Below are 90946 nucleotides of genomic sequence, written 5' to 3'. Positions count from 1 at the left end.
ATGTACTCCAACTCCACACGTTGTTTCTTGGTAAGTTTTACTTCTGTGATTCTCATAGCTGTATCTTACCTTGGTATTATGCAAAAACCGTGCCAACATATGTACATTAATTTTTAGTAGCTACTTATATAATTAATTGTCACTAAATACTATTCACTGTTTTAGTCTTTATGATAAGACACCATATCGCCTTTATCATTACGATACATTTCTATATAATCCAAACAACTTGCTTTTTTAGCACCATTATAATGGAATACAAAGGTTCTTCTTCCATCACTAGAATCACAGCGTAAAGTAGATTCAGTTTGTTGTGTTACACGACCTACTACTAAAGGATTATATGGAGGAATCATAAACTCAAAAGTATCATTGTTGAATTTATAATAAATATCTCGGTGAGTTGGACTATCTATGGCCTTTTCTCCATTTCTCCATAGGCAATTTCTTGGCGAACTAAAATGATTATAATCTTTACCTGAACTAATTTTATGGGCTCGAATGAAATAATTCTTTATGTAACTACCATAATCTGAACACATTTGGATGTTCATCTTATAACCATTAATACCATAGTCCCGTTCTTCTGCTCCATAATATCCTTCTCCATACTTTACCATGTATGAGAACACTTTATCTGCAATACTGTAATTTCTGGATGGAATCTTATTTAAAAGACCATTTGAAAAATAATCTAATTCAAAGTCAATTTGGTATGTTCCTTTCATGTAAAGGAAAGCTGCAAGATAAATTGCTTCAGCTTCAAGGTCTTTAGTATTAAGTGATGTATATTTCTTAAGGTCAGCCACACTTTCTTTTACATATTGTTCTACAGGGTCTATTGAATTGTTATCCAAATGCAGAGTAGAAGCATTTGCTGTCTTAGATTTGCCATCATTCACACTCGAAGAAGCTGATTTTTCAACTTTCACTTCTTTCTTTTTCCCAAATAAAAAATCAAAAAAATCCATATTATTTATACGATTTAAAGTTTAACACTCTTTTTCGAATCTCCTTATAATTGAAGCGGCATTCATTTTGTAATAATTTAAATAAGATTTCAATATCATTATCTGTCAATGTTTCTTCTCCCGTACAGATAGCAGAATAAAACATAAATGCTATATATTTTGCCTGTTCATGTTTTTCTGCTACTATTTCTGCATATGTTTTGTCCTCTATTTCTGCGTAACCACCAGTGTTATTAGGTCTAATTGATGCATGTTGATAATATGTTAACGATTTCATATTATATTTCCACCCTGATGCATATGATATTTGTGAAGCAAGTTCATTACAGTAATGAGCATAATACATATCTGATATATATAGTAAATCAGGGTTTATGTGCATTGGTATTACCCACCTAGCGATAGTACTTAATTCTATTGAAGCCCTATTAACATATGCTTCTTGTTGAAAAATCTCATCCTTTGTTGTACAAGCTAATTTTGTTAAATACACAAAATAATATCTGTAGATTTTCCGACATAGTTCGATATGGTTCTTAGGACACATCAGCAGTAATAATCTAAAAGTATTTGCAGCCCCAGCTAATCCATAGTCACTATTCCAAAATCTATTAGGAAATTGTGATAACATAATTGTACTACGATAAAGATAGCTTAAACCGTCCTCTAACTTTTGTCCATAAATATATGTGCATGCTATGTCTGCAAGTATATAAGGGTGTTCTTTTTCTTTAAATTCAAAAATGATAGAGTTTAGGGCTATAATTGGAATCTCATATAATGCTAATGATATACCTTTAGTACGATACGGAGATATTATATCTTTAAATTGGGGATTATCATTTTGGGCATTTTGAATTTTACGCACATAACTATCTACATATGAATCATTAATACACAAACTTTTATCAATCATTATTACTTCATGCATCTCACATTCCATGTATTTATTGTGCATAAATAAGCCTAGTTCTTCAAGTAAAGAGGTTATATATTCATTTTGAATTCTATTTGTATAAAATTCAAACATCATGGGAAACAACCAGTTCTCGTTTTTCTCTTGAAAGCAAATAGGATATTCAGATGCAAAACCACTGAATGCAATAGGATCTGCAACTTGAATCTTTTTTAGAATCTCTTTTATAAATTGTTTTTCTTCCATATGTAAATCTTGCATCAATAAAAAAGCGCGAACCACAATGCCACACTCTTACTTGAAGGTCGTAGGAAACCTCGGATACAGATGTAACAATAGCAGCCCACGCTATAGCGTGAGAACCACTATGCCATCCTTGTATCCTAATTTGAAAATTTCCTACGTTTTCAAGTACAAGATAAGCATAACGCTTCTTCTTTTTCTCTTATGTCTTGGATAGAGTTACCCCTAACCAACTGCAAATTTACAAAAAAGTCGTAATAATAAGCCTTGTATGGGCAAATTATTACGACTTGATGAGTATTTTAGAGTTTCAACCCTCGATTTTGTCTTCTGCTTGTAGGTAATCCCAATGCTTCCATAAACTCATCTTTTTTGCATCTGAACCAAGAGTGATGCGAAACGCCATCGATTTTAAGGTCAAATCTTCCCTCTTTATCTTCTTTGAGTGAGCAGACCGCACCATCGGCTGAAAACGATTGGTTAAACATCGTTGAATAGAGTTTACCTTTAACGGGGATTTCCTTAAAAGTGCATAACACCTTAACATTGGGACTTATGTGAAATTGAGCAAATGGGTTTCTCGGCACCAATCCGTTGTAGTGGGCACGCATAACAACACCCTTGAGCCACATACAATTTGCCCAGATACTGCCATTCTGCAAACCTCTGTCTGTTGCGAGGAATACCGCAAACTCCTTGATAAAGTCGGGAGTCAGCTCAATCATAGACATATCGTTACGCTTGTAATTCGCCTTGATGAATGCTGCAACATGGTTTCTTGCCCGTACTCTTGACATATAAGTTGCTATCACTCGGTCTGTACCTACACGTTTCTTGAATGTGGCATTATCCTTATCAAATGCCCCGAGCAGTGTTTCATATTCTGTTCCGATGCCTTGATAGGCATTGCGTACCATTTCGGCAGTTACATAGGCTTCTCTATCCGACAGGCGTTGATAGTGTTTGATGATTTGAGCCTTGATGTTATCCAAAGCAAGATTAAGTTCCCTTGCTTCCTTGCTCTTACCTTTGGCTCTGTTGCCTTTTACATCCTAAAGCTCTTTTGCAATGGTACGCTTACAACTGAATTGGGCTACTGAGCCGTTAATTGTCACTCGTCCCATGATGGGAACAATACCATTTTTCTCCTTGCTTGCGTTCACGTAGAACAGCACCTTAAATGTACTTCGCATAATCCAATCTTTTCTTGGTTACAAAATTATTTATTAGCTAGTTATACATTGATACGCAATATGATGAAGAACTATGAAATGTGACGACAAAAAGAAAAATCTTACTCTTTTTCGGGTAACGATTAGGCAACCGTTCTATTTCATTACCTTGCGTTTCTTTGCTAAATTGCTATTTCCCGTATTTCCGAGATTTTCAGCGTAATGCGTTTATTATCAGTGCAGGATGCACTATTATTCCGATTTCGGTTGATTATTCCAGCGTTTTTTCGTATGTTTGTCCGCAAATATTAACTAAACTCGATAACTTATGAAGACTTTGAATTATGTGAAGATATTGCTGTTATGTGTATTTACGATTGGATTGGCGTCTTGCGGGGATGATGTGTATTATACCATGCAGAATAGTGACGACAAATTGTGTGAAAGGACATGGATAGAAGAATATCAGACAGAAAACAAAGATGGAGTTGAAGTGTTATGCAGCCATCAGTTAAAGTTTGCTAAGGTTGATAATTCCGGACAGGAGATTTGGGAGTATTATCGTAGAGGGGAGTCCCGCCCCTATGAAACGGTTTCACGTACTTTTACCTGGAAATGGATGGACAAGTCTATGGAGGGGCTGGCGCTGAATTACGGTGCAGGTGAAATCAAGTATTTTGATAATGTGTGGGTGCGTGAGCATTATTTATCCGGTAAGCTGGATGGAGTAGTTGTAATGATGATAGATGCTAATTATAAATAAAGTATGATATATGAATAGTATGTTGAAATATGTAAAAATGCTGTTGTTGTTTGTCCTTGTATTAGGATTGACATCATGTGATAATGAGGATGAAACAGAATATAATCTGCCCGGTGAATGGTATACTTCTGAAGAAATAGACTTCGGGGCATATACTTGGGGCAGAGGAACGGTTATGACCTTTAATGCACGCAACCAGGGTACTATCGGTTCATACGGTGATCCGAATTATTTGCTCTTCAGATGGAATTGGGTCAGCGGGGCCTACAATCTAATGGAGTTGGAATTTTATGATGATGGTAGCATGGCCTATATTGAAGGGGCCATGGCTGATTCTTATTCTTTCAGTGATACTTGGTATAATAGCTGGAGGGAATATCAAGATGATATTAATGGACAGCCTTTCCGTATGCGTCGGCAATGACATATTTAAGCAAGCACGTCAATAAAAGAGGGATGTGTCAAAACCCTCTTTTTAACAAAATCACCCCTGTCACAGATATCTGTGACAGGGGTGATTTTCATATTTTTGGTGTTTTGGCACATCCCTTTTTTGTGTTTTAGCTTTTTACTTGTTCTTCAAGACCAGCTTCTTGAACTCTCCCGGATAAGGTGTTTCAAACCGCATCAGCTCTCCCGTAACGGGATGATAGAAACAAAGCTTGAAAGCATGCAGGGCCAAGCGTCCGATAGGATTTACGTCTTCCAGTCCATAGCGTCCGTCACCGATGATGGGATGCCCCAAATCCTGCATGTGTACACGTATCTGATTCTTGCGTCCGGTCTCCAGATTCAACTCAACGAGGGAATATCCATTGGCGCGCTTGATGGTACGGTAGTGTGTAATGGACTCTTGCCCTCCATCATCTGTCGGGCTGGAGTATACATACAGCTTACGGTCCGTCAACCAAGAAACCACGGTTCCTGCATCTTTTTCCATCTCGCCGACCACTACGGCTACGTATCGCCGGTCTGTTACAATGTCATGCCAGTTATCGCGTAGTGTACGTTGGGTCTTCTCGTCTTTGGCAAACATCATCAAGCCGGAGGTGTCACGGTCCAGGCGATGCACAATATATACGCGGTGCTGCCTGCCCGAGCGTTGTACGTATTCATTCAAGATGGTATAGGCTGTACGTTCTTTTTGTCTGTCGGTATTGACGGACAGCAGTCCCTGCATTTTTTCTATCACGATAATGTAGGCATCCTCGTATACAATCTTCATCAGTTTATGGTTGAACTCCTTTCGTCCCTTTTCGCGGCTGATTTGTACTTTCATACCCGGTTTCAGGGGGAAATTGTATTGTGTAGTGATAACGCTGTCTACATATATGATGCGTTTGCTTAGCAATGATTTCAGCTTGGTGCGGCTGGCATCCGGCATTTTTGCTGCCAGAAACTCCATGAGTTCCATCGGTTCCTTCACCATGTAGTCCGTATATTGCGTGCGGGCTCTTGCTGTGATTTTTTCTTTTGCCACGTTTTTAGTAATTAAACGGTTGATGATTATTGATTGGTTCTCAGTTCGAGAAGTACTACATTCTCCACGTGGTGGGTATGCGGAAACATGTCTACCGGTTGAACGGCCTTTACTTTATATTTCGCATCGAGCAGTTGCAAATCGCGCGCCTGCGTAGCCGGATTACAGCTGACATATACGATGCGTTTGGGCTCTGCAAACAGAATGACATCCACTACATCCTGGTGCATTCCGGCACGGGGAGGGTCGGTGATGATGACATCGGGACGGCCGTATTGGTTGATGAAGTCTTGTGTCAGCATGTCTTTCATGTCTCCGGCAAAGAACAATGTGTTTTCAATTCCGTTAATCTCGGCATTGACCTTGGCGTCTTCAATGGCTTCGGGCACATACTCTATGCCGATTACCTGGCGTGCTTGCTTGGATACGAAATTGGCAATGGTGCCCGTACCGGTATAAAGGTCATAAACAAGCTCGTTACCGGTCAGTCCGGCAAAGTTGCGCGCTACCTTGTAGAGGTTGTAGGCTTGCTCGGAGTTGGTCTGATAGAAAGATTTGGGGCCTACCTTGAAGCGCAGTCCCTCCATTTCCTCGAAGATGTGGTCTTTCCCCTTGAAGGTGTGTACCTCAAGGTCGGTAATGGTATCGTTACACTTATTATTAATAATGTATAGCAGGGAAGTGATTTCAGGGAATGTATCTGCTATGTATTGCAGCATTTGCTTGAACAGAGCCATTTCCTCCTCTTTCTCTATCTTGCAGATGAGGATTACCATCAGTTCGCCGGTGGTAGAGGTACGCACAATCATATTGCGTAGCATTCCTTCATGCGTACGCAGGTTGATGAAAGAATAGTTGTGCCGGTAGGCATAGTCGCGTACTGCATTGCGGATGCGGTTGGATATATCATCCTGCAACCAGCACTTCTCTATGGCAAGCACTTTGTCGAAAGCATTGGGAATATGGAAGCCTACGGCATTCATCTGTTCGTACACTACATTCTGCTGAACCTCTTCCGTCGTCAGCCAACGTTTGTTGGAAAAAGTGTACTCCAGCTTATTCCGGTAGAACTGAGTTTTTTCTGAACCTAGTATCGGAGAAATTTCCGGCAATTCTATTTTGCCGATGCGGGTGAGGTTGTCCGTTACTTGTTTTTGCTTATACTTGATTTGCTCGGAATAGGGGAGAACCTGCCATTTACAACCGCCGCATACACCATAATGTTGGCAGAATGGAGTTGCCCGTACTGCCGAATATTCATGGAATTTCACTGCTTCGGCTTCAGCATAATGATGCTTTTTTCTCTTAATTTGCAGGTCAACTACGTCGCCGGGGACGACATATGGTACGAAAACCACCAAATCATTGACTTTTGCGATGGCTTTTCCTTCGGCAGCCACATCCGTAATTGTCACCTTCTCCAATAGGGGAAGTTCTTTTCTTTTTCTTGCCACTTTTACACCAGTCTAATAAATTCTTCGGCAAAAATAGGCATTTTTTTCGGGATTTCTCTCTATGAAATGAAATATTAAAGATTGCAATGTCGAAATTGCATTTTAGCATAAAGTTTTTTCTGAAAAAGTTTTCTAGTCTGCGAAATATACTTAGATTTGCGAACAGAAAAGAGAAAATCACTATCAAAAACTTTAAATTTATATTATGGACAAAAAAAGAGTTTATACCTTTGGTAATGGCCAGGCAGAAGGAAAGGCCGATATGAGAAACCTTTTGGGTGGAAAAGGTGCCAACCTTGCAGAAATGAACCTTATAGGGGTTCCGGTTCCTCCGGGCTTTACAATAACGACAGAAGTTTGTACGGAATATTATGAAATGGGGCAGGAGAAAGTCGTTGCTCTGTTGAAGAATGAAGTTGAACAAGCCATTGCCCATGTGGAGACGCTGATGCGTTCCAAATTCGGTGATGTGGAGAATCCGTTGCTGGTTTCCGTACGTTCGGGTGCACGCGCTTCTATGCCGGGCATGATGGACACTATCCTGAATCTTGGCTTGAATGACGAAGTGGTGGAAGGCTTGACACGCAAGACAGGCAACGCACGTTTTGCATGGGACTCTTACCGTCGTTTCGTGCAGATGTATGGCGATGTGGTGCTGGGTATGAAGCCGGTGAACAAGGAAGACGTAGACCCGTTCGAAGCTATTATAGAAGAGGTGAAACATGCCAAAGGCGTGAAGCTGGACAACGAGCTTGAGGTGGAAGACCTTAAGGAACTCGTGAAGAAGTTCAAGGCTGCCGTAAAAGAACAGACCGGAAAAGACTTCCCGACTTGTGCCTACGAGCAGTTGTGGGGTGCCGTTTGTGCCGTATTCAATTCCTGGATGAACGAACGTGCCATTTTGTATCGTAAGATGGAGGGAATTCCTGACGAATGGGGTACTGCCGTAAGCGTTCAGGCGATGGTGTTCGGTAATATGGGCGAGAGCTCTGCTACGGGTGTTTGCTTCAGCCGCGATGCTGCTACCGGTGAAGATCTTTTCAATGGCGAGTATTTGATTAATGCACAAGGTGAAGACGTGGTTGCCGGTATCCGTACTCCGCAACAGATTACAAAAATCGGTTCTCAACGTTGGGCTGAATTGGCTGGTGTAAGCGAAGAAGAACGTGTCAGCAAATATCCTTCCATGGAGGAGGCTATGCCGGAAATTTATAAGGAACTGGATGCTTTGCAGACGAAGCTCGAAAATCACTACCGTGATATGCAGGATATGGAGTTCACTGTACAAGAGGGTAAACTCTGGTTCCTCCAGACCCGTAACGGTAAGCGTACCGGAGCCGCTATGGTGAAGATTGCCATGGACTTGCTCCATCAAGGTATGATTGACGAAAAGACTGCATTGATGCGTTGTGAGCCCAATAAGTTGGACGAACTGCTCCACCCGGTATTTGACAAGACAGCTCTGAAGCAAGCCAAGGTATTGACCCGTGGTCTTCCCGCTTCTCCGGGTGCCGCTACGGGACAAATCGTATTCTTTGCCGATGATGCTGCCGAATGGCATGCTGCCGGCAAGCGTGTGGTGATGGTACGTATCGAGACTTCTCCGGAAGATTTGGCAGGTATGGCAGTTGCCGAAGGTATCCTGACTGCCCGCGGCGGTATGACTTCGCATGCGGCAGTGGTTGCTCGTGGTATGGGTAAGTGCTGTGTGTCCGGTGCCGGTGCCTTGAACATAGACTACAAGGCGCGTACAGTGGAAGTGGATGGTGTACTGTTGAAAGAAGGTGACTATATCTCCTTGAACGGAAGCACTGGTGAAGTATATAAAGACAAGGTGGAGACAAAAGCGGCTGAGCTGTCCGGTGACTTTGCGGAACTGATGGATTTGGCAGACAAATATACGAAGCTGCAGGTTCGTACCAATGCGGATACTCCTCACGATGCAGAAGTGGCACGCAATTTTGGTGCGGTGGGTATCGGCCTTTGCCGTACGGAGCACATGTTCTTCGAAGGCGAGAAGATTAAAGCCATGCGCGAGATGATTCTGGCAGAAAACGCCGAAGGACGTCGCAAGGCTTTGGCTAAGATTCTACCTTACCAGCAAGCTGACTTCAAGGGTATCTTCAAGGCAATGGCTGGTTGTCCGGTGACTGTACGTCTGCTCGACCCTCCTTTGCATGAGTTTGTTCCTCATGACCTGAAGGGACAGCAGGAAATGGCAGATACGATGGGTGTAAGCCTCCAGTATATCCAGCAACGTGTTGAGGCGCTTTGTGAGCATAATCCGATGTTGGGTCATCGTGGTTGCCGTTTGGGAAATACATATCCTGAAATTACACAGATGCAGACGCGTGCCATCTTGGGTGCTGCTTTGGAATTGAAGAAGGAAGGCGCCGAACCCCATCCTGAAATCATGGTTCCTCTGACCGGCATCTTGTATGAGTTCAAGCAGCAGGAAGAAGTGATTCGTGCTGAGGCTGCCCAGTTGTTTGAAGAAGTGGGTGACAGCATCGACTTCAAAGTAGGTACAATGATTGAGATTCCGCGTGCCGCCTTGACTGCCGACCGCATAGCTTCCTCTGCCGAGTTCTTCTCATTCGGTACGAACGACTTGACTCAGATGACATTTGGTTATTCACGCGACGATATCGCTTCCTTCCTCCCGATTTATCTGGAGAAGAAGATTCTGAAAGTAGACCCGTTCCAGGTACTCGACCAGAATGGTGTAGGACAGTTGGTGCGTATGGCTACTGAAAAGGGACGTGCTATCCGTCCGGATTTGAAGTGCGGTATCTGCGGCGAACATGGTGGTGAGCCTTCTTCTGTGAAGTTCTGCCACAAGGTCGGTTTGAATTATGTCAGCTGTTCTCCGTTCCGTGTGCCCATTGCACGTCTGGCTGCGGCTCAGGCTGCCATCGAAGGCTGATATTTGATAATGTAATGTATTGATAAATAATGTTTTGTATGGGTTTATAGCGCTGAGGATGTGCTGTAAACCCATATTTGTTTTATCTGCATTCTAAGCACTTTATACAGGGTTTTGCTTTGGAAGGTTTAGAAATATTTTGTAATTTTGCAATGTTCGGTTTAGAAAGAAGTTTAGAAGTTTGATAAACTGTAAATCAAAATATATGGCTACATTTAGAACTTGTGTGCAGAAGCAGCGTAAAGATGGATTCTATCCGGTGTATATACATGTCACACATCTGAAAAAGAGTATGTGGTTCGTGAATATGAACTACGATATTTAAGGTGCGGGGGTGGGGCTTTCCATCACCAAATCTATTGTGGGACACTATGGGGAAGGTATATCACGTTGCCTGCTGGTATTGAATACAAAGAGTACGGTAAATTTTGATTTGCCAGTCTAAGGCTCAATCGGCCATTTTCTTCAATTTTTTGAAGTGGTGGATTACTTCCAGATAGTCGCGGTCGGTGCAGGCATTGAATTTATTCCATAAGTCACCCATTACAACAGCACCACCGAATCCGTAATTCTTAATCTCCAGTATGTTGTCGGGAGTAATGCCTCCCAAGGCCATGACTTTACTGTCTATAATCTTACTTTTCCCTGCTTGCCGCAATTCCTCGGCAGTGAAGCCGGATGTGACTCCGGACTTTGTGATACAATTATATATCGGGCTTAAGAACAGATAGTCATAGAAATGCTTCTTGTTTTGCACTTCGTCCAGTGAATGGCAGGTACAACTGATGTGGCCTGAATAGTCGTGAGGTTCTTTGGGGTTGCGGGTGTTTAGATGAATTCCCATCAGGCTGAACTCTTCCTGCAGGTAGAAGTGCTCATGAGTAATGATGCGCTTATGATATTTTTTAGGTATCAGTGTTAAAAGCCGTTCTGAATACATGGCGGGAGTTTCTGGCTTCCTCAGATGTAGAATATCCAGCCCCTCTTCGAATAGTGCCGTGATAATCTTGTCTTCTTCCACAAAAAATGTGGGTGCTGTTACTACGATGAGTTTCATTTTTATTGTTAAACTTTTAAGTTTAGCAAAGTTAATGAATACTTATGGTAGAAGCCAAAGAATTTCTTTAAAATATGTTAGATGACTGCTTTAAACAAGAAAACGCCTTCTTGAGTTTTTATAATTCAAGAAGGCGCCCTTCACATGGCTTTATGAGACCTTGTCGGTTTATTTGAATCTTTTGCCTAACGCATCCCAATCAATGATGCCCCATAACTCGTTTATGTGGTCGGCACGGCGGTTCTGGTAGTCAAGATAGTATGAATGTTCCCATACATCGAATCCGAGTAGCGGAACAAGACCGGCACGTACTGGGTTACTACCATTGGCTTCTTTGGTGATGTGGAGTTTGCCGTTTTTGTCGGCAGACAACCAAGCCCATCCGGAGCCGAACAATCCGACAGCTGCTGCGTTGAATTCCTTCTTGAAATTCTCAAAGCTGCCGAAGTCGCGTTTGATGGCTTCTGCCAGTTTACCGGTAGGCTCGCTGTGGGCAGGCTTCGGGGCAAACTGCAAGAAGTATAGTGTGTGGTTCAACACCTGTCCTGCATTGTTGAAGATGGCACCGTCCGGTGCTGTGGCGACAATGGTCAATAGATCCTTGCCTTCGAATTCTGTTCCCGGAACGAGATTGTTGAGGTTGTTCACGTAGGTTTGCAGATGCTTGCCATAGTGGTAATCTATGGTTTGCTGACTGATTACGGGTTCCAGTGCATTGTTGGCATAGGGAAGTTTTGGCATTTCGTAAGTCATAACTGTTGTCATTAAAATCGTTAATATTGTATTCATAAGTTTCAATTATTAAATTTTGGAACTTTGCTATATAAACACTATAACCTGTGGAAATGTTCGTACGTCTCCGAAGCTTTTTTTATCTTTGCCTCCGTAAAAACAAAGGAAGAAAAAATATTATCATTTTAAGATTATACGGATATGCCCGATTATATAGAGGAACTGAACGAGGGACAGCGGAACGCGGTGCTGTACAACGATGGTCCGTCATTGGTGATAGCCGGTGCCGGTTCAGGAAAGACGCGTGTGCTGACCTATAAGATTGCTTATCTGCTGGAGAATGGCTACCAGCCTTGGAACATTCTGGCATTGACCTTTACCAACAAGGCGGCGCGCGAAATGAAGGAGCGTATAGCCCGTCAGGTGGGGCCGGAGAGGGCACGCCATTTGTGGATGGGAACCTTTCACTCCTTGTTCCTGCGCATTCTGCATGTCGAGGCCGGGCATATCGGCTTCACTTCGCAGTTTACCATTTATGATACGGCGGATAGCAAAAGCCTGATACGTTCCATTATCAAGGAAATGGGGCTGGATGAGAAAGTGTACAAGCCGGGGATGGTGCAGGCTCGTATTTCGAACGCCAAGAATCATCTGGTTTCTCCTGCAGGCTATGCCAATAACAAGGAGGCTTACGAGGGAGACCGCGCAGCAAAGGTTCCGGCGCTTCGCGACATCTACCAGAGATATTGGGAGCGTTGCCGGCAGGCAGATGCAATGGACTTCGACGATTTGCTGTTCTACACATTCCTGCTGTTCCGGGACTACCCCGAGGTGTTGGCGCGTTATCAGGACCAGTTCCGCTACATTTTGGTAGATGAGTATCAAGATACCAATTTTGCACAGCACAGTATCGTGCTGCAACTTGCCAAGAACCATCAACATGTCTGTGTGGTGGGGGATGATGCACAGAGTATCTACTCCTTCCGTGGTGCCGATATTGACAATATTCTCTATTTTACGAAAGTATATCCCGATACGAAGGTCTTCAAGCTGGAGCAGAACTACCGTTCTACCCAGACCATTGTTCGCGCGGCCAACAGCCTGATAGAAAAGAACCAGTGGCAGATACGTAAGGAAGTGTTTTCAGAAAAGGAGAAAGGAGAAGCCATCGGTGTGTACCAGGCATATAGCGATGTGGAGGAAGGGGATATTGTGGTGAATAAGATAGCTGAGCTACGGCATGAAAAGCACTATGCCTACTCTGATTTTGCGATACTCTACCGTACCAATGCGCAGAGCCGTATCTTTGAGGAAGCCATGCGCAAACGCAGTATGCCTTACCGTATTTATGGAGGCTTGTCGTTCTATCAGCGTAAGGAAATCAAAGATGTCATCGCTTACTTCCGTCTGATAGTGAATCCCAATGATGAAGAGGCTTTCAAGCGTATTATCAACTATCCTGCACGGGGTATAGGAGATACGACAGTGGGAAAAATCATTGCTGCCGCCACCGGTCACAATGTCAGTTTGTGGACTGTGCTTTGTGAACCGTTGACATATGGCTTGAACTTCAATAAAGGTACGATGGGAAAGTTGCAGGCATTTCGTGAACTTATATCTGCCTTTATCACAGATGCTGCGGAAAAGAATGCCTGCGAGATTGGTGCCGACATTATTCGCCAATCGGGCATCATCAATGATGTGTGTCAGGACAACTCTCCCGAGAATCTGAGCCGTAAGGAGAATATAGAGGAGTTGGTGAACGGTATGAATGATTTTTGTGCCCAACGGCAGGAGGAGGGAAACCCGAGTGTGTTGTTGGGCGATTTCCTTTCGGAAGTTTCTCTTCTTACCGACCAGGATTCGGATAAGGATGGCGACGATGAGAAGATAACGCTGATGACTGTACATTCGGCCAAGGGATTGGAGTTCAGGAATGTGTTTGTAGTGGGGATGGAGGAGAACCTTTTCCCCAGTGGCATGGCGGGTGACTCTCCCCGGGCGTTGGAGGAAGAACGGAGGCTGTTCTATGTAGCCATCACACGTGCCGAAGAACACTGTTTCCTATCGTATGCAAAGACACGTTTCCGGTATGGCAAGATGGAGTTCGGCACTCCCAGCCGTTTCCTGAAGGATATAGATATGCGTTTCCTGCGCCTACCTCAGGATGTGGGAATGTTCCGCAGGGTAGAGGATGAAGCCGCCGTTTTCCGCAGGGAGAACGCCAGAGGCTTTGCGCCTGATAGGGAAGATGTCCCGTATGGCGGAAGAGAGCGTGTATCTGTACGGCCGAAGCAGCAGATTATTGCACCGACCGTTCCACGTAACCTGAAACGGGTGGCGTCTTCTGCAAATATGGCAAATACATCGCCTTCTGCCAGTGGGTCGGCCAACCGTGTACAGCGAGGACAACTTATTGAGCACGAACGTTTCGGTCTGGGCGAAGTCCTGAAGCTGGAAGGCGAGGGAGACAATGCCAAGGCTACCATCCGCTTCAAGAATGCGGGGGACAAGCAACTTTTACTGCGCTTCGCGCGTTTCAAGGTTATTGGGTAGTGGAGTAATGCGAACCGATGGTTTCGTTTCAACTACTGATTCGCGTAAATTCCATTATAAAAAGAAGCGTCCTAAAAGGAGCGGTATCTGTTTTGCTAAGTCCTCAGGCAGGGCTTTTCAGACCCTTCGTTTGTTCGAATGGCTTTGTGAATGATAGAAAATATAAATAGAAGAATGACTGATAAAGATTTTACCCTTTTCCCTTCTCCCTGCTATATTATGGAAGAAGGATTGCTGAGGAAGAACCTCGCACTGATAAAAAGTGTGGCTGACCGTGCAGGTGTGGAGATAATCCTCGCTTTCAAATCATTTGCCATGTGGCGTTCCTTTCCTATTTTCAGGGAGTATATAAATCACTCTACGGCAAGTTCCGTCTACGAAGCCCGTCTGGCATTGGAGGAGTTCGGAAGCAAGGCGCATACGTACTCGCCGGCTTATACCGAGGCCGAATTTCCGGAGATAATGCGGTGCAGCAGTCATGTCACTTTCAATTCGCTTTCGCAGTTCCATCGCTTTTATCCGGCGGTGACGGCGGAAGGAAGCGGCATTTCCTGCGGTATCCGCATCAATCCCGAATATTCGGAGGTGGAGACGGAACTGTATAATCCTTGTGCGCCTGGTACCCGTTTTGGTGTGATGACCGACCAGCTTCCCGAAAAACTTCCGGCCGGTATTGAAGGTTTTCACTGTCATTGTCACTGCGAGTCTTCTTCCTACGAGCTGGAACGTACATTGGAGCATTTGGAAGGAAAATTCTCCCGCTGGTTCTCACAGATTAAGTGGTTGAATTTGGGAGGGGGCCATTTGATGACGCGCAAGGATTATGATGTAGAGCATCTTGTCCGCCTATTGAAGGGTTTTAAGGAACGCTATCCGCATCTTCAAATCATTCTTGAACCAGGTTCTGCTTTCACCTGGCAGACCGGTGTGCTGAGCTCGGAAATAGTGGATATCGTGGAAAACCGCGGCATTCGTACCGCCATCCTCAATGTTAGCTTTACGTGCCATATGCCTGATTGCTTGGAGATGCCCTACCAGCCTGCGGTGCGTGGAGCGGAAATGGGCGATGCGGGCCCTTACGTCTATCGCCTTGGAGGAAACTCCTGCTTGAGCGGCGACTATATGGGACTGTGGAGTTTTGACCATGAACTGCAGATAGGGGAGAGAATCGTCTTTGAAGACATGATACATTACACCACTGTAAAGACGAATATGTTCAATGGAATTCACCATCCGGCCATTGCAATGTGGACAAAAGAAGGGAAATCAGAAGTTTTCAAGCAATTTTCTTACGAAGATTATCGTGGGCGAATGAGTTGATAATCAAAAGTATAATTGTATACGTAACAAAATGTGCATTTTTTGAATGAAAAAAAGTCTGCGGAATGTTTGCAGGTTTAAGGAAAATATCTACCTTTGCATCCGCAATCGCGGAAATAGCTCAGTTGGTAGAGCATAACCTTGCCAAGGTTAGGGTCGCGAGTTCGAGTCTCGTTTTCCGCTCAAGACAGTTTAGATTGCAATTACCTATGCCCAGGTGGCGGAATTGGTAGACGCGCACGTTTCAGGTGCGTGTGCCGAGAGGCATGCAGGTTCGAGTCCTGTTCTGGGCACCAAGGTAAGGCGGTCGGTTCTTTGAATTGTTGAAAGTAAGTTGGAGAGGTGGCGGAATTGGTAGACGCGCTACTTTGAGGGGGTAGTGGCAATTATGTCGTGGGAGTTCGAGTCTCCTTCTCTTCACGCTTTTATACATTGCGGAAATAGCTCAGTTGGTAGAGCATAACCTTGCCAAGGTTAGGGTCGCGAGTTCGAGTCTCGTTTTCCGCTCTTCAGATGTATTGAAGATGGCTTATGCCCAGGTGGCGGAATTGGTAGACGCGCACGTTTCAGGTGCGTGTGTCGAGAGGCATGCAGGTTCGAGTCCTGTTCTGGGCACTTTACTCCTCAAAAAAGGAGAGTCATCCAATGCGGAAATAGCTCAGTTGGTAGAGCATAACCTTGCCAAGGTTAGGGTCGCGAGTTCGAGTCTCGTTTTCCGCTCTTTTTCAGATAGAAAATCCCGCAAGCATTATTCAGTGCTTGCGGGATTTTTTCATTGTATAGAACTGGAACGAGTCCGAAGTTGTTGTTACTGTTTCTGTAATGACAATCCGAGCATCATTCCGTCGTAGCTGTTGGCCAGCGATCCGATACTCTTCAGGGTGGAGTTGCTGCTTTTGCTGGAGAGGAAGGTTATCAGTTTTAATAGTTTGTCTGATTCGAACAGCAAGTCCATAGTTTTGGAGGTAGCGTTGACCTTGGCATTCATACCTATCAGCTTGGCGAATTTCAAGTTGACCTTTTGGGTGGATGCATTGTAGGAGTAGCTTCCCTTCATACTCTTTTGTCCTACTTTGGCACTGAATGTGAATGACATTTGTCCGGCTTTGATACCTGCTTTTGCAAGTTGTTCGTCCAGTTTCTTTTCTGCGGCTGTGGCGGCAACGGTACCGCCGGCTTTCTGCAACAGGTTGTCCGATTCAAATTCAATGGCAGAGCCGGTGTACGACCAAGTGCCGGTCATATTCGCTGTTGACTTGCCGGTTACAACATTTACCGCCTTCTCTATATTTTCTTTGTTGAACAAATCCTTGATGGATTGTGCGTGACTATTGCTAGTCAGCAACAGTGCGGCAACAAAAAGCTGCCAAAAAACTAATCTTTTCATTTTACTTGTTTCTATTATTTGCTATTTAGGCTTTTGTTGATACTTTCGATATAGTCCAGCAGCTCTTTCCGTCCCATGCGGTTCTCGGAAGAGGTGATGAAGTAGGGGGGTAGCTCTTCCCATTGTTCCTTCAATTGTTTTAGGTATTCGTTGATGTTGGTGTTCAGTCTGCCGCCTTTCAGTTTGTCGGCCTTTGTGAAGACGATGGCAAAAGGTACAGCGTTTTCGCCCAACCATTCCGTAAACTCGAGGTCGATGGCTTGGGGAGCCAGCCTGCTATCTATAAGAACAAACAGACAGGTCATCTGTTCGCGTTGCAGTATGTAACTTTCAATAATGCGCTTGATTTGTTCCTGCCCTTTCTGTCCCCGTTTAGCGTAGCCATACCCCGGAAGGTCTACAATGTACCAGCTCTTGTTGATGAGGAAATGGTTGATGAGCATGGTCTTTCCCGGTGTGGCAGAGGTCATGGCAAGTCCTTTCCTTCCGGTCAGCATATTGATGAGACTGGATTTTCCTACGTTGGAGCGCCCGATGAAAGCATATTCGGGAAATGTACCTGCGGGGCATTTCTGCACGTCTGTGTTACTGATGACGAATTCAGCGTTTGTAATATTCATTTTGTTGCCTTTTTGGGGTTTTACGTGTGGCAAAGGTAGCACTAATTTCATAAGTTTGCACTATCTTTGTGGCCAATAGGAAAATTTTAAGTATGAATGGACAGTTTCCCTCGACATTATTGGAGAAGGCAGTAAATGAGTTTGCCAAGTTGCCCGGAGTGGGACGTAAGACGGCTATGAGGCTGGTTCTTCATCTGCTCCGTCAGGATACGGCAGTAGTGGAAGCGTTCGGCAATGCCATTGTGACGCTGAAGCATGAAGTGAAATATTGCAAGGTATGCCATAACATATCAGATACGGAGACGTGCCGCATCTGTTCCAGTCCGCAACGAGACGCTTCGGTGGTTTGTGTGGTGGAGAATATCCGTGATGTGATGGCTGTGGAAGCTACACAACAGTTCCGTGGCCTGTATCACGTGCTGGGTGGCGTTATCTCGCCGATGGATGGCATTGGTCCCGGAGACTTGCAGATAGAAAGCCTTGTGCAGCGGGTGGCCGCTGGTGGTATCAATGAGGTAATTCTTGCGCTGAGCACTACGATGGAGGGAGACACGACAAACTTTTATATCTACCGTAAGCTGGAAAAGTTGGGGGTGAAGCTCTCAGTCATAGCTCGTGGCATTTCCATCGGAGACGAACTGGAGTATACGGATGAAGTGACTCTGGGACGCAGTATCGTGAACCGCACCCCATTTTCGGGAACAGCCTGATTGTGTTGGGGTATTATCAATTATTCATTATCTACTATCAATTAACTGAATGGAAGAACAAATAAAGAAGACCGCGGCGCGTGTTCGAATTGCTTTTGCCTGTTTCTGGATACTCCCCATCTTGCTCGTACTGTTTGGAGAAGCCGGAGGCGGATGGGTAGGTATGTATGCCGGAGATGTACGTGCCACTTATATGGCCGAGACGATAACCATTCTGCTGGCTGCCTCTTGCGTACCCGTGTCTCTGAAACTTTTTTCTTGGGTATTGATTCGGAAAATAGATGTAGTGACACTTCCCGAAGCCCTCCGGTTCTATGCAATGTGGAGTGGCGTGAGGCTGGCATTGCTTGCTATACCGGTGCTTGCGGGCTTTTTCACCTATTATATAGTGTTGAGCAGTACGGGTATACTGTGCGCACTGATAGGACTGACGGCTTCTCTGTTCTGCCTGCCGGGTGAGGAACGATTGCGTAAGGAACTGCATATCAATAAAGAATAACTATAACGGACTGAAAAATATGAATAAATCTTATTTCTGCAGTGAAAGGGTGCGTCTTCGTGCTATGGAGCCGGAAGACCTGGAAGTGATGTATTCCATGGAGAATGATTCCCGGACTTGGGATGTGACGAACTTTACCGTGCCTTATTCCAGATTTGTATTGAAACAATATATAGAGAATTCCGAGTGCGATATGTTTGCCGACCGCCAACTGCGTATGATGATTGTACGTGTAGAGGATGATGCGGTGATAGGTACTATTGACATTACAGAGTTTTCTCCCATGCATGCCCGTGGAGAGGTGGGCATTGCCATACGGAAGGAGTATCAGGGCAATGGTTATGCCAAGGAAGCGTTGTGCTTGCTGTGCGACTATGTTTTCGGTTTCTTGTATCTGAGACAGCTGATAGTTCATATTTCGTTGGATAATGAGGCAAGTATCCGCCTTTTTGAATCCTGCGGTTTTGTGCGTTGCGGGCTTTTGAAGGAGTGGTGGCGCGTAGGAGGGCGTTATAAGGATGTCGTACTGTTGCAGCTTCTCCGCAGCGCTAATTGAGTGCGGGAATCTGGGGGAAGCGCGACCATATTTCATATTTTGCTCCAAGCTTGCACAGTGCTTTCTTCCAGAGTGTACCGCTGGCCGCCTCGTCCATTAGCGAACTGATGTTTTCTTTGCCTACCAGCCAGGTGTTTTCTTCAATTTCCCGGCCCAGCTGTTCGTACTCCCAGCCGGAGTATCCCAAGAAGAATCTGATTTTGCCTTTAACGGGATTTCCCTGCATGATGTAGTTTTTGATGTATTCAAAGTCACCGTTCAGGTAGAAGCCTTTACCGATGGATAATGCTCCGGTAATGCCTTTGAGAGTGTGCAGATAGAACAACGTATCTGTACTGAGCGGTCCTCCTTTATAGATAGGTATGTTTTCCGGGCAGTTGAAGTCCTTCAGCACATCATTCAAGAATAGAGGGAGAGGTTTGTTCAGAACCAGCCCCATTGTGCCGTCATGTGTATGATCCACCAGCAGAATGACAGACCGTCCAAACATATGGTCACACAAAAAGGGTTCGGAAATCAAGACCTTTCCCCGGGCAGGAACCACATGGTTTGTTTCTATCTTGAATAGATTTATATTGCTATACATGCCACTAATATACATAATATTCCACAATAAACAAAAAAACTTAGCTGTTTTTCATTTTAAAAGTTTCTTTTCTCGGACTTCATGGCCTTTTTATTCGGAGAGAATACTTAAGCTTGCAGATAATGGGCAATTTAATACAATGAAATATACTACACTATTTATACGTTAATTTTAGGGCTGTTTTCTATAGGACGGATTGCTTGGAGGAATTTATAGAGCGTATGCAGCGTCCGGGACATTCGTTCGCCATCTGAACTTTTCTGGCAGACTGAAGACGGAGAATGTCGAACGGTATGCCGCTGTGGTAGAGGCGCTGGGTAGAGATGGCAATGCCGGCACCCGATTGTGGTGGGATACCGGCATCAATTGATAGGGGCATATAGGACTGTCTTTTATTGGACGGGGTGATTTTCGGCAAAAATTGCCATACGTTCGTCCAGTTGGTCGTACTGATGGTCTTGGATAAAGGAAGTGCAGGCACGCAATCCTTCTTGATGGCTTCCGGTAGTTACCAGCGAAATGGCGCTTACGCCGTAGTACATCAATTCCCGTGCAAGTTCTCCGCTACTCATACCCGGATAGCCGATGGTGAAGTAGAAACCGTCGGCAACGGAATCACCCAAATCATTGTCGTATACCAAATGGAAACCGTGGCGCAAGAAGATTTCCTTCAGGCGGTGAGCACGTTCGCCGTACACTTTCACTTCATCAAGGAAGTTGTATTGACCTTCATTGGCTGCTTTAAGCATGGCGGCAAGAGCATACTGCGCAGAGTGGCTGGTGCCGGAGGAGAGTGCATAGAGTACGCGGTGGATGAATACTGTGCCGAAGGTTCCGCCTCCGTAGCGTTGTGTCAGCCCGGGATAGACGCGGTCATACAGTTTGTCTGATATGCAGCTTACACCGATGCGTTGGCCGGCATAGCTGAACGCTTTGGAACCGGAAATGAGCAGCACGTAATTGTCTGTATAGTGTGCCACGGAAGGTTGGTAAGGCGCTTGAAACGGTTTGCTCAGGTCTTGGCGGAAGTCCATGGCAAAGTAGGCGAGGTCTTCCAGAACAATGACGTCATATTGGGTTGCCAGTTCGCCAATGATGCGCAACTCTTCTTCTTTCAGGCAAATCCAGCTGGGATTGTTAGGGTTGGAATAGACGATGGCAGAGATATTACCCTTGCTGAGGTAACTTTCCAGTTTCGCTTTCAGCTTGCTGCCACGGTAGTCGTATACGTCAAAGGTTTCATATTTCTGTCCCATTACGACCAACTGCTGCTTCTGTACCGGGAAACCGGGGTCGATGAAGAGAATGGTATCCTTTTTCTCATCGCACTGGCTGCACGTGAGGAATGAAGCAAAAGTTCCTTGCATGGAGCCGGTAACTGGTACGCAACCTTCGGGGGCCACATCTGCATTGATAAAGGCTTTGATAAAACGTGATGCTTCCTGCTTCAAGGCGGGAAGTCCGTTTATATCCGGATAGAGGCTGGCGATGCCATTCTGCAAAGCTTCCACTTCGGCCTTTACGCCCACGGCAGAGGGGGGGAGTCCGGGTACACCCATTTCCATTTTTATGAATTCCACACCTGATGCTGTTTCGGCATTGGCGGCAATGGCTTTTACTTCACGGATGGTTGCTTTGGCAAAGTCTGTGATATGAAAATCTGCGATAGTTTCATCTATCAACTTACGTTCAATAGGAGTATTTCTCATGATTTCAATATTAATTTGGTTTTGCAAAGGTAACATAAATCTCTTATAATCAAGTTGTGTTGAAAAAAAGATGTTTTTTTTTCTTTCAAGCTATTGCAGATATAAAAAAAATGTCTACCTTTGCAACCGCAATCGAGAGAGATAGCAACTAAGAAATGAAATAATGGTGCGTTAGTTCAGTTGGTTAGAATACATGCCTGTCACGCATGGGGTCACGGGTTCGAGTCCCGTACGCACCGCGAAAGCAAATAGCAAATTAAAGCAAAGCTCTGAAATTCAAGGATTTCAGAGCTTTTTCTTTTTCCTCACATTGGCAAAGAATAGCGGTTTAAAGTAGTTCTCACGTGGCTTATTCGTGGGACTTTTTGAAAGTCGATTTTGCTCCCACGAATTGACGCATTTGTCTTTGATTGTCAGTGTTTTGCGTAGCTGGTTTTTGAGCGTAACAAATTAATTTTGTACCACTTAAAAATCAAAGAATTATGGGAGCAGTGAAAAGAAACACACTAAGCGTATTGTTCATCATTAAGAAATCAAAACTTCTGAAAAACGGTGAAGCTCCTGTTTGTATGCGCATCACCGTAAACAGACGAGTAGCCGAAGTTATGATTAAACGGAGTATTCCTGTAGACTTGTGGAATCAGAAAAAGGAATGTTCCAAAGGAAAAGACCGTGTAGCCACCGAACTAAACCACTATATCAATACGGTTCGTGCCAAAGTATTGCAGATACACCGTAAACTGGAAATAGACAACAAATCGATAACAGCCGATATAATAAAGGATTGTTTCTACGGACGGGATAAGGTACAGCGCAGCTTGCTGGAAGTGTATGCAGAGCATAACGAAAAATGTCGTGCCCTGATTGGCAAAGAATATACGGAAAGCACAGTTACCAAGTTTGATACTTCCATAAACCGCCTGAAAGAATATATTCGCAGTAATTACCACCGTGATGATATAATGTTGGCAGAACTGGATGGACAGTTTATCCGTGACTTTGATTTTTGGCTGAAAACGGACAAGCATTGCCAAAATAACTCCGCATTGAAACATTTGAAGAACTTGAAAAAGGTTATCCGCATTGCTTTAGCTAACGATTGGATAAAGAAAGACCCGTTTTACGGCATCCACTTCAAGCAGGATGAAGTAAATGTAGAGTTTCTTTCACGTGAAGAACTGGATATTCTGATGAACAAAGAATTTACTATCAAACGATTGGAGCAGGTAAGAGATGTTTTTGTTTTTTGTTGTTTTACCGCGCTCGCTTTCGTGGATGTGCAGCAATTAAGCCGTGAACACCTGATAAAAGACAATAACGGTGCTTTGTGGATACGCAAGGCACGACAGAAAACTAATCAGATGTGTAATGTTCCCGTCTTATCTATTCCTCAAAGGATATTGAGAAAATATGAAGATAATGCAGAGTGCATAAAAAAAGGAGTACTTTTGCCTGTAATCAGTAATCAGCGCATGAATGCCTATCTAAAGGAAATCGCTGATTTATGCGGCATTACCAAACGCTTAACTACACATGTGGCACGCCATACTGCGGCTACCATCGTTTTCCTTGCCAATGATGTATCAATGGAAAATGTATCTAAGATTTTGGGACATTCCAATATAAGAATGACACAGCATTATGCAAAGGTTTTAGATAGCTCCATTATGCGTGATATGGTGAATGTGGAGAAGAATTTTAAATAGAAAAAGAATTATGCTTGCTTTATTCTTTGACGATACATAGTTAGTCCTTTTATCTTTAAGAATGCTTGTTCATTGTTTTGAACGTCCGCCTTGATTCGCTTTATTCTTTTATTATATGATTGTGGTATTTTAAGTTTATTGTTTTGACATATTACACCAGTAACTATTGGATTTTTTGTTTTATAAAAAGTTTTAGAATGACTAATTTTATATCCTGAAGTAGTTATAATAGATAATATTTCAGGGATTTTTTTATGGAAATCTATAGAAGAAGACATTGTTATATCATCAACAAATATTGAAAATTTAATATTATTCTCTTTTGCTAATGCCTGTATTCTATCGCCAACAGGCTTGAATACCAAATTAGCTATTAATGTTGATGTTGGAACACCTTGTGGAACTTGATAATTATGTGTAGTAAGTTTAGTTAAAGTTCTTGCAATTTCAGGGGTGCATCCTAATTTTAAAAACATATAAAACACCATTTTATGATTAATGGAAGGAAAAAATGATTTCAAGTCTGTAGTAAATACATATTTATTACCTTGATGATATTTAGCGTTAAGAATATTATCCTTCTTAGGAATACCTCCAAAAAAATAATTAGGAAGAGTTGTTTTTGAAAGTAAATAGTTATACAATCTTTTTTGTATAACTTTCAAATCTTTATTAGTGGAGTTAATTGTGCGTTTTTTTATTGTTCCATCAGAATTATATAAAGGTTCATTGGTGTCTTTATTTAATTTAGGCTTTTCCCATGTAGAGTAATATTTATCTATATTCTCTATAATGGAATCCAATTGTTGACGAGAAACTTTTAGTATATATAGCAAATGCTTTTCGGTTGTAATCATCCTACTAAAATGTATAAAAGAAATTAGAGAGCCGATAGAATATCAAAAACGGTTTTCAAAAAACTGTATATTTTTGAAATAACTGGAATTACCTTAAACAAACTTTTAAAAAGTAGATATAAGGTGCTTCCACATTTTTGAATAGACTTTAATAGTTGAGAGAACTCATCTATTTTTTTTGTCATTCTTCCTATCTTCGAAGAGCAATGGGAGGTTTTTATTTTTCCTCCTTTTGAAGGTATAACCTTTTTCATGATATATAATATTAAATGATTATATGGCAATATCGCCATGTCCTCAATCAATATTACTAATAACCAATAATACTATATACATTACCTTCTTTTGCTCTCTATTTTCATGTCCTAACAGACGTAGAGACGATTTACAAGTGGGGAATCCCTATATAGAATGCCAACAAACTATAAATGGATAAACCACTATCTCTGATGTTTATCATTAATATAGATGAACACAGATGCTCGTCCCATAAAACCATATTGGTGTGATAAATCACTTTAATTTTGTAGTACTATTGGTTAAATTGTACCTTCTTCTACATTCTTTCAAAGAACGAATACTTTGCAAAAGTATAGAATAAAATAGTATTACCAAAGAAAAATGCTATGTAATTTTCCCAAGCTGAATAAAACATTAACAAAGGTAAGCTCCGTATTCCGTCCGTTCAAGTCCAAGCCCTACGGGTTTAACTAAAAATCTCCACACCTGCGCTACGCTCCGGGTTGTATTTTTAGTTAAAGACTTGCACAGACGAAATACTACACTAATAAAGTTAATGTTCTTAGTCAGTTTCGGAAAAAAATGTGTGTTTTTAAGAATGGTAGGCTATTCCTGCCGTTCTTTATTATAATAGGTCTGCAAAAGCCTTTCTATATCACTTTGACGGTAGATTATTTTGCCTTTTATCTGAATGTAAGGGATAACGCCCGTATCTCTCCATTCTTGCAGCGTGCGGATGCTTACTTTCAGATATTTGGATGCTTCCCGGTTGCTTAGAAACTTTTCACCGTTCAAATGCTGTCTGTTTTTCTTTGCCAGTTGGCTGATACCGTCTAATATTTTATCCATAGACTGAAAGAAGTCCCTAATTATTTCACTGTTGCCGTTTATCAGTTCCATATTGTTATATCGTTCTATTGATTTATAATTCGTTTGAATGATTGACAGACATACATCTGTCAGTTACGCAGATACTCGCCATAGTAAAATATGGAAATACTATCTTTTACCGTATCATAGCCGATATAAAGCCGTTTAAAGGCTTCAACGATGAAGTAACGGTTATCTTCTTTCTGTATCTCGTAAACGGCTGGTTTCACCTGTCCGTTATCAGATACATGGAGCATCGAAAGGAAATACTTTTTCTTGCTTTGGTATATCATCACCGTAGGATGAAGGTTTAAACTTTCCCAAATTCCGACAATGGCAGACAATTTGAATGACTGGTTTACTTCCGTATTATTTTCTTCTTTCTTTTCCATAGGACAATCTTTATTTATTGTTTGATTGATAATTCGTTATCTTGTTTTCCGTACATTCTACAATCAGTCTTTCAATATCGGCAGATTTATAGTATAGTTTGTTACCAATTTGGGAGTAGCCCAGTTTACCGCTATCCCGGTAGTTCTGCAAACTTCGGATGCTGATACCGAGCAGGGCACACACTTCACGACCTGACAGCCATTCATCCGGCTGGCGGGTATTCTCTTTGCAAATCCGTTCCACCTGACTGGCGAAGCCGGAAAACCGACCGCACACCTGTTTAAAAGTCTGTTCCTCAATAGTTATGATATTCATACGTTCTTCTCTTTTGGTTCGTTGAATATTCCTTTTTGCATTTCTTCCCGGTAGAGAGCCGAAAGAACATCATTGTGTGTATTCAAATGTTCTTCCAGTACGTTATCAATGAAATTTCCGATACTTACCTGTTTGCCTGTAATCACCCCTATAATCTGCATGATACGTTTCTGTATCTCTCCGCTTATGTACACGCTTTGACGGTTGCAGATTGTTCGCTTTTGGAGATACACCGCTTTGTAGTTCTCCTGTTTTTGCTGTAATGACTGTTTTACTTCTTCCATACTTTCATTTTTTAAAGGTTTATAAATAAGTTGATTGATTTCTGATACTGATTGAAAGAAAGCCAGCCAGTTTTATAGCTATATAATTTTATCTTTAAATAGCTTTCAATCATAGTTTAAACCCATTTCCAAAGATTGTTCGGCTGTCTTATATATTGCTTTCATTCAATCAATTTCAGGCAAAGAAAGGGGTAAAAACAGACGCTTTAAAAAATAGGGTTACTTTGACCGTTTGTGTCGTTATTTGGCGTAGTGGGCTATATTTCAAAGACAATTTGCTGTCTGTAATTTTGTAAACGATAAACAGACAGAAGAAGAAGCCGAACCGCTTGCTTTGGCAATCCGACGAAAGGAGGATTTTTATGTTCATTAGAACATAGCAAGTTGTGTTTTGAGGTCCGCTATTCGCTTTTTGCACCTCAAAACCTTGCCACCTGATAAGGTGGTTTGGTTTACTCCGAAGTCGTAAACCTTGTAAAAATTATGATTATGGAACAGAAAAAGAAGTATCAACACAATGGAGGGCGCAAGCCTAAACTTGACCCACGAACACACCGCTATTCGTTCAATTTGGACGATGTAGAAAACGCCAAATTCCTGTCATTCTTTGATAGGTCAGGCTACACTATCAAAGCGCATTTTATTAAGAATTGCATTTTCGGTAAGTCATTTAAGGTTACGGTCAGGGATAAAAGTAAGGTTGATTATTACATTCAGCTAACACAGTTCTATTCACAATTCAGAAGTATAGGGCAGAATTATAATCAGGTAGTGAAAGAACTTCATTCCAATTTTTCAGAGAAGAAAGCACTTGCTTTACTTTACAGACTGGAACAATGTACTTTGGAATTGATAAAGACTAATGAAATGATAGTACTTTTAAGCAGACGGTTTGAACAGTCTTACCAAAGAGAGGGGACAATATCGGCAGAGGAATAAAAACGGCTTGCCAAAAAAGAAAAATCCCGAAGTTGCCACGTGTACAACTTCGGGATAGTTTCTTTCTTATTTGTCCGTTCCGTGTTCTTTTTCAAACTTTCGGAGCGTACCTACATCAAACCTTTCCTTTATGAACTCTCGCACATCAGAAGCCCGATAATAGGCTTTTCCGCTAATCATCATAAAGGATAGTATTTTTTTGCTTCGTAATCTCTGCAATGTTCGGGTACTTACTTTGAACAACAGGCATAAGTCCTGATTATCCAAAAGTTTATCGCCCGGCATTACTTCGGGATTGGTTTGCAAACTCTTCACGTCTTTTCCTACTTCTTCCAGTTTATCAAGTAGTTTTTGCATCCAGTCTTTGAACTCGTAATTATCTACATACATATTTGCTTCATTTTTCAAGTTATACATAAATGATTACCAATCGATTGATGAAGCAAAGTTCTGAAAATGGAAGCAAAGAAATTACAGGGTAGTATATGCTACCTCGTATAAATTTATGCTAAACACCTGATTATCTATACCCTTTATTTTCGTGTTCTTTGCGGATAAGGTTTGCCAGTTCATTAAGGAACTCTGTTAGTTTGGCTGGCTTTCGCTTGATGACATCCATGTACTTTTGATGATAATCACCTAATTTAATGTTAAAGAGCCATTCAAAGGCTTTTCCTAAGTCCGTCAGGTGAACAGGTTTTTCATTTTGATATATTATACGTTTTGACAGGAATAAGCCGCTGACTATTTCCATGATGTTGATAAGGCTTGTTTTGTCTGCTAAATGGAGAGGGGAAAGGGATAGTTTATTTGCGTGTTGCTCGAATTGTTCGGGGTATTTGATATGCAAATTCACTATGCGTACTTCTGTTTTGATTAGTTCTATTGCTTCATCAATCAAATGCAAATAGGGTATTTTTTTCTTGCTCAAACCGCACACGATACGATTTAAGCCGATGTAAGCCGAAAGAAAAATAACGTAATAAAACGCTGTAATCCTGTTCGTTGATACTAAAATCGGCTAAATGGGTAGCCAGTTCTTCAATAGCTTCTGTAAATTCGGATGCAGAAACTTTACGCTGTGAGTATTCCGATAATAATCGGAAGAATCTCTGTTCCAACAAATTATTCATTATGGGAATTATAGAAAGAAGTCCTACCAACGTGGTAGAACTTCCTTTTTTAATAAGTTATTTATTTACAAACTGAAAATCATATTCATTATATCTGTTACCAATATTAGGATATTTTTTTAAAAGCAGTTGTATATTAGAAACATCTTCCGTTGATAGATTTACATCTACCGCTTTTGCATTTTCTTCTAAATACTTAATCCGTTTAGTTCCCGGAATAGGAATTATATTTTCACTTTGTGCCAATATCCAAGCTAAGGCAAGTTGGGCTGGGGTTATTCCTTTGCTTTCTGCTATTTCTGCAATTTCAATAGCCAGTTTTTGATTATTTTCCCAATATTTACCGTTATAACGTGGCAAATGCTTGCGGAAATCATGTTCTTCCAACGCATTTACGTTGATAGTATTTGTTACTAAACCTCTGCCTAACGGTGAAAATGGAACTAAAGTTACACCTAATTCTTTTGTTAATGGCAGAATCTCTTTTTCGACATCATGTGTTAATAAAGAATATTCACTTTCAACCGCAGATATAGGATGAACATTACAAGCTCTTTTCAGTGATTCGGAAGAACATTCGCTTAGTCCCAAATAGCGTACTTTACCCTCTTTTACTAACTCTGCCATAGCTTCAACTGTTTCTTCGATTGGTATTGTGGGGTCAATCCGATGCGCATAATACAAGTCTATAGTTTCGATATTTAATCTTTTCAGGCTGTTCTCTACAGCTTGTTTTACATATCTTGGAGAAGCATCCACATAACTATCACCACCAACGAACACGCTACCTTGACTATTGCGTAAGCGAAAACCAAATTTTGTTGCAATGAAAATCTGATTTCTTTTTTCTGCTAATACTTTGGATAGCAATTCTTCATTAGCACCATTTCCATACACATCCGCAGTATCCCAAAAATTAATGCCAAGTTCTAAAGCACGATGCAATGTCTTAATGCTTTCTTTTTCGTCGGCTACTCCATACGCAGCACTCATTCCCATACAACCCAATCCGATAGCGGATAGGTTTACTTCTGTTTTGCCTAATTTTCTGTACTTCATTATTTATATTTTTTAGTCGGTACAAAATTAGGTAATGGAAATATGGCTGGTTAACACTATTCAAAGCATCATTTGCACAAATCAAATAATTGTTGTTCTCTAATTTCGCTTGGCGATTTTCCTGTGTGCTTACGATAGAATTTACTGAAATAGGCCATATTTTCAAATCCCAAGCTATAAGCAATTTCTGAAATAGAAAAATTACTATGTAATAAATACTGGGTACATTCTTTGATTATTCTTTCCGCAATCATTGTAGAGGTAGTTTTTCCAGTAGTATCTTTTACCACTTTATTTAAATGATTAACGTGTATAGACAAACGGTTTGCATAATCGGCAGGAGTGCGCAAACTTAATACTGAATGTGGATAATCAACAGGAAATTGTCTATCCAATAATTCTATAAATAATTCGGTAATACGTTGCGAAGCATTCGGATGTGATTCATATTTATTAGACTCCTGCATTTTTAAAGCTGTATGTATCAACAAATGAAGATAACAACGTAAAACATCATGTTTGTTTGCATAGTCTGACTGGTTTTCTTCCTGCATTTGTGTGTATATATCCATGACTTTGGCAACTTGTGCGTCATTCAAGAAGAAAACCTTATCTCCAGTAACTTTGAATAATGGTGTATTAGCCAAAGAGCCATTCTTTTCTTCTGACTGAACAAACTGCTCATTGAATATGCAGAACATACCTTTCTGTTCTTCACTAATTGATTCCCAAGCATAAGGGACTAAAGGATTAGAAAATAACATAGCAGGACGATTTACTAAAATCCATTTATCTGCATAATATAGTTTTCCCACACCAATAATCAATGTGACTTTATAAAAATCTCTATAACTGAATTGTACTGTCCCAAAATTACATTGTCGGGAAAGAACATTGAAATATGGGTTCTCCTTAGAGTAGGTTGTACCCAGTTGAGGGTCACAACGCTGGATTCTTTTATAGAACTGTGGAATACTTTCGGACATAATATTCAATATTGTATCGTTAGAGTCCTATAATATTTTTAATTTTTTGTATATTCTCAATGGTTAGATTATCATTATTACATTTAGGACATAATATTGCTTCTGTTTCAAAAAAGAATTCATAATCATCCCGTTTTAGAAAGTACTTATTTTTACAGATAGGACAGGTAAATCGTATTTTCTTATTGAATAATATGAAAATAGAATCTTTTTTTGTGCGAAGATAACTCTCTGTAAATAAGGAAAAACCAATTGTTCTTCTTAGCCTTTTTACAATGCTTAAGTTTTGATTATCGGTGTCTTTTAATATTGAGAATATCAACTTGTCAATAATATCTACTGCATATATAAGTATATATGGGACTACCCAATAATACTGTTTGTAATATAGAGCAAAATCTTCTTCTTGAGAAAAAACAAAATTAAAATTTTGTGGTTCTGTTCGATAATTCTTATCTTTAGTAACAATATGTAAAGCATGATTAGAAATCCCATTAATCCCATATTCGCATAATTTGTTATAACGTAAATCGTGAACAAAATCAGCGTCAAATAAAGGATTTGTTAGGCAATCTACTGCATTCTTAATAACATCCACTTTGTTTATATTTTTACTACTTGGGTCATACGTTTCCACAGTATCTGAATGAAAAAATCTATATATAAAATCAGAACGATTATATAGTAACTGTTCTAATATTAGTAATTCATCTGTAAAGGGTTTACGAATTAATGCATAGGCAACTGTTATTTTTCCTCTTTTTGCACAATATAAAGATTCAAAAACAAAATTGATAAAATCCGACGTTATAGAAAGTATTATATGTTTAGTCAAGATTAATTCTAAATCTTTGTTTTTATTATTCCATGTAAGCCAGTCGATTGCATGAATTTTATTCTTATTCAGTTCGTCCATTCCAGTCTCGCTTCCATCTAAAATTGACTCTGTATGATATAAGTCCTGATAATTTTTTTCTTTATATATTTCCGTTAATTGGTCATATATTACAGCACAAATATCTTGAATTCTATGATAGCATTTAGGCAAGAAAATTTGCTCGTTGGGAGTAATTGCTAATACTGGGGCTGTTTTTTCTGGTTTCATAGGCTATAGATGTTTATAGACAAAGATACAAATAATGAAATGGCATACAATATTCATCTAAAACTATTTTTCTGAAAATAATGATGTCTTTGCATTTTTGTTGTATCTTTGCCCTAACTCAAACAACCACCGCAACACCAAGCAATCTAAAGAATTGCACACGTGGGGTTATTAGTGGGAGAAAGAATTAAGAGCTTGCTAAGATATTGAGTACTTGAAGAATAAAACTAAGGTTCATCTTCCGTACGCACCGCAAAATCAAATTAAAGCAAAGCTCTGAAATCCAAGAATTTCAGAGCTTTCTTGTTTTCTGTATCGGCAAGAATAACGATTTAAAAAACATGCGTGGGATTATTCGTAGGATTCCTGCCAGTCTTACTATACTCATCTGATGAACTTGAACTTTCTTGCGGTATAATCGGGAATTCGGGTACAAATATCCGTAACTCATATACGTCTTCGCTTGTGCTATCGCGGTATCTTTGTCATCAGAAGTTTAACAAGAAAAATAGAGTAATATAGAGTATGGCAAAAACAATTTTAGGAGCTTTGTCACTGCTTGTCATAATATCGTGCAGTATCCCCGTGAAGGAGAACACCGTTCAACCTAATATAATGGAAACGAACAAGAAAAATCTCGGAAATCTGTTGGCGCTCTATCCCAAGCCGATGACGGTTGTCGGGGCGGAGGTTGAAGGGAAAGTAAACTGGCTAGTGGTAGGCCATACGGGTGTTATTGGACATGACCGGATACTCATCAGCATGAGTAAAAGCCATTACACTAATCAAGGAATAAAGGACTCAAAACGACTTTCCATCAATCTAGTGAGTCGTGAAATATTGCAGAAAGCTGACTATGTGGGAAGTGTAAGCGGTGCGACGGTCGATAAGTCAGAGGTGTTCGCCTACCATATTGGCGAAAACGGTACCCCCGTTATAGACGCATCGCCACTCACCATGGAGTGTGAGGTGGTAGACATCTATGAAACTGAAAGTTTCGACAATTTCATTTGTGCGATAGTCAATACATATGCTGTTCCTGAAGTACTTGATAATAACGGGAAACTCGACTATACGAAGCTGAAACCTGTATTGTTTGAATTTCCGACCTATTCCTACCTTGCCACGGGAGAGATTATCGGCAAATGCCTGAATCTGGATAAGCAGCCGGGTATGTGCGCCAAAGAGCCGATGAGTGCTGACGGTATCGTGCGGTTGTCGAAAATTGAGTTTTATCCGCAGTATCTCGACGAGTATATGAAATACGCAATCGAAGTAGGCGAAATCTCTCTGCGCACCGAATCGGGCGTGCTGACTATGTATGCGGTCGGCGAGAAGGAGAATCCCTGCAAGGTGACCATCCTCGAAACCTATGCGAGTCATGCGGCTTATGAAAAACATATTGCATCAGAACATTTTCAGAAATACAAGCAAGGAACGTTGCACATGGTCAAATCATTGGTCTTGTCTGACCAGACGCCACTTAATCCGGCTAACAAGCTCAATAACTTCATGCAATAAATAGAACGACTATGAACAAGATTTTTTTTATTTCAGTATTCAGCATTTTAACACTCAATGTTATGGCACAAGAAAAGATAGTACAGACAGCAGGACGCACCCAGTTGGGTGAGTTTGCTCCTAAATTTGCGGAGCTCAACGACGATGTCCTCTTTGGCGAGGTCTGGAGCCGCACCGACAAACTCGGTCTGCGCGACCGTAGTTTAGTAACTATTACCTCTCTTATCAGTCAGGGAATCACGGATAATTCGCTCGTGTTCCACCTTCAGTCGGCAAAAAAGAACGGCATCACCCGTACGGAGATTGCCGAAATCATCACCCATATTGGTTTCTATGCCGGTTGGCCCAAAGCGTGGGCAGCGTTTAATCTGGCCAAAGGCGTATGGGCAGAGGACACCGCCGGTAAAGATACCAAAGCCGCGTTCCAGCGTGAAATGATTTTCCCCATTGGAGAACCGAACACTGCATACGCACAGTACTTCATAGGTAACAGCTATCTCGCTCCCATTTCACGTAAGCAGGTTTCCGTCTCTAACGTCACTTTCGAGCCTCGTTGTCGCAATAACTGGCACATACACCGCGCTACTAAAGGCGGTGGACAGATGCTTATCAGTGTTGCCGGTCGTGGGTGGTATCAAGAAGAAGGCAAGCCGGCAGTAGAGATTCTACCCGGTACGGTTATCCATATCCCTGCAAATGTGAAGCATTGGCACGGAGCCGCTTCTGATGGTTGGTTTGCCCATCTTGCTTTCGAAGTTCCCGGAGAGGATACTTTTAATGAATGGCTAGAGCCGGTGACGGATGAAGAATACGATAAACTTAAATAATACAATCCACAAGTCAAAACTGAAACTATCATTTTGCTCTGTCATTAGCTTCGCTCAAAACCTTATCAGACTTTTTCATTAAAGTATAGTTTTTGCTTCGTTCTGACTGTGTTGAGACGGCCGAACTAAACGTCTTCTTTATCAGCATACAACAGCTGTACGAACACTTTGCTGAATATAAAGTATCACTTTATCGCGAGTAAAGCAACACTTTATTGCGAGTAAAGCAGTGCTTTATCAGTGATAAAGTATTACTTTATTACGAATAAAGTGTCTTTCGAGGGACTGGCCATGGAACGGCTGGAGCAGGAGTGGGAGGCCTATCCGGTGCTGCACGTCGATTTCAGTCTGACGAAATATACCGAGCTGCGCGACTTGACGGGGCAATTGTTATATATTGCCACTCGGTTTCCGTTAAATCTGTCTGATACATCTTTTTTTTAAGTTTGGTCGCTTCAAAGAAAGAAATAATCTGACGGATACGGAAACCTCTTTAGAAAAAGATTTCAGTCATTTTTAAATAGGCTCTTAGTTTTGTAGAAATTGTATTGTGGGATGGCATTTTTCATGGCTTAACATTGTATGATGGCAGTAAAGTTAGAGAAAAAGCTGCTCTGTACAATAGCGAATGTGAAAATGTTGGGAAAAGACCGGGAGTTTTGTTTATCTTTGCACCCGCAATTATCAATCGCCTTGTAACGATTGTCTGGAATTATCATATTATGAAACAGAAACGAATACCATTGGTGGGCAGACAATACCTTGTGCCCTTCATTTTGATTACCTCTCTTTTCTTTTTGTGGGGATTTGCCCATGCCATTCTGAATGTACTGAACAAGCACTTTCAAGAGATACTGGACATCACGAAGACGCATTCGGCCTTTATACAGATGACGATGTATATGGGATACTTCATCATGGCCATTCCTGCAGGACTTTTCATCAGTCGCTTCGGATACCGCCGGGGTGTGGTATTCGGACTGCTGCTCTACGGTATCGGTTCGCTGCTCTTTATCCCCGGGCAGCAATATTTGTCTTTTAATCTTTTCTTGTTTGCGTTGTTCGTGATAGGCTGTGGACTGACATTTCTTGAAACTGCCGCCAATCCTTATGCCACAGAATTGGGCGCAAAGGAAACAGCTGCCAGCCGACTGAATTTCGCGCAATCCTTCAACGGTCTGGGATGTATCTGTGCACCGGTGCTTGCCGGACTGCTGCTCTTTTCTAAGGATGGGCAGACGGGCTCGGGCAATGTCGCATTGCCCTATATCTGTATGGGGTTAGTTGTCCTGCTGGTAGCGCTGGTTTTTTCAAGAATCAAGTTGCCCGAGATTGAACATAGTGTGGAGGTGGACGAAGCTGGTAATAAGGTAGGATTGTGGTCGCACCGGCTTTTCATTTTCGGGCTGATAGCCTTGTTTGCTTATGAGGTCGGTGAGATTTCCATCAACAGCTTCTTTATCAACTATGTGGTGGAACAAAACTGGATGAATGCTCGCGAAGCTTCGGTAGTACTTTCTTTCGGCGGATTGGGACTGTTCATGTTGGGACGTTTTGCCGGTAGCTGGATTATGGGACGCGTACGTGCCGAGAAAATGTTGCTGGTGTGTGCCACGGGGACGGTAGTGACCACTTCGTTGGTGTTGCTGGATGTAGGGATGGTATCGCTTGCAGCTCTGTTGTGCGGATATGCGTTTGAGGCTATTATGTTTCCCACGATTTTTGCCCTTTCCTTGCGCGGGTTGGGCAATCATACCAAGAGGGCTTCCTCTTTCCTGATGATGTCTCCCGTGGGAGGCGTGGTAGGTCCGCTGTTGATGGGGCTGGTGGCAGATCATGCGACGATGGTGTGGGCGTTTATTGTACCGCTGGTTGCTTATTGCGTGGTATGGGCATATGCCCGCAAGATGGTGTCTGTCTCCACCGCTTCCTCAATATAGGAGGAAGCCTGAGATTCCGGCAAGGAAATCCATACGGGGACAGCCCGAAATGTAGGGAATCACAATCAGTGTGGCTACTGCCGGACGAATGCCGTTAAAGATGTGTATCCGCCACCGATAGTGAACATTTCTATCTTAGCAAAGATTATAAAAAGCAGTAAATATTTCATTATTTCTTTTCGGGTGACTTTTTTGCAAAGAACTCCCAATTAGTCAACATATACAAATTAGGAGGATAATATCTGTTTATTAATATTTTATCCGGTTATATTCTTAAATCTATTTAAAAGGAGGATATTCCGTCGTAAATAAGCTTTATCTTTAACACGTAATTTCAAATAATATGAATGTATATGATACAGATAGTACAATTACATGGTACGGATAAAAAACTGTATGAGCTTGTAGCCCCTTTGGTTATGAACCCGGAAGTGCTGAAACAGAACTACAATTTCCCTTTCCGGACATCGGAAGAGTACGAGTGGTTTGTTGCTCTGGATGATAAACATGTTGTAGGTTTTGTGCCGGTGGAGCATAAGAAACATAAATGTGTTATCAACAACTATTATATTGAGGAGAAAAATGTTGACACGCTGAAATTACTTCTGGAAAAGGTACTTGAGAAGCTGAGCGAGGAGAGCAGCCTGACAGCTGTCAGCTTTGTTGAGGATAGGGATGTCTTCGGTGAGCTGGGCTTTTTGGAAGACAAGGTATGGACTCGTTATGTGAAAATGGAGAAAAACAAATAATTATGGCTGCACCCAAAAATGTGTATGAACTGGCGCAAGAACGTCTTGATGTGATTTTCAGGGAGTTTGACACGGTATGCGTCTCTTTTTCGGGAGGAAAAGATAGTGGAGTGTTGCTGAATTTATGCATAGACTATATCCGCAGGAAACGGTTGGACTGTAAACTGTGTGTGTTCCACATGGACTATGAGATACAGTATAGCATGACCATTGATTATGTGAACCGGATATTGGAGGCAAATAAGGATATATTGGAGGTATATCGTGTTTGTGTGCCTTTTCGTGTAACGACTTGCACGTCGATGTACCAGAGTTACTGGCGTCCGTGGCAGGATGATTTGAAGGACATTTGGGTGAGGAAAATGCCGAAAGGCTGCCTCACTAAGGAGACATTTCCTTTCTATACTCCCAAAATGTGGGATTATGAGTTTCAGATGCATTTTGCCAAATGGCTGCATGAGAAGAAGAACGGAGTGCGTGCCTGCTTTCTCATAGGCATTCGTACGCAGGAGAGTTTTAACCGTTGGCGCAGCATCCATCTGAACCGGAAGTATCAGATGTACCACAATTACCGCTGGACCTCGAAAATAGGTAATGACATTTTCAATGCTTATCCCATTTATGACTGGAAGACGACAGATATCTGGACAGCCAACGGCAAATTCGGTTTTGACTATAACCATTTGTATGACCTATATTATAAAGCCGGGGTCAATATCGAACGTCAGCGTGTGGCAAGTCCTTTTCTCTGCGAGGCACAGGAGAGCCTGAAGCTGTATCGTGTCATCGATCCGAATACTTGGGGAAAAATGATAGGACGGGTCAACGGAGTGAACTTTACCGGTATTTACGGAGGGACGCGTGCCATGGGGTGGCAAACAGTCCGATTGCCCGAAGGGTATACGTGGAAAGGCTTTATGCAGTTCTTGCTTTCCACCTTGCCGGAAGAGACCCGGAGGAACTACTTGAAAAAGCTTACTGTCAGTATTGAATTCTGGCGTACAAAAGGGGGCTGTCTGGCTGACGAGACCATCCAGAAGCTGAGGGATGCAGGAGTGTCCATCGAAGTGATGAATACCACGAATTACAAGACGAACAAGAAACCGGTGCGCATGGACTATTTGGATGATATTGACATTGCGGAATTTCGGGAAATCCCCACTTATAAGCGGATGTGTATATGCATTCTGAAGAACGACCATGCCTGCAAGTACATGGGGTTTGCCTTGAACAAGGAAGAGGCATACAAAAGGGACAAGATAATGGAACAATTCAAAAATATGATGTTATGAGCGTAGATAAAAGTCCGGTATATAATGTAAAGGCGATTTCAATAGAGAAAATACAAGCGAACGATTACAATCCGAATGTAGTGGCACCGCCCGAAATGAGACTTCTGGAGCTTTCCATCTGGGAAGACGGTTTCACCATGCCTTGTGTCTGTTACTATGACGAAAAAGAAGACAACTATATTCTTGTAGACGGTTATCACCGTTATCAAGTGTTGAAGACATCCAAAAGAATTTATCAGCGCGAAAACGGGTTGCTTCCCGTGGTCGTAATCGACAAGGAACTTTCCAACCGCATGGCGTCCACTATCCGTCATAACCGTGCCCGTGGCACGCACAACATTGAGTTGATGTGTCATATTGTGGCAGAATTGGACAGAGCCGGCATGTCGGATGAATGGATAATGAAAAACATCGGGATGGACCGTGACGAAGTGTTGCGGTTAAAGCAAATTTCGGGCTTGGCAGACTTGTTTGCGAACAAGGACTTCAGTATTCCGGATAAGAAAGAAGAAGAGTATGTGGCAGATAAATGAAATATTTCAGGGGCAGATTTTTCAATCTGCCTCTTTATGTTCATTAACAGGTGAAATATTTTGTTGCAAACTTGCATAATTTATCAAATCGCCTACAATCTTATAAGGGGGATGTGGACGAAATCTATAATCTTGATTGTCCTGCTTCTCCCATCCACTACCAATATGATGCCGTTAAAACCATCAAGACTTCTTTTTATCTCTTACATAGACTGCGGAAATCGCAATATTCACATTTCCGGATGTCCTCTGTTTGGCAGAATGTTTCTTCCCGGCTGAATATCTCCTGCAGGAGTCCGTGTAGCCGTTCGCGGAACTCGTCTTCGAAAAAAGCGAAGTTGCCGACCGGTACCTTGGGTTGCCGTGGAGCCCCCATCTCGATGACCGGGGAATAGCTTTCGGAAGCTGCCCGGTGGATGTAGAGCAAGGAAGGGGCTACCTTCATCGATTGCTTGCGGCAAAGGATGGCTGCGTACAGAAACGTCTGGAAAATATAGCTGGGACGATTGTCGGCGGGAGTAAACAGTTGTTCTATATTCTCGGGAGTCTTGGGAGTACCGCCGGTCTTGTAGTCCACGATACGTAGCGTGTCTCCTTTGCTGTCCAGGCGGTCGATAGTACCGCCTATCTGTAAGGCAAGCTTTCCTTGCGGAGTATCTATTTCCATCGTTTCTCTGACGTCCTGCTCCATACCCTCCATGCGGAACGGGGCATACTGCAGGTCATTGCGCAGGAGCTGGCGCAAGTAAGAGGCAATGACTTTGGAATGGATGAGCTGCGTGCCGTTATACTCCGGTTGCTCCGTAAGGGGTATGTGGAAGAACTTTTCTTTGAAAGCATTGTCTACATAGGCTTGCAGGCGGACATCGTCTTTCAGTAATCGTTCCAGGTCCTCTTTACGTATCTCCCGTCCGTTGGCTGTCAGTTCGGCGTACACCAGTTCGGCGGAACGGTGGAAGAGGGTGCCGAAGAGGGCGGAGTCTATCTCAGCGCTTACTTCATCGGGAGCTTTCAGGCCGGCTACATATCGGTAGTAGAATTTCAGCCGGCAGTCCAGATAGGCATTGAGGGCAGAGGGGGAAAAGAATGCTTGGGGACGTTGGTGGACGTCGTAGGCATTGAACATCTGTTGCAACATTTCCGGTGTCTTGTGAATCTCAATTTTCCGCGCTTGCTGGGGCGATTGTCCGGCTTCAAGGTATTCCAGGGAGATGTAGTGTGGCGACTCAACCAGGAATTGCAGCATGAAGCGGGACTTCTCTCCGCGGTTCAGCCCGTCGGAAGAGGTGTTATATAATAAGGTGACGTTTTCTGCCCGCTGGATGAGGCGGTAGAAGTAGTAGGCATAGACGGCGTTCTTGTGTTCGATGGTAGTCATGCCGAATGCTTTCCTCAGGTTGTAGGGGATGAAGGAGGAATCGCCTCCGGCTTTGGGCAGCTGCCCCTCGTTGAGAGAGAGCATGATGAGGTTGCGGAAATCAAGGTTGCGCGTTTCCAGTACACCCATTACTTGCATGCCGATGGCGGGTTCTCCGTGGAAGGGAATGTTGGCGGAGGTAAGCAGGCGGTTCAGCAGTCGCTTCAGTGTGTCTGTGTGCAGACTACTCAGTTCCCCGGTTTCTATCAGATTGAGCAGGCGGTTGACGAGGGTGTAGCTTTTGAACAGAGATTCGCGGTACAGCTGGTTAAAGATGTCTTCCACGTCTTTTTCCTGGCGATAGAGGACGGCTACTTCACGAAGCAGTCCGGTGAGGTAGCCGCATAGGGCAGCGATGCCATTCTGTGGTGTAAAGACTTGTTCAAGGAATGTGTCTTGCTTCAGTTCCGAGGGAAGGGGATAGAAGCGGTTGTCCCGGGTAAGCTGCCTTTCCAGTGCTTCGGCATGGGAGGAAAGCTGCCAGGTATAAGGATGCTTCAGCAGGGTGAGCACGGTCTCGTAGGTATATCGTCCGGTGCCTGCGTGGTAGCCGGTAGTCTGTAGCTCTACAAGGGCGTTGATGAAGCTGTATACCGGAGTTTGGGCAAGGGGGAAACCCATCGTGATGTTGACGTCCCTTACCTCTGCCGGAATGGAGTGGAGGACGGGGAGCAGTAGCGATTCGTTGCAGAGGACCACGGCAGTGTCTTTGAATGAGGAAGGAGTCCTTGATTCTTCTCTTCCGGCCGATTCCTCATTATTTTTAATCCATTGCGGCAAGTAGCGGGCTTGTGCATTTTCGGTAGAAGCGGAGATAAAACGTACGTTCTTGGGCTTCCGCAGTACATCAAAAGAAGTTTCGGGCAGTTGGTTGGGGAACAACTTTAGGTTGCGGAGGATGAATTCGCCTGCTTCGTGGGTATAGGGCGGCTTCTGCTCAAGGGGGAGCCGGGTGTAGAACACGTCGTAATCCCAATAGAACATTGCTTTCCCGGCATCCTGCAAGAGTTGGAAGAAGCGGGTTTCTACTCTATTCAGCACATTGAAGCCGACAAATACATAGCGGTCGTAGCGCAGTCGGTCGGTATCGAGTTGCTCCATGACATTGCGGTACATCATGCCTTCGTAGGCAATGCCAAGTTCCGTGAGGTTTCGGCGGTAGTGGTGGTAGATGTCGCCCAGCTTATCCCAGAGGGAGATGAATTTGGCTTTCAATTCCGTTCGCTTTTCTATGGAGAAATTCTGAAAGAATTGTCGGATGGCTTCTTCCTGCTCTTCGTCAAGGAAGTCGTAGTCGTCCATGATGTTCTTCAGTTCTTGCAGATTGCTGAATAGCTTGTTAGCATCTACAAGGTTTTTATCGACGTCGTCGAAGTCACTGATGAGCAGTTCTCCCCAGAAGTAGAAGTCGTCCAAAGTTTCTTCGCTGCGGGTCTCTTCTCGGAATACCTTATATAGTTCGCATACCAGACGGATAGGGTCGCCGGACTTCAATGGCGAGAGTTGACGGAACAGTTCGCTAATGCTGACGTAGGCAGGTGACCACAAAGGGCGGTCTGTTTCGGCTGCCAGGTATTCGTTGAAGAACAGACTGGCACGTTTGTTGGGGAAAACGATGGCAGTGCGCGAGAGGTCGTTTCCTATTTTGGCGTAAAGGTCGCGGGCGACCAATTGGAGGAATGTTTCCATGATTCAGTTGACAATTGATGGTTGATGGTGAGGTGAGTTATACCGGTTCTATGTTGTTCTCTTCTACATACCATAAGTAGCCCTGTATATTTTCTGCGGCATACCCCATGCGGGCTAGCAGTTGCATGTATCCTTGCACTTGTTTGTTGTACTTCTTGTTCGGCTTTCCGAACTTGAAGTCCACCACTACGATTTCTTCACCGCGCATCATCACGCGGTCCGGGCGGCGCGTCCGCAGTTCGCCGTTCTCCTGCCAGATGATGTCGCATTCATTGAACAGCTGCCATGTTCCTGAATACCAGTCCTTGACTTGTGGCAGAGAAAAGGCGCGTTGGGTGAGGTCGCGTATTTCTTCTTCCGTCTCACTCCGTCCAATCACACCTTCAAAGATGAGCTGGCTGATGGCATTGTCAATGTCTTCTTCCGTTTCGATAGCGGAGAATAGGGTATGCAGCAAACGTCCCCGGTTGATGAAGCGCTGGTTGGATTCTGCTTCGTCCACTCCTGCTATGAAGTCTGCCGAACGGTTGGATTGGCGGAATTCGATGTCGTGGAGCATGCTTTCCATGTGGACGGACAGTTTGGCTGGCTTTTGCGAAAGTCTGTTGACCGGTTGCTGTTCGTAAACCTTAGGGTTACGTTCGCAGCATAGAGGTTTGGCTTCGTCATCAGCAGGATTGTCTGCGTCATGTTGTGAAACGGGGACGGGAGAGGGGCAAATCTTGCCGTTCTCGTATATGGTAGCCTCTTCGTCCCAACTGCCCGCTCCGTCCTTGGCTATGCGGGGCAGGGTGTGGGCAAGGAGTTCGGACATGGTTCCCTTCTGTTCCTTCCGGCTCCAGAGAATGAGGTTTTTGCCAGCACGGGTAAAGGCTACATATAACAAATTCAGATTGTCTACCCACAATTGAAGTCGTTCGTGCAGATAGTCTTGCCGGTATATGGATTCCGCCATGGTGGCGGAATAGTTCACCGGCACTAGGCTGATGGCATTATAAGGCTCTTCCGGCGGTACGCACCACACCAGCTGGTTGTTGGTTTCGTTCTCCAGCTTCCAGTCGCAGAAGGGAATCAGTACGGTATGGAATTCCAGTCCTTTGGACTTATGGATGGAGAGGATGCGTATACCGTCCGTCTCACCGCTGGGGATGGTCTTGTTGCAAAGGGTTTCGTCCCAGTAGCGTATGAAGCTGTCCAGTTCGGAAGAGTTGCTTTGCAGATACTCCGTCACAGCATCGAAGAAGGAGAAGAGGTAGGCATCTTGCTTTTCAATACGGCTCATGCCGAAGATGCTGAACAGTTCTTCCAGCAACTCATACAAGGGCATCAGGCGCAGCGTTTCCCGCCGGGAGGTAAAAGCTTCGGGAAGGGGAGCCGTGTCTTCTTGCTGCTCGTCGTTGGTCTTTTGTAATTTGCAATTCTCCATTAACGAAGCCTCCGCAATCTTGTTTTCCGGATTCGACAGGCAGCGCAGGGCATCCATCAGCATGCAGATGGAAAGGGAAGCATTCAGCCGGAAAGCTTCGTCGGACACGACAGAGAGATGCAGTTCTTTGTCAAAATAGTCGGCTATTGGCGGGATATTCTTGTTCTTGCGGACAAGGATGGTGATGTCATTCAGTGCTACGCCTTCCTCCTGTAGCCGTTGTACCTCTTCTCCTAAGGCGAGAAGGGTTTGCTCTGTATAGTTGTGTTCATCATCCGGTTCAAGGAAGGCGGCTTTTACATAGCCGTATTCCTTGCTCTTGGGCGATTCCTGCACTACGTCGGCATAAGCGCGTTTCAGGGGTAGGCAATCCTCTTTCAGCTCGTTCAGATGCAGTGCGTTGAGGTGGTCTATGGCAGCCGTAAATACTTGGTTGTTGAAACGGATGATGTTCGTTTCGCTACGCCGGTTTGTCTTTAAGGTTTCCACACGGACGGGAAAGTTGTTTAATGGAGAACTTGATTCTCCACTCTCCATTTTCAATTCTTCATTGCCCAAACTGTTCAGTATTCCCCAGTCTCCGTTGCGCCAGCGGTAGATGGACTGCTTCACGTCTCCCACAATCAGACTGTCGGCTCCTTGCGAAAGTCCTTCGAGCAACAGTAGGCGGAAGTTGTCCCATTGCATGCGGCTGGTATCCTGGAATTCGTCAATCATGACGTTGCGTATGTTGGCGCCGATTTTCTCGAAGACGAACGAAGAGTCACCCTCGCGCACCAACTTGTGCAGCAGAGCGTTGGTGTCCGACAATAGAAAGCGGTTATGCTCTCGGTTCAGCGTACGTACCTCTTCGTCGATGTGATTGAGAAGTTGCAGTTTGTTGAGGTGCTGGAGCGAGAGGCGGCAACTGTTCAGCGTACGGTTGCGTTGCGGACGCATTCTTTCAGCTTCCTGCAGTAAAGGCATCAGGCTGGTTTCTGCCAGACGGAGGATGTCGTCCTTCCGTGCAGACGTTTTTGTTGCCCAGTTTTTTGCATCAGCCAAGCTGTTTTGCAGGGTGGCGTTCAGCACTTCCTTGTCCGACAGTCTGCCGTCGCGCAGCTTGCGGAAGTAGCTGCCTATGCCTCGGGCGCCTCCCTTCAAGTCTTCGGGAGTGAGTGCATGCCCTTCCAGTTCGCCCTCAAACTGGTCGCAGAAGCTTTTCATCTGTTCCAGGGCTTCGGTCTCCATGTCGCGCAACACATCCCGGTAGAGTCTCAGCGTGTTCGGAGTACGCAGGCATTGCCGCAGCTTTTCGCCGCGTTCTATGTAGCTTTCATCAAAGATGTTTCGTCCGAAGCTTTTCACTTCGTTCGAGACATTCCAGCGTTTGTCGTCGCGGATGCGCTCGTCGATGTAGTCCAGCAGCCATGCCAGTACGGGAGAAGTGGGGGTGAGCTTCTCGATGAGGCTGTCTACGGCATCACTCAGCACTTCACTGTTGTTCAGCTCTATGTTCAGGTTAGGACTCAGCTCCAGTTCGCGGGCAAGGTTACGCATCACGGATTGAAAAAAGGAGTCGATGGTTTCCACGCGGAAACGGCTGTAGTCATGCAGCATGTATTGCAGTGCCATGCCGGCCCGTTGGCGGATGTCCTCGTCCGTCAATTCGTCTCCACTCTCTCCTTGAGCTTTTAAATTATAATTCTTAATTCTTTCCAGGTATGCTTCGGAAGACGGTTCTCCCTTCCAGATGCCGTAAAGCTGTGTCAGTATGCGTTCCTTCATCTCTGCCGTGGCCTTGTTGGTGAAGGTTACGGCAAGTATCTGCCGGTAGGCGCGTGGATTGATTATCAAATGCTTGATGTATTCCACGGCTAGCGTGAAGGTTTTGCCGGAACCGGCAGAGGCTTTATATACTAATAATTCCATGTAAATCGCTGCATTGAATTTACCTGCAAACGTACACAAAAATAATGAGAAAAATAAATGCCGTTCTATCTTTTCTCACTTGTCTTTTCCTTTCAACAGTTCCTCCATTTTCAATACCTCGTCGCGATACTGGGCTGCTTCGATAAAATCGAGTTTCTTGGCTGCTTCCTGCATAAGCTTCCTGGTGCGTTCGATACTCTTTTCCAGTTGCTTGCGGCTCATGTACTGTACTATAGGGTCGGCAGCCATCGTAGATGTACTTTCTTGTTCCACATAGGGGCGGGGAGTGCTGGAAGTGAACTTCTCGCTGCTGAGGACGGCTTCGCCGGAAGCCTCGTTGGTGGCAAACACATTGAGGTTCTTCGCTTTCTTGATTTGCTGTGGCGTGATGCCGTGCTCTTCGTTGTACTTCAACTGCTTCTCGCGACGGCGGTTGGTCTCGTCGATGGTCAGTTGCATGCTGTCCGTTATCTTGTCGGCATACATGATGACCATGCCGTTCACGTTACGGGCGGCACGTCCGGCAGTCTGTGTCAGTGAACGGTGGGAACGGAGGAACCCCTCCTTGTCAGCATCAAGAATGGCAACAAGAGAGACCTCTGGCAGGTCGAGACCTTCACGTAGCAGATTGACCCCGACAAGTACATCGTAGATACCCTCGCGCAAGTCACCCATAATCTTCACACGTTCCAAAGTATCTACGTCGCTGTGGATATAATTACACTTCACGTTATTGTTCAGCAGATATTCGGTCAGTTCTTCGGCCATTCGTTTGGTGAGGGTGGTGACAAGGGTTCGCTCGCTCTTTTCGATGCGTACCTGGATTTCTTCCATCAGGTCGTCTATCTGGTTGTGGCTGGGACGCACCTCGATGATAGGGTCCAGGAGTCCGGTCGGGCGGATGACCTGCTCCACTACGATGCCTTCGGATTTCATCAGCTCATAGTCTGCCGGTGTGGCGCTGACGTAAATCACTTGCTTGGCCATCTCTTCGAATTCATCGAACTTCAGCGGGCGGTTGTCCATAGCAGCCGGTAGGCGGAAACCGTATTCCACCAGGTTTATCTTGCGGGCACGGTCACCTCCATACATGGCACGTATCTGCGGGACGCTGACGTGGCTTTCGTCAATGACTATCAGGAAATCTTCAGGGAAGAAATCCAGCAAGCAGTAGGGGCGGGTACCGGCAGCACGTCCGTCAAAGTAGCGCGAGTAATTCTCAATGCCGGAGCAATGTCCCAATTCGCGTATCATTTCCATGTCGTAGGTTACCCGTTCCTGCAAGCGCTTGGCCTCGAATGGACGACCTTCGTTTTCAAACCATTGCACCTGTTTGTGCAGGTCGTCCTCTATCTCGTGTATGGCACGCAACGTGGCTTCTTTGGTAGTCATGAAGAGGTTGGCGGGATAAATCTTATAGGCGTCGAACCTGGCGACGGTGATGCCGCTCATGGGGTCCACTTCCTCGATGCTGTCTATCTCGTCTCCCCAAAAGGTGACGCGCAGCAGGTTGTCGGCGTAAGCCAGGTAAATGTCCACTGTGTCGCCTTTCACGCGGAAGTTGCCGCGGTTCAGGTCTATGTCATTGCGTACGTAAAGACTGTCTACCAAGCGTCGCAGGAAGACATTGCGGCTGAAGTTCCTGCCTTGCTGCACTTCGATGACGTTGTTGTAGAAGTCTGCCGGGTTTCCCATGCCGTAGATGCACGAAACGGAAGATACTACCACCACGTCTTTCCTGCCCGAAAGCAGGGCCGAGGTTGCGGCAAGACGCAACTTGTCTATCTCGTCGTTAATGGCGAGGTCCTTTTCTATGTAAGTGTCCGAAGACGGCAGATAGGCTTCGGGCTGGTAATAATCGTAGTAGGATACATAATATTCCACAGCATTGTTCGGGAAGAATCCCTTGAACTCGCTATACAGCTGGGCGGCCAGCGTCTTGTTGTGGCTCAATATCAGTGTGGGCTTGTTGATGTTGGCAATGACATTGGCTATGGTGAATGTCTTTCCGGAACCGGTGACACCGAGTAATGTCTGTGCGGGGAGTCCCTCGCGCACACCCTCGGTCAGCTGTGCGATGGCCTCCGGCTGGTCACCGGTGGGCTGGTAGGCAGATGTCAGTTCGAATTTGCTCATTGTCTCTTTTTTAATGCGGCAATATTCGGCAAAATCTTTGAGATAAACAAAATTTTTTTGTTTACTTTGCAGCTATATTGATAACAACCATTAATAATTGTAATACAACGAAGAACATGATTTGGAATGAAAGTATTGAATGCATGGACCGCGAGAGCCTTCGTAAAATCCAGAGTATTCGCCTCAAAAGGACTGTGGAGCGTGTGTATCATGACACTCCTTTTTACCGTAAGAAAATGCAGGAACTGGGAATTACTCCTGATGATATAAACAGTATAGATGATATTGTAAAACTGCCTTTTACCACCAAGTATGACTTGCGGGACAATTATCCCTTCGGACTTTGTGCAGTACCCATGAGTCAGCTTGTACGTATCCATGCCTCTTCCGGCACTACCGGAAAGCCTACTGTGGTAGGCTATACCAGAAAAGATCTTTCGGCATGGTCCGAATGCCTTTCACGGGCTTTTACCGCCTATGGTGCCAGTAGCTCGGATATTTTTCAGGTGTCATACGGTTACGGACTTTTTACCGGCGGACTGGGTGCGCATGCCGGTGCCGAGAATATCGGGGCTTCTGTTATCCCGATGTCCAGTGGCAATACGGAGAAGCAGATTACGCTGATGCATGATTTCGGTTCTACTGTACTCTGCTGTACACCCTCATACGCCCTCTATTTGGCAGATGCCATCAAGGACTCCGGTCTTCCCCGCGAAGAGTTCAGGTTGAAAATAGGAGCATTCGGTGCTGAGCCGTGGACCGAAAGTATGCGTCGGGATATTGAAACTAAATTGGGTATCAAGGCCTTCGATATTTACGGACTTAGCGAGATTGCCGGTCCCGGTGTGGGCTATGAATGCGAGTGCCAGCATGGCACCCACCTCAATGAAGACCATTACTTCCCCGAAATTGTAGACCCGAAGACTCTTGAGCCGGTTGCTCCCGGCCAGACAGGTGAATTGGTGTTCACTCACCTTACGAAAGAGGGTATGCCGCTGTTGCGTTACCGCACAAAGGACCTCACTGCTCTGCATTATGAAAAATGCTCCTGCGGACGTACCTTGGTTCGTATGGACCGTATCTTGGGACGTAGTGATGATATGCTGATTATCCGTGGTGTCAACGTATTCCCCACGCAGATAGAGTCTGTCATTCTCGAAATGCCGGAATTCGAGCCTCACTATCTCTTGCTGGTAGACCGCAAGAACAATACCGATACCATGGAGTTGCAGGTTGAAGTTCGCCCTGAATACTATTCCGACGAAATCAACAAGATGTTGGCTCTGAAGAAGAAGCTCGTAGCCCGCCTGCAGAGTGTACTCGGCCTCGGCGTAGATGTCCGTCTGGTAGAACCACGCAGTATTGAGCGCAGCGTAGGCAAGGCAAAGCGCGTCATCGACAACCGAAAGCTTTAATAACTTATAACTTATAACTCAATAATCATGGTAGCAAAACAACTTTCCATTTTTCTGGAGAACAAGTCCGGCCGCCTCACGGAGGTGACTGAAGTTCTTGCAAAAGAAGGTGTCAACCTTTCTGCTCTATGTATTGCAGAGAATGCCGATTTCGGTATCCTTCGTGGTATTGTTTCCGAACCGGATAAAGCATATAAGGCTTTGAAAAATAATCACTTCGCTGTGAATGTGACAGATGTAGTAGGGATCAGTTGTCCTAATATCCCCGGCTCATTGGCAAAAGTACTCCGTTTCCTATCCGACGAAGGTGTCTTCATCGAGTATATGTATTCTTTTGCCAACGGTGAAACGGCCAATGTTATCATCCGTCCCAACGACATGGATAATTGTATCCGTGTATTGACAGAAAAAAAGGTCGATTTGTTGGCGGCAAGTGACTTGTATAAGCTGTGAAATAGTGGTTAGGGATAATCCCTAATCCCTAACCGTTAATCCCTGTTTCTAACCCGTTCATCTGGTTTTTGAAAAATTAAGGCTCGTATCGTTGCTTTATTCGATGCGAACCTCTATCTTTGCGCATTATTTGAACAAAAGTAATGAAGAAGAACATCCTAATAACTCTGCTTGCAGCATTGCTGCTCTCCTCGTGTGGAGAATACAATAAATTGCTGAAAAGCACGGATTATGAATACAAGTACGAGGCGGCAAAAAATTACTTCGCAAAAGGTCAGTACAACCGTGCTGCTACTTTGCTCAACGAATTGATTGCCATTCTCAAAGGTACTGATAAGGCGGAGGAATCCCTCTATATGCTGGGCATGAGTTACTATAACCAGAAGGATTATCAGACTGCTGCGCAGACTTTCATTCAGTACTACAACGTTTATCCCCGTGGTACATTTACAGAATTGGCACGCTTCCATGCCGGTAAAGCTTTGTATCTGGATACTCCGGAGCCGCGTTTGGATCAATCCGGTACATACAGTGCTATCCAACAGTTGCAGATGTTTATGGAATACTTCCCGCAAAGCTCCAAGAAAGAGGAGGCGCAGAACATGATATTTGCCTTGCAGGACAAGTTGGTGATGAAGGAATATCTGTCTGCAAAACTTTATTATAATATGGGTAACTATCTGGGCAATAACTATCAGGCGTGTGTTATCACTGCTCAGAATGCCTTGAAGGATTATCCATATACCAACCTGCGTGAAGATTTATCCATTCTTATCTTGCGTGCCAAGTATGAATTGGCTGTATATAGTGTGGAAGATAGAAGAGCGGAACGTTACCGTGAAGCTGTGGATGAGTGCTATGCTTTTAAAAACGAATTCCCTGAAAGCAAATATACGAAGGAAGCCGACCGAATCTTCAAGGAGGCACAGAAAATGCTGGGAGAAGGAAGCGAAGAGTAATAATAAGAAGGTACCACAGACTGAAAGTTACGAATTGCAAATGGCAAGCATGAATATGCTAAGTGGTTTGTGATTTAAAGTTTATGATTGATAAAGTAATTAATAATTTGTAATTAATACGATAGATAAATTTATGGATTACAGAAAGACAAATGCTCCTACTACTACGGTGACCCGTGATATGATGGAGTTGTGTGAGGATACTGGTAATGTATACGAAAGCGTAGCGATTATCGGAAAACGTGCCAACCAGATTAGTGTGGAAATCAAGAATGACCTTTCCAAAAAGCTTGCTGAGTTTGCCTCTTACAATGATAATCTGGAAGAAGTGTTCGAAAACCGGGAACAGATTGAGATTTCCCGCTATTACGAAAAACTGCCGAAGCCGACATTGATTGGAACACAAGAGTATATTGAGGGTAAGATTTATTATCGTAACCCGGCTAAGGAAAAAGAAAAATTGCAGTAATGATACAGCGTATTCAATCCGTTTATTTGTTGTTGGTAACTATCTTGCTGGTTGTGACAATCTGTATGCCTGTAGGACAGTTCATTGGAACGGACGGAGTAACGGCACATGTTTTCAAACCTCTGGGAGTGTCTTTGGCTGGCGGAGGATTTTTGTCTACTTGGGGCTTGTTCGGGATATTGTTGCTCAGTGTGCTTGTTTCCTTCTGTACTATATTCCTTTTCCGTAACCGTATGTTGCAAATACGTATGACGATTTTTAGCAGTATTCTGCTGATAGGCTACTACATAGCCTTCTGTGTCTTTATGTTCATTTTGAAGGATAATTTGGATGCAATGACTTTCCAGCTAGGATGGGCTCTCTGCCTTCCGGTGGTAGCCATCATTCTCAACTATCTGGCTTTTCGTGCCATCTACAAGGATGAGGTGATGGTTAAGGCAGCAGATCGTTTAAGAAGATAAGAAGGGTTTTGATAATTAATAATAAAAGGCAGACCACGTGTTTCATTCGGAATACGTGGTCTGCCTTTTTACTGGATTTTTCCTTAGACCTTGTCACTTGGGACTACTGCTGTTCCGTATAAGGCGAGCATATAGATATGGGCGTCTGAGACATCTTTTCAAGTGTGATGGAAGAAAGAGGCGGGAAGTGGGTGAGGGCGGAATATAAAAACGGACAAAAATCCCGGATATCTTAGCAAGAACCTGGGATTTCTGTAGGATAGCTCAGAATACTACTTGAAGGTATTATTTCTTCAAGTCGAACAAATAAGTAATCTTGGCTGTAATAACTCCATGTGCGGAACGTGAGAAAAAATCCTTCTTGGTGCTACCATAGAAATCGGACAAAGCATAGTAGTATCTTCCTTCTACAAGGAAATTGCCAGCCTTGGTGCGCAGTTCTATGCCTGCTCCACCTGCAATGCCGTAGTCAAATTTATTGTCTATGGCCTTTCCGTGCTGTTCCACGGTGATGTGGGTGTAGGAGTCTGCTATAGTACCGTCCCAATCACCGTCTATCTTTTCACTGTCGCCAAGCAGGAAACCTATCTGTGGACCGGCATGGATAAAGAATTGCAGACCGCGGTTTTTGCCGAATGCCAGATGTGCCAAGAACGGTATTTCCACATAGTTCATGGTGCGAGTGTAGCTCAGTGTGGGGTAGTCCTCATAGTACTCATTCCAACCGTGCTGTGAGTAGTTTATTTCAATTTGTGCACCGCAAATCATACTGAAATATTTCTCAGAGATATATCGGGCTGTCACACCACCGTTGACGCCCATCAGATTCTTCTGCTTGACAGAGGGAGAGAAGCTTACGCTATTCAGATTGATGCCTCCATTGACGCCGACAGCGAAGTTGTGGCGTTGCTCGCCCACCTGTGCATGCAGAGGCAATACACATGCACACACCAGTAAGGCGAATATGACGATTGTTTTTAGTTTCATTCGAAAATATAGTTACGAGTTATATGAATCCCTAATCAAAGTCCAGTTTCACTAGCTCAAAGTTCTTGGTGAAGTGCACAAAGAACACCTTCTTGTTGATGAAGCCTCCCCAGTTGTTTACCCGTTGGAACTTGAAGCCGGTCTGGATAGGTATCAAATCTAATCCCTGCATGTTTTTCTCGAAAGAAGAGCCGTAGCGCGCAAGTCCTTTCAGGAAGAAATAACCGGTATCAAAGCCTAGCATTCCGAATTTGGGATAGCGCTCATCCATCTCCTTACCATACCATCTGCGGTAGGTTTTGGTGAAGTTGATGGCGGCAGGAAGCAGGTTGTTTGTATAGAAAGAGGAATAAAAATAGGTGTCTAACTCAAAGAAGGCTTCCAGGTGGTCTTTGGTGTAGGTCTGCCATTCCGGATAACCGAACAAATGAATACGGCTTTCGGGTTGCTCGCGCACCAATAGCGTTAATTGGGGAAGTATCTTAATCAATGTCAGGTTGCTGCCTGATGTGGGAATGAAGATGTTCTCACGGTCAGCACGTAATACCGTTTTCAAGGATTCTACGGCGACACTCTCTTTCAAGCTCTTCATCGGGATGGAACGGTTGCGTAGTTCGTCTTTCAGTCCCTTGATGAATTCTGCCTTGTCCTTGGTATCCTGGCTGGCTTCAATAAAGATGACATTGGCATTGGGGAACTGGCGTACGAAATGATTGTACACCTCGGAGTACAGATAAGATTGTGGGGTATTTATCTGGTAGATTGCCGGATTTTGAAATACAGTGTTGTCTTTCGACGTAAATGGTATCACCAGACGCGTGTTTTGTTTCTTGGCAAACTCGGCCAGCGGCTTGATATGTTGTTGGTATAGAGGCCCGAAGATGATGTCCATATCTTTCATCTCGCTTTTACCCAGAATGGAGTTCAATGAGGTGTTCTCGGGACCCGAATTGTAAGTATACAGGTCAATGGAAGTGCCGGTACGTTTCAGGCTGTCTACGGCTATCAGCAGACCTTCGTAGTATTCTACCATACGGGAGGATTCGCTCTTCGATACCCCGTCCAGGAAGGGGAGGATGACAGCAGCCTTGATGGTGCTGAAACGCTCTGTCTCTTTTCTGTTTTCGCGGAACAACTCACTGTCGGTAGGTATTGCCTGCGATTGGGTGCTTTGCTCCGTCTGCGCTTTGGGATAGGGAATACAGAGGAAGGTTCCCTTCTTTATTTTGTTTTCGCCTTTCAACTCCGGGTTGGCAGCTATCAGTTCGGTTTCGCTGATGCCGTATTCGCGGCTGATGCTGAATACGGTTTCTTTCCGTTTCACCTTGTGCATGTCACGGCATCGTGATTCTACGGGGCCGGGAATATTGTTGGCAACTACAGTGTTGTTTTGCGTTTCAACTGGGACAATGGTTTTGGCTTCGGTTGTGGAAGGGATGCGGATTACTTGTCCGATACGAAAATTCTCGGCACTCAGTCCCGGGTTGGCATCGCAGATGGCTCTGGCAGATACATTGTATTTTACAGTCAACCGGTAGAGGGTCTCACCGGCTTCGATAGTATGGTATGTCTCTTTTTGTACGTTGGCAGCGTTGCGCGGGATGCGCAGCGTGCGTCCGATGAATATTTTTTCGTCACTGCCGGGATTCAGCTTGATGATATCCGACTGGCTGACGCCGTACATGCTGGCGATGGAATAAAGACTTTGTCCTTTCTCGATAGTATGCAGAAAATAAGATTGATTCTCTTGTGCTACTGCATTGATACTGTATGCACCGGCAAGCAGCAAGGAGCAGATAATGCGGTTAATCGTTTTCATTCAGTAATCGTTGGTTTATGTTTACAATTTCCCAAAGTAGCTGCAAAGGTACGAATATTGTGGCATTCTAACCAAAGGATTGCGTTAAGAAATAATATTGTGCATTTCAAAACTGAAAAATAGCGCTTGCCAGCTGATATTCGGGGGGAAACAGTTATTTTTGCAGTTAAAACGATAGGATTAATCAACATGCAAGAAGAAACAGAATATATCAATGTATATGGTGCGCGTGTACACAACCTCAAGAATATTGATGCGGAAATCCCTCGTAACAGCCTGACTGTGATTACAGGCTTGAGCGGAAGCGGCAAGTCCTCCCTGGCATTCGATACTATTTTTGCCGAAGGGCAACGTCGCTATATCGAGACCTTTTCAGCCTATGCCCGTAACTTTCTGGGTAATCTGGAACGTCCGGACGTGGACAAGATAACGGGATTGAGTCCGGTTATCTCTATTGAGCAAAAAACTACGAACAAGAATCCACGCTCCACCGTAGGCACCACCACAGAGGTCTACGACTATCTGCGTCTGCTCTTTGCCCGTACTGGTGACGCTTATTCTTACCTTTCGGGCGAGAAGATGGTGAAGTATACCGAGGAACAGATTCTTGACCTTATCCTGAAGGATTACAAGGGAAAACGCATTTATATTCTTGCTCCGCTGGTGCGTAGCCGTAAGGGACATTACAAAGAACTCTTCGAACAGGTGCGCAAGAAGGGCTATCTCTATGTACGTGTGGATGGTGAGGTGCACGAAGCTTTGCCCGGTATGAAACTGGACCGCTACAAGAACCACGATGTGGAGGTGGTGATAGATAAGTTGGTGGTGACGGATAAGGATGACACACGTCTGAAGAACAGCGTGGCCACCGCCATGCGCCAAGGTGACGGACTGCTGATGATACTCGATGTGCAGACGGATAGCGTGCGCCATTACAGCAAACGGTTGATGTGTCCCGTGACGGGGTTGTCTTATCGGGAACCGGCACCGCACAACTTTTCGTTCAATTCGCCGCAAGGCGCATGCCCTAAGTGCAAGGGGCTGGGAGTGGTCAGTCAGATTGATATTGACAAGGTGATTCCTGACCGTGAGCTCTCCATTGCCGGAGGTGCCATCGCACCATTGGGGAAAGCTAAGAACAGTATGATTTTCTGGCAGATTGCCGCCTTACTGGAGAAATATGAAGCAACGCTGAAAACTCCGGTGAAGAAGTTGCCGGACGATGCACTGGATGAGATACTCTACGGCTCGGACGAGCGTATCAAGATAAAGAGTTCATTGATAGGTACCTCTTCCGATTATTTTGTGACGTTTGAGGGGGTTGTAAAGTATATCAAGATGCTGCAGGAGAAGGATGCTTCTGCCACGGCACAGAAGTGGGCGGATCAGTTTGCCAAGACTGCCGTTTGTCCGGAATGTCATGGTGCCAAGTTGAATAAAGAAGCGCTTTCATTCCGCATTCACGACAAGAACATCTACGAATTGTCCACGATGGACATCAATGAACTGTATGACTGGCTGGCAAACGTGAACCCGTATCTCAGTAGCAAGCAGCAGCAGATTGCCGGTGAAATCCTGAAGGAAATCCGTACACGGCTCAAGTTTCTGCTTGACGTCGGTCTGGATTATCTTTCGCTGAACCGCAGTTCCGTCAGCCTTTCCGGTGGCGAAAGCCAGCGTATCCGCCTGGCTACGCAGATAGGCTCTCAGTTGGTGAATGTGTTGTATATATTGGACGAGCCGAGTATCGGCCTGCACCAACGAGACAACCAGCGCTTGATATGCTCTTTGAAGGACTTGCGTGACATTGGCAACTCCGTCATTGTGGTGGAGCATGACAAGGATATGATGCTTGCGGCCGATTATGTCATTGATATGGGGCCGAAAGCCGGTAGGCTGGGAGGGGATGTTGTCTTTGCCGGTACTCCCCGCGAAATGCTCCGGACGCATACGCTGACTTCCCAATATTTGAACGGTGAACGTGCCATCGAGGTGCCTGCCAAGCGTCGCGAGGGCAATGGGCACAGCCTGTGGCTGCGTGGCGCCAAGGGTAATAACCTGAAGAATGTGGATGTGGAGTTTCCGTTGGGCAAGCTGATTTGCGTTACTGGTGTTTCCGGCAGTGGTAAGTCCACGCTTATCAATGAGACGTTGCAGCCTATTCTTTCACAGAAATTCTATCGTTCTCTGCAGGACCCTTTGGAGTATGGCAGCATTGAAGGATTAGAATATATAGATAAGGTGGTGAATGTAGATCAGTCTCCCTTGGGGCGTACCCCGCGTTCCAATCCGGCCACGTATACGGGCGTATTTTCCGATATACGCAATCTGTTTGTCGGCTTACCCGAAGCGAAGATACGCGGATATAAGGCGGGACGCTTCTCCTTCAATGTCAGTGGAGGGCGATGCGAGGCTTGCCAAGGCAACGGGTACAAGTGTATTGAGATGAATTTCCTGCCAGATGTGTATGTGCCTTGCGAGGTGTGTCACGGCAAACGCTACAACCGCGAGACGCTGGAAGTACGTTTTAAGGGAAAATCTATTGCCGATGTGCTGGATATGACCATCAACCGTGCGGTGGAGTTTTTCGAGAATGTTCCTCAGATATTGAACAAAATTAAGGTTATTCAGGAAGTCGGATTGGGTTATATCAAGTTGGGGCAGTCCTCCACCACGCTCTCCGGAGGTGAGAGTCAGCGCGTGAAGTTGGCTACTGAACTTTCCAAACGTGATACGGGCAAGACTCTTTATATCCTTGACGAACCTACCACCGGACTCCATTTCGAGGATATTCGCGTTCTGATGAACGTGTTGAACAAACTCGTAGACAAAGGGAATACTGTTGTCGTCATTGAGCATAATCTCGATGTTATCAAGATGGCAGATTATATCATTGATATGGGGCCTGAAGGTGGCAAGGGAGGAGGGGAGCTTCTTTCCTGCGGGACGCCTGAAGAGGTGGCAAAAAGCGAGAAAGGCTATACTCCGAAATTCCTGCGTGAAGAGCTGGAAGCTGATAAAATAAAATTTGTAAATTGCCATGGTGAAAATCAATAAGACGAATGCAGCAAGGCTTCTCGACAAGGCCAAGATTGCGTATGAGCTCATTCCCTACGAGGTGGATGAGAATGACTTAAGTGCAGTGCATGTAGCTGCCAGTTTGGGTGAGGACATCAATTGCGTGTTTAAGACGCTGATTCTTCACGGTGATAAATCCGGCTATTTTGTTTGTGTCATTCCGGGTGAGCACGAAGTGGATTTGAAGCTGGCGGCAAAGGCATCGGGTAACAAAAAGTGTGACCTTATTCCGGTTAAGGAACTTTTACCCCTGACAGGCTATGTCCGGGGCGGGTGTTCACCCATCGGCATGAAGAAGCCTTTCCCTACCTATATTCACGAAACGTGCCTTCAGTTTCCATATATTTATATCAGTGCCGGACAACGCGGTTTGCAGCTTAAACTAGACCCGAAGGATTTGGTAAGGGAAGTACATGCAGAGGTTTGTGTTCTTTTTAATGAATAAATCTTCTATTTTTTGCTGAGATATTTTAATTATATAAGGAAATATTCAATAGAATTTATATATTTGCAGGAATTATTCAAGAAATCAATCTAATTACTAATTCTAAAAACTAATTTTTATGTTCAACAAACACCCTAAAGGTCTGATTGCCGCATCTTTTGCTAATTTGGGCGAGCGCTTCGGCTTTTATACCATGATGGCCATTCTTGTACTTTTTCTGCAAGCCAAGTTCGGACTGGATGGAAAAGAGGCAGGGTTGATTTACTCAACATTTTATTTTTCTATTTACATTCTTGCATTGATAGGTGGTATTATTGCCGACAGAACTCGTAACTACAAAGGTACCATCTTTACCGGTATTGTCTTGATGGCGGTAGGCTACTTGATGCTGGCCATCCCGTCTCCTACACCGGTTGCCAATAAAACCTTGTTTTTGGTGATTACTTGTGCAGCCTTGTTTGTCATAGCTTTCGGAAATGGCCTTTTCAAGGGAAATCTTCAAGCGCTGGTAGGGCAGATGTACGACAATCCCCAATATTCCAGCATGCGCGATTCCGGTTTCTCCTTATTCTATATGTTCATCAATGTAGGTGCCATCTTTGCTCCGTTTGCCGCAGTAGGCGTACGTAACTGGTGGCTGTCCACGTTCGGCTACAATTATGATGCCGACCTGCCTGCCCTTTGCCACGGACATCTGGCTGGAACGCTGACTCCCGAAGCTGTGGACACTTACAGCGCATTGGCGGCAAAAGCCACTATTTCCGGAACACCCGTAACGGATATGACGGTATTTGCCAATGAATATCTGAATGTGTTTACTACCGGTTTCCACTATGCATTCGGTGTAGCTATCTTGGCTATGGCTCTTTCTCTGGTGATTTTTATCATCAACAGAAAGAAGTTCCCCGATCCCAGCAAGAAGGTTGCTGCAAAAGTAGGCGACGCAACTGTTGTGGAGATGAGTGCGCAAGAGGTGAAACAGCGCATGTATGCATTGTTTGCCGTATTTGGTGTGGTAATTTTCTTCTGGTTTTCTTTCCATCAGAATGGATTGACGCTGACTTATTTTGCCAAGGAATATACAGATTTGAATTTGTTCGGAATGGCTATTTCCGCTGAGCTATTCCAGTCTTTGAACCCGATTTTTGTTGTGTCTCTGACACCAGTTATTATGGCTGTTTTTGCAGCACAACGTGCCAAGGGTAAAGAGCCTTCCACTCCGCGGAAGATTGCCATCGGTATGGGTATTGCTGCCACCGGCTTTCTTATAATGGCTATCGGTTCTTATGTAAGCAACTTGCCGATGCACAAGGATATTATCGCTTTGGGTACTTCTCCGGTGAAGGTGACTCCGCTGTTGCTGATGGTTACCTATCTGATATTGACTGTTGCCGAGTTGTACATATCTCCGTTGGGCATTTCATTCGTGTCCAAGGTGGCTCCTCCCAAATATCAGGGTATCATGCAGGGCGGTTGGCTGGGTGCTACTGCCATTGGTAATCAGTTGCTCGTTATCGGTGCTATCCTCTACGAAAGTATCCCTATCTGGATGACGTGGACGGTATTTGTAGTAGCGTGCTGCATTTCCATGTTTACCATGCTGTTCATGCTAAAATGGCTTGAAAAGGTGGCGAAGTAATCGGAAACGAAAGATAAAACTAAAGGCTGCGCAATGTTCGTAATGAACTGTGCAGCCTTTAGTTTTTGGAGGACTTTTAATGCCGGGGGTCAGATTTCCAGTCCCATGATGTAGTCATTCATATAATATCCGTTTCCTATCGGGAAATCCCCTTCACGGAGTTTCTGCATTCCCATGTGTTCGTAAAACTGCAGTGCCTTGTTGTTACGGTTCACATTCAGCTCCATCACACAAGGGCCGGGATGTACTTCCTTGATATACCTGATGGCTTCACGGAAGAGGAAACTGCCGCAATGTGCACCTTGGTAATGTGGGAGTACATAAATCTTCTGCAAGTGAAATAAATTTTCCCCTTGCTGCTCTACAGACACATAGCCCACCGCTTCACATTCCTTGTAAGCCAGAAAGTAGACATGACCTTCTTCTTCCATTTGTTTACGGATATTGTCCAATGAATACATCCATTCCATCATGTAGGCGGTCTGCTCGGGAGTAAGGATATCCTTATACGTAACGGGAAATATTTGTTGCGCAAGTTTCTGAATCAGTGCGCAATCTGCTGTCGTTGCTTTTCTTATAGTAAACATATCGGTGGTATTTATACTGTTTGGGTTGTAAAGTTAAGTCTTTTTTGTGAAACAATCGTTATCTTTGCAGACCGTTACCGAACTAACTAATTCTGATTTTAAAAAATATGGCATTTACGAGCAACATTATGATTGTCCGCCACAGATTGCTGAAGGAACTGGTAAAGCTGTGGAATAATAACGAACTTGTGGATAAAATAGACCGGCTGCCTATCGAGCTGAGTCCGAGACGGTCCAAGCATGCGGGACGCTGCTGCGTGCACAAAGAGCGCGCAGTGTGGAAGTACAAATCACTGCCGTTGCTGGGACTCGATATGGAGGACGAGATGGATGAACTGACTCCTTTGTCGGAGTACGCTGCCCGTGCACTGGATAGAGCGGAGAATGGCAAGCCGAAAGACAATATCATGTGTGTGATTGACGAAGCTTGTTCGGCATGTGTGCAGATAAACTACGAGATTACGAACCTTTGCCGCGGATGTACGGCACGCGGTTGCCAGGTGAATTGTCCCAAGAAAGCTGTACATGTCAAGGAGAGCGGGCAGGCGTGGATTGACCATGATGCGTGTATCAGTTGCGGCATCTGCCATAAGAGCTGTCCCTACCATGCCATTGTTTATATTCCTGTACCTTGTGAGGAAGCTTGTCCCGTAAAAGCCATCAGTAAGGATGAGAAGGGGATAGAGCATATTGACGAAAGCAAATGTATCTATTGCGGAAAGTGTCTCAATGCATGTCCGTTCGGAGCAATTTTCGAAATATCGCAGGTATTTGACGTGTTACACAGAATCCGCAAGGGTGAGCAGGTGGTAGCTATTGTGGCTCCGTCCATTCTGGGGCAGTTCAAGACAACCATTGAACAAGTGTATGGCGCATTGAAACAAGTTGGTTTTACGGATGTCATTGAGGTAGCTCAGGGAGCGATGGATACTGTCAGCAACGAGGCGCACGAGCTGATTGAGAAGTTGAAGGAGGGCCAGAAGTTTATGACGACTTCCTGCTGTCCGTCTTATATAGAGCTGGTGAACAAGCATATTCCTGCCATGAAGCCTTACGTGTCAGGTACCGGGTCTCCGATGTATTATGCTGCCCGCATTGCTAAAGAGAAGTATCCGGATGCGAAGGTGGTCTTTATAGGCCCTTGTGTTGCCAAGCGCAAAGAGGCGCAGCGTGACGAGGCGGTGGACTTCATCATGACTTTCGAGGAAATGGCTTCTGTGCTTGCCGGGCTGGATATTCAGATGGAGCAGGCACAGCCCTATTCCATGAGTTTCACTTCCGTGCGCGAGGCGCATGGCTTCGCGCAGGCAGGGGGCGTGATGGGTGCCGTGAAAGCCTATCTGAAGGAAGAGGCGGATAAAATCAATGCCGTACAAGTGGCTAATCTGGATAAGAAAGCTATTGGTGCGTTGCGTGCTTACGTCAAGTCGGGCAAGGCTCCGGGGCAGTTTATTGAAGTGATGGCTTGTGAGGGCGGTTGTATTACCGGGCCATGTTCGCATAATGAAATAACTGCCGGAAAGCGCCAGCTGACGCAGGAGTTGGCAAAGAGAAAAGAGACGTATTAGCCCTTTGTCCGTTTATATGAAGCATTTGATTGACAAACTGCGGAGCAATCGCAGGCTGGATGCCGAAGAGTATAAAGCCTTGCTTCTTTGTCGGGACACAGCCCTTGCAGCCTACCTGCAAGGGCTTGCCCGGGAAGAAGCGCTTGCCCGCTTTGGTAATAAAATCTTCATTCGCGGACTGATTGAGATAACCAACCGTTGCCGCAATAACTGCTACTATTGCGGCATACGGAAGGAGAACCGGAACATCACCCGTTATGAGCTGACGCAGGAGGAGATTCTTTCGTGTTGCCATGAAGGCTATCGGTTGGGCTTCCGTACCTTTGTGCTGCAAGGGGGCGAAGCGCCGGCGGTGAAGGATGAGGGGATGGTGGAGACAGTTGCCGCCATCCGGCAATCCTTCCCGGATTGTGCCATTACCTTATCCTTGGGCGAGAAATCGCGGGAAGCCTACGAACGTTTCTTCCTGGCAGGTGCCAACCGCTATCTGTTGCGGCACGAAACCTGCAATGAAAGGCACTATCGCAAGCTCCATCCGGCGGAGATGTCTCTTTCTCACCGGTTACAATGCCTGGGGTGGTTGAAAGAGATAGGCTATCAAGTGGGAACCGGAATCATGGTAGGCAGTCCTTACCAGACGGTAGACCATCTGGTGGAAGACATTCTCTTCATCGAACGGTTTCATCCGGAGATGATAGGCATAGGACCTTTCCTTCCGCATCACGATACTCCGTTTTCCTCTTTTTCATCGGGAGATATGGAGTTGACGCTGAAGCTGCTTTCTATCTTCCGGCTGATGCATCCTTCCGCACTGATACCTGCCACTACTGCCTTGGCTACACTTGCCCCGGACGGACGGGAGCGGGGAATATTGGCGGGCGCCAATGTCGTGATGCCCAACCTTTCGCCTTCTCATCAACGGGCAAAGTATTCCCTTTACGACGACAAAGCCTCTGTGGGTGCTGAAGCTGCAGAAGGTTTGCAGAAACTGGAGGAGCGACTGAAAGGAATAGGCTATGAAGTGTCCAAAGAGAGAGGAGATTATGAGAATGGAGAATTGACCGTTGATAATTGATAATTTTCAAATCTTCATTCTTTATTTTAATTACCAATTATCAATTTACGAAGTGTATAACATAAAGTCAAGACAAGCGGAAGAATTTATCAATCATCAGGAGATATTGGACACGTTGGAGTATGCCCGGGCAAACCGCAACAATCGTCCGCTCATCGAGAGTCTGATTGACAAGGCTGCTTTGTGCCGGGGGCTTTCCCATCGGGAGGCGGCCCTGCTGCTGGAATGCGACGAGCCGGAACTGGTAGAGCGTATTTTTCATTTGGCGCGTGAAATCAAACAGAAATTCTATGGTAACCGCATTGTGATGTTTGCCCCGCTTTACCTTTCCAACTATTGCGTGAATGGTTGCGTCTATTGCCCGTATCATGCCAAGAACCGTACCATTCCCCGCAAGAGACTCTCGCAAGAGGAGATACGCCGCGAGGTTATCGCCTTGCAGGACATGGGACATAAACGTCTGGCGCTGGAAGCCGGAGAAGACCCTCGGAACAATCCCATCGATTATATTCTGGAGTCCATCCGTACTATCTACAGCATCCATCACAAGAACGGAGCCATTCGCCGGGTGAATGTCAACATAGCCGCTACTACGGTGGAGAACTATCGGTTGCTGAAAGAGGCAGGCATCGGCACCTATATCCTTTTTCAGGAGACTTACAGCAAAGGGCATTACGAAGCCTTGCATCCCACAGGACCGAAAAGTAATTATGCCTACCACACCGAAGCGATGGACTGTGCCATGGAGGGAGGCATCGACGATGTAGGTATCGGCGTATTGTTTGGTCTGAATACCTATCGCTACGACTTCGTAGGATTGCTGATGCATGCCGAACATCTGGAAGCTACCTTTGGCGTAGGTCCGCATACCATCAGCGTGCCGCGTATCTGTCCGGCAGATGATATTTCGACCGAAGACTTTCCCGATGCCATCTCAGATGAGATGTTCAGCCGTATTGTGGCGGTTACCCGCATTGCAGTGCCTTATACGGGAATGATTATTTCCACCCGTGAGTCGGAAGCCGTACGCCGCCGGGTGCTCGAACTGGGCGTTTCGCAGATAAGCGGCGGTTCGCGTACCAGTGTGGGAGGCTATGCCGTTCCGGAAACGGAAGAGGAGGACTCTTCCCAATTCGATGTAAGCGACCGGCGCACGCTGGATGAAGTGGTGAATTGGCTGCTCGACCTGGGGCATATTCCCAGTTTCTGTACCGCCTGCTATCGCGAGGGACGCACCGGAGACCGTTTCATGTCGCTCGTCAAGCGCGGGCAGATAGCAAACTGTTGCCAGCCCAATGCCCTGATGACCTTGAAGGAATATCTGGAGGACTATGCCTCTTCTGACACAAAGGAGAAGGGAATACGGCTGATTCGTGAGGAGATGGAACATATCCCGAATCGCAAGATACGGGCGATGACCGAGCGTAACCTCCAAGAGATAGGAGAAGGGAAAAGGGATTTCAGATTTTAGATTTCAAGCAGAAGAAAAAAGGAGAATATGAATCATACACCCCATTCAAACCGTCTGCACATTGCAATTTTCGGACGACGGAACAGCGGAAAGTCCAGCCTTGTCAATGCTTTGACCGGGCAAGACACAGCATTGGTATCGGCAACTCCCGGCACTACTACCGACCCCGTGACAAAGGCCATGGAAGTATATCCTCTGGGTTCGTGTCTCTTTATTGATACTCCCGGCTTTGATGACGATGAAGGCGAACTGGGCGAGATGCGTGTGGAACGTACCTTGAAGACGGTGGAGAAAGCCGACGTCGCCCTCTTGCTTTATGAAGAAGACGGAACTTTGGAAAAACAATGGATGGATTTGCTGGCAGAGCAAGGAATTCCCGTTATACCAATACTGAATAAAGCCGATTCCCGCCGGGATGTCGCTTCGTTGGTGCTCTGGATTGAAAGGGAGTGTGGACGGACTCCAGTTGTAGTCAGTGCCAAAGAAGGCACCGGCATTCAGGACATATTCGATGCCATCCTTGAGAAACTTCCCGAGGACTTTGGTGAGCAAACCATTACGGGCGGACTAGTGGCTGAGGGAGATGTTGTTTTGTTGGTCATGCCCCAAGATATTCAAGCCCCAAAAGGTCGGTTGATTCTTCCGCAGGTGCAGACCATCCGCGAACTGTTGGATAAAAAGTGCCTGGTGATGAGCTGCACCACCGATAAGCTGCAAGCCTCTCTGCAAGCCCTTGTCCGTCCGCCCAAGCTGATTATCACAGACTCTCAGGTATTTCCCGTCGTTTATCGGCAAAAGCCCGCCGAAAGCAGCCTCACCTCTTTTTCGGTTCTTTTTGCCGGTTACAAAGGGAATATCCATGATTTTGTGGAGGGAGCTGCCGCTATCCACTGCCTCACAGCGCAATCGCGCGTACTGATAGCCGAAGCTTGTACCCATGCTCCGCTGGCCGAGGACATCGGGAAGGTCAAAATTCCCCGCCTGCTGCGGAAGCGTGTCGGTGGGGGATTGCAGATAGACTTCGTCTCCGGGAGTGACTTCCCAAAAGACTTGTCCCGATACGACTTGATTATCCACTGCGGGGCCTGTATGTTCAATCGTAAGTATGTACTCAACCGTATTGCCCATGCCCGCGCACAACATATCCCCATAACTAACTACGGAGTGGTGATTGCGAGTCTGACCGGTATATTGGATAAAATAGTTATCCATCGGTAAATATTCCCCTTTCTCTGTTCAGGCTTATCAATCGGCTTATTTATCTGTAAATCTTAATAACTTATTGACCATAAACGATATGTTGTTCACACTACTGATGATGGAGAGTGGTGTGTACTGCTTTTATTGTTAATCATATTTAATATAAGGTACTTTGTAATACAAGGTACTGGTATAATACATATATTTGTGCCATACAAGGAACGTCAATAGAATTAATAAGGACACTCATTACTCTATTGCGCAGCAAAATAGTAAATTGTCAAATTGTAAATGCCATTATGGATGTAAACAATGTAAAGTCGCAAATGCGCAAGGGCATGCTTGAATATTGCATCATGCTGCTGCTTCACAAAGAGCCGGCTTATGCTTCGGATATCATTCAGAAGTTGAAAGAAGCCAGACTGATTGTAGTAGAAGGTACACTTTATCCATTGCTCACCCGTCTGAAGAATGACGACCTTCTGGGATATGAATGGATTGAGTCTACACAAGGTCCTCCCCGTAAATATTACCGGTTGACGGAAAAAGGAGAAGTTTTTCTCGGTGAACTGGAAACATCCTGGAAAGAATTGAACGAGACGGTGAATCACATCAGCAATTCTTGAAATGACCACAGAGAATATGCCGCATTCGCCGAATGGTAAATAGTAAATCGTAAATAGTCAAATTGTAAATAAATAGTGTGTTATGAAAAAGACATTAACTGTAAATTTAGGTGGAACCGTTTTCAATATTGATGATGACGCATACCGTCTTTTGGATAATTATCTGAGTAATCTCAAGATGCACTTCCGCAAGGAAGCCGGTGCCGACGAGATTGTAGATGATATTGAACGCCGTATTTCCGAACTCTTTGCCGAGAAATTGTCGGCCGGCTCACAAGTAATTACGATAGCCGATGTAGAAGAGGTGATTGCCCGTATGGGAAAGCCTGAAGATATGGAGGCGGAAGGAGAGAGTGCTAGTGCCGATTCCGGCAGCACGAGTACCGGGGGCGGCTATGGTGCCGGTGCTTGGAACAGTAATACCGCTTATGGCACTACACGCCGTCGTCTTTACCGTAATCCGGATGACAAGATGCTGGGTGGTGTCATCAGTGGAATGGCTGCTTACCTAGGATGGGACGTGACTTTGCTTCGGCTGTTGCTGCTTGTTATCTTGATTTGCGGGGTAGGGACGTTGATACCGGTCTATATCGTATGTTGGCTGATTATACCGGAGGCTCGCACGGCTGCTGAGAAGTTGAGCATGCGGGGCGAGGCCGTTACGGTGGAGAATATCGGAAAGACGGTGACGGATGGTTTTGAGAAAGTCGCCAATGGGGTGAATGATTATATGAGGTCGGACAAGCCCCGTACTTTCCTGCAAAAGTTGGGAGATGGGCTGGTGATGATTGCCGGCTGGTTTTTGAAAATCTGTCTGGTGATATTCGCCATTATCTGCAGTCCGATACTGTTTGTATTTGGAGTGGTATTCGTGGCGCTGTTGTTTGCTGCGATAACGGTCGCTGTCGGTGGTGGTGCGGCTCTCATTTCCCATTTCCCGATGGCTGATTTGGTACTGTCTACTTCTCCGTTGTCTGCCATTGTGATGTACATTGCAGGTATCTTGCTGGTAGGGATTCCTTTGGTCAGCCTTGTGTGGGCCATCTTTAGCCAGATATTCAAATGGCAGCCGATGAATTCCGGTCTGAAGTGGACGCTGGTTATCCTTTGGATTGTAAGTGCGGCTTGTTTCGGAATCTGTTTTGCGGTGCAGGGGGCTACTTTCCCGGAATTGGGTATCTTTAATTTCTGAGAATAGTAATTTCTTTTTTAATTGATATCGTGTTTGTAGGAATCTGATTTCTATAAACACGATATTTTTTTACTTGGGTGTAATTTGCTGTTATACAGTGGAATATTGCGTTTAGAAAAGGTGTTTTTTAAACGTTCGTTTAATGAACGCAAAGATAACGTGTATTTTTGAATCTCGCAAAATGTTTAATAAAAATATTCTATAAATTTCTTTTTAGTGAGTATAATACTTTGTCAGTAAGCCTATTGCATTGTATTTCTCTAACTTCTTCCTTTTACTAATTTTTAAGTAATCTTTTCTCTTTAATTTTCTTAAATATTGACGTTCAAAAAACGAACGTCTATTGAACGCTTTTTGCTTGCAATAGATTCGTTTACAGTATTTTACCTGACAGGTAATGAATGACTGCAAAAAATCTGTTGGCAAGAAGGGCATAAAGCTTGTCGTATTCTACATAATGTGCCCGCAAATAATTGAATTTCAAGTATATACAAGAGATTCAAAGCCCCAGGAGAACACCCTTTTCTGAACAAAAGCATAAAATGGGAATAGAGAAAGAGGCCGAAATTTGGTATGCCATGCGTGCCACCTACCGCAGAGAACCGGATGCCATGCGTCTGCTCAAGAAAGAAAATTTGGGCTGTTTCATTCCTATGCAATATAAGATATGTATAAAAAAAGGAAAAAAAGTCCGTGTTTTGGTTCCGGTCGTTCATAATCTGCTTTTTGTCCATGCCCGTCCTTCCGATGTGCAGCGTGTCAAGTCTCAAGTCACTTATTTGCAATATATCACCGATACTCGCAGTGGACAGAAGATTATTGTCCCCGACAGTCAGATGCAGCGTTTCATTGCCGTATCCGGCACTTACGATGATCATCTTCTTTATTTTCAACCGGATGAATTGAACTTGTCCAAAGGTACCAAAGTCCGGATTACCGGCGGTGAATTTGAGGGGCAAGAAGGTATATTTCTGAAGGTGAAAGGCGCACGTGACCGTCGCGTGGTTATCGAAATACAAGGTGTCATAGCTGTTGCCATGGCCACTATCCATCCCGATCTTATAGAAGTAATCGGCTGAACTTTAATTTTTAATTCTTAATTCCATAATTGCTTATGTCTCTTTCCGAAGAAGCAATCTCTCTTCAGCGTGCTGCGCACGAACTGATGTATTTGGGTATGGACGGCAGTCCCGTCTATAGCGATGACTTGTCACGGCGGAACGGTGAGGTCTACCGTCTTACCATGGCTTTGTACCGGTCGGGTATTAAAGGTGCTACCATCGAAGAGCAGGCAAATGTCTGTCTTGCCCTTCTTATGGGTTACGGCGCCTCTTTTGTCGACCATGGCGAAAAACAGCGGCATGTCCAGGAAGTGCTGGACTGTTGTTGGGATGTGCTCGACGCCCTTCCCGCTTCCTTACTGAAGCTCCGCCTGCTTACCGCCTGCTACGGTGAAGTGTTCGACGAGTCTTTGGCCGACGAGGGCCGTTCCATTATCTCCTCCTGGGATTCCTCATCACTTACTCCCGAACAGCAGGAAGCGGTTGATGAGTTTCAGGATGTGACAGGCAATCCCTATCCGTGGGAATATATCGATGAATAAAACTTTTCATTATAATGCTTAACAACAAATCCGTATTGATTACCGGAGGAACAGGTTCCTTCGGCAAGAAGTTTGTGGAAACCATTCTTCGTGATTATCCGCAAGTAAAGAAAATCATTATTTACTCCCGTGATGAGCTGAAGCAATTTGAACTGAAGCAGAAATATCCCGGTCATAAGTATCCGCAATTGCGCTTCTTTATCGGTGATGTCCGCGACCTTGAACGTCTGACGCGGGCTTGCGAAGGAGTGGACGTGATTATCCATGCAGCTGCCATCAAGCAGGTGGATACCGCTGAATACAATCCCGAAGAGTGCATCAAAACCAATGTACACGGTGCGCAAAATGTGATAAAGGCTGCTCTTGCCACCGGGGTCCGGCATGTGGTGGCCCTTTCTACCGACAAGGCCTGTGCCCCCATCAATCTTTATGGCGCCACCAAACTCACTTCCGACAAGCTGTTTACTGCCGCCAACAATATCAGCGGTTCCAAGGACATCAAGTTCTCCGTAGTACGTTATGGCAATGTGATGGGTTCCCGTGGTTCCGTAATCCCTTTTTTCATCAGCAAGCGCGACAACGGGGCGAAGGAACTTCCCATAACCGATATGCGCATGACCCGTTTCAACATCTCGCTGGAAGCCGGTGTAGCTCTGGTCATGTATGCCATCGGACATCACCTGGGTGGTGAAATCTTCATCCCTAAGATTCCTTCCTACCATATCAAGGATGTGGCCGCTGCCATTGCGCCCAATCTGCCGCAGGTGGAAGTGGGCATCCGTCCGGGAGAGAAGCTGCACGAAGAGATGATTACTGTAACCGATGCTCTTGATACGATCGACTTGGGCAGATATTATGTCATTCTTCCTTCCGTATCTTTCAGGCACAGTCGCGAAGAGTTCATCAGACATCACAATGCAATGCCCGTTCCCGACGGTTTCCACTACAGCAGTGACAACAATACGGAGTGGGAGACAGTAGAGACTATGCGCGAGAATATAAAGAAATACGTTGACCCTAATTTCGAGGTGAAATGATAAGCAAGCCTATTCCATACGGTCGTCAGCATATCACAGATGAGGATATCCGGGCAGTCATCGATACCCTGAAAAGCGACTACCTGACACAAGGCCCCAAGATTAGGGAATTTGAAACGAAATTTGCCGGATATGTAGGTGCGCAATATGCCGTAGCGGTGAACAATGCCACTTCGGGGCTTCATCTTGCAGCGACCGCACTGAATGTAAAGCCGGGCGACAAGGTGATTGTCACTCCCATGACCTTTGCTGCCAGTGCCAACTGCATCCGCTATTGTGGCGGCGAGGTGGTGTTCTGCGATATTGACAAGGATACCTACCTCATGGATATCCGTAAACTTGAAGCCATGCTTAAGGCTTCTCCCCGCGGTACTTACAAAGGTATTGTTCCGGTTGATTTTGCCGGCTATCCTTTGAACCTGGAAGAGTTCAGAAAGCTTGCCGACGAGTACGGCCTGTGGATTATCGAAGATGCCTGCCATGCTCCCGGCGGCTATTTCACGGACAGTAAAGGCAAGAAACAACATTGTGGTAACGGTTGTTTTGCCGACTGTGCCGTATTCTCTTTCCATCCCGTGAAACATATCGCTACGGGTGAGGGAGGCATGGTGACCACCAACAGCAAGGAGCTCTATGACAAGCTTTGTCTTTATCGCACTCACGGCATTACCAAGGATGCTGCCTTGTTGCACGAGCATCATGGCGGCTGGTATTACGAGATGCAGGAACTGGGGTATAATTACCGTCTGACTGATTTCCAGGCTGCCCTGGGTGTTTCTCAGCTGGAGCGTGCGAAAGCAGGTCTTGACCGCCGTCATGAAATCGTGAGACGCTATAATGAAGCGTTTTCCGGAATAGATGGCATCAAGACTCCGTTCAATGCTGCCGATGCCTATCACGCCTATCATCTTTATGTCATTCAAGTGGCCGACCGCTTGGGCCTTTATAATTATCTGCACGAGAACAATGTCTATGCGCAGGTTCATTATGCTCCGCTCCATCTGATGCCTTACTATCAGCAGTTGGGCAGTAGGAAAGGCGATTTGCCTGTAGTCGAGGAATATTATGAGCATTGTCTGAGTCTTCCAATGTATCCTACGTTGACGGAGGAGGAGCAGGAGTATGTGATAGAGAAAGTAATTGAATTTCTACAGAAATGAAAAATATCTGTATTATTCCTGCCCGCGGCGGCAGCAAGCGCATTCCGCGTAAAAATATCAGACCCTTCATGGGTAAACCTATCATAGCATATTCCATTGAGGCGGCTTTGCAGAGCGGACTTTTTGATGAGGTAATGGTCTCTACCGATGATGAGGAGATTGCTGCAATCGCTTGCAGATATGGTGCCAAAGTTCCTTTCATGCGGAGTGCCGAGATGTCAAATGACTATGCCGGGACGGCTGATGTCATTCTTGAAGTTCTGCAGATGTATAAAGAGCAAGGCAGAGAGTTCGAAACGGTTTGTTGCATTTACTCAACGGCTCCTTTCGTCACTCCCGAAAGACTCCGGGAAGCATATGGGAAAATGAATTCGGAGATAGATTCCGTTTTCACTTGTGTGGCTTATTCCTATCCCATACAGCGCAGCCTTCACATCGTGGACGGGAGAATCGGTATGGTTTATCCCGAATACATGAATACACGTTCCCAAGATTTAGAGCCGATTTATCACGATGCCGGTCAGTTCTATTTCTCTCGTACCGCTTCCTTTGTGGAGAGCCGGACTTTTTGGGGTGAGAATACAGCCGGGTTGGTACTTTCCGAACTTGAAGTGCAGGACCTCGATACGCTGACCGACTGGACATTGGCAGAAATGAAGTATGGATTGCTTCATAGATAACCTTCGTGTATGGTTTTAAAGAGTTTGCAGGTAGAAAAAGATTCTGGATATTTCTAGTTTCGATATTTATCGTTATCTTTGCATATACATATAACTAACTATCGGTGAAGGTTATGGAACAGAAAGATAAATATATACGTTTTGACTGGGCGGTGAAAAGATTGCTGCGCAACAAGGCTAACTTCGGTGTTCTCGAAGGTTTCCTTACCGTGCTGTTGGGCGAATCCATCCATATCGTGGAGATACTGGAAAGCGAGGGTAACCAGCAGTGTGAAAGCGATAAATTCAACCGTGTGGACATCAAGGCCCGCAACAGTAAGGACGAAATCATTATTGTGGAAGTTCAGAACACCCGCGAGATTTATTATCTGGAACGTATCCTTTTCGGTGTAGCAAAAGCCATCACAGAGCATATCGAACTGGGAAACCTTTACTCGGAAGTGAAGAAAGTGTATTCCGTCAGTATCCTTTATTTTGACATCGGCAAGGGGAATGATTACTTGTATCACGGTCAGAACACATTCGTAGGTGTTCACACGGGGGACTTCCTCGAAGTGAGCACCAAAGAGAAAAATGCTATCGTACGTAAGCTGCCTTCCGAAATATTCCCCGAGTACTTCCTTATCCGGGTGAACGAGTTTAATAAGGTAGCCGTCACTCCGCTTGAAGAGTGGATAGAATATCTGAAAACCGGTGTCATCCGTCCCGACACGAAAGCTCCCGGTCTGGAAGAGGCCCGTCGTAAACTGATTTATTATAACATGAACCGTGCCGAACAATTGGCGTATGACGAGCATATCAATGCCGTGATGATTCAGAATGATGTCCTGACCACGGCAGCGGAGGAAGGCCGGCAGGAAGGCAGGGAGGAAGGCCGGCAGGAAGGCAGGGAGGAAGGTCGATTGGAAGGTCGATTGGAAGGTCTTGCTGCAGGCAGACAAGAAGAGAAGAAAGAGAATGCCAGAAACATGAAAAAACTGAATGTTTCCTTTGACATCATTCATCGGGTTACCGGACTATCCATTGAAGAGATAGACAAACTCTAAATATTTTAATTTATCTCATTTCCTTGAGAAAAGTCTATTTCCGTGCCGACGCAAGCGCTACCATCGGCTACGGTCACTTTATCCGTACTCTGGCTTTGGCCGATATGCTGAAGGACGATTTCGATTGTACCTTCTTTACTTGCCATCCTACCTCATATCAGGTAAGTGAGATGGAGAAGGTATGTCCTTTCATCCCCTTGCAAGAGGAAGCGCATTATGATGAGTTCCTTTCCCATCTACAAGGTGATGAAATCGTGGTGCTCGACAATTATTTCTTCACTACCGATTACCAGCGTGCCATCAAGCAAAAAGGCTGCCGCCTGGTTTGCATTGACGATATGCACGATAAGCACTATGTGGCTGATGTTGTGATTAACCATGGTCAGACCAATTCTGCACTTTTCGACGTGGAACCTTACACCCGGCTTTGTCTGGGATCTGACTGGGCACTGTTGCGCAGGCCGTTTCTAGAGGCTGTAAAAAGGGAAAGTATTTCTTCGGATAGGATAGAGAAAGTGGCTGTATGTTTCGGAGGAAGTGACATTCATGATATAACCGGTTATTTTGTGAATCAGGTACTTCGATTCTGTACTGTGAACAGTATTACGGCAGTAGTAGGAGATGCTTACACCTCTCATTCATCGTGTGTGCAGGACAGTCGCCTTGTTTATCGTTCGCGCCTTACGGCACAAGAAATGGCAGACCTTTTCTGCGACTCCGATCTGGTGATTTGTTCTGCCAGTTCGGTTTGTATGGAAGCATTGGCATGTGGGGCAGGAGTGGCTGCCGGATGGTATGTAAATAATCAGAAAGAATTCTATATGAATTTGAAAGAGTCTGACTCTATTATCCCTTTGGGGAATCTGTTGGATAAACATTCTAGTACAATATTGGATTCGGGTAGTAAATTGCCTATAAAGCCAAAGATTGTAAATGGTATGGCATTTATTTTACAAAATTATCGAAACATATTTAATGAACTATGATATCAATAGATAGGAATACCATTTATAAGACTCCCCGATATAGTTTTAAAAATTTTGTACAGTTGTCCTTTGAAGAAAAACTAAATGTTTTAAATTGGCGGAATGACATAAATGTACGACAATGGATGTATCATTCAGAGGTATTACAGCTGGATGACCATTTGAAATTTGTTGATGGGCTGAGTATGCGGGACGATTGTTATTATTGGCTGGTATATGATGAAAATGAGCCGATAGGGGTAATGAATGTCACCGGTGTGGATAAAGAATCGGATAAGGCGGAGTTGGGCTATTATTTAGTTCCCGGCCTTTGTGGTGAAGGTTTTTTCTTTGTCAGAGAGTGCTTTTTTTTCTTCTTTGAGATTCTTAAGATAAAAACATTCTATGGTGCCGTCAATGAGGATAATTCAGAGGCTATTATGCTTGACAGGTTTTTCGGATGCGAGTTTTTATCTTTTAAGACTTTGCGGCAAAATGAAAAGGAGATCAGGTATTGGGTTTGTGATGATTATTCTCCGATGGATTTCTTGGAAAAATATAAACTTGATGTTATCGATTATATAAAATACGTAAAAGATGAGAATAGAAAAATTCGTTCAAGACTTTGCAAATCAATTTGATGAAACTGAAATGTCAGAGTTTAAGGCAGATACCGTATTTCAGGAATTGGAAGAATGGTCTTCACTGACTGCCATGTCCGTGATAGCCTTTATCAAGACAGAGTATGGTAAAAGTGTGACGGGTAAAGAGATTCGTTCTTGTGGCACCATCGAAGATTTGTTTAATCTGTTGCTCTCCAAATGAATATGGTGGATAATCCTTTTTCCCTTCAAGGAAAAACCATACTTGTGACAGGTGCGTCTTCCGGCATAGGCAGGGCCATTTCTATTGCTTGTTCCCGAATGGGTGCGAAAGTAGTGCTGACCGGCCGTAACAAAGAACGTCTTAATTCAATATTTGACAGTCTTTCGGGAAATGGCTGTCAGATGTTGGTAGCCGACCTTACATCGGACGAGGATGTTCGGGCTCTTGTGGGACAATTGCCTTTGTTGGACGGGGTGGTTTATTGTGCTGGTATAGGCCAGCGACTTCCTTGTAAAATGGTTATGTCCCAAGATGTTGATGAAGTAATGAACATCAATTTCAAATCGAATGTCTTGTTGCAAGCCGCTTTGCTTAAGGCGAAAAAAATACAGAAGTCCTCTTCGATAGTGTTTATAGCTTCCCGTGCGGCATCATCCCCTAGTATCGGAAATGCTATATACAGTGCATCAAAAGGAGCCCTGATATCGTATGCCAGATGCTTGGCGCTTGAGCTGGCACCGAGGCTCATTCGGGTGAATTGTATTTGTCCGGCAATGGTTGCAACCGATTTGATTTTGAAAGGCGGTCTGACTATGGAAGATTTTGGGGCAGCACAGTTGCAATATCCTTTGAAGCGTTACGGTACCCCCGAAGATGTGGCTTATCTGGCAGTCTACTTGCTTTCGGATGCTTCTGCATGGATGACCGGTTCTTGTGTTGATTTAACGGGGGGGGCGAATGAACTGTAATAAATTGAAATTATGGGAGCGTATATAAAAGCAATCTCGTATTATCTGCCTGAAACGGTTTTGACAAACGAAGCACTTGTTCGGGAGTTTCCGGAATGGAGTGTGGATAAAGTGGCACAAAAGGTAGGCGTACATTCACGGCACCTTGCGGGAGAGCATGAAACGGCCGGTGACATGGCAGAAAGAGCTGCACGAAGGTTATTTGACGAATACACTATTGATCCGAAGGAAGTAGATTTTCTTCTTCTTTGTACACAGAGTCCTGATTATTTTTTTCCTTCTACGGCTTGTATTCTTCAGAATCGTTTAGGATTGCGTACCGATGTGGGCGCTTTCGATTATAATTTGGGATGTTCCGGTTGTGTGTATGGATTGGCTGTAGCCAAAGGCCTGATAGCGGGAGGCATTGCACGAAACGTATTGTTGCTGACGGCAGAAACCTATAACAAATATCTTCATCCTTCAGACAAAAGTAATCGTTCGATATTTGGAGATGGAGCGGCTGCATGTCTCATTTCTACGGATGGTTTTGCAAAAATAGGTGCATTTGGAATGGGAACTGACGGCAGCGGTGCCGAACACTTGATTCTGAAAACAGGAGCAGCACGTTGGAAGATGGCAACAGGTCTGTCTGTGACAGATGATGAAGGACATGTTTGGCATGATGATTATCTTTATATGAATGGAGGTGCTGTATTTAACTTTACTTTGGAGGTGGTTCCCGCTTTGCTAAGGCTGGTTCTCGAAAGAAATGAAATGCAGAAAGAGGGAATAGACTACTTTGTATTTCACCAAGCTAATAAATTTATGCTTAATACCATTCGTAAAGTATGTGGATTATCTAAAGATAAATTTTATGTAAATTTGGAAACGACAGGTAATACGGTATCTTCCACAGTGATGATCGGACTGAAAGATTGTATGGATATGGGGATAGTCAAATCGGGAATGAGTGTAATGATTGCAGGGTTCGGAGTGGGATTGAGCTGGTCTGGAACGGTATTAAAATTCAAATAAATGAACAAATCAATAATAGTCGCAGAACTTTCGGCCAACCACAACGGGAGCAGACAAGTGGCTGCTGACACCATTAGAGCCGCCAAGCGTGCAGGTGCCGATGCCATAAAACTGCAAACCTATACAGCTGACACCATAACCCTGAACTGCCATGCCGATGATTTTAAGATAAAGCAAGGCACAATCTGGGATGGGAAATATTTGTACGATCTCTATAAACAAGCCTATACCCCTTGGGAGTGGCACGAAGAATTGTTTCGTGTGGCCAAGGAAGAGGGACTTGTCTGTTTTTCATCACCGTTTGATAAAACTGCGGTAGATTTCCTGGAATCCTTGGGCAACCCCATTTACAAAATTGCCTCTTTTGAAATTACGGATATTCCTTTAATAGAATATGCCGCCAAGAAGATGAAACCGATGGTGATGTCTACCGGCATTGCCACTGAAGAAGACATCCGGTTGGCTGTAGATACTTGCCGTGCGGCGGGCAATGATGATATTACGCTGTTGAAATGCACCTCCTCTTATCCTGCCCCCATTGAGGAAGCCAATCTGTGCATGATAAAGGATTTAGCCGAGCGCTATGGAGTGAAGTCCGGTTTGTCCGATCATACCATTGGCAGTGTGTCTGCCGTAGTGGCTGTGACACAAGGTGCAACCATGATTGAAAAGCATTTTATTATCGACCGTAGTATTGGCGGCCCCGATGCCTCATTCTCAATGAACGAGCAGGAGTTTGCCCAAATGGTGAAAGATATACGCATGGCCGAAGCGGCTATCGGCTCAGTATCGTATGAACTTACTGATAAGATGAAGTCGGGAAGGGAGTTCTCCCGTTCGCTCTATGTAGCCGAGGATATGAAAGCCGGAGAAGTGGTTACAGAGCAGAACGTTCGCTCCGTTCGTCCGGGCTTCGGTTTGCACCCTAAGTATCTGAAAGATATATTGGGAAAGAAAGTAAATCAGGATTTGGAGAAAGGAACGAGATTTGCATGGGAGTTCGTGAATAGTTAGAGGTCATCAAAAAAGAGAATATTGTTACTGCAATTCTTTATGGTTCTGAGGCACGTGGAGAGGCAAAACAGAATAGAAACAGGTACTATTATTAGCCCGATTGTGATGACTCGTAAAGCTTGGGAGGCAGCAAAGAGAAAGACTGTATTTTATTATAATGTAGTGAAAGATGGTGTGTTGCTGTGATGGAAGAGGATATAAAGCGTGATATTGTCAATTATAGGCGTCAAAAGGCATGTGACGATAAAGAATTATTCTCCGCTTACACATCTTTATACGCTGGATATCCCCAATAAAGAAGTGCGCATGGGGTTGATGAAATTGGGTGTAGAATGAAGAAGGGAGCCTTTTACAGCCCCCTATACTCCCTTTCCGCATCGAAACACGGACAAGCTTTCGCCGGATTCAAATCATGGTGCCCCACAATCAGCGCCCGTGGAAAGATACGCTTCAACTCACGTAGCAGTGCCAGTAACGAAGCCTTCTGTTCCCGTGTGCGGGTATCGGCAGGACAACTTGCAGCATCCAGTCCTCCTTCATAGCAGATGCCGATAGAGTGGCGGTTGTGATTGAGGCAATGCGCACCGGTTTTTTCCAACGGGCGGCCTCGGTGAATCTCGCCGTCGCGCGTCAGATAGAAATGATAGCCGATGTCGCGGAAACCGCGGTGGAGGATGTGGTCGCGGCGGCAATCCTCAAAGCTCAGGGTCACGCCTTGAGGCGTGGCCGAGCAATGAACAATGAGCAGGGTAATCGTACGCATGGCTATTTGCAAGCGCCCAGACCTAAAGCTCCCGCCAAGGCGGTGGCTACGGTGATGATTACTTTGAGGACAATGCCCCACACGGATCTTGATTTTTTGTCTTCACTCATGATGATTGGTAATTGATAATTAGTAATTAGTAACTTGTAATTGTTCTCATCCTAACGGATTCTCGCCCTGGTCACCGTCATTCCCTCCGGAACCGCCGTCGGAACCACTGCCGTCGGGAGCTTTCCCGCCTACGGCATATAGGGAAGCTTCCTTCAACTGTCCATCCAGGTTGATTTGGGCATTGCTTAGTTCGCCGGTGGCACGGGCGCGGAGCTTCAGCCCCTTCACGTTGTTGGCCAGCGAGAAGTCGGCAGCGGATTGCGCCCCTTTCTTGCTGACGATTCCTACGGAGAAGATGGCAAGGTCATCCAGTTTCACGTTCTTGCCGTCCAGAATCAGTTCCTTGGTGCAGGCCACCATGTCTGCCAGCACTCCCTTGATGACACCACTCGAATAGGGGGTGTTGTGATTGGACATGTGCTTGGCCAGTTTTTCGATGTCGAAGGTCTCTTCGATTACGGGGCGTGCATACCAGAGGCCTTTCAGTGGGCTGTCTTCGCCCGTCACTTGATACTTTTTGTAACGAATCATACTATTAAAATTTAGAAGTTAAAGGATAAAAACATTTGCTGTGTTGAACTCAACGATGCAAAGATAAGGCTGTGGATACGGGCGTTTGCCGGTTTTTGCAGGTTCTCGTCTGTTAGGGTCTGTTTTAGTCGGTTATTTACGCTTGTAAGTTTGATAATGTCATGATTTATAATTACTTTTGGTGAAAAATAAATCATAACTGTCAACTATGGATTCTTTTGTCATACGTACATACGGGCGTACCGAATTGGCCCAAATCTATTGTCCCAATCTTTGTCCGGAGGCTGCTTTCCGCAAGCTGAAACACTGGATAGACCTTTGTCCCGACCTGCGTGACAGGCTTTCCGCCTTGGGCGGTTCCTCCCGTTCCCGCTCCTATACGCCAGCCCAGGTGAGGCTGATAGTGGCTGCACTTGGAGAGCCTTAAACCTGAGGTCGGGCGGCGTGAAGGTCAAGTCGGGAAGCGTAAAGGTGAGGTTGGTACACTTGGTACAAAGGTTCATCCGTCCTTTCGCCTCACACACACACACATGCGCGTGCGTGAAGCGAAGCAAACTGTCAGACTTTTGGTTTCCGGTATTTCCCCTTGCCATCTACATATTTCACCAGTCCGTTTTTCAGCATGCGCTTGAGCCAGGTGGAGGCGGTTTCCGATTTGATGCCCATCTCTTCGGCTTTCTGCAGGAAAGAGGCCCTTGTGAATTCTTCTTCCATGCTGCCTACCAGCGCATCCCGGTCGGCATTGCCGCGGCTTGTCACTTCGGTGTGGGGTAGGAAGGAGAGGATATGGGTGGTATGCCGGTAAAGGCTTTCGGCCAGTGAGAGTACGGCATGGAAGTCATCGGAAGCAATGAGGAGATCCCATCGGCTGACAATGTGGTCTTTCAGATTGTCTGTGGCTGTGTGAGGGTCGGGCGACACGTAAGGCGAGGCGGTGATTTCCCCTTGTTCCATTGCGCGGAGCATGGCCACCACTTCCATGATGCGGCAGATGTTGATGGCCAGACGTGCCACGCTGCTCGACATCTCGTTTCCGTTGGCCAGTCCGGAACGTATGAAAAGTCGGGAGAAGAGCCGGTTGAATTCATCTTTCTGTCCGTCCGTAAGGTGAAGGGTGAATATTCCGTTCATGACAATGGTTTTCATTTTCTCCTTCCATTCCATGCCCAGAGCCTTGAAGGTATCTTCGAGATCGCTGTCATTGCGGTCGAACTGGTTTTGCCAATGATGTATGGCAGGCATGTAGTAGAACACCTGGCGGGAAAAGAGCCCGTTCTCGGCAGTGGGAATCAGTGGTTTCACTTGTGAGGGGGTGCCCGACAGAAGTACGGAAAGATAGGTCTTTTTCACTTCGCGGTATTCTTGGTCGGTGCGCCGGTTGTAGGACAGCCGGTCGTGGTCGAAGGCCTTGCGCATGGTGTCGCTCCAGTGTCCGTATTCCGAACCGATGGCGGTGGAGATGGTGTCAGCTTCGCTTTCGCATATCAGTCCGGTACCGTCGGAGTCTATCAGGTTTTGCAGGATGCCGGTTCCGGTGTTGTTGCCCGAGATGAGGAACATCTTGTTGAGAGGCATTACGGGAGTCTCCGTTTTTCCACGTTCCTTGCCCAGTGTGTCGTATTTTGCTTTTTCGCGGCGGTAACATGCCATACTTTCGGCTACCTGCTCACGTATCTCGTCGTGAATGGGTTCGGCAAGCAGGCGTACCAAGGAGAGCACTCCTTTGCCGGATGCAGGCAGGGCTACTACAAAGGTTTGCAGGCAGGGGGACATCATTTTTCCTCCGTAGGAACATCGGACGTGTTTCCCCATGCTGGCGCCCAATACGGTGACGGCACCCAGTAGCAGTACATCGTATTGGGCGGGGGAGGTTCCGCAGCTCATGATGCGATTCAGGGGATAAGGCCAGTGGAGATGTTCGTCGAAAGTGGGTAATGGAGACAGTGGTTCAATGCCCGCTGCGGACTCTTCCTCGCGTGCGCGTGTGTGTGAGGCGGAAGAGAGGGGTGAACTTTGTGTACCAAGTGTACCAATGGCGGGTGCGGCTTCGTGCTGAATCTTCACGCCGCAAAGCTCGGCCAGATGAAAGGCGGTTCCCAGATGCACGTCGTTACGGCCTGTCTTCAGGGCATTGCTGAAGAGCTTGTCGGCCGCTTGCGGGTTGTACTTCGGAGACGGGCTGCACAGAGCCAGAAAATCAGTACGGCCTGCTTCGCCGCAGTCGTTGGCGATGGCAAAGGCCAGTTGTATATATTCTTGATAGGTTGGAGCAATGTCTGCTCCTGCATTTCTGACTGCTTCGGCCAGAAGGTGCAATGAAGATAGTGGTTCCATCAGATTTGGTAATTTATAATTAGTAATTTGTAGTCGGTGATTTGCAATGGCTCATCATTCGAAGTCCACAACTTTTCTGAGCAGTGCTTCCGGGTCGTGGCAGAGGAAACAGGCACGTACGAGGTCTTTCCCCGAAGTGTCCACTCCTTTTCCGGGTTGTGTGTTTTCGGCGTCATACATGCAGTGGACGTAGTTCATGGCCCAGCGCACCGCCTCCGTGCAGTCTTTTCCGATAGGGCAGGGTACAAAAGCCTTTACACCCCGTCCGGTGGGGCTGACGAACACCAGCACCGGCGCGAGGTAAGGGTCATCGAACAGCAGCTGTTTCAGGCGTCGGGCTTCGTCAGGCGAGTCGAGGTGATCTACGTCTACCACCACCAGTCCGGAGGGTAGTTCCAGGCAGTCGCTCCGTCGTCGGGTGAATACGCCGCAGGGGGTGACATAGGGCAAGGTTTGCTGTTTCAGCATCCGGCAGTTGTCGTCATCGCCTTGTAGGGCGGCTTCGCGGATGGCTTGGGTCAGGATGATCAGCCGTTTGTTGGCAGTGATGAGTTGGTAAACTTCGTTCAGTTCCAAAGTACGCAGGGGGGTGAGCGTGGCGCTTTTCACGGTTTTCCCGGTCGCTCCGTCCTTCATCGGTGAGATGGGTGGCATGAAAAGCGACATTTTTAAAGATTTTCCATTTTGTTGTTTTAAAGATTTTGTGCGAAGTTAGGGCTCTTTTCTCATTATATATTTTCCATATATGGAAAATATTTTAAATGTGAGAAACCTAAAATAACGTTTAATAACATGTACTTTTTTAATTCTGATAACATAATACAAGACGACGATGAATGTAAACAGTAATCACCCTATACTGGGTGCTTTGTTTGAGAAATGGCGTAAAGAGAAAGACTTGAATATTAATACTCTTGCCAAAGAAGCCCATATTTGTACAACTACGTATGGAAAAATAAAAAAGGGCTGGATGTGAGATTAAGTGCTTATCAGTCACTTTTTTATTACTACTCCATGGATTTGGAGGATGATGAAATCAGGCAGATGGTGAATGAGTGGCTGGAGGGATGGCTGAAGGTGCGGAAAAGGGAATAAAGAATGGCAGACATTCTTAAAAAAACGTTCTGCTTTCTTTGCCATGTGGGCAAATACTCTTAACTTTGTATGTGAGAACCATTGGTGGAGTGAAGGTTGGAAAACGAGAAAAGGAAATGGAACAGATGCGCAAACTGCCTATCGGCATACAGACTTTTGAGGAAATACGTAGAGATGGTTATCTCTATGTGGACAAGACTGCTCTGGTTTATCAGATAGTGACTGTTGGTAAGCCCTATTTCTTGAGTCGTCCGCGTCGTTTTGGCAAGAGCCTGCTCATTTCAACTTTCGAGGCGTATTTTGAGGGCCGTAAGGACTTGTTTCAGGGGCTTGCCATAGAGCGGTTGGAAACGAAGTGGGAGCAATATCCTGTGTTGCATTTGGACCTGAACGCCGAGAGGTATGACACAAAAGAGGCTCTTGAACAGATGCTTTCACGCAATCTTAGCCTTTGGGAAGACCGTTGGGGGAGTGATGCGGTGGAAGGTACGCTTTCTTCCCGTTTCTCGGGAGTTATCCGGCGTGCTTATGAAAATACGGGCAAGCAGGCGGTTGTCTTGATTGACGAATACGACAAGCCTCTGCTTCAGGCCATTCTCAATGAACCGCTTTTGGAAGAATACCGCAGCATTCTGAAAGCCTTCTACGGAGTACTGAAAAGTTCCGACCGCTACCTCCGTTTCGTGTTCCTGACGGGTGTCACCAAATTTGCTCAAGTCAGTGTGTTCAGCGACTTGAATCAGCTGAACGACATCAGCAGGGACTATGATTATAATACTTTGTGTGGCATTACGAAAGCTGAACTGATAGAGACATTTACCCCTGAGATATTCCGTCTGGCCACCGTGGAGAAATTGACGTTTGAGGAGACAGTCCTTTCTCTGGAAAAGCGGTATGACGGTTATCATTTCTGTGAAGATACAGCTGTTGGACTGTTCAATCCGTTCAGTGTGCTGAATGTGCTTCAGAAACAGAAATTCGGTAATTTCTGGTTTCAGACCGGTACCCCTACTTATCTTGTCGATTTGTTGAAGCAGAGCGACTACGACCTTCGCCTTCTCATTGGAGGTGTGGAAGTTACTGCTTCCGCTTTCTCTGAGTATCGTGCGGAGGCCAACAATCCGCTTCCGATGATTTATCAGAGCGGCTATCTGACCATCAAGGGGTATGACAAGGAAGTGTTGCTTTATACTCTGGCGTTTCCCAACGATGAAGTCCGTTACGCTTTTCTGAGCTTTCTGGTACCTTTTTATACAAAGATTACTGATGACGAGACCGGTTTTCATATCGCCCAATTTATGCGCGAGCTTCGTGCCGGAGATGTGAATGCTTTCATGGAGCGCCTGAAAGTGTTCTTTGCAGGTATTCCCTACGATTTGAGTGGCAGTACCGAGCGCCACTACCAAGCTATTTTCTATGTTGTTTTCACGCTGCTGGGGCAGTTTGTGGAGACAGAGGTTCGCAGTGCTCGCGGCCGTGCTGATGCTGTGGTTCATACTCCTGCAGCTATATATGTTTTTGAGTTCAAGTTAGACGGCAGCGCTGAGGACGCGTTGAAGCAGATTGACGAAAAAGGCTATCTGATTCCTTATGCTCTGGACGGCAGGAAACTGGTGAAGGTAGGGGTGAATTTCAGCAAAGAGACACGGAATGTGGACCGGTATATAGTGGAGCAGGGATTATGAACATTTATTGCCTTTGACTATCGGATTGAACTAACAACAAATCTTAAAAATCAGTGTCCTTATTGACGTTATTTATTAGGAAACCGTCTTGTGGTGGGTTTCCTTAATCTATATGCCCCCACTGGATGCTAAAAATATATTATCTGTCTAATTACTTGAAAATTATCTAAATGGGTAAGAACTTTATTCACTCTTCATTTGGTGCTTTTATCGAAACTTTACGTAAAATGAGAAAGATTACTATCGCGGAACTTGCTTTGGAAGCTCATATCAGTACAAAAACGTATATCCATATAAAAAAGGGCTCGATGCAAGACTAAGCGCCTATTTGTCGCTGATTTTCTACTATTTCGGGGATTTGGAGGAGGAGGAAATTAGGTGGGTGGTTAATGGGTGGCTGGATGAATGGCTTAAGGTGAGGAGAAGAGGGTGAGTTTTTGGATGATGAAGAATTATAAATATTGGAGTTTATTTGTTACATACAAGAGTGCAATTCTTTGAAATATATAGAATTGGGCGGTGAAAAGACAAGATTGGTCTTCACTAATTACTTGGATTTTTTGTTTGGTTTGGTACGGAAATATGACAAAGAAAAGCTAAATCTTTTGCAAAGAATTGAACACTATTTTATGGGTAGATATTGATAAAAAAGGTGCTATATGCGTGTAGCGAGTGCTTGCCTGCACTCAGTACCTTTGAAACTAATATCTGTAAACTGATTATGAAGCGTGTGTTTTAATTACCTAGGGTATTATTCAGGTATTCCCTTTATAAATTATAAAGCAAAAATAGATACAAACTTCAAAATTGTAAATTGTGAGTAAGAGAGTATGGCAGAGTCAATGAAGACACAGGCTGTAAAGGGCGTGGCATGGAGTGCGATAGAACGCTTCTCGATGCAAGGTGTACAGTTTGTATTGACCATTGTTATTTCCCGTTTGGTGGCTCCCTTGGAATATGGGCTGATTGCGATGCTGGGCATATTTATGTCGTTGGCACAATGGTTCATTGATAGTGGTTTTAGTAATGCGTTGATACAGAAAAAGGATAGGACGGAGATTGATTTTTCTACGGTGTTCTATTTCAATATAGTGGTGGCTGTCATGGTATATCTATTGTTGTTCGGAATTGCCCCTTGCATAGCAGCTTTTTATAACGAGCCGCTACTGAAGATTATCACCCGATGGGTGGGGCTGAACATTGTAATCTCTGCCTTCTCCATCGTACAGAGAGCAAAATTAACCATTCAGATGGACTTCAAGATACAGGCTCAGGTTTCCTTTTTCTCGGTGGTACTGAGTGGTGTTTGCGGCTTGATTATGGCTTATAAAGGATTTGGTGTGTGGGCACTAGTGATGCAGGGATTGCTGGGCTCCATACTAAACACATTGTTCATTTGGGTGTTTTCACGCTGGATGCCCGGTTGGTGTTTTTCGTGGCGCTCTTTCAGATTGCTCTTCTCATTTGGTTCCAAACTGATGCTGTCGGGCTTGTTGCACACTATCTATCTCAATCTCTACGCATTGGTTATAGGACGCAGTTATTCGGCGGCGGATGTTGGCTTCTATAATAGAAGTTTGTCTATAGCTCAATTCCCATCGCAGACTATTTCCGGTATTATCACAAGGGTTATCTACCCTTTGCAATGCGAAATGCAGCATGATGCGGAGAGGCTCTCTCAATCTTTTCTTCAATACTTGCGCATGAGCTGTTACATTATTTTTCCGCTATCGGTGGGAATAGGTGTTCTCTCGCGTCCGTTAGTGTTGGTGTTGCTCACAGAAAAATGGATTCCTATAGCTCCTCTAATCTTCATACTTTGTATAGCTTATATGTGGTATCCTGTAATGGTGGTAAACAATCAGATGTTGAACGTAAGGGGACGTTCAGACTACTTTTTGCGAGAAGAGGTGATAAAAAAGATAGCTGCAATAGCTATCTTGATAGTCACCATGCCTTTGGGGGTTAAAGTACTTTGCTGGGGATTAGTATTCTATAATCTGCTGGATATGGTGATTGGTGTTTATTACACAAAAAAAGTGATAACTACGGGATTCGGACAACAGATACGAGCCCTTTTACCTGCGTTTTTGCTTACGGCAGCTATGGGTGGGGTGGTTTCTCTTTTCTTGCTGATGGTTACCAACGTCTATGTGCAGTTGGTGGGCGGTGTGTTGGTGGGTCTAGCCACGTATGCTTTGTTGAGCTATCTATTCAGAGTGAAAGAGATTGGATATTTACTCTCTTATATACAAAAAAAATAAACCATTGTATCATTAAAAAATAAACTATCTACATCATGACAACAATTCCTATAGTATTTGCCACAGATGAAAATCTCATTATACAGACAGGTATATGCATATATTCTCTGTTATCGTCGTGTGGGCAGGAAACTCAATATGATATATATATCATTACCGATTATGGGAAAAAGATGGAGGCACTGAAGGGATGGGTGCAGCTTAAGAATAACCCTCACTGCTTGGATATACATTTTATAAAATCTAATAATGAAATTTCCGATGCTTATGAAGTTAGAGGTATCACAAAAGCTACTTATTATAGGTTGTTGATACCTAAACTGATACCTGTATATGATAAAATAATTTACTCTGATGTTGATATCATATTTAAATGTTCTTTGAATGAGATATATGAAGATGTTGATTTGAGTAACTATTACATTGCTGGTGTGAGAGCGTATATAGAGAATGAAAAAAGCAATAATTATGGTATAGAGTTGGGATGTACAGATTCTGATTACATAAATGCGGGTTTTCTTATCTTGAATTGCAAGAAAATAAGAGAGGACAAGATAGACTTGGAATGGATAAAATTGGGCAAAAGAAACTTTCTATACCAAGATCAGGATATAATCAATTTGAGTTGTGATACAAAGAAATATTTGTTGCCCGTAAAATACAATTTCACAAAACAACACTATCAAGCATTTGCTACGCATACAGTGAACAGTTTTAACCATATTGATGAGCGAGAAATGGAAGAGGCTATGCGTCATGGCGTAACGCATTATACAGGTCCTGTGAAGCCGTGGAATGGGCTGTGTTATAGGCATGAAGACTGGTGGTGCATGTATCAAGAGTCTCCACTTTTTGATATCGATTATTATCACAATCGTGTTCACTCTTTTGTTTCTATGAAGCACTTATCACTAAAAGGAAGAATAAAATTGCTAATAAAATATTTTTTTGATATTCGATAATAGAGAAGAGTACTTTAACCGGAATCATCAGACATAATTGTTTTATTCCGTGGGATTATGATATTGATGGTGGATATAGCTCCTTTTCTCCCTTGCAATCACAGAGATGTTTTTCATTGGAAGAAAATCTAAATAATGAAACAACGGATATTATTGAAATAATGGAAATTTATTTTTTCCTATTGTTGGTAGGAATTATAGGAGCTTTGTTGAGCCAAGATTGTAGATTGAAAAACATTGGTTTCTACTTTATTTCGATATGCATTCTCTTGCTTTTTGCAATGGTGGTGTTTAGATATGATGTGGGAGCTGACTATCTTAGTTATAAGGATTATTATAATAGGATTCATTCAGTATCCAAATTGACAGCCGAGGACTTTTTTGTAGAACCGGGTTATGTAATATTATCTTCTTTACTGCGTTCTATAGGTGCTCCATTTGAAATATTATCATTGATATTATTTTCGATTATTGTGTATAATCTAAAAAGGACTATTTTTTATTTTTCAGATAATGTACCTTTGTCAATCGTCTTGTATATATTTCTGTTCTTTTTATCTTTTAATTTTAATTTGGTTCGTCATGGAGTAATGGTAACCTTTGTATGGAAAGGATGTTTCTTATGGCTGGAAAATGAGAAGAAAAAGGCTGTTTTTTCCCTTGTTGTTGGTGCAATGTTTCATGTTTTGAGCCTTTTCTTTTTACCCATACTACTGATTAGTTCTAAAAAAGATCCGACATATATGTACGTCTGTATTTTAGTACTTTCTTTTTTTGTAGCTCTACATCCAGATACTGTCATTTCATTATTTGATGCATTACTTTTCCCAATGATTGGTATGGATAATAGGCTGTTTTTTTATCTCAATGGAGGGCATTCGGGAGAATTGAACGAGACGTCTTTAACAATGGGCATGTTCTTTAATATTGCCATATTCGGTGCTTCGTATCTGTTGTTTTCAGTTAGAAAAAAAATATTCCTCTATAATATATTGTTTGTGGGTATTGTTTTTTTCTTGCTCTTCAATTCTTTTGGTGCTATATCACAGCGCATAGCGAGTACTTGCTATATGGCAAATATTTTTATTATTCCATCAATAGTAAATTTAGTTCATGTAAATAGATGGCGTTTTTTATGCATGGCAATTGTCTTGCTATATGGTATCTTGATGTTTAGTCAGGAAATTTTTAAGGATTCTGGTAATTATATTCCTTTTACGACCATTTTTTAATGTAATTTGTTGATACATGAAAATACTGTTTCGTTCTTTTTTAGCTTCAATGCTTAAGGAATCATTCTTCTTACTGTCGTTTTACAATACTTATTATTATGTGAAAAATGAGAAGAAGTTTTGGAAAGAGATAAATCGTCGAAAGGCGATGAGTATCTTTGAATACAAAGAACTGGTGAAGCCTATACCCTTTTGTCCTATTGAAACCATTAGAGATTCTAACTTTTATGGTCAGGCCTATGCTTTGAAACAATATGCAGGTGTGGATAAATTTGATTGGTCTATAGAGCATGGTCTTTATGTTGATGATTATGTGCCTATAGCAGCTCGATGTAAAACTACAGAGCGTATCATGACTTTCAGTGATATACGGGTGAAAGGGCTTGAAAGTGTTCACAAACCAGTGGTGTCTATCGGCCCCTATATACATTATGCCGAGTGCATGGTGAACCATGAGGAGATGAATTTGCTAAAGAGAGAATTGGGTAGAACGCTGCTCTTTTTTCCTACGCATACTAGTTGTGAAGGTGGTTTGGAATATAAAGTACATAGCATGATTGATGAATTACTGAAGTTTAAAAATCAGCATGGGTTTGATACAGTAATTGTGAATATGTATTATTTGGATGAGTATAAAAAGGGTTTTGGTGATTTGTATGCAAAAGCCGGATTTAAAGTGACTACTGCCGGACACCAATTGGATATAAACTTTTTGAATCGATTGAAAACCATTATTTCGCTGGCCGACTATACTTGTTCAAACAGCATTGGTACGCATACGGGCTATTGCATTTATCTCAATAAGCCTCACCTTATTATCAATCCTGCTCAAACGTTGGATGAGGTAGAGCCTTTATGGCATGATTTGTGGAAAGCTTTCGAAAGTAATTCGCCTCAAGCACAAATACAACAACAAATTCTTTCGCACAAGTATTGGGGCTTTGACTGCGTAAAAAGTAAGGAAGAGATGCGCTCCCTTTTATTAAACAATAAATAATGTAAAATCTTCTTCGATTGATAGATAAAATTAAAAATAGAATGAAAAAGGTGAAAATTATATTTTCCGGATGGATTAATGCACCTAACGGAGCGGCACGATTTGTACTTGGATTAAAAAAATGCGCCAACGACTTTGCTGAACAAGGGGTGAGGCTTTCAATCTTTACGCTTGACGATGTTTATGGCGAGGTAAGAAAATTCTCTGATTATGAAAAGATAAAAAAGAGGGCATCACTGAAAGATAGACTGATGAGATATGCTAAATATAGCCATCTCATGACGTATGCTATGATTTATTTTTCTGGATTACGATATTCCAAACGGATAGTAGAAGCCTTCGATGAAATACCCAATGATGAATTGCCGGATATTATTCATTTCCAAGACTTGTTTGCTTGTTATTACTATTTGAAGCGTAAAAGAAAAAACAAAAAATCTGTGTATTTGACACTGCATAGTAATGGCTCTTTATGGTCAATGTATGAAGAGTATTACCCTTTGTTTCGTTCTTGTTTTTTTGGTATTATGAAACGTAGGATAGAGGATGTTGTACTGAATAGAGTGGATAAGGTAAATTTTGTAGCCGATTTCCCACGTCGGAATTTTTGTCATCTTTACCCCCACATATCTTCGCAAAAGACTTCATTTGTCTATAATGGCATCCCTGATATTGAAGGTGGAAGTAAGTGTATATCTTCAACCAATCAGACTAGGTTAGTATGCGTAGGAACATTGTGTAATCGTAAAAATCAAATAGGCATACTTCATGCATTATCTAAATTGACCTCTGAACAACAAAAATCTTTTTCTGTGACTTTTGTCGGAGATGGTCCTTCGCGTAATGCTTTGGAAAAAGTAGCAGCTACACTTTCAGCTGATATTTATTTTGCGGGCAACTCAAATCAAGTAAATGACTATTTGACTAACTCGGATGCTTTTATATTGTTTTCAAAAGACGAAGGATTGCCAATATCAATTATTGAAGCTATGCGTTGTGGTTTGCCCATTATATCTACCCGTATAGCAGGTATTCCGGAAATGATTGTCGAAGGAATTTCGGGCTATTTGGTAGATGCAGATGAACGACAACTCTCTGAGTTGTTTGAAAAAATATTGATTGACAGACCTGATTTTGTGAAAATGGGGGAAAAATCAAGAATTATTTATGAAGATAAATTTTCTCAAAAGGCTATGATATTGTCTTATGCAAAATTATGGCAGAAGGCTTGAGAGTAGCTATGAAGCCTTAAATAATTCATCTTATATAAATGTCACCCAACTATTCTGTATTGATTTCGGTCTATTATAAAGAAAGACCGATTTATCTGAAGTCTGCACTTGATAGTGTACTGAATCAAACGCTTCCTCCTTCTGAAATCATATTGGTTAAGGATGGACCTCTCACTGCTGAGTTGGAAAACATTCTATCTTCTTATGATACTAATTTGCTTAGAGTTATTCCTTTACCTGATAATTTAGGATTAAGCAAGGCACTTAATATAGGCTTGAAGCATTGCAGTTATGAATTTGTAGCTCGTATGGATACAGATGATATTTGTTATCCATATCGTTTTGAGAAACAAGTTCTTTTTTTGCAATCACATCCAATGATAGATATAGTGGGATCTTATGCTACTAAAATAGACGAATGTGGAAACAATCTCGAAGAGGTTATAAAGGTCCCGGTTACGCATGAAGATATTGTTCGTCTGGTCTGGACTTGTCCCATGAATCATCCTACTGTGATGTATCGAAAAAATGCTATTTTATCAGTAGGCGGTTATAATCCTGATGCCGGTCTGCGTCAGGATGATTATGATTTATGGTTCAGGTGTGCAGAAAAAGGATTGCATTTCGCTAATATTTCGGAATCATTGTTGTATTATCGCTTCTTTGCTGAAAGTGTGAGAAGAAACAGTATAGAAGTAGGTTGGTATAGAATGAAAACAGGTTTGCGCGGCTGTAGAAAACTTCATTTGTCTTTCATTGTATATATTGGAGTTTGTATTCCCTTTGTCCGTTCTTTATTGCCATATCCTTTAAATGTTTATTTTCAAGGGTTGATGAATCGCATGAATCCCCGTAAAATAAGAGGGTAAATAGGAATATCTTATATGCTATTTCTGGCAAGTAATTAATGACCTACCTTTATCCTCGGTAAAGGCTTTGTCCCTAACTGGTAATCACGTTTCCGGTCAGTATATTTTTTAGCATATTTCAATGAACATACTTATCACCGGAATCCACGGTTTTGTGGGTTCCAATCTTGTTATTGCCCTAAAGGAGCATCATAGCCTTTACGGGCTGGATATTGTCGCTCCTGAAAAGGAGGGGGTGGTGAAGACTTTCTCTTGGGAGGATATTGAACCGGCTTCTTTTCCGATGCGGAATCTTCCGAAATTCGATGCCATTATCCATCTGGCTGGCAAAGCCCATGATACGAAG

Annotated in this window: 86 protein-coding genes, 7 tRNA genes and 2 pseudogenes; 61 read left to right on the top strand and 34 right to left on the bottom strand. The window is 44.3% G+C overall.

The features are described 5' to 3' along the window. Positions 1-161 precede the first annotated feature (161 nt). The 3 genes and pseudogenes from HU824_RS04995 to HU824_RS04985 all read right to left on the bottom strand — a co-directional run. Positions 162-971, bottom strand: coding sequence for a hypothetical protein (locus tag HU824_RS04995; RefSeq protein ID WP_016272681.1), 810 nt, complete (start codon positions 969-971; stop codon positions 162-164). A gap of 1 nt (position 972) precedes the next feature. Next, positions 973-2133, bottom strand: a complete 1161-nt coding sequence (locus HU824_RS04990; RefSeq protein WP_035457780.1) for a hypothetical protein — start codon at positions 2131-2133, stop codon at positions 973-975. 536 nt (positions 2134-2669) lie between these two features. Beyond that, positions 2670-3326: pseudogene (locus HU824_RS04985) on the bottom strand (phage integrase SAM-like domain-containing protein); the annotation flags it as partial. A gap of 304 nt (positions 3327-3630) precedes the next feature. On the opposite strand from HU824_RS04985, the gene HU824_RS04980 reads away from it, so the two are divergent. Continuing rightward, positions 3631-4065 (top strand): hypothetical protein, encoded by a 435-nt coding sequence (locus HU824_RS04980; RefSeq protein WP_176468257.1) that lies wholly within the window; start codon positions 3631-3633, stop codon positions 4063-4065. A 10-nt stretch (positions 4066-4075) separates the two neighbouring features. Then, the gene (locus tag HU824_RS04975) at positions 4076-4489 is read left to right on the top strand and encodes a hypothetical protein (RefSeq protein ID WP_176468256.1); all 414 of its coding nucleotides are present in this window, start codon (positions 4076-4078) and stop codon (positions 4487-4489) included. A 144-nt stretch (positions 4490-4633) separates the two neighbouring features. Here the strand turns inward: HU824_RS04975 and HU824_RS04970 are convergent, their stop codons facing one another. Both HU824_RS04970 and rlmD read right to left on the bottom strand, forming a co-directional pair. After that, entirely contained in the window at positions 4634-5545 is a 912-nt protein-coding gene (locus HU824_RS04970; protein ID WP_016272673.1) for an RluA family pseudouridine synthase, read from the bottom strand. Between the two features lie 26 nt (positions 5546-5571). Further along, positions 5572-6999, bottom strand: coding sequence for a 23S rRNA (uracil(1939)-C(5))-methyltransferase RlmD (gene rlmD / locus HU824_RS04965; protein ID WP_035457706.1), 1428 nt, complete (start codon positions 6997-6999; stop codon positions 5572-5574). 205 nt (positions 7000-7204) lie between these two features. On the opposite strand from rlmD, the gene ppdK reads away from it, so the two are divergent. Continuing rightward, positions 7205-9925, top strand: coding sequence for a pyruvate, phosphate dikinase (gene ppdK, locus HU824_RS04960; protein WP_176468255.1), 2721 nt, complete (start codon positions 7205-7207; stop codon positions 9923-9925). A gap of 448 nt (positions 9926-10373) precedes the next feature. On the opposite strand, the gene HU824_RS04950 is transcribed toward ppdK, so the two are convergent. Next, positions 10374-10982 (bottom strand): thiamine phosphate synthase, encoded by a 609-nt coding sequence (locus HU824_RS04950; RefSeq protein WP_016272668.1) that lies wholly within the window; start codon positions 10980-10982, stop codon positions 10374-10376. Between the two features lie 168 nt (positions 10983-11150). Continuing rightward, positions 11151-11771 carry a superoxide dismutase gene (locus tag HU824_RS04945; protein WP_051146993.1) on the bottom strand — a complete coding sequence of 207 codons (621 nt, stop codon included), beginning with the start codon at positions 11769-11771 and terminating at the stop codon, positions 11151-11153. Between the two features lie 144 nt (positions 11772-11915). On the opposite strand from HU824_RS04945, the gene HU824_RS04940 reads away from it, so the two are divergent. The 8 genes from HU824_RS04940 (at position 11916) to HU824_RS04905 (ending at position 16310) form a co-directional block, all read left to right on the top strand. Then, a complete protein-coding gene (locus tag HU824_RS04940) occupies positions 11916-14270 on the top strand; it encodes an ATP-dependent helicase (RefSeq protein WP_176468254.1) in 2355 nt (784 codons plus the stop codon). A gap of 174 nt (positions 14271-14444) precedes the next feature. After that, positions 14445-15590 (top strand): carboxynorspermidine decarboxylase, encoded by a 1146-nt coding sequence (nspC, locus tag HU824_RS04935; RefSeq protein WP_136010500.1) that lies wholly within the window; start codon positions 14445-14447, stop codon positions 15588-15590. A gap of 110 nt (positions 15591-15700) precedes the next feature. Beyond that, positions 15701-15773 (top strand) — tRNA-Gly (locus HU824_RS04930). Positions 15774-15801: 28 nt separating this feature from the next. Beyond that, positions 15802-15886, top strand: a tRNA-Leu gene (locus HU824_RS04925). 40 nt (positions 15887-15926) lie between these two features. Further along, positions 15927-16010, top strand: a tRNA-Leu gene (locus tag HU824_RS04920). Positions 16011-16024: 14 nt separating this feature from the next. After that, positions 16025-16097: transfer RNA gene (locus HU824_RS04915), tRNA-Gly, on the top strand. A 26-nt stretch (positions 16098-16123) separates the two neighbouring features. Next, positions 16124-16205: transfer RNA gene (locus HU824_RS04910), tRNA-Leu, on the top strand. A 32-nt stretch (positions 16206-16237) separates the two neighbouring features. Continuing rightward, positions 16238-16310 (top strand) — tRNA-Gly (locus tag HU824_RS04905). A gap of 88 nt (positions 16311-16398) precedes the next feature. On the opposite strand, the gene HU824_RS04900 is transcribed toward HU824_RS04905, so the two are convergent. Both HU824_RS04900 and yihA read right to left on the bottom strand, forming a co-directional pair. Continuing rightward, positions 16399-16977 carry a DUF4923 family protein gene (locus tag HU824_RS04900; RefSeq protein WP_176468253.1) on the bottom strand — a complete coding sequence of 193 codons (579 nt, stop codon included), beginning with the start codon at positions 16975-16977 and terminating at the stop codon, positions 16399-16401. A gap of 14 nt (positions 16978-16991) precedes the next feature. Next, complete coding sequence (yihA, locus tag HU824_RS04895; RefSeq protein WP_217994168.1) at positions 16992-17597, bottom strand: ribosome biogenesis GTP-binding protein YihA/YsxC; 606 nt, start codon at positions 17595-17597, stop codon at positions 16992-16994. A gap of 92 nt (positions 17598-17689) precedes the next feature. Here yihA and recR point away from each other — a divergent pair, with 92 nt between their 5' ends. From recR to HU824_RS04880, 3 genes are read left to right on the top strand one after another with little or no spacing between them, the layout of a single operon-like run. After that, positions 17690-18307, top strand: coding sequence for a recombination mediator RecR (gene recR, locus HU824_RS04890; protein ID WP_035448317.1), 618 nt, complete (start codon positions 17690-17692; stop codon positions 18305-18307). A 49-nt stretch (positions 18308-18356) separates the two neighbouring features. Further along, a complete protein-coding gene (locus tag HU824_RS04885) occupies positions 18357-18806 on the top strand; it encodes a hypothetical protein (RefSeq protein WP_176468252.1) in 450 nt (149 codons plus the stop codon). Between the two features lie 19 nt (positions 18807-18825). Then, the gene (locus HU824_RS04880) at positions 18826-19362 is read left to right on the top strand and encodes a GNAT family N-acetyltransferase (protein WP_176468251.1); all 537 of its coding nucleotides are present in this window, start codon (positions 18826-18828) and stop codon (positions 19360-19362) included. Here the strand turns inward: HU824_RS04880 and HU824_RS04875 are convergent. The 3 genes from HU824_RS04875 to HU824_RS04865 all read right to left on the bottom strand — a co-directional run bounded on the left by HU824_RS04875 (position 19355) and on the right by HU824_RS04865 (position 21657). Beyond that, a complete protein-coding gene (locus HU824_RS04875; RefSeq protein WP_168354321.1) occupies positions 19355-19948 on the bottom strand; it encodes a YqgE/AlgH family protein in 594 nt (197 codons plus the stop codon). The genes HU824_RS04880 and HU824_RS04875 overlap by 8 nt on opposite strands. 184 nt (positions 19949-20132) lie before the next feature. Beyond that, positions 20133-20327, bottom strand: coding sequence for a hypothetical protein (locus HU824_RS19965; protein ID WP_287132417.1), 195 nt, complete (start codon positions 20325-20327; stop codon positions 20133-20135). 13 nt (positions 20328-20340) lie between these two features. Further along, positions 20341-21657, bottom strand: coding sequence for a pyridoxal phosphate-dependent aminotransferase (locus tag HU824_RS04865; RefSeq protein WP_136010362.1), 1317 nt, complete (start codon positions 21655-21657; stop codon positions 20341-20343). Between the two features lie 165 nt (positions 21658-21822). Here HU824_RS04865 and HU824_RS04860 point away from each other — a divergent pair. Both HU824_RS04860 and HU824_RS04855 read left to right on the top strand, forming a co-directional pair. Further along, a tRNA-Asp gene (locus tag HU824_RS04860) sits at positions 21823-21896 on the top strand. A 243-nt stretch (positions 21897-22139) separates the two neighbouring features. Continuing rightward, a complete protein-coding gene (locus tag HU824_RS04855; protein ID WP_176468249.1) occupies positions 22140-23363 on the top strand; it encodes a site-specific integrase in 1224 nt (407 codons plus the stop codon). A gap of 8 nt (positions 23364-23371) precedes the next feature. Here HU824_RS04855 and HU824_RS04850 read toward each other — a convergent pair whose 3' ends face one another. From HU824_RS04850 to HU824_RS04830, 5 genes are all read right to left on the bottom strand, one after another. Continuing rightward, positions 23372-24220 carry a reverse transcriptase family protein gene (locus tag HU824_RS04850; protein WP_010992853.1) on the bottom strand — a complete coding sequence of 283 codons (849 nt, stop codon included), beginning with the start codon at positions 24218-24220 and terminating at the stop codon, positions 23372-23374. An 846-nt stretch (positions 24221-25066) separates the two neighbouring features. Then, entirely contained in the window at positions 25067-25360 is a 294-nt protein-coding gene (locus HU824_RS04845) for a helix-turn-helix domain-containing protein (protein ID WP_102408100.1), read from the bottom strand. A 59-nt stretch (positions 25361-25419) separates the two neighbouring features. Further along, positions 25420-25722 carry a DUF3876 domain-containing protein gene (locus tag HU824_RS04840; RefSeq protein ID WP_176468248.1) on the bottom strand — a complete coding sequence of 101 codons (303 nt, stop codon included), beginning with the start codon at positions 25720-25722 and terminating at the stop codon, positions 25420-25422. 10 nt (positions 25723-25732) lie between these two features. Beyond that, the gene (locus HU824_RS04835) at positions 25733-26038 is read right to left on the bottom strand and encodes a helix-turn-helix domain-containing protein (RefSeq protein WP_102408102.1); all 306 of its coding nucleotides are present in this window, start codon (positions 26036-26038) and stop codon (positions 25733-25735) included. Beyond that, entirely contained in the window at positions 26035-26322 is a 288-nt protein-coding gene (locus HU824_RS04830; RefSeq protein ID WP_102408103.1) for a DUF3408 domain-containing protein, read from the bottom strand. Before HU824_RS04830 ends, HU824_RS04835 begins: the two co-directional genes overlap by 4 nt. Positions 26323-26811: 489 nt before the next feature. Here HU824_RS04830 and mobA point away from each other — a divergent pair, with 489 nt between their 5' ends. Continuing rightward, positions 26812-27261 carry a conjugal transfer protein MobA gene (gene mobA / locus HU824_RS04825; protein ID WP_102409377.1) on the top strand — a complete coding sequence of 150 codons (450 nt, stop codon included), beginning with the start codon at positions 26812-26814 and terminating at the stop codon, positions 27259-27261. A gap of 66 nt (positions 27262-27327) precedes the next feature. On the opposite strand, the gene HU824_RS04820 is transcribed toward mobA, so the two are convergent. The 6 genes from HU824_RS04820 to HU824_RS04800 form a co-directional block, all read right to left on the bottom strand. Then, the gene (locus HU824_RS04820; protein WP_102409379.1) at positions 27328-27651 is read right to left on the bottom strand and encodes a helix-turn-helix domain-containing protein; all 324 of its coding nucleotides are present in this window, start codon (positions 27649-27651) and stop codon (positions 27328-27330) included. A gap of 130 nt (positions 27652-27781) precedes the next feature. Next, on the bottom strand, positions 27782-28201 hold the full coding sequence (locus tag HU824_RS04815) for an RteC domain-containing protein (protein WP_164088330.1): 420 nt from the start codon (positions 28199-28201) through the stop codon (positions 27782-27784). Further along, positions 28155-28394 carry a hypothetical protein gene (locus tag HU824_RS19670; RefSeq protein WP_010992862.1) on the bottom strand — a complete coding sequence of 80 codons (240 nt, stop codon included), beginning with the start codon at positions 28392-28394 and terminating at the stop codon, positions 28155-28157. The genes HU824_RS04815 and HU824_RS19670 overlap by 47 nt, the downstream gene beginning before the upstream one ends. Before the next feature lie 57 nt (positions 28395-28451). Continuing rightward, positions 28452-29453 carry an aldo/keto reductase gene (locus HU824_RS04810; protein WP_176468247.1) on the bottom strand — a complete coding sequence of 334 codons (1002 nt, stop codon included), beginning with the start codon at positions 29451-29453 and terminating at the stop codon, positions 28452-28454. Between the two features lie 68 nt (positions 29454-29521). Further along, entirely contained in the window at positions 29522-30439 is a 918-nt protein-coding gene (locus tag HU824_RS04805; RefSeq protein WP_041926219.1) for an AraC family transcriptional regulator, read from the bottom strand. 19 nt (positions 30440-30458) lie between these two features. Continuing rightward, complete coding sequence (locus tag HU824_RS04800; RefSeq protein ID WP_102408105.1) at positions 30459-31544, bottom strand: hypothetical protein; 1086 nt, start codon at positions 31542-31544, stop codon at positions 30459-30461. Positions 31545-32069: 525 nt separating this feature from the next. Here HU824_RS04800 and HU824_RS04795 point away from each other — a divergent pair. From HU824_RS04795 to HU824_RS04765, 7 genes and pseudogenes are all read left to right on the top strand, one after another. Then, positions 32070-33065, top strand: coding sequence for a flavin reductase (locus HU824_RS04795; RefSeq protein ID WP_176468246.1), 996 nt, complete (start codon positions 32070-32072; stop codon positions 33063-33065). Between the two features lie 11 nt (positions 33066-33076). Then, positions 33077-33892, top strand: a complete 816-nt coding sequence (locus tag HU824_RS04790; protein ID WP_176468245.1) for a carboxymuconolactone decarboxylase family protein — start codon at positions 33077-33079, stop codon at positions 33890-33892. A gap of 234 nt (positions 33893-34126) precedes the next feature. Next, a pseudogene (locus HU824_RS04785) lies at positions 34127-34282 on the top strand (AAA family ATPase); the annotation flags it as partial. Positions 34283-34614: 332 nt separating this feature from the next. Further along, complete coding sequence (locus tag HU824_RS04780) at positions 34615-35832, top strand: sugar MFS transporter (protein WP_136010371.1); 1218 nt, start codon at positions 34615-34617, stop codon at positions 35830-35832. 353 nt (positions 35833-36185) lie between these two features. After that, complete coding sequence (locus HU824_RS04775; protein WP_176468243.1) at positions 36186-36581, top strand: hypothetical protein; 396 nt, start codon at positions 36186-36188, stop codon at positions 36579-36581. 2 nt (positions 36582-36583) lie between these two features. Further along, on the top strand, positions 36584-37873 hold the full coding sequence (locus tag HU824_RS04770) for a DUF3440 domain-containing protein (RefSeq protein WP_176468242.1): 1290 nt from the start codon (positions 36584-36586) through the stop codon (positions 37871-37873). Further along, entirely contained in the window at positions 37870-38406 is a 537-nt protein-coding gene (locus HU824_RS04765; protein ID WP_136010374.1) for a ParB/RepB/Spo0J family partition protein, read from the top strand. The genes HU824_RS04770 and HU824_RS04765 overlap by 4 nt, the downstream gene beginning before the upstream one ends. Positions 38407-38602: 196 nt before the next feature. On the opposite strand, the gene HU824_RS04760 is transcribed toward HU824_RS04765, so the two are convergent. The 3 genes from HU824_RS04760 to uvrB form a co-directional block, all read right to left on the bottom strand. Continuing rightward, positions 38603-41512: a PD-(D/E)XK nuclease family protein gene (locus tag HU824_RS04760; RefSeq protein ID WP_176468241.1), complete on the bottom strand. Its 2910-nt coding sequence runs from the start codon at positions 41510-41512 to the stop codon at positions 38603-38605. 37 nt (positions 41513-41549) lie between these two features. After that, complete coding sequence (locus HU824_RS04755; protein WP_176468240.1) at positions 41550-44849, bottom strand: exodeoxyribonuclease V subunit beta; 3300 nt, start codon at positions 44847-44849, stop codon at positions 41550-41552. 75 nt (positions 44850-44924) lie between these two features. Continuing rightward, on the bottom strand, positions 44925-46985 hold the full coding sequence (uvrB, locus tag HU824_RS04750; protein WP_176468239.1) for an excinuclease ABC subunit UvrB: 2061 nt from the start codon (positions 46983-46985) through the stop codon (positions 44925-44927). A gap of 116 nt (positions 46986-47101) precedes the next feature. Here uvrB and HU824_RS04745 point away from each other — a divergent pair, with 116 nt between their 5' ends. The 5 genes from HU824_RS04745 to HU824_RS04725 all read left to right on the top strand — a co-directional run bounded on the left by HU824_RS04745 (position 47102) and on the right by HU824_RS04725 (position 50742). Continuing rightward, the gene (locus tag HU824_RS04745; RefSeq protein WP_136010379.1) at positions 47102-48400 is read left to right on the top strand and encodes a phenylacetate--CoA ligase family protein; all 1299 of its coding nucleotides are present in this window, start codon (positions 47102-47104) and stop codon (positions 48398-48400) included. Positions 48401-48427: 27 nt separating this feature from the next. After that, positions 48428-48853: an amino acid-binding protein gene (locus HU824_RS04740; protein WP_117588771.1), complete on the top strand. Its 426-nt coding sequence runs from the start codon at positions 48428-48430 to the stop codon at positions 48851-48853. A gap of 143 nt (positions 48854-48996) precedes the next feature. Further along, positions 48997-49812, top strand: a complete 816-nt coding sequence (locus HU824_RS04735; protein WP_136010380.1) for an outer membrane protein assembly factor BamD — start codon at positions 48997-48999, stop codon at positions 49810-49812. 133 nt (positions 49813-49945) lie between these two features. Next, entirely contained in the window at positions 49946-50281 is a 336-nt protein-coding gene (locus tag HU824_RS04730) for a DNA-directed RNA polymerase subunit omega (protein ID WP_136010381.1), read from the top strand. Next, entirely contained in the window at positions 50281-50742 is a 462-nt protein-coding gene (locus HU824_RS04725) for a DUF4293 domain-containing protein (RefSeq protein ID WP_136010382.1), read from the top strand. Before HU824_RS04730 ends, HU824_RS04725 begins: the two co-directional genes overlap by 1 nt. 285 nt (positions 50743-51027) lie before the next feature. Here the strand turns inward: HU824_RS04725 and HU824_RS04720 are convergent, their stop codons facing one another. Next, complete coding sequence (locus HU824_RS04720) at positions 51028-51729, bottom strand: porin family protein (protein WP_136010383.1); 702 nt, start codon at positions 51727-51729, stop codon at positions 51028-51030. A gap of 31 nt (positions 51730-51760) precedes the next feature. Then, positions 51761-53548 carry a LysM peptidoglycan-binding domain-containing protein gene (locus HU824_RS04715; protein WP_176468238.1) on the bottom strand — a complete coding sequence of 596 codons (1788 nt, stop codon included), beginning with the start codon at positions 53546-53548 and terminating at the stop codon, positions 51761-51763. Between the two features lie 189 nt (positions 53549-53737). Between HU824_RS04715 and uvrA the strand changes: the two genes are divergently transcribed. The 3 genes from uvrA to HU824_RS04700 all read left to right on the top strand — a co-directional run bounded on the left by uvrA (position 53738) and on the right by HU824_RS04700 (position 58710). Continuing rightward, positions 53738-56605, top strand: a complete 2868-nt coding sequence (uvrA, locus tag HU824_RS04710; protein WP_176468237.1) for an excinuclease ABC subunit UvrA — start codon at positions 53738-53740, stop codon at positions 56603-56605. Continuing rightward, positions 56592-57071: a Cys-tRNA(Pro) deacylase gene (ybaK, locus tag HU824_RS04705; RefSeq protein WP_136010408.1), complete on the top strand. Its 480-nt coding sequence runs from the start codon at positions 56592-56594 to the stop codon at positions 57069-57071. Before uvrA ends, ybaK begins: the two co-directional genes overlap by 14 nt. A gap of 118 nt (positions 57072-57189) precedes the next feature. Further along, positions 57190-58710, top strand: coding sequence for a peptide MFS transporter (locus HU824_RS04700; protein ID WP_136010387.1), 1521 nt, complete (start codon positions 57190-57192; stop codon positions 58708-58710). An 89-nt stretch (positions 58711-58799) separates the two neighbouring features. On the opposite strand, the gene HU824_RS04695 is transcribed toward HU824_RS04700, so the two are convergent. Then, complete coding sequence (locus HU824_RS04695; RefSeq protein WP_136010388.1) at positions 58800-59297, bottom strand: GNAT family N-acetyltransferase; 498 nt, start codon at positions 59295-59297, stop codon at positions 58800-58802. A gap of 107 nt (positions 59298-59404) precedes the next feature. Here HU824_RS04695 and HU824_RS04690 point away from each other — a divergent pair, with 107 nt between their 5' ends. The 18 genes from HU824_RS04690 (at position 59405) to pseI (ending at position 76525) form a co-directional block, all read left to right on the top strand. Continuing rightward, positions 59405-60865, top strand: coding sequence for a monomeric [FeFe] hydrogenase (locus HU824_RS04690; protein ID WP_176468236.1), 1461 nt, complete (start codon positions 59405-59407; stop codon positions 60863-60865). 16 nt (positions 60866-60881) lie between these two features. Then, positions 60882-61940, top strand: coding sequence for a [FeFe] hydrogenase H-cluster radical SAM maturase HydE (gene hydE / locus HU824_RS04685; RefSeq protein WP_176468235.1), 1059 nt, complete (start codon positions 60882-60884; stop codon positions 61938-61940). Between the two features lie 52 nt (positions 61941-61992). After that, positions 61993-63411, top strand: coding sequence for a [FeFe] hydrogenase H-cluster radical SAM maturase HydG (hydG, locus tag HU824_RS04680; protein WP_176468234.1), 1419 nt, complete (start codon positions 61993-61995; stop codon positions 63409-63411). 27 nt (positions 63412-63438) lie between these two features. After that, positions 63439-64629 (top strand): [FeFe] hydrogenase H-cluster maturation GTPase HydF, encoded by a 1191-nt coding sequence (hydF, locus tag HU824_RS04675; protein ID WP_176468233.1) that lies wholly within the window; start codon positions 63439-63441, stop codon positions 64627-64629. 281 nt (positions 64630-64910) lie between these two features. Then, complete coding sequence (locus HU824_RS04670; RefSeq protein ID WP_005825341.1) at positions 64911-65237, top strand: PadR family transcriptional regulator; 327 nt, start codon at positions 64911-64913, stop codon at positions 65235-65237. Between the two features lie 82 nt (positions 65238-65319). After that, positions 65320-66429: a PspC domain-containing protein gene (locus HU824_RS04665; RefSeq protein WP_136010393.1), complete on the top strand. Its 1110-nt coding sequence runs from the start codon at positions 65320-65322 to the stop codon at positions 66427-66429. Between the two features lie 542 nt (positions 66430-66971). Beyond that, entirely contained in the window at positions 66972-67508 is a 537-nt protein-coding gene (locus HU824_RS04660) for a UpxY family transcription antiterminator (protein WP_136010394.1), read from the top strand. A 35-nt stretch (positions 67509-67543) separates the two neighbouring features. Continuing rightward, positions 67544-68032 carry a UpxZ family transcription anti-terminator antagonist gene (locus tag HU824_RS04655; RefSeq protein ID WP_136010395.1) on the top strand — a complete coding sequence of 163 codons (489 nt, stop codon included), beginning with the start codon at positions 67544-67546 and terminating at the stop codon, positions 68030-68032. A gap of 14 nt (positions 68033-68046) precedes the next feature. Continuing rightward, a complete protein-coding gene (gene pseB / locus HU824_RS04650) occupies positions 68047-69069 on the top strand; it encodes a UDP-N-acetylglucosamine 4,6-dehydratase (inverting) (protein WP_136010396.1) in 1023 nt (340 codons plus the stop codon). Then, positions 69066-70229 (top strand): UDP-4-amino-4,6-dideoxy-N-acetyl-beta-L-altrosamine transaminase, encoded by a 1164-nt coding sequence (gene pseC, locus HU824_RS04645; RefSeq protein WP_176468232.1) that lies wholly within the window; start codon positions 69066-69068, stop codon positions 70227-70229. Before pseB ends, pseC begins: the two co-directional genes overlap by 4 nt. Beyond that, on the top strand, positions 70226-70909 hold the full coding sequence (gene pseF / locus HU824_RS04640; RefSeq protein WP_176468231.1) for a pseudaminic acid cytidylyltransferase: 684 nt from the start codon (positions 70226-70228) through the stop codon (positions 70907-70909). The genes pseC and pseF overlap by 4 nt, the downstream gene beginning before the upstream one ends. Before the next feature lie 113 nt (positions 70910-71022). Next, entirely contained in the window at positions 71023-71955 is a 933-nt protein-coding gene (locus tag HU824_RS04635; RefSeq protein WP_136010399.1) for an Rpn family recombination-promoting nuclease/putative transposase, read from the top strand. 23 nt (positions 71956-71978) lie between these two features. Continuing rightward, positions 71979-72941, top strand: a complete 963-nt coding sequence (gene pseG / locus HU824_RS04630; RefSeq protein WP_176468230.1) for a UDP-2,4-diacetamido-2,4,6-trideoxy-beta-L-altropyranose hydrolase — start codon at positions 71979-71981, stop codon at positions 72939-72941. Further along, positions 72938-73561 carry a GNAT family N-acetyltransferase gene (locus HU824_RS04625; protein ID WP_136010401.1) on the top strand — a complete coding sequence of 208 codons (624 nt, stop codon included), beginning with the start codon at positions 72938-72940 and terminating at the stop codon, positions 73559-73561. Before pseG ends, HU824_RS04625 begins: the two co-directional genes overlap by 4 nt. Further along, a complete protein-coding gene (locus HU824_RS04620; RefSeq protein WP_136010402.1) occupies positions 73518-73745 on the top strand; it encodes an acyl carrier protein in 228 nt (75 codons plus the stop codon). The genes HU824_RS04625 and HU824_RS04620 overlap by 44 nt, the downstream gene beginning before the upstream one ends. Positions 73746-73747: 2 nt before the next feature. After that, entirely contained in the window at positions 73748-74494 is a 747-nt protein-coding gene (locus HU824_RS04615) for an SDR family NAD(P)-dependent oxidoreductase (protein WP_176468229.1), read from the top strand. Between the two features lie 12 nt (positions 74495-74506). Beyond that, positions 74507-75511 carry a 3-oxoacyl-ACP synthase III family protein gene (locus HU824_RS04610; RefSeq protein ID WP_136010403.1) on the top strand — a complete coding sequence of 335 codons (1005 nt, stop codon included), beginning with the start codon at positions 74507-74509 and terminating at the stop codon, positions 75509-75511. Next, positions 75512-76525: a pseudaminic acid synthase gene (gene pseI, locus HU824_RS04605; protein ID WP_176468228.1), complete on the top strand. Its 1014-nt coding sequence runs from the start codon at positions 75512-75514 to the stop codon at positions 76523-76525. A gap of 349 nt (positions 76526-76874) precedes the next feature. Here the strand turns inward: pseI and HU824_RS04600 are convergent, their stop codons facing one another. From HU824_RS04600 to HU824_RS04590, 3 genes are read right to left on the bottom strand one after another with little or no spacing between them, the layout of a single operon-like run. Further along, complete coding sequence (locus HU824_RS04600; protein ID WP_136010405.1) at positions 76875-77288, bottom strand: N-acetylmuramoyl-L-alanine amidase; 414 nt, start codon at positions 77286-77288, stop codon at positions 76875-76877. Positions 77289-77290: 2 nt separating this feature from the next. Next, positions 77291-77398 (bottom strand): smalltalk protein, encoded by a 108-nt coding sequence (locus HU824_RS04595; protein WP_176468227.1) that lies wholly within the window; start codon positions 77396-77398, stop codon positions 77291-77293. A 46-nt stretch (positions 77399-77444) separates the two neighbouring features. Next, complete coding sequence (locus HU824_RS04590; protein ID WP_136011356.1) at positions 77445-77930, bottom strand: DNA-binding protein; 486 nt, start codon at positions 77928-77930, stop codon at positions 77445-77447. 208 nt (positions 77931-78138) lie between these two features. Here HU824_RS04590 and HU824_RS04585 point away from each other — a divergent pair, with 208 nt between their 5' ends. Next, on the top strand, positions 78139-78357 hold the full coding sequence (locus HU824_RS04585; protein WP_136011357.1) for a DUF4248 domain-containing protein: 219 nt from the start codon (positions 78139-78141) through the stop codon (positions 78355-78357). Positions 78358-78488: 131 nt separating this feature from the next. Here HU824_RS04585 and HU824_RS04580 read toward each other — a convergent pair whose 3' ends face one another. Continuing rightward, the gene (locus HU824_RS04580) at positions 78489-80264 is read right to left on the bottom strand and encodes a DUF3987 domain-containing protein (RefSeq protein WP_136011358.1); all 1776 of its coding nucleotides are present in this window, start codon (positions 80262-80264) and stop codon (positions 78489-78491) included. A gap of 54 nt (positions 80265-80318) precedes the next feature. Then, positions 80319-80918 carry a BT4734/BF3469 family protein gene (locus HU824_RS04575; protein ID WP_136011359.1) on the bottom strand — a complete coding sequence of 200 codons (600 nt, stop codon included), beginning with the start codon at positions 80916-80918 and terminating at the stop codon, positions 80319-80321. Between the two features lie 318 nt (positions 80919-81236). Here HU824_RS04575 and HU824_RS19665 point away from each other — a divergent pair, with 318 nt between their 5' ends. The 10 genes from HU824_RS19665 to HU824_RS04530 form a co-directional block, all read left to right on the top strand. Beyond that, positions 81237-81359 (top strand): hypothetical protein, encoded by a 123-nt coding sequence (locus HU824_RS19665; protein WP_255260470.1) that lies wholly within the window; start codon positions 81237-81239, stop codon positions 81357-81359. A gap of 116 nt (positions 81360-81475) precedes the next feature. Beyond that, the gene (locus HU824_RS04565) at positions 81476-83044 is read left to right on the top strand and encodes an ATP-binding protein (RefSeq protein ID WP_176468225.1); all 1569 of its coding nucleotides are present in this window, start codon (positions 81476-81478) and stop codon (positions 83042-83044) included. 170 nt (positions 83045-83214) lie between these two features. Further along, positions 83215-83364, top strand: coding sequence for a helix-turn-helix domain-containing protein (locus tag HU824_RS20000; protein WP_353061880.1), 150 nt, complete (start codon positions 83215-83217; stop codon positions 83362-83364). Between the two features lie 510 nt (positions 83365-83874). Next, a complete protein-coding gene (locus tag HU824_RS04560) occupies positions 83875-85308 on the top strand; it encodes a lipopolysaccharide biosynthesis protein (protein ID WP_176468224.1) in 1434 nt (477 codons plus the stop codon). Between the two features lie 35 nt (positions 85309-85343). After that, complete coding sequence (locus HU824_RS04555; protein ID WP_176468223.1) at positions 85344-86270, top strand: glycosyltransferase family 8 protein; 927 nt, start codon at positions 85344-85346, stop codon at positions 86268-86270. A 116-nt stretch (positions 86271-86386) separates the two neighbouring features. Next, complete coding sequence (locus HU824_RS04550; RefSeq protein ID WP_255260469.1) at positions 86387-87502, top strand: EpsG family protein; 1116 nt, start codon at positions 86387-86389, stop codon at positions 87500-87502. A gap of 16 nt (positions 87503-87518) precedes the next feature. Continuing rightward, complete coding sequence (locus HU824_RS04545; RefSeq protein WP_255260468.1) at positions 87519-88499, top strand: hypothetical protein; 981 nt, start codon at positions 87519-87521, stop codon at positions 88497-88499. A gap of 41 nt (positions 88500-88540) precedes the next feature. Then, on the top strand, positions 88541-89731 hold the full coding sequence (locus HU824_RS04540; RefSeq protein ID WP_217994165.1) for a glycosyltransferase family 4 protein: 1191 nt from the start codon (positions 88541-88543) through the stop codon (positions 89729-89731). Between the two features lie 38 nt (positions 89732-89769). Beyond that, positions 89770-90600: a glycosyltransferase gene (locus tag HU824_RS04535; protein WP_176468222.1), complete on the top strand. Its 831-nt coding sequence runs from the start codon at positions 89770-89772 to the stop codon at positions 90598-90600. 121 nt (positions 90601-90721) lie between these two features. Next, a partial coding sequence (locus HU824_RS04530) for an NAD-dependent epimerase/dehydratase family protein (protein WP_176468221.1) occupies positions 90722-90946 on the top strand: 225 nt, incomplete at its 3' end.

This window comes from Bacteroides sp. L10-4 (assembly GCF_013373675.1).
Classification (GTDB): Bacteria; Bacteroidota; Bacteroidia; order Bacteroidales; family Bacteroidaceae; genus Bacteroides; species Bacteroides muris.
This window is presented reverse-complemented; position numbering and strand designations above follow the sequence as displayed.

Bases quoted from the DNA above. Each gene is read 5' to 3' on its own strand.
- HU824_RS04755 (WP_176468240.1), bottom strand. From the start codon at position 44,849: ATGGAATTATTAGTATATAAAGCCTCTGCCGGTTCCGGCAAAACCTTC.
- HU824_RS04880 (WP_176468251.1), top strand. From the start codon at position 18,826: ATGAATAAATCTTATTTCTGCAGTGAAAGGGTGCGTCTTCGTGCTATG.
- HU824_RS04565 (WP_176468225.1), top strand. From the start codon at position 81,476: ATGGAACAGATGCGCAAACTGCCTATCGGCATACAGACTTTTGAGGAA.
- HU824_RS04820 (WP_102409379.1), bottom strand. From the start codon at position 27,651: ATGTATGTAGATAATTACGAGTTCAAAGACTGGATGCAAAAACTACTT.
- recR (WP_035448317.1), top strand. From the start codon at position 17,690: ATGAATGGACAGTTTCCCTCGACATTATTGGAGAAGGCAGTAAATGAG.
- pseF (WP_176468231.1), top strand. From the start codon at position 70,226: ATGAAAAATATCTGTATTATTCCTGCCCGCGGCGGCAGCAAGCGCATT.
- HU824_RS04715 (WP_176468238.1), bottom strand. From the start codon at position 53,548: ATGAAAACGATTAACCGCATTATCTGCTCCTTGCTGCTTGCCGGTGCA.
- HU824_RS04725 (WP_136010382.1), top strand. From the start codon at position 50,281: ATGATACAGCGTATTCAATCCGTTTATTTGTTGTTGGTAACTATCTTG.
- pseC (WP_176468232.1), top strand. From the start codon at position 69,066: ATGATAAGCAAGCCTATTCCATACGGTCGTCAGCATATCACAGATGAG.
- HU824_RS04625 (WP_136010401.1), top strand. From the start codon at position 72,938: ATGATATCAATAGATAGGAATACCATTTATAAGACTCCCCGATATAGT.
- HU824_RS04580 (WP_136011358.1), bottom strand. From the start codon at position 80,264: ATGGAACCACTATCTTCATTGCACCTTCTGGCCGAAGCAGTCAGAAAT.
- HU824_RS04770 (WP_176468242.1), top strand. From the start codon at position 36,584: ATGGCTGCACCCAAAAATGTGTATGAACTGGCGCAAGAACGTCTTGAT.
- HU824_RS04855 (WP_176468249.1), top strand. From the start codon at position 22,140: ATGGGAGCAGTGAAAAGAAACACACTAAGCGTATTGTTCATCATTAAG.
- mobA (WP_102409377.1), top strand. From the start codon at position 26,812: ATGGAACAGAAAAAGAAGTATCAACACAATGGAGGGCGCAAGCCTAAA.
- HU824_RS04775 (WP_176468243.1), top strand. From the start codon at position 36,186: ATGATACAGATAGTACAATTACATGGTACGGATAAAAAACTGTATGAG.
- uvrA (WP_176468237.1), top strand. From the start codon at position 53,738: ATGCAAGAAGAAACAGAATATATCAATGTATATGGTGCGCGTGTACAC.
- HU824_RS04620 (WP_136010402.1), top strand. From the start codon at position 73,518: ATGAGAATAGAAAAATTCGTTCAAGACTTTGCAAATCAATTTGATGAA.
- HU824_RS04575 (WP_136011359.1), bottom strand. From the start codon at position 80,918: ATGCCACCCATCTCACCGATGAAGGACGGAGCGACCGGGAAAACCGTG.
- HU824_RS04765 (WP_136010374.1), top strand. From the start codon at position 37,870: ATGAGCGTAGATAAAAGTCCGGTATATAATGTAAAGGCGATTTCAATA.
- HU824_RS04840 (WP_176468248.1), bottom strand. From the start codon at position 25,722: ATGGAAAAGAAAGAAGAAAATAATACGGAAGTAAACCAGTCATTCAAA.
- HU824_RS04695 (WP_136010388.1), bottom strand. From the start codon at position 59,297: ATGTTTACTATAAGAAAAGCAACGACAGCAGATTGCGCACTGATTCAG.
- HU824_RS04975 (WP_176468256.1), top strand. From the start codon at position 4,076: ATGAATAGTATGTTGAAATATGTAAAAATGCTGTTGTTGTTTGTCCTT.
- HU824_RS04585 (WP_136011357.1), top strand. From the start codon at position 78,139: ATGGATTCTTTTGTCATACGTACATACGGGCGTACCGAATTGGCCCAA.
- HU824_RS04805 (WP_041926219.1), bottom strand. From the start codon at position 30,439: ATGTCCGAAAGTATTCCACAGTTCTATAAAAGAATCCAGCGTTGTGAC.
- HU824_RS04740 (WP_117588771.1), top strand. From the start codon at position 48,428: ATGGTAGCAAAACAACTTTCCATTTTTCTGGAGAACAAGTCCGGCCGC.
- ppdK (WP_176468255.1), top strand. From the start codon at position 7,205: ATGGACAAAAAAAGAGTTTATACCTTTGGTAATGGCCAGGCAGAAGGA.
- HU824_RS04730 (WP_136010381.1), top strand. From the start codon at position 49,946: ATGGATTACAGAAAGACAAATGCTCCTACTACTACGGTGACCCGTGAT.
- HU824_RS04845 (WP_102408100.1), bottom strand. From the start codon at position 25,360: ATGGAACTGATAAACGGCAACAGTGAAATAATTAGGGACTTCTTTCAG.
- HU824_RS19670 (WP_010992862.1), bottom strand. From the start codon at position 28,394: ATGAATAATTTGTTGGAACAGAGATTCTTCCGATTATTATCGGAATAC.
- HU824_RS04780 (WP_136010371.1), top strand. From the start codon at position 34,615: ATGAAACAGAAACGAATACCATTGGTGGGCAGACAATACCTTGTGCCC.
- HU824_RS04660 (WP_136010394.1), top strand. From the start codon at position 66,972: ATGGGAATAGAGAAAGAGGCCGAAATTTGGTATGCCATGCGTGCCACC.
- HU824_RS04945 (WP_051146993.1), bottom strand. From the start codon at position 11,771: ATGAATACAATATTAACGATTTTAATGACAACAGTTATGACTTACGAA.
- pseI (WP_176468228.1), top strand. From the start codon at position 75,512: ATGAACAAATCAATAATAGTCGCAGAACTTTCGGCCAACCACAACGGG.
- hydE (WP_176468235.1), top strand. From the start codon at position 60,882: ATGAAGCATTTGATTGACAAACTGCGGAGCAATCGCAGGCTGGATGCC.
- HU824_RS04980 (WP_176468257.1), top strand. From the start codon at position 3,631: ATGAAGACTTTGAATTATGTGAAGATATTGCTGTTATGTGTATTTACG.
- HU824_RS04735 (WP_136010380.1), top strand. From the start codon at position 48,997: ATGAAGAAGAACATCCTAATAACTCTGCTTGCAGCATTGCTGCTCTCC.
- HU824_RS04635 (WP_136010399.1), top strand. From the start codon at position 71,023: ATGGAACAGAAAGATAAATATATACGTTTTGACTGGGCGGTGAAAAGA.
- HU824_RS04990 (WP_035457780.1), bottom strand. From the start codon at position 2,133: ATGGAAGAAAAACAATTTATAAAAGAGATTCTAAAAAAGATTCAAGTT.
- HU824_RS04745 (WP_136010379.1), top strand. From the start codon at position 47,102: ATGATTTGGAATGAAAGTATTGAATGCATGGACCGCGAGAGCCTTCGT.
- HU824_RS04940 (WP_176468254.1), top strand. From the start codon at position 11,916: ATGCCCGATTATATAGAGGAACTGAACGAGGGACAGCGGAACGCGGTG.
- HU824_RS04900 (WP_176468253.1), bottom strand. From the start codon at position 16,977: ATGAAAAGATTAGTTTTTTGGCAGCTTTTTGTTGCCGCACTGTTGCTG.
- HU824_RS04700 (WP_136010387.1), top strand. From the start codon at position 57,190: ATGTTCAACAAACACCCTAAAGGTCTGATTGCCGCATCTTTTGCTAAT.
- HU824_RS04865 (WP_136010362.1), bottom strand. From the start codon at position 21,657: ATGAGAAATACTCCTATTGAACGTAAGTTGATAGATGAAACTATCGCA.
- HU824_RS04850 (WP_010992853.1), bottom strand. From the start codon at position 24,220: ATGATTACAACCGAAAAGCATTTGCTATATATACTAAAAGTTTCTCGT.
- nspC (WP_136010500.1), top strand. From the start codon at position 14,445: ATGACTGATAAAGATTTTACCCTTTTCCCTTCTCCCTGCTATATTATG.
- HU824_RS04595 (WP_176468227.1), bottom strand. From the start codon at position 77,398: ATGAGTGAAGACAAAAAATCAAGATCCGTGTGGGGCATTGTCCTCAAA.
- yihA (WP_217994168.1), bottom strand. From the start codon at position 17,597: ATGAATATTACAAACGCTGAATTCGTCATCAGTAACACAGACGTGCAG.
- HU824_RS04760 (WP_176468241.1), bottom strand. From the start codon at position 41,512: ATGGAAACATTCCTCCAATTGGTCGCCCGCGACCTTTACGCCAAAATA.
- HU824_RS04885 (WP_176468252.1), top strand. From the start codon at position 18,357: ATGGAAGAACAAATAAAGAAGACCGCGGCGCGTGTTCGAATTGCTTTT.
- HU824_RS19965 (WP_287132417.1), bottom strand. From the start codon at position 20,327: ATGCCCCTATCAATTGATGCCGGTATCCCACCACAATCGGGTGCCGGC.
- HU824_RS04690 (WP_176468236.1), top strand. From the start codon at position 59,405: ATGGCATTTACGAGCAACATTATGATTGTCCGCCACAGATTGCTGAAG.
- HU824_RS04670 (WP_005825341.1), top strand. From the start codon at position 64,911: ATGGATGTAAACAATGTAAAGTCGCAAATGCGCAAGGGCATGCTTGAA.
- HU824_RS04615 (WP_176468229.1), top strand. From the start codon at position 73,748: ATGGTGGATAATCCTTTTTCCCTTCAAGGAAAAACCATACTTGTGACA.
- HU824_RS20000 (WP_353061880.1), top strand. From the start codon at position 83,215: ATGGGTAAGAACTTTATTCACTCTTCATTTGGTGCTTTTATCGAAACT.
- HU824_RS04665 (WP_136010393.1), top strand. From the start codon at position 65,320: ATGAAAAAGACATTAACTGTAAATTTAGGTGGAACCGTTTTCAATATT.
- HU824_RS04610 (WP_136010403.1), top strand. From the start codon at position 74,507: ATGGGAGCGTATATAAAAGCAATCTCGTATTATCTGCCTGAAACGGTT.
- HU824_RS04540 (WP_217994165.1), top strand. From the start codon at position 88,541: ATGAAAAAGGTGAAAATTATATTTTCCGGATGGATTAATGCACCTAAC.
- HU824_RS04995 (WP_016272681.1), bottom strand. From the start codon at position 971: ATGGATTTTTTTGATTTTTTATTTGGGAAAAAGAAAGAAGTGAAAGTT.
- HU824_RS04655 (WP_136010395.1), top strand. From the start codon at position 67,544: ATGTCTCTTTCCGAAGAAGCAATCTCTCTTCAGCGTGCTGCGCACGAA.
- HU824_RS04560 (WP_176468224.1), top strand. From the start codon at position 83,875: ATGGCAGAGTCAATGAAGACACAGGCTGTAAAGGGCGTGGCATGGAGT.
- HU824_RS04950 (WP_016272668.1), bottom strand. From the start codon at position 10,982: ATGAAACTCATCGTAGTAACAGCACCCACATTTTTTGTGGAAGAAGAC.
- HU824_RS04800 (WP_102408105.1), bottom strand. From the start codon at position 31,544: ATGAAACCAGAAAAAACAGCCCCAGTATTAGCAATTACTCCCAACGAG.
- HU824_RS04555 (WP_176468223.1), top strand. From the start codon at position 85,344: ATGACAACAATTCCTATAGTATTTGCCACAGATGAAAATCTCATTATA.
- HU824_RS04830 (WP_102408103.1), bottom strand. From the start codon at position 26,322: ATGGAAGAAGTAAAACAGTCATTACAGCAAAAACAGGAGAACTACAAA.
- HU824_RS04835 (WP_102408102.1), bottom strand. From the start codon at position 26,038: ATGAATATCATAACTATTGAGGAACAGACTTTTAAACAGGTGTGCGGT.
- HU824_RS04600 (WP_136010405.1), bottom strand. From the start codon at position 77,288: ATGCGTACGATTACCCTGCTCATTGTTCATTGCTCGGCCACGCCTCAA.
- hydF (WP_176468233.1), top strand. From the start codon at position 63,439: ATGAATCATACACCCCATTCAAACCGTCTGCACATTGCAATTTTCGGA.
- uvrB (WP_176468239.1), bottom strand. From the start codon at position 46,985: ATGAGCAAATTCGAACTGACATCTGCCTACCAGCCCACCGGTGACCAG.
- pseB (WP_136010396.1), top strand. From the start codon at position 68,047: ATGCTTAACAACAAATCCGTATTGATTACCGGAGGAACAGGTTCCTTC.
- HU824_RS04535 (WP_176468222.1), top strand. From the start codon at position 89,770: ATGTCACCCAACTATTCTGTATTGATTTCGGTCTATTATAAAGAAAGA.
- HU824_RS04545 (WP_255260468.1), top strand. From the start codon at position 87,519: ATGAAAATACTGTTTCGTTCTTTTTTAGCTTCAATGCTTAAGGAATCA.
- HU824_RS04810 (WP_176468247.1), bottom strand. From the start codon at position 29,453: ATGAAGTACAGAAAATTAGGCAAAACAGAAGTAAACCTATCCGCTATC.
- HU824_RS04875 (WP_168354321.1), bottom strand. From the start codon at position 19,948: ATGTATAGCAATATAAATCTATTCAAGATAGAAACAAACCATGTGGTT.
- HU824_RS04795 (WP_176468246.1), top strand. From the start codon at position 32,070: ATGGCAAAAACAATTTTAGGAGCTTTGTCACTGCTTGTCATAATATCG.
- HU824_RS04790 (WP_176468245.1), top strand. From the start codon at position 33,077: ATGAACAAGATTTTTTTTATTTCAGTATTCAGCATTTTAACACTCAAT.
- HU824_RS04720 (WP_136010383.1), bottom strand. From the start codon at position 51,729: ATGAAACTAAAAACAATCGTCATATTCGCCTTACTGGTGTGTGCATGT.
- HU824_RS04590 (WP_136011356.1), bottom strand. From the start codon at position 77,930: ATGATTCGTTACAAAAAGTATCAAGTGACGGGCGAAGACAGCCCACTG.